This window comes from Arthrobacter sp. 2RAF22 (assembly GCF_052115325.1).
Classification (GTDB): domain Bacteria; phylum Actinomycetota; class Actinomycetes; order Actinomycetales; family Micrococcaceae; genus Arthrobacter.
Genome location: NZ_JBFRGL010000001.1, coordinates 1 through 114,530 on the forward strand (window position 1 = coordinate 1; position 114,530 = coordinate 114,530).

106 protein-coding genes and 3 tRNA genes (1 of these 109 running past the window's edge) are annotated in these 114,530 nt (G+C 64.3%); 32 read left to right on the forward strand and 77 right to left on the reverse strand.

Going from position 1 to position 114,530, the window contains the following annotated elements:
* Window positions 1-306: 306 nt before the first annotated feature.
* A complete protein-coding gene (locus tag AB4068_RS00005; RefSeq protein WP_441432394.1) occupies window positions 307-1,428 on the reverse strand; it encodes an IS110 family transposase in 1,122 nt (373 codons plus the stop codon).
* A gap of 223 nt (window positions 1,429-1,651) precedes the next feature.
* Here AB4068_RS00005 and AB4068_RS00010 point away from each other — a divergent pair, with 223 nt between their 5' ends.
* On the forward strand, window positions 1,652-2,662 hold the full coding sequence (locus AB4068_RS00010) for a hypothetical protein (protein WP_441432395.1): 1,011 nt from the start codon (window positions 1,652-1,654) through the stop codon (window positions 2,660-2,662).
* 10 nt (window positions 2,663-2,672) lie between these two features.
* Here the strand turns inward: AB4068_RS00010 and AB4068_RS00015 are convergent, their stop codons facing one another.
* The 4 genes from AB4068_RS00015 to AB4068_RS00030 all read right to left on the reverse strand — a co-directional run bounded on the left by AB4068_RS00015 (window position 2,673) and on the right by AB4068_RS00030 (window position 6,617).
* Window positions 2,673-3,386 (reverse strand): HAD family hydrolase, encoded by a 714-nt coding sequence (locus AB4068_RS00015; protein ID WP_441432396.1) that lies wholly within the window; start codon window positions 3,384-3,386, stop codon window positions 2,673-2,675.
* A 12-nt stretch (window positions 3,387-3,398) separates the two neighbouring features.
* A complete protein-coding gene (gltX, locus tag AB4068_RS00020) occupies window positions 3,399-4,913 on the reverse strand; it encodes a glutamate--tRNA ligase (RefSeq protein WP_441432397.1) in 1,515 nt (504 codons plus the stop codon).
* Between the two features lie 88 nt (window positions 4,914-5,001).
* Complete coding sequence (locus AB4068_RS00025) at window positions 5,002-5,778, reverse strand: fumarylacetoacetate hydrolase family protein (RefSeq protein WP_059387649.1); 777 nt, start codon at window positions 5,776-5,778, stop codon at window positions 5,002-5,004.
* A gap of 56 nt (window positions 5,779-5,834) precedes the next feature.
* Window positions 5,835-6,617, reverse strand: coding sequence for an MBL fold metallo-hydrolase (locus tag AB4068_RS00030; protein ID WP_441432398.1), 783 nt, complete (start codon window positions 6,615-6,617; stop codon window positions 5,835-5,837).
* Between the two features lie 153 nt (window positions 6,618-6,770).
* Between AB4068_RS00030 and AB4068_RS00035 the strand changes: the two genes are divergently transcribed.
* A complete protein-coding gene (locus tag AB4068_RS00035; RefSeq protein ID WP_441432399.1) occupies window positions 6,771-7,505 on the forward strand; it encodes an SGNH/GDSL hydrolase family protein in 735 nt (244 codons plus the stop codon).
* A 117-nt stretch (window positions 7,506-7,622) separates the two neighbouring features.
* On the opposite strand, the gene AB4068_RS00040 is transcribed toward AB4068_RS00035, so the two are convergent.
* From AB4068_RS00040 to ilvD, 12 genes are all read right to left on the reverse strand, one after another.
* Window positions 7,623-8,735 carry a branched-chain amino acid aminotransferase gene (locus tag AB4068_RS00040; protein WP_441432400.1) on the reverse strand — a complete coding sequence of 371 codons (1,113 nt, stop codon included), beginning with the start codon at window positions 8,733-8,735 and terminating at the stop codon, window positions 7,623-7,625.
* Window positions 8,736-8,868: 133 nt separating this feature from the next.
* Window positions 8,869-9,933, reverse strand: coding sequence for a 3-isopropylmalate dehydrogenase (locus tag AB4068_RS00045; protein WP_370872219.1), 1,065 nt, complete (start codon window positions 9,931-9,933; stop codon window positions 8,869-8,871).
* Window positions 9,934-10,024: 91 nt separating this feature from the next.
* On the reverse strand, window positions 10,025-10,726 hold the full coding sequence (locus AB4068_RS00050) for a class F sortase (protein ID WP_441432401.1): 702 nt from the start codon (window positions 10,724-10,726) through the stop codon (window positions 10,025-10,027).
* 72 nt (window positions 10,727-10,798) lie between these two features.
* The gene (locus AB4068_RS00055; RefSeq protein ID WP_441432402.1) at window positions 10,799-11,554 is read right to left on the reverse strand and encodes a hypothetical protein; all 756 of its coding nucleotides are present in this window, start codon (window positions 11,552-11,554) and stop codon (window positions 10,799-10,801) included.
* Window positions 11,555-12,050: 496 nt separating this feature from the next.
* Entirely contained in the window at window positions 12,051-13,610 is a 1,560-nt protein-coding gene (gene metG, locus AB4068_RS00060; protein WP_441432403.1) for a methionine--tRNA ligase, read from the reverse strand.
* 78 nt (window positions 13,611-13,688) lie between these two features.
* Window positions 13,689-14,444 carry an ABC transporter ATP-binding protein gene (locus AB4068_RS00065; protein ID WP_078108578.1) on the reverse strand — a complete coding sequence of 252 codons (756 nt, stop codon included), beginning with the start codon at window positions 14,442-14,444 and terminating at the stop codon, window positions 13,689-13,691.
* Entirely contained in the window at window positions 14,441-17,245 is a 2,805-nt protein-coding gene (locus AB4068_RS00070; protein ID WP_441432404.1) for an FtsX-like permease family protein, read from the reverse strand. The genes AB4068_RS00065 and AB4068_RS00070 overlap by 4 nt, the downstream gene beginning before the upstream one ends.
* 210 nt (window positions 17,246-17,455) lie before the next feature.
* Window positions 17,456-19,051: a phosphoglycerate dehydrogenase gene (gene serA, locus AB4068_RS00075; protein ID WP_284751161.1), complete on the reverse strand. Its 1,596-nt coding sequence runs from the start codon at window positions 19,049-19,051 to the stop codon at window positions 17,456-17,458.
* A 184-nt stretch (window positions 19,052-19,235) separates the two neighbouring features.
* Window positions 19,236-20,261, reverse strand: coding sequence for a ketol-acid reductoisomerase (gene ilvC / locus AB4068_RS00080; protein ID WP_078108575.1), 1,026 nt, complete (start codon window positions 20,259-20,261; stop codon window positions 19,236-19,238).
* 80 nt (window positions 20,262-20,341) lie between these two features.
* Window positions 20,342-20,854 carry an acetolactate synthase small subunit gene (ilvN, locus tag AB4068_RS00085; protein WP_028264679.1) on the reverse strand — a complete coding sequence of 171 codons (513 nt, stop codon included), beginning with the start codon at window positions 20,852-20,854 and terminating at the stop codon, window positions 20,342-20,344.
* Window positions 20,855-20,856: 2 nt separating this feature from the next.
* Window positions 20,857-22,758: an acetolactate synthase large subunit gene (locus tag AB4068_RS00090; protein WP_284988363.1), complete on the reverse strand. Its 1,902-nt coding sequence runs from the start codon at window positions 22,756-22,758 to the stop codon at window positions 20,857-20,859.
* Window positions 22,759-23,190: 432 nt separating this feature from the next.
* A complete protein-coding gene (gene ilvD, locus AB4068_RS00095) occupies window positions 23,191-24,912 on the reverse strand; it encodes a dihydroxy-acid dehydratase (protein ID WP_284751164.1) in 1,722 nt (573 codons plus the stop codon).
* A gap of 296 nt (window positions 24,913-25,208) precedes the next feature.
* Between ilvD and AB4068_RS00100 the strand changes: the two genes are divergently transcribed.
* The 4 genes from AB4068_RS00100 to AB4068_RS00115 all read left to right on the forward strand — a co-directional run bounded on the left by AB4068_RS00100 (window position 25,209) and on the right by AB4068_RS00115 (window position 27,297).
* On the forward strand, window positions 25,209-26,270 hold the full coding sequence (locus AB4068_RS00100; RefSeq protein ID WP_284988364.1) for a sunset domain-containing protein: 1,062 nt from the start codon (window positions 25,209-25,211) through the stop codon (window positions 26,268-26,270).
* A 56-nt stretch (window positions 26,271-26,326) separates the two neighbouring features.
* On the forward strand, window positions 26,327-26,962 hold the full coding sequence (locus tag AB4068_RS00105) for a PQQ-dependent sugar dehydrogenase (RefSeq protein WP_441432405.1): 636 nt from the start codon (window positions 26,327-26,329) through the stop codon (window positions 26,960-26,962).
* Between the two features lie 113 nt (window positions 26,963-27,075).
* Window positions 27,076-27,151, forward strand: a tRNA-Lys gene (locus AB4068_RS00110).
* A gap of 70 nt (window positions 27,152-27,221) precedes the next feature.
* Window positions 27,222-27,297, forward strand: a tRNA-Lys gene (locus tag AB4068_RS00115).
* A gap of 98 nt (window positions 27,298-27,395) precedes the next feature.
* On the opposite strand, the gene AB4068_RS00120 is transcribed toward AB4068_RS00115, so the two are convergent.
* A complete protein-coding gene (locus AB4068_RS00120) occupies window positions 27,396-27,884 on the reverse strand; it encodes a MarR family winged helix-turn-helix transcriptional regulator (RefSeq protein WP_306960850.1) in 489 nt (162 codons plus the stop codon).
* Between the two features lie 109 nt (window positions 27,885-27,993).
* Between AB4068_RS00120 and bcp the strand changes: the two genes are divergently transcribed.
* From bcp to AB4068_RS00155, 7 genes are all read left to right on the forward strand, one after another.
* On the forward strand, window positions 27,994-28,467 hold the full coding sequence (gene bcp / locus AB4068_RS00125) for a thioredoxin-dependent thiol peroxidase (protein ID WP_284988366.1): 474 nt from the start codon (window positions 27,994-27,996) through the stop codon (window positions 28,465-28,467).
* Between the two features lie 117 nt (window positions 28,468-28,584).
* A tRNA-Leu gene (locus tag AB4068_RS00130) sits at window positions 28,585-28,666 on the forward strand.
* A gap of 134 nt (window positions 28,667-28,800) precedes the next feature.
* Window positions 28,801-30,468 (forward strand): ABC transporter substrate-binding protein, encoded by a 1,668-nt coding sequence (locus AB4068_RS00135; protein ID WP_441432406.1) that lies wholly within the window; start codon window positions 28,801-28,803, stop codon window positions 30,466-30,468.
* 79 nt (window positions 30,469-30,547) lie between these two features.
* Entirely contained in the window at window positions 30,548-32,053 is a 1,506-nt protein-coding gene (locus tag AB4068_RS00140; protein WP_059387639.1) for a malate:quinone oxidoreductase, read from the forward strand.
* Window positions 32,054-32,117: 64 nt separating this feature from the next.
* Window positions 32,118-35,342: an efflux RND transporter permease subunit gene (locus AB4068_RS00145; RefSeq protein ID WP_441432407.1), complete on the forward strand. Its 3,225-nt coding sequence runs from the start codon at window positions 32,118-32,120 to the stop codon at window positions 35,340-35,342.
* Between the two features lie 127 nt (window positions 35,343-35,469).
* Complete coding sequence (locus AB4068_RS00150; protein WP_441432408.1) at window positions 35,470-36,591, forward strand: LLM class flavin-dependent oxidoreductase; 1,122 nt, start codon at window positions 35,470-35,472, stop codon at window positions 36,589-36,591.
* The gene (locus AB4068_RS00155; RefSeq protein WP_441432409.1) at window positions 36,588-37,067 is read left to right on the forward strand and encodes a MarR family winged helix-turn-helix transcriptional regulator; all 480 of its coding nucleotides are present in this window, start codon (window positions 36,588-36,590) and stop codon (window positions 37,065-37,067) included. Before AB4068_RS00150 ends, AB4068_RS00155 begins: the two co-directional genes overlap by 4 nt.
* Here AB4068_RS00155 and AB4068_RS00160 read toward each other — a convergent pair.
* Window positions 37,064-37,870 carry a transglutaminase-like domain-containing protein gene (locus AB4068_RS00160; RefSeq protein ID WP_441432410.1) on the reverse strand — a complete coding sequence of 269 codons (807 nt, stop codon included), beginning with the start codon at window positions 37,868-37,870 and terminating at the stop codon, window positions 37,064-37,066. The two genes, AB4068_RS00155 and AB4068_RS00160, sit on opposite strands and share 4 nt — an antisense overlap.
* Before the next feature lie 78 nt (window positions 37,871-37,948).
* A complete protein-coding gene (locus AB4068_RS00165; protein ID WP_441432411.1) occupies window positions 37,949-38,758 on the reverse strand; it encodes a hypothetical protein in 810 nt (269 codons plus the stop codon).
* A gap of 124 nt (window positions 38,759-38,882) precedes the next feature.
* Here AB4068_RS00165 and AB4068_RS00170 point away from each other — a divergent pair, with 124 nt between their 5' ends.
* Genes AB4068_RS00170 through AB4068_RS00180 form a run of 3 tightly spaced genes read left to right on the forward strand, consistent with a single transcriptional unit; the run spans window position 38,883 to window position 40,950 of the window.
* Window positions 38,883-39,551 carry a DUF1684 domain-containing protein gene (locus tag AB4068_RS00170; protein WP_307054181.1) on the forward strand — a complete coding sequence of 223 codons (669 nt, stop codon included), beginning with the start codon at window positions 38,883-38,885 and terminating at the stop codon, window positions 39,549-39,551.
* 40 nt (window positions 39,552-39,591) lie between these two features.
* Window positions 39,592-40,446: a fumarylacetoacetate hydrolase family protein gene (locus tag AB4068_RS00175; protein WP_441432412.1), complete on the forward strand. Its 855-nt coding sequence runs from the start codon at window positions 39,592-39,594 to the stop codon at window positions 40,444-40,446.
* A gap of 12 nt (window positions 40,447-40,458) precedes the next feature.
* Window positions 40,459-40,950, forward strand: coding sequence for a GtrA family protein (locus AB4068_RS00180; protein ID WP_441432413.1), 492 nt, complete (start codon window positions 40,459-40,461; stop codon window positions 40,948-40,950).
* Window positions 40,951-41,028: 78 nt separating this feature from the next.
* Here AB4068_RS00180 and AB4068_RS00185 read toward each other — a convergent pair whose 3' ends face one another.
* The 6 genes from AB4068_RS00185 to AB4068_RS00210 all read right to left on the reverse strand — a co-directional run bounded on the left by AB4068_RS00185 (window position 41,029) and on the right by AB4068_RS00210 (window position 47,479).
* Entirely contained in the window at window positions 41,029-42,186 is a 1,158-nt protein-coding gene (locus AB4068_RS00185) for a cysteine desulfurase family protein (protein ID WP_441432414.1), read from the reverse strand.
* A 4-nt stretch (window positions 42,187-42,190) separates the two neighbouring features.
* On the reverse strand, window positions 42,191-43,087 hold the full coding sequence (gene nadC, locus AB4068_RS00190; RefSeq protein ID WP_284988376.1) for a carboxylating nicotinate-nucleotide diphosphorylase: 897 nt from the start codon (window positions 43,085-43,087) through the stop codon (window positions 42,191-42,193).
* Window positions 43,080-44,846, reverse strand: a complete 1,767-nt coding sequence (nadB, locus tag AB4068_RS00195; RefSeq protein WP_441432415.1) for an L-aspartate oxidase — start codon at window positions 44,844-44,846, stop codon at window positions 43,080-43,082. Before nadB ends, nadC begins: the two co-directional genes overlap by 8 nt.
* Before the next feature lie 37 nt (window positions 44,847-44,883).
* Window positions 44,884-46,191, reverse strand: coding sequence for a quinolinate synthase NadA (nadA, locus tag AB4068_RS00200; RefSeq protein WP_332601880.1), 1,308 nt, complete (start codon window positions 46,189-46,191; stop codon window positions 44,884-44,886).
* Window positions 46,188-46,898: an NUDIX hydrolase gene (locus tag AB4068_RS00205; protein ID WP_113990543.1), complete on the reverse strand. Its 711-nt coding sequence runs from the start codon at window positions 46,896-46,898 to the stop codon at window positions 46,188-46,190. Before AB4068_RS00205 ends, nadA begins: the two co-directional genes overlap by 4 nt.
* A 101-nt stretch (window positions 46,899-46,999) precedes the next feature.
* The gene (locus AB4068_RS00210) at window positions 47,000-47,479 is read right to left on the reverse strand and encodes an Lrp/AsnC family transcriptional regulator (RefSeq protein WP_059387632.1); all 480 of its coding nucleotides are present in this window, start codon (window positions 47,477-47,479) and stop codon (window positions 47,000-47,002) included.
* Between the two features lie 177 nt (window positions 47,480-47,656).
* Here AB4068_RS00210 and AB4068_RS00215 point away from each other — a divergent pair, with 177 nt between their 5' ends.
* From AB4068_RS00215 to AB4068_RS00235, 5 genes are all read left to right on the forward strand, one after another.
* Window positions 47,657-49,039, forward strand: coding sequence for an amino acid permease (locus AB4068_RS00215; protein WP_441432416.1), 1,383 nt, complete (start codon window positions 47,657-47,659; stop codon window positions 49,037-49,039).
* Between the two features lie 239 nt (window positions 49,040-49,278).
* Entirely contained in the window at window positions 49,279-50,316 is a 1,038-nt protein-coding gene (locus AB4068_RS00220) for a thiamine pyrophosphate-dependent enzyme (protein ID WP_441432417.1), read from the forward strand.
* Window positions 50,309-51,343 carry an alpha-ketoacid dehydrogenase subunit beta gene (locus AB4068_RS00225; RefSeq protein ID WP_441432418.1) on the forward strand — a complete coding sequence of 345 codons (1,035 nt, stop codon included), beginning with the start codon at window positions 50,309-50,311 and terminating at the stop codon, window positions 51,341-51,343. The genes AB4068_RS00220 and AB4068_RS00225 overlap by 8 nt, the downstream gene beginning before the upstream one ends.
* On the forward strand, window positions 51,336-51,665 hold the full coding sequence (locus AB4068_RS00230) for a biotin/lipoyl-containing protein (RefSeq protein ID WP_234747729.1): 330 nt from the start codon (window positions 51,336-51,338) through the stop codon (window positions 51,663-51,665). The genes AB4068_RS00225 and AB4068_RS00230 overlap by 8 nt, the downstream gene beginning before the upstream one ends.
* Window positions 51,666-51,669: 4 nt before the next feature.
* Window positions 51,670-52,500 (forward strand): alpha/beta fold hydrolase, encoded by an 831-nt coding sequence (locus AB4068_RS00235; protein WP_441432419.1) that lies wholly within the window; start codon window positions 51,670-51,672, stop codon window positions 52,498-52,500.
* Here the strand turns inward: AB4068_RS00235 and AB4068_RS00240 are convergent.
* Window positions 52,466-52,951 carry a MarR family transcriptional regulator gene (locus AB4068_RS00240; RefSeq protein ID WP_441432420.1) on the reverse strand — a complete coding sequence of 162 codons (486 nt, stop codon included), beginning with the start codon at window positions 52,949-52,951 and terminating at the stop codon, window positions 52,466-52,468. The genes AB4068_RS00235 and AB4068_RS00240 overlap by 35 nt on opposite strands.
* A gap of 82 nt (window positions 52,952-53,033) precedes the next feature.
* Here AB4068_RS00240 and AB4068_RS00245 point away from each other — a divergent pair, with 82 nt between their 5' ends.
* On the forward strand, window positions 53,034-53,687 hold the full coding sequence (locus tag AB4068_RS00245) for a phosphoribosyltransferase (RefSeq protein WP_441432421.1): 654 nt from the start codon (window positions 53,034-53,036) through the stop codon (window positions 53,685-53,687).
* A gap of 201 nt (window positions 53,688-53,888) precedes the next feature.
* Here the strand turns inward: AB4068_RS00245 and hpaB are convergent, their stop codons facing one another.
* Together hpaB and AB4068_RS00255 are read right to left on the reverse strand one after the other, a co-directional pair.
* On the reverse strand, window positions 53,889-55,343 hold the full coding sequence (gene hpaB / locus AB4068_RS00250) for a 4-hydroxyphenylacetate 3-monooxygenase, oxygenase component (RefSeq protein WP_441432422.1): 1,455 nt from the start codon (window positions 55,341-55,343) through the stop codon (window positions 53,889-53,891).
* A 64-nt stretch (window positions 55,344-55,407) separates the two neighbouring features.
* Window positions 55,408-55,944, reverse strand: coding sequence for a flavin reductase family protein (locus AB4068_RS00255; RefSeq protein WP_059387630.1), 537 nt, complete (start codon window positions 55,942-55,944; stop codon window positions 55,408-55,410).
* A gap of 148 nt (window positions 55,945-56,092) precedes the next feature.
* On the opposite strand from AB4068_RS00255, the gene AB4068_RS00260 reads away from it, so the two are divergent.
* A complete protein-coding gene (locus AB4068_RS00260) occupies window positions 56,093-56,827 on the forward strand; it encodes an IclR family transcriptional regulator (RefSeq protein ID WP_284988484.1) in 735 nt (244 codons plus the stop codon).
* A gap of 156 nt (window positions 56,828-56,983) precedes the next feature.
* On the opposite strand, the gene AB4068_RS00265 is transcribed toward AB4068_RS00260, so the two are convergent.
* The 6 genes from AB4068_RS00265 to AB4068_RS00290 form a co-directional block, all read right to left on the reverse strand.
* Complete coding sequence (locus AB4068_RS00265; protein ID WP_441432423.1) at window positions 56,984-58,384, reverse strand: MFS transporter; 1,401 nt, start codon at window positions 58,382-58,384, stop codon at window positions 56,984-56,986.
* Window positions 58,385-58,519: 135 nt separating this feature from the next.
* Window positions 58,520-61,540 (reverse strand): AAA family ATPase, encoded by a 3,021-nt coding sequence (locus tag AB4068_RS00270; protein WP_441432424.1) that lies wholly within the window; start codon window positions 61,538-61,540, stop codon window positions 58,520-58,522.
* The gene (locus AB4068_RS00275) at window positions 61,537-62,724 is read right to left on the reverse strand and encodes an exonuclease SbcCD subunit D (RefSeq protein WP_307054199.1); all 1,188 of its coding nucleotides are present in this window, start codon (window positions 62,722-62,724) and stop codon (window positions 61,537-61,539) included. Before AB4068_RS00275 ends, AB4068_RS00270 begins: the two co-directional genes overlap by 4 nt.
* A 90-nt stretch (window positions 62,725-62,814) precedes the next feature.
* Window positions 62,815-63,741 (reverse strand): MIP/aquaporin family protein, encoded by a 927-nt coding sequence (locus AB4068_RS00280; protein ID WP_306960883.1) that lies wholly within the window; start codon window positions 63,739-63,741, stop codon window positions 62,815-62,817.
* A 142-nt stretch (window positions 63,742-63,883) separates the two neighbouring features.
* Window positions 63,884-64,234, reverse strand: coding sequence for a DUF202 domain-containing protein (locus tag AB4068_RS00285; RefSeq protein ID WP_059387627.1), 351 nt, complete (start codon window positions 64,232-64,234; stop codon window positions 63,884-63,886).
* Entirely contained in the window at window positions 64,231-64,590 is a 360-nt protein-coding gene (locus AB4068_RS00290) for a YidH family protein (RefSeq protein ID WP_306972587.1), read from the reverse strand. The genes AB4068_RS00285 and AB4068_RS00290 overlap by 4 nt, the downstream gene beginning before the upstream one ends.
* 73 nt (window positions 64,591-64,663) lie before the next feature.
* On the opposite strand from AB4068_RS00290, the gene AB4068_RS00295 reads away from it, so the two are divergent.
* Window positions 64,664-65,749: an ADP-ribosylglycohydrolase family protein gene (locus AB4068_RS00295; protein WP_332601887.1), complete on the forward strand. Its 1,086-nt coding sequence runs from the start codon at window positions 64,664-64,666 to the stop codon at window positions 65,747-65,749.
* A 12-nt stretch (window positions 65,750-65,761) separates the two neighbouring features.
* On the opposite strand, the gene AB4068_RS00300 is transcribed toward AB4068_RS00295, so the two are convergent.
* The 4 genes from AB4068_RS00300 to AB4068_RS00315 form a co-directional block, all read right to left on the reverse strand.
* A complete protein-coding gene (locus AB4068_RS00300; protein ID WP_441432425.1) occupies window positions 65,762-66,301 on the reverse strand; it encodes a DUF4395 domain-containing protein in 540 nt (179 codons plus the stop codon).
* Between the two features lie 66 nt (window positions 66,302-66,367).
* Complete coding sequence (locus AB4068_RS00305) at window positions 66,368-67,393, reverse strand: exonuclease domain-containing protein (RefSeq protein WP_390279011.1); 1,026 nt, start codon at window positions 67,391-67,393, stop codon at window positions 66,368-66,370.
* Window positions 67,394-67,464: 71 nt separating this feature from the next.
* The gene (locus tag AB4068_RS00310) at window positions 67,465-67,725 is read right to left on the reverse strand and encodes a DUF4235 domain-containing protein (protein WP_284988392.1); all 261 of its coding nucleotides are present in this window, start codon (window positions 67,723-67,725) and stop codon (window positions 67,465-67,467) included.
* A 147-nt stretch (window positions 67,726-67,872) separates the two neighbouring features.
* Window positions 67,873-69,111, reverse strand: a complete 1,239-nt coding sequence (locus AB4068_RS00315) for an MFS transporter (protein WP_441432426.1) — start codon at window positions 69,109-69,111, stop codon at window positions 67,873-67,875.
* A 188-nt stretch (window positions 69,112-69,299) separates the two neighbouring features.
* Between AB4068_RS00315 and AB4068_RS00320 the strand changes: the two genes are divergently transcribed.
* Complete coding sequence (locus AB4068_RS00320; RefSeq protein ID WP_059387625.1) at window positions 69,300-70,064, forward strand: VTT domain-containing protein; 765 nt, start codon at window positions 69,300-69,302, stop codon at window positions 70,062-70,064.
* A 75-nt stretch (window positions 70,065-70,139) separates the two neighbouring features.
* Here the strand turns inward: AB4068_RS00320 and rdgB are convergent, their stop codons facing one another.
* The 6 genes from rdgB to clpS form a co-directional block, all read right to left on the reverse strand.
* On the reverse strand, window positions 70,140-70,781 hold the full coding sequence (rdgB, locus tag AB4068_RS00325; RefSeq protein ID WP_284988394.1) for an RdgB/HAM1 family non-canonical purine NTP pyrophosphatase: 642 nt from the start codon (window positions 70,779-70,781) through the stop codon (window positions 70,140-70,142).
* Window positions 70,778-71,536, reverse strand: coding sequence for a ribonuclease PH (gene rph, locus AB4068_RS00330; RefSeq protein WP_078108499.1), 759 nt, complete (start codon window positions 71,534-71,536; stop codon window positions 70,778-70,780). Before rph ends, rdgB begins: the two co-directional genes overlap by 4 nt.
* 43 nt (window positions 71,537-71,579) lie before the next feature.
* Entirely contained in the window at window positions 71,580-72,377 is a 798-nt protein-coding gene (locus tag AB4068_RS00335) for an MBL fold metallo-hydrolase (protein ID WP_306960890.1), read from the reverse strand.
* Entirely contained in the window at window positions 72,374-73,444 is a 1,071-nt protein-coding gene (gene murI / locus AB4068_RS00340; protein ID WP_284988396.1) for a glutamate racemase, read from the reverse strand. The genes AB4068_RS00335 and murI overlap by 4 nt, the downstream gene beginning before the upstream one ends.
* 95 nt (window positions 73,445-73,539) lie before the next feature.
* Window positions 73,540-74,106 carry a DUF2017 domain-containing protein gene (locus AB4068_RS00345; RefSeq protein ID WP_284988397.1) on the reverse strand — a complete coding sequence of 189 codons (567 nt, stop codon included), beginning with the start codon at window positions 74,104-74,106 and terminating at the stop codon, window positions 73,540-73,542.
* Entirely contained in the window at window positions 74,099-74,497 is a 399-nt protein-coding gene (clpS, locus tag AB4068_RS00350) for an ATP-dependent Clp protease adapter ClpS (RefSeq protein WP_059387623.1), read from the reverse strand. The genes AB4068_RS00345 and clpS overlap by 8 nt, the downstream gene beginning before the upstream one ends.
* Window positions 74,498-74,690: 193 nt before the next feature.
* Here clpS and AB4068_RS00355 point away from each other — a divergent pair, with 193 nt between their 5' ends.
* Both AB4068_RS00355 and AB4068_RS00360 read left to right on the forward strand, forming a co-directional pair.
* Complete coding sequence (locus AB4068_RS00355) at window positions 74,691-76,019, forward strand: nicotinate phosphoribosyltransferase (protein WP_441432427.1); 1,329 nt, start codon at window positions 74,691-74,693, stop codon at window positions 76,017-76,019.
* Window positions 76,020-76,646, forward strand: coding sequence for an isochorismatase family protein (locus tag AB4068_RS00360; protein ID WP_059390254.1), 627 nt, complete (start codon window positions 76,020-76,022; stop codon window positions 76,644-76,646).
* 24 nt (window positions 76,647-76,670) lie between these two features.
* Here the strand turns inward: AB4068_RS00360 and AB4068_RS00365 are convergent, their stop codons facing one another.
* The 8 genes from AB4068_RS00365 to AB4068_RS00400 form a co-directional block, all read right to left on the reverse strand.
* A complete protein-coding gene (locus AB4068_RS00365) occupies window positions 76,671-78,449 on the reverse strand; it encodes a DEAD/DEAH box helicase (RefSeq protein ID WP_284988399.1) in 1,779 nt (592 codons plus the stop codon).
* 180 nt (window positions 78,450-78,629) lie between these two features.
* Entirely contained in the window at window positions 78,630-78,968 is a 339-nt protein-coding gene (locus AB4068_RS00370; RefSeq protein ID WP_059387622.1) for a DUF3039 domain-containing protein, read from the reverse strand.
* A 36-nt stretch (window positions 78,969-79,004) separates the two neighbouring features.
* Window positions 79,005-79,787: a glucosamine-6-phosphate deaminase gene (gene nagB / locus AB4068_RS00375; protein ID WP_059387621.1), complete on the reverse strand. Its 783-nt coding sequence runs from the start codon at window positions 79,785-79,787 to the stop codon at window positions 79,005-79,007.
* A gap of 93 nt (window positions 79,788-79,880) precedes the next feature.
* Window positions 79,881-81,452, reverse strand: coding sequence for a transporter (locus tag AB4068_RS00380; RefSeq protein ID WP_441432428.1), 1,572 nt, complete (start codon window positions 81,450-81,452; stop codon window positions 79,881-79,883).
* On the reverse strand, window positions 81,434-82,225 hold the full coding sequence (locus tag AB4068_RS00385) for an ABC transporter ATP-binding protein (protein WP_284988401.1): 792 nt from the start codon (window positions 82,223-82,225) through the stop codon (window positions 81,434-81,436). Before AB4068_RS00385 ends, AB4068_RS00380 begins: the two co-directional genes overlap by 19 nt.
* Window positions 82,226-82,323: 98 nt before the next feature.
* Window positions 82,324-83,427, reverse strand: coding sequence for an NADH:flavin oxidoreductase/NADH oxidase (locus AB4068_RS00390; RefSeq protein ID WP_441432429.1), 1,104 nt, complete (start codon window positions 83,425-83,427; stop codon window positions 82,324-82,326).
* Window positions 83,427-84,392 (reverse strand): tetratricopeptide repeat protein, encoded by a 966-nt coding sequence (locus AB4068_RS00395; RefSeq protein ID WP_284988403.1) that lies wholly within the window; start codon window positions 84,390-84,392, stop codon window positions 83,427-83,429. Before AB4068_RS00395 ends, AB4068_RS00390 begins: the two co-directional genes overlap by 1 nt.
* Window positions 84,393-84,428: 36 nt before the next feature.
* Window positions 84,429-86,234, reverse strand: a complete 1,806-nt coding sequence (locus AB4068_RS00400) for a hypothetical protein (RefSeq protein ID WP_441432430.1) — start codon at window positions 86,232-86,234, stop codon at window positions 84,429-84,431.
* Window positions 86,235-86,533: 299 nt separating this feature from the next.
* On the opposite strand from AB4068_RS00400, the gene AB4068_RS00405 reads away from it, so the two are divergent.
* Window positions 86,534-87,724 (forward strand): AI-2E family transporter, encoded by a 1,191-nt coding sequence (locus AB4068_RS00405; RefSeq protein WP_284988486.1) that lies wholly within the window; start codon window positions 86,534-86,536, stop codon window positions 87,722-87,724.
* A 24-nt stretch (window positions 87,725-87,748) separates the two neighbouring features.
* Here AB4068_RS00405 and AB4068_RS00410 read toward each other — a convergent pair whose 3' ends face one another.
* Window positions 87,749-88,543 (reverse strand): alpha/beta hydrolase, encoded by a 795-nt coding sequence (locus AB4068_RS00410; RefSeq protein ID WP_307054223.1) that lies wholly within the window; start codon window positions 88,541-88,543, stop codon window positions 87,749-87,751.
* Between the two features lie 18 nt (window positions 88,544-88,561).
* Window positions 88,562-88,894, reverse strand: coding sequence for an ATP/GTP-binding protein (locus AB4068_RS00415; protein WP_284751215.1), 333 nt, complete (start codon window positions 88,892-88,894; stop codon window positions 88,562-88,564).
* A gap of 69 nt (window positions 88,895-88,963) precedes the next feature.
* Between AB4068_RS00415 and nucS the strand changes: the two genes are divergently transcribed.
* The 3 genes from nucS (at window position 88,964) to AB4068_RS00430 (ending at window position 91,478) form a co-directional block, all read left to right on the forward strand.
* Complete coding sequence (gene nucS, locus AB4068_RS00420) at window positions 88,964-89,659, forward strand: endonuclease NucS (protein WP_284988405.1); 696 nt, start codon at window positions 88,964-88,966, stop codon at window positions 89,657-89,659.
* Window positions 89,660-89,723: 64 nt separating this feature from the next.
* On the forward strand, window positions 89,724-90,971 hold the full coding sequence (nagA, locus tag AB4068_RS00425) for an N-acetylglucosamine-6-phosphate deacetylase (protein ID WP_441432431.1): 1,248 nt from the start codon (window positions 89,724-89,726) through the stop codon (window positions 90,969-90,971).
* A gap of 303 nt (window positions 90,972-91,274) precedes the next feature.
* Window positions 91,275-91,478 (forward strand): cold-shock protein, encoded by a 204-nt coding sequence (locus tag AB4068_RS00430; RefSeq protein WP_028264741.1) that lies wholly within the window; start codon window positions 91,275-91,277, stop codon window positions 91,476-91,478.
* A 73-nt stretch (window positions 91,479-91,551) separates the two neighbouring features.
* Here the strand turns inward: AB4068_RS00430 and AB4068_RS00435 are convergent, their stop codons facing one another.
* The 14 genes from AB4068_RS00435 to AB4068_RS00500 form a co-directional block, all read right to left on the reverse strand.
* On the reverse strand, window positions 91,552-94,044 hold the full coding sequence (locus tag AB4068_RS00435; RefSeq protein WP_441432659.1) for a bifunctional lysylphosphatidylglycerol flippase/synthetase MprF: 2,493 nt from the start codon (window positions 94,042-94,044) through the stop codon (window positions 91,552-91,554).
* A 68-nt stretch (window positions 94,045-94,112) separates the two neighbouring features.
* The gene (locus AB4068_RS00440) at window positions 94,113-95,384 is read right to left on the reverse strand and encodes an alpha/beta hydrolase (RefSeq protein ID WP_441432432.1); all 1,272 of its coding nucleotides are present in this window, start codon (window positions 95,382-95,384) and stop codon (window positions 94,113-94,115) included.
* A 5-nt stretch (window positions 95,385-95,389) separates the two neighbouring features.
* Window positions 95,390-95,821 carry a DUF2550 domain-containing protein gene (locus AB4068_RS00445; protein WP_059387617.1) on the reverse strand — a complete coding sequence of 144 codons (432 nt, stop codon included), beginning with the start codon at window positions 95,819-95,821 and terminating at the stop codon, window positions 95,390-95,392.
* A 10-nt stretch (window positions 95,822-95,831) separates the two neighbouring features.
* Window positions 95,832-96,116 (reverse strand): F0F1 ATP synthase subunit epsilon, encoded by a 285-nt coding sequence (locus AB4068_RS00450; protein ID WP_059387616.1) that lies wholly within the window; start codon window positions 96,114-96,116, stop codon window positions 95,832-95,834.
* Between the two features lies 1 nt (window position 96,117).
* On the reverse strand, window positions 96,118-97,572 hold the full coding sequence (gene atpD / locus AB4068_RS00455) for a F0F1 ATP synthase subunit beta (protein WP_059387615.1): 1,455 nt from the start codon (window positions 97,570-97,572) through the stop codon (window positions 96,118-96,120).
* An 86-nt stretch (window positions 97,573-97,658) separates the two neighbouring features.
* Complete coding sequence (locus AB4068_RS00460) at window positions 97,659-98,546, reverse strand: F0F1 ATP synthase subunit gamma (protein WP_059387614.1); 888 nt, start codon at window positions 98,544-98,546, stop codon at window positions 97,659-97,661.
* Window positions 98,547-98,639: 93 nt separating this feature from the next.
* A complete protein-coding gene (atpA, locus tag AB4068_RS00465) occupies window positions 98,640-100,277 on the reverse strand; it encodes a F0F1 ATP synthase subunit alpha (RefSeq protein ID WP_078108478.1) in 1,638 nt (545 codons plus the stop codon).
* 83 nt (window positions 100,278-100,360) lie between these two features.
* Entirely contained in the window at window positions 100,361-101,188 is an 828-nt protein-coding gene (locus tag AB4068_RS00470; protein WP_284988407.1) for a F0F1 ATP synthase subunit delta, read from the reverse strand.
* The gene (locus AB4068_RS00475; RefSeq protein WP_078108476.1) at window positions 101,188-101,748 is read right to left on the reverse strand and encodes a F0F1 ATP synthase subunit B; all 561 of its coding nucleotides are present in this window, start codon (window positions 101,746-101,748) and stop codon (window positions 101,188-101,190) included. Before AB4068_RS00475 ends, AB4068_RS00470 begins: the two co-directional genes overlap by 1 nt.
* 54 nt (window positions 101,749-101,802) lie before the next feature.
* Complete coding sequence (gene atpE / locus AB4068_RS00480) at window positions 101,803-102,021, reverse strand: ATP synthase F0 subunit C (RefSeq protein ID WP_028264751.1); 219 nt, start codon at window positions 102,019-102,021, stop codon at window positions 101,803-101,805.
* 82 nt (window positions 102,022-102,103) lie between these two features.
* A complete protein-coding gene (atpB, locus tag AB4068_RS00485; RefSeq protein ID WP_059387612.1) occupies window positions 102,104-102,904 on the reverse strand; it encodes a F0F1 ATP synthase subunit A in 801 nt (266 codons plus the stop codon).
* Between the two features lie 81 nt (window positions 102,905-102,985).
* Window positions 102,986-103,324 carry a hypothetical protein gene (locus AB4068_RS00490; RefSeq protein WP_084784335.1) on the reverse strand — a complete coding sequence of 113 codons (339 nt, stop codon included), beginning with the start codon at window positions 103,322-103,324 and terminating at the stop codon, window positions 102,986-102,988.
* Window positions 103,311-103,799: a hypothetical protein gene (locus tag AB4068_RS00495; protein ID WP_306960917.1), complete on the reverse strand. Its 489-nt coding sequence runs from the start codon at window positions 103,797-103,799 to the stop codon at window positions 103,311-103,313. Before AB4068_RS00495 ends, AB4068_RS00490 begins: the two co-directional genes overlap by 14 nt.
* Before the next feature lie 128 nt (window positions 103,800-103,927).
* Complete coding sequence (locus AB4068_RS00500; RefSeq protein ID WP_284988410.1) at window positions 103,928-105,037, reverse strand: MraY family glycosyltransferase; 1,110 nt, start codon at window positions 105,035-105,037, stop codon at window positions 103,928-103,930.
* 213 nt (window positions 105,038-105,250) lie between these two features.
* Between AB4068_RS00500 and AB4068_RS00505 the strand changes: the two genes are divergently transcribed.
* Window positions 105,251-106,147 carry a glycosyltransferase gene (locus AB4068_RS00505; RefSeq protein WP_306960920.1) on the forward strand — a complete coding sequence of 299 codons (897 nt, stop codon included), beginning with the start codon at window positions 105,251-105,253 and terminating at the stop codon, window positions 106,145-106,147.
* A 22-nt stretch (window positions 106,148-106,169) separates the two neighbouring features.
* Here the strand turns inward: AB4068_RS00505 and AB4068_RS00510 are convergent, their stop codons facing one another.
* The 8 genes from AB4068_RS00510 to AB4068_RS00545 all read right to left on the reverse strand — a co-directional run.
* A complete protein-coding gene (locus tag AB4068_RS00510) occupies window positions 106,170-106,949 on the reverse strand; it encodes a WecB/TagA/CpsF family glycosyltransferase (protein ID WP_306960921.1) in 780 nt (259 codons plus the stop codon).
* The gene (locus AB4068_RS00515; RefSeq protein ID WP_284988413.1) at window positions 106,946-107,761 is read right to left on the reverse strand and encodes an L-threonylcarbamoyladenylate synthase; all 816 of its coding nucleotides are present in this window, start codon (window positions 107,759-107,761) and stop codon (window positions 106,946-106,948) included. Before AB4068_RS00515 ends, AB4068_RS00510 begins: the two co-directional genes overlap by 4 nt.
* A gap of 12 nt (window positions 107,762-107,773) precedes the next feature.
* A complete protein-coding gene (prmC, locus tag AB4068_RS00520; RefSeq protein ID WP_284988414.1) occupies window positions 107,774-108,646 on the reverse strand; it encodes a peptide chain release factor N(5)-glutamine methyltransferase in 873 nt (290 codons plus the stop codon).
* 18 nt (window positions 108,647-108,664) lie between these two features.
* Window positions 108,665-109,738, reverse strand: coding sequence for a peptide chain release factor 1 (gene prfA / locus AB4068_RS00525; RefSeq protein ID WP_028264759.1), 1,074 nt, complete (start codon window positions 109,736-109,738; stop codon window positions 108,665-108,667).
* A 177-nt stretch (window positions 109,739-109,915) separates the two neighbouring features.
* Window positions 109,916-112,009: a transcription termination factor Rho gene (rho, locus tag AB4068_RS00530; protein WP_441432433.1), complete on the reverse strand. Its 2,094-nt coding sequence runs from the start codon at window positions 112,007-112,009 to the stop codon at window positions 109,916-109,918.
* Window positions 112,010-112,310: 301 nt separating this feature from the next.
* A complete protein-coding gene (thrB, locus tag AB4068_RS00535) occupies window positions 112,311-113,285 on the reverse strand; it encodes a homoserine kinase (protein WP_441432434.1) in 975 nt (324 codons plus the stop codon).
* A gap of 2 nt (window positions 113,286-113,287) precedes the next feature.
* A complete protein-coding gene (gene thrC / locus AB4068_RS00540; RefSeq protein WP_059387608.1) occupies window positions 113,288-114,394 on the reverse strand; it encodes a threonine synthase in 1,107 nt (368 codons plus the stop codon).
* Window positions 114,395-114,530, reverse strand: partial view of a homoserine dehydrogenase gene (locus tag AB4068_RS00545; RefSeq protein WP_284988417.1) — the end only. It continues 1,181 nt past the right edge of the window; 136 of the gene's 1,317 nt are visible here — the last part of the coding sequence; the start codon falls outside the window, past its right edge; the stop codon is at window positions 114,395-114,397.

The window sequence follows — 114,530 nt, forward strand, 5'->3', positions numbered from 1 at the left end:
CCCAACTGATATGTAGAAGCTGTTGTCAAGAGGCAGTGGTGAGCGGCTCCCGGTTTTGGTGTCGGGGGCCGCTTTCCGTTGGGGTGCTGTCCGGGTGTGGTGGGTGTGCTGGCGGGTCTTGTGTTCGACTGCAGTGTCAGACTGATATTCGCGGGTTGCTTACCGCATGACGATTGTTCGGCTGGGGCGTATCGCTGTCTAACATCGGGCGTCAACGGTATGGCCCGCTTGCTCATAGTTGGGTCTCGAGTTGGGCCCCGGAGTGCTGCCACGTCACGTCCGCCATGCACCCGGACGGCACGTTGATCAGGCCGCGTTCATGCGGTCTCCTTGCCCGTGGTCGCCGTGCTGCAGGGGTGCGGCCAGGGACCAGCACCAGCCGGCGAGTTCCCTGGCGATCGCGGTGTTTGCCGTGACGGATCGTTTCTTGCGGGCGTCGAAGACTTCCCATTTGTGGTGGAGCCGGTGGTTGCCTTCCAGGGCCCTGATGCGGGTGGCCGGGCCGACCAGCTCCAGCTGGCGCAGCAGCCGTTCCCCGGGCCGGGAGTAGGGGCGCTGGTGCTGCCAGGCTGCCTCGATGAGGAGTTTCCGGGCGTATTTGCTGCCGGCTTTCGTGATCGGTCCCTGGTGGCGGGACTGGCCCGAGGATTGCTCGCTGGGGACCAGCCCCAGGTAGGAGCCGATGGAGGACCCGGTGAAGCGGGTCCAGTCCCCGATCTCCACGGCGAGCCCGAACCCGGTCGTGGTCTGGATGCCGCGCAAACACATCAACGCGTCGATCACCGGGGCGTACTGGCATTCCCTGGCGGCCGCCACGACGCGCTGATCGATGCGCTTGAGCTGTGCTGCGAGGAGCTCGGCCTGTTCCACATCGGCGTCGTAGGTGAACTGCAACACCGGGGAGTCAAACCGCTGCCGGTGCAGCCAGGCCCCGTGTTCCTTCGTCCACTTGGTCTCCTTCGGGTACCGGATGCCGTGCCGGAGCAGGATCGCATTCACCTGCTGGCGGGCGTGGGCGAGGTTCTTCGCCGCGGTGGACCGCAGCCGGGACAGGTCCCGCAGGTCTTCCTGGTCCCGCGTCGGGACCCGCACCTGGGTGATCTGGCCCAGGGCGAGCATCTCGGCGAGCAGGCGGGCATCACGCTTGTCGGTTTTGACCTTGTCGCTCGGGGCGCGGAGCAACTTGGAGGACGCCGCGACCACGCAGTCGATGCCGGCCTCGCGCAGGTACCGGGCCAGGACGTATCCGGTGGGGCCGGATTCATACACCACCTTCACCGGCGGCTCGCAGCGGCGGATCCACTCCAGCACCACCGCCGGGTCGGAGTCCATTTTCGCGTGCACCAGTTCGCCGGTCTCCGGGTTCAGTGCGCAGCCCACAACGGAAACCGCGTGAACATCGAGCCCGATGAAAGTATGCTCAAACATAGCCGGGACCTCCCAAAACTCACATGTGGCACTACCATTGCAACGCTCCACGGGTCGACAATCCAAGAGCACCGTTATTGGCAACCCACGGACTCTGTGAAACAGAAGGCCCCGGCCTTCACCTCACCCGTCCCGGGGACCCTTGCCTGCCCGTCCGGACAAAGGCCAATTCCGCCGGGCCACAGGCCCCGCAGCGCCGCCCCCGGCACCAGGGATACCCCTCATGCCAGGCCGGCGCTGCGCGGCCGCCCGGCGACAATGGCCCGGTCCGGACGGGCAGGGAACGAACGCCCTCACTTCATATCGTCTAAGAGCCGCCCAGCTCAACTCCGGTGCCGCCCAACTCGACGCAGGTGCTTCCAGGCTCGCGGCGGGCACCGACCAGCTGAAAGGCTACCCGGGGGCCGGAGACGATCCCACCAAGGGAACCGGCTCCGCTGCGTTGGCCCAGGGGCTCCAGCAGCTCGCCGACGCCGCCAACGGTATCCAGGGCGTGGTGCCCCTGGCAACGCTGAAGGCCCAGATCAATGCGCTCAACGACGGCGCGCACCGCCTTGACGCCGGAGCCTCGCAATTGCAGGCCGGAGCTGGCCAGCTTTCGGCCGGAGCGGCGCAACTGCACGCCGGCACCGGACGGCTCGCCGACGGAACCGGGAAGCTGGCAGCAGGGACCGGCAAACTGACGGACGGTTTCGCCATCCTCGCCCAGAAGCTCAACAGCCAGGATCCGGCGTCCCCGGGCGTGGTTCTGGGAACCCAAATGCTCGCCGATGGAACCGCAAAGATCCGCGTGGGCATGGACGGCGTACCTGGCGACCCTGAGCATCCGGGCCTCCTCAAAGCCACCGCCAGCATGACGGACGGCACGTCCCGCTTGGCTGCAGGCACGGACTCGCTGATGACAGGGATCAAGGGCAGCCCTGCTGATCCTTCCTCCCCCGGTCTCCTTGACGGTTCCACTGCGTTGGCAGCGGGCGCCTCCAAGTTGTCCGATGGAAACGCCAAACTGGCAGCAGGCTCAGCCCAGTTGTCCACCGGTGCCGACAAACTCGCGGACGGAAATGCGCGGATCGCGGCGGGCACCGCCGAACTGCATCAAGGAGCTGCGGCGGTGTCGCCGTCGAGCATGGCTGAAAAGTCGGATACCGGCACGGCGCTCGGACTTGTGGGCGTCCTGGGAGCGGGTTCCATCGGAACGTTCGTGTTCCTGCGGAAGTTCCGGCTGGGGGCTTAGCTGCAGAGCTTCAGGCGAGCAGTCGGGTCAAGGAGTCTATTTCCCGGCCGGAAAAGTCGGAGGCGAGCTCACCAGTGCGATTCAACCAGATGCCCAGCAATCCGGCAGCAGTGGCGCCGTCGGCGTCGAGAAGGCGGTTGTCTCCCACAAAAAGGGTCTCGGCCGGGGGGGTGCCCAAGCGACGGACCCCTTCCAGGTAAATGGCGGGGTCCGGCTTGGGCACGCCTACGGTGTCCGTTCCGACAAGGACCGAGACCCGGGCAAGCCCCGCACTGTCGAGCTTGACCCGCTGGTAGTCGTGAACGTTGTTGCTCACGGCGCCGTAGGGGATGCCCGCGGCGTCGAGAGCGTCGAGGACGGGCAGGACGTCGCTGAACGCCCTGACATAACTGGGCTGCAGGCGCGAGTAGTCATTGAGCCACGTGTGGGAGTCCTCTCCCCCGAGCTCCACGCCGAAATGCCCAAGGGCCGCGCGGCCACGGAGGAGCCGCTGCTCGTTGAACGTCAATTCACCGGCTAGGTACCGGTCATAGAAATGCGTGGTTTCGTGCGTGAAGATCCGTCCGAACTTCTCCCACCCGGCCTGGTCCAGGCCGGGCAGGAGGTGTTCGCTCACGTCACGCAAGGCCGTGGTCATGGCGTACTCAAGGTCCACCAGGGTGTCGTCGATGTCGAACAGGACACCGCGGACCGTGCCGAATGACTCATGAAGTGCGTTGATCACGGAGTGCCTGAACTAGCCGCGGAACGCGCGCAGGCGGGTGAGCGAGGAATCCTTGCCCAGGATGACCATCGATTCGAACAGCGGCGGCGAGATGCGGCGGCCGGAGATCGCCGTGCGCACCGGGCCGAACGCGAGGCGCGGCTTGATCCCAAGATCTTCCACCAACGCTTGCTTGAGCGCTGCCTGGATGCTTTCCGCTGTCCAGTCGGCGAGGGGTTCCAGCGCAACCAACGCGGCGTCCAGCACCTCGCCCAGGTTCTCGGGAAGTCCCTTGCGGGCGTCGTCGGCGATGTCGATCGCGTCGTCCTTCTTGAACAGGAAGGCAAGCATCTCGGGAGCTTCGCCCAGCAGGGTGATCCGTTCCTGGACCAGCGGCGCGGACTCGGCAAGGATCTCTTCCTGGCGCGGAGTCAGGATCTCCCCCACGAAGCCTGCGGCACGCAGGTACGGCACGAGCCTCTGACGGAAGTCCTCGGGCGTGAGCATGCGCACGTGCGTACCGTTGATGGCCTCGGCCTTCTTGATATCGAAGCGCGCAGGGTTGCCCAGGACATCGTGGATATCGAAGTTGGCCACGAGCTGCTCCACGGTGAAGATGTCCTCATCGGCGCTCAGCGACCAGCCCAGGAGTGACAGGTAATTGAGCAATCCTTCACGGATGAACCCACGTTCACGGTGCAGGAACAGGCTGGATTCCGGATCGCGCTTGGAAAGCTTCTTGTTGCCTTGGCCCATGACATAGGGAAGGTGGCCGAACTCGGGCATGTACTCAGCCACGCCGATGGCGTAAAGCGCGCGGTAGAGGGCGATCTGCCGGGGAGTGGAGCTGAGCAGGTCCTCGCCGCGGAGGACGTGCGTGATGCCCATGAGTGCATCGTCCACGGGATTCACGAGCGTGTACAGCGGAGCTCCGTTGGCACGCACCACAGCGAAGTCAGGCACGGATCCCGCCTTGAACGTGATCTCCCCGCGCACAAGGTCGTTGAAGGTCAGGTCTTCGTCCGGCATGCGCAGGCGCAGCACGGCATTGCGGCCCTCGGCCTTGTACTGGGCGAGCTGTTCCTCGGTGACGTGCCGGTCAAAGCCGTCGTAGCCGAGCTTCGGATCCCGCCCTGCGGCGCGGTGCCGTGCTTCGATCTCCTCGGGAGTGGAGTACGACTCATAGATGTGACCGCCGGCCTTGAGCTTGGCGATGACGTCCTGGTACATGTCGCTGCGCTGCGACTGGCGGTACGGTTCGTGCGGCCCGCCAACCTCGACGCCCTCGTCCCAGTCGATGCCGAGCCACTTCAACGCATCAAGCAGTTGGTGGTAGCTCTCCTCGCTGTCGCGGGCCGAATCGGTGTCCTCGATCCGGAAAATCAGCTTGCCACCCGTGTGCCGCGCGTAGGCCCAGTTGAAGAGGGCCGTGCGGATCAACCCAACGTGCGGAGTTCCCGTAGGTGAGGGGCAGAACCGGACGCGGACCGGGGTTTCGGCGTTCACGGCGGGAATGGCGGCAGAGTTCGGCGCAGCAACAGTAGTCATAGTGGTTCCAACTTTACCCCGTGGCGGTGGGCGGAATGCCCAGTGCCAGCGGGTCCAGAGCGACCGGCTGGGCGGAACGCCGAGCCTCTTAGCGGCGGACTACCGGGTTGGACAAGCGGCCGATGCCTTCGATCTCGATCTCGTAGCGGTCGCCCTCCTGGACCAGCCCGACGCCGGCAGGAGTCCCGGTCATGATGACATCACCCGGAAGCAGGGTGAAAGCCTGCGAAACGATCGACACCAGCTCGCGCACGCTGCGGATCATCTGGTTCGTGCTGCCGTCCTGGCGGAGTTCGCCATTGAGCCAGCCCTTGATGGCCAGGTCTTCGGGATCGAGTTCCGTCTCGATCCACGGGCCGAGCGGCGCGGAGGTGTCAAAGCCCTTGGCACGCGCCCACTGCAGGTCCGTCTTCTGGACGTCGCGGGCCGTGAGGTCGTTGCCGCAGGTGTAACCGAAAATGACGTCGTCCACGCGGTCCTCGGGCACGTCCTTGCAAATGCGGCCAATGACGACGCAGAGTTCCGCTTCGAAGGAGACTTCCTCCGAGAACTCAGGCAACACGATCGGATCGTTGGGGCCAACGACGGCGGTATTCGGTTTCAGGAACAGCAAGGGGTGCTGCGGAACTTCATTACCGAGTTCCCGGGCATGCTCGGCGAAGTTCCGTCCGACGCCGATGACCTTGCTGCGGGGAATAATCGGGGCCAGAAGGCGAACGTCCTCCAGCTTGTGGCGGACCGAGGTCCGCTCGACGCCGTTGAAGAAGGGGTCGCCGTGGATGACAGTGATCATTTCACTGCCTGGCTCACCTTCAACGACGCCGTAGACGGGATCAGAATCAACAACAAACCGGGCGATACGCATGGGTTCTAGCGTACCGTCCGCCGGCGGCCGCTATGCGCGCACTGAAGAGGTGCCTGCTAGCCGCGCAGATAGTCCAATTGCGCCGCCACCGAAGTTTCAGCTGCCCAGCGCACGGAAGGATCGACGTCGGGATACACCGCATCGGTGACAGCTTGGACTTCGGCTTGGGCGCCGAGGCGCGCGAGTGCTTCACGGATTTGGTCCAGGCGCATCTCCCTGTGGGCCCGGTACTCGCGGCACACGGCGTCGACGGCTGGCAGGACGGGGCCGTGTGCGGGCAACAGCGTCGCCGGACCGAGGCTTTCGAGCTTGTCGAGGCTGGAGAGGTAATCCCCCAGCCGTCCGTCAGGATAGTCCAGGACGGTGGTGCCCCGCCCCAGGATGGTATCGCCCGTCAGCACCGAGCCGTCCGGTCCGTCGCCCGGAAGGTGGAAGCAGACTGAGTCCGAGGTATGGCCCGGCGTGGCAAGAACCCGGATCTCAACGCCTCCGGCCTCGATGACCTCGCCACCGCGCAACGGCTCGCCGCCGTGGCAGTAGGCGGGATCCGCCGCACGGACGGGCGCGCCGGTGAGTTCGTGGAGCACCGCAGAGGCCTCCGTGTGGTCCTTGTGGCGATGGGTGATGAGAACGAGCTCCACAGGCCCCGCGGCGGCCAGGGCCGCGAGGTGCGATTCGTCGAGCGGCCCGGGATCCACGACGACCACTCCAGCAGCGTCCGGCGCGGCAATGACGTACGAGTTGGTGCCGTCAAGGCTCATCGGACCCGGATTAGGCGCGAGCCGCGAGCGGGTGAGGTGGCTGCTGTTCTGGAAAGTGGCGTCATTGACCGGATTCACTTCTCCATCTTGGCACACGCCAAGTGGCGGGACCTTGGACGGGAAGCCCGGTTCCGCGAGCCAGGAACCAAGAGGCAGGCACGGCACACGACGTAACATGGTGCCAAGGAACTGGGACGGATACATGTGGACAGTTGCGGAGGAGGAGCCGAATTGTTGCGGAATCACACCCGACGAAGAGAACTTCTCCGGACGACGACGGCGATCGCCACCGCCTGCCTTTCCGTCCTCGCACTCCTCAGCGCCTGTTCCTCCGACACCGGACCGCGGTCCGCCGCGGCCCAGCCCACCGTGGTGATCATCGGAGACTCCCTCAGCACGGGTCACGGCACCTCGCCTGACGAGGCCTGGCCAAAGCTGGTGGAGAACGATCCCGGCTTTCAACAGCTCCAAGCGACCATCGTCAATGCTGCACGGGATGGCAGCGGCTACGTCAGTGTCGGCGAGGACGGATCGACCTTCGGTTCCCAAGTGGACACAGCGGTAACCGACGAGACCCGCCTGGTGCTGTTCTTTGGTTCCGAAAACGATATGGGAACGGCCGCAGGAGAAACCGAGGCTGCGGCCACGCGGGCGTTCGCCTCAGTCAAGTCCCGCGCTCCCCAAGCCGACATCGTCGTGGTCGGGCCGCCGTCGTACACGAGCACGCCCGAAGCCGAAAGGCTCGACATCCGCGACCAGGACAAGGCCGCTGCCCTGAAAGCCGGCGCGCACTTCGTTGATCCGATCGACCTCGGCTGGATCATGGACGATGCCGCGGAGCTCATTGGTCCCGACGGCGATCACCCATCCGCTGCGGGCCAGCAATATCTGCGGGCCAAGATGGAAGCGCTCATCGGACCGCGGATCCAGCAAGCCAGCACCGGTAACAACCAGCTCACTGGTTAACGGCGACGGCGACCCTGCCACCAGGGTGGGAGGCCGCCGTCGGGCATTTTCCAAGACAGGGCCCACGCCGGCGAGGGACCCAAGCCACGCTTGCGAGGCTTGGGAGCCGGTGGGGACTTAAGCCAGTCGGGTGAGCCAGCCGTGCGTGTCCTCGACCGTTCCGGTCTGGATGCCGAGCAACTGCTCGCGGATGGCCATGGTGGTTTCGCCTGCCTTGGCGTCCTCGGAACCGATGAACTCGGTCTTGTCCTTGAGGACGCCGATGGGGGTGATGACGGCGGCGGTTCCGCAAGCAAAGACCTCGGCGATTTCGCCGGAGGCCACGCCGTCGCGCCACTCGGCGAGGGTGATCTTCCGTTCGGAAACCTCGCGGCCCATGTCCTTCGCCACCTGGATGACGGAAGAACGGGTCACGCCTTCGAGGATGGTTCCGGTGAGTGCCGGAGTGACGAGTGAGCCGTCCTTCATGACGAAGAAGACGTTCATGCCCCCGAGTTCCTCGACGGCATCGTCGTTGAAGTGGTCCAGGAAGAGGACCTGCTTGCAGCCGTTCTCTTCGGCTTCCATCTGGGCAATCAGGGACGCGGCGTAGTTTCCACCGCACTTGGCTGCACCGGTGCCGCCGCGGCCGGCGCGCGCGTATTCACGGGAGATCCAGATGGATACCGGCTTGAGTTCGCCGCCGAAGTAGTTGCCGGCCGGAGAAGCGATGACCCGGAAGGAGACCTCGCGGGCTGCGCGGACACCCAGGAAGGCTTCCGTCGCGATCATGAACGGACGCAAGTACAGGGCTTCGCCGTCGCCGGACGGAACCCATTCCTTGTCCGCCTGCACGAGTTCGCGGATGGCGCCGAGGAAGTACTCCTCGGGCAGTTCCGGGAGGGCCAAGCGGCGTGCCGACTTGTTCAGGCGGGCGGCGTTGGCCTCGGGACGGAACGTCCAAACGGAGCCGTCAGCGTGGCGGTATGCCTTGAGGCCTTCGAAGATCTCCTGGCCGTAGTGCAGCACTGCCGCCGAAGGGTCCAGGGAAATCGGTCCGTAGGCCTCGACGCGGGCACTGTGCCAGCCGCCGTTGCCCTCGGTGTCGACGCTGTAGTCGACAATGACGGTGTTGTCGGTGAAGTAGTCGCCAAATCCCGGGTTTGCCAGGATAGCTGCACGCTCCTCAGCAGACTTCGGGGTCTCCGAGAGCTGCTGGCTGAATTCGACGCCGTGGGCAGTCTGAGTCATGTTTCCTCCAGTCGGCTACCAGGCAGAGCAAACCATCTCTTGGAGGATATGGTTCAGCGACGGACCACGGCAGCAGTAAATAATTCAAGTAAAGCTTACGCCCGGGTACAGACCCTCAGTGCCAGTACGGGCCCTAGAGCGCGGCAGCGATGGCATCGCCGACGGCAGCGGTGCTGCGGCTGTCGCCGTTGCGGCTTTCGATGTCGGCGACGACGGCGGCTTCGATCCTGCGGGCGGCTCCCGTATAGCCGAGGTGGTCCAGCAACAAGGCCGCGGACAGGATGGCGGCGGTTGGATCTGCCTTCTGCTGTCCGGCGATATCCGGGGCGGAGCCGTGGACGGGTTCGAACATGGAGGGCGCGGTGCGGTCCATGTTGATGTTGCCCGAGGCCGCGAGACCGATCCCGCCGGTGATGGCGGCGGCGAGGTCAGTGATGATGTCTCCGAAGAGGTTGTCGGTGACGATCACGTCGAAGCGGGAGGGGTCGGTCACCATGAAGATGGTGGCGGCGTCGATGTGCAGGTAGTCGTGGGTGACCTCGGGGAATTCCTTGGCCACGGCCTCCACGGTGCGCTTCCACAAGTGGCCTGCGAAGACCAGGACGTTGTGCTTGTGGACGAGGGTGACGTGCTTTCGGGGACGCTCGCTGGCGCGGCGGAAGGCGTCACGGACAACGCGCTCGACGCCGTGGGCCGTGTTGAGCGATACCTCGGTGGCAACCTCGTGGGGGGTGCCCCCGCGGAGCGTACCGCCGTTGCCGACGTACGGACCTTCGGTGCCTTCGCGGACCACGATGAAATCGATGTCGCCGGGATTGGCCAGCGGGCTGCCCACCGTCCCGTAGAGCCGCGAAGGGCGCAGGTTCACGAAGTGGTCAAGGCTGAAGCGGAGCTTGAGCAGCATTTCGCGTTCGATGATGCCTGAAGGAATGCGGGTGTCCCCCGGTGCCGCACCGACGGCGCCGAACAAGATCGCATCGCGGGTACGCAGATCGGCCAGGACCTCGTCCGGGAGGGTCTCGCCGGTTTCAAGCCAGTGCTGGGCTCCGAGCTTGTATTCGGTCTGCTCGAGGGTGACGCCTTCTTCGGCGACAACCTTTTCCAGGACTTTGAGGGCTTCGGCAATGACTTCGGGGCCAATGCCGTCGCCGGGAATGACAGCCAGGTTGATCGTTGCGGCGGGTTGCGTTGCACTCATGTTTTCAGACTGCCAACGCATCCACATGTTGGTCAAAATCGTCTCACCATTTGAGCGCTCGAAGTCCATGCGGAGCGCGCCTCGGGAGAAGCTACTGGCCTGGAACAGGTGAAGCTACCACCGCGACATTCTTGCCCCAGAGGTCCTGCGTGTAGCAGCTGATCAGGACCAGGCGGTTGGGCACCGCTGTCCAGACGGGACTGTCTTTCAAAGTCGATTTTGTGTAGGTGGTGACGGAGTCGACTTTGTATGTCATCGCTCCCGTTGCCGTGACGACTTTGAGCTCGTCCCCCGGTGCTGCTGCATAGCTGAGGTGGTTGAACGGCGCGTCGAGCCCCTCCCAACTGTGCCCGATGACGTAAGTGGTATTCGTCGATCCCGCTCCGGGGGTACCGAAGGGACTGAGCCAATATCCGTCCATCGTTTCCGGCGGCTCGATGCTCTGCCCGCCAGCAGGGTCCGGTCGCAGCGGATGAACCAGCACATCCAGGCCAACCGCCGGATAGGTAATCTGCACCGGGGCCGACGCCGCGGGCAGGTGCGTTCCCGCCGCAGTGGCAGGAGCGCCCACCGCCGCGCGGTTCGGCTCGGCTTTGCCCGCGGGAGCCGCCGTCGAAAGCGCCCGATTCCCTGAGTCGAAAGCGGCCGGGTTCTGGCCGGATACGCCATAGACCAGCCAGACACCAAGCAGCCCTCCGGCGCAGATCGCCAACACGAGAAGATCCCTGGAACAGATCAGCAGGCCACGGACGCGAAGTGCGTGAGGCTGCCGCGTGAAGCGGTGACGGGCCATGACCACTCCTGGAGATAGTGAAGCAGGTGGCGGGGTGCCGCCCATCGTAGTGCGGCACCCGGCCGGTTTTGCCTAGTGCCTGGCCTTGCGGGCCCGCACCCCGCTCCTCGCGACTACGAACACGGCCACGGCACTGAAGAGACCAGTCAGGCCGGCAAGCCACGCGGGGATACCTGTGTTTGCCTTGCCGCCAACGGCCGTCTGGACGTTGTAGCCCACGTTGGTGATGGGGGCGTCCGGAGTGGCTGCGGCACCGGCCGCAGATGGAATGACGGCTGTGGGCACAGTTGCCGACGGAGTGACGGCTGCGGGCACGGTCGCCGCAGGGGCAGCGACCGGAGGAACCGCGGGGGTGACGACCGGCTGGGTGGAGACGGGTTCCACGTGCTCCACGGGCGGGGTGGTCACCGGCGGGCTCGTCACCGGATCCGCAGGCGGGGTCGTCACCGGATCCGCAGGCGGGGTCGTCACCGGATCCGCAGGCGGGGTCGTCACCGGATCCGTCGGCGGGCTCGTCACCGGGTCCGTCGGGGTAATCACCGGCAGGCCGGCCACCTTACAACCGGCGTTGAGGATGGCGATGTTTTCCGGGGTGAGGTTTTGTCCGTTGGGCATGTAGTCGCCTGCGTTTGCAGGAACGATGTCGTTGGTGTCGGCGATATGCCCGGACAGCGCCGACAAGTTGATGGTCACCGCTACGTAGGGGTTCGACGCCGAATGCGTGGCGTGGCAAATGGTGATCTTGTCTGAGGGAGCAGCATTCGCCGACACCGTGGCACCCAGCAATCCCAGGCCCACGACCCCCAGGGTCGCAATGGTTCGTTTCATTTCGGTCCCTCCACATCAGGTCCGAGCTGACCAGACTTTGCGGAGTAACCGTCTTCGAGACCCAGGAAGGACAAGTACGGGAGACCTCAACAAGCGAGATGAATCTTGACAGTTACTCCCCAGAAAGTGTCATCAGTTCGCTTGCTCTTCAGGCTAGGTTTCGGTCTCCTGATTAACGCGAGTGGTGGGTACGCGTTTACCGGCAGGAAACAGCGTCCCTTGTCCCGGCTGCTACCTGCGCCGAGTGGATCCCCACTCGCCAGCGCGAAGAGATCACTTGGAAGTCCAGCGAGCCGCCGGATCCGCCTCGGGACGCTTACCAATCATGGGACGGGAAAGGGAACACCCCCTCACCCGGTGGGATGAGGGGGTGTCACGCGCAGCAAGAGTGAGCGGGCGTCCGCCCAAAAGGCGACTTAAGTGAGCGGGCGTCCGCCCAAAAGGCGACTTAAGTGAGCGGGCGTCCGCCCAAAAGGCGACTTAAGTGAGCGGGCGTCTAGGACTCGGCGGGCTCCTCGTAACGCGGGAAGACCGGGACCGGGGCCGGGAGCTCCGTGCCGGGGACGATCGGCGTGGCGACGGCCGCGAACTGGCGGGGCTCGCCGTCGGGCTGTCCCAGGACCTCAAGCAGCTTGGCGGCCGACGTCGGCATGACCGGCTGGGCGAGGATCGCCACGATGCGGACAACCTCCAGCGTGACGTACAGGACCGTGTTCATGCGCTCGACGTCGGTCTTGCGCAGCACCCACGGGGCCTGCTCGGCAAAATACGCGTTGGTGTCGCCCAGCACGGCCCAGATTGCCTCGAGGGCACGGCTGAATTCCTGCTTCTCGAAAGCCGCGCGGGCCACGTCCAAAAGTCCGGCGGCCTGGGCAAGCAGCGCGGAGTCCTCTGCCGAGAAGTCTCCCGGAACCGGAACCCTGCCTTCGCAGTTCTTGGCCACCATGGACAGCGAACGCTGCGCCAGGTTGCCGAAGTTGTTCGCGAGATCGGCGTTCATGCGGCCCACGATCGCCTCGTGGTTGTAACTGCCGTCGGCGCCGAACGGAACTTCGCGGAGGAAGAAGAATCGCACCTGGTCCAGGCCGTACTGCTCCACGAAGTCCTTGGGGGCCACAACGTTGCCGAGGGACTTGGACATCTTGACGCCATTGTTGGTCAGGAAGCCATGGATCATGACGCGCTTGGGCAGTTCCAGGCCCGCGCTCATCAGGAAGGCGGGCCAGAAGATCGCGTGGAACCGGGAGATGTCCTTGCCGATGATGTGGACGTCGGCGGGCCAGAACTTACGGAACGCCTCAGAATCGGCATCAGGGTAACCGACTCCCGTCAGGTAATTGGTCAGGGCATCAACCCACACGTACATGACGTGTTTGTCGTTGCCCGGCACCGGGACACCCCAGTCGAAAGTCGTCCGGCTGATGGACAAGTCCTGAAGGCCCTGCTTGACGAAGCTGATGACCTCGTTGAAGCGGTACTGGGGGGCGCCGAACTCCGGCTGCTCCTCGTACAAGGCCAGCAACTTGTCCTGGTAGGCGGACAAGCGGAAGAAGTAGCTCTCCTCCGCGGTCCACGTTACTTCGGTATCCGTACCGCGCGAGTAGCGGACGCCGTCGTCCTTCAGTACTGTCTCGTCTTCGGTGTAGTAAGCCTCGTCGCGGACCGAGTACCAGCCCTCGTATTTGGACAGGTAAATGTCCCCCTTGGCTTCCATCTTCTTCCAGATGGCCTGGGAGGCGGCATAGTGGTCGGCATCCGTAGTGCGGATGAACCGGTCGTAGGAGATGCCCAAGGCGGCGTGGGCGGCCTTGTAGATTTGGGCATTCCGGTCCACGAGTTCCTTGGGCGTGATGCCTTCCTTCTCCGCAGCCTGGGCAATCTTCATGCCGTGCTCGTCCGTGCCGGTCAGGAACATCACGTCATAGCCATCGAGGCGCTTGAACCGGGCCATCGCGTCGGTGGCGATGTACTCGTAGGCATGCCCGATATGCGGCTCGCCGTTCGGGTAGGTAATGGCGGTGGTGATGTAGAACGGGGGTTTATCTGGAGACGTCACTCTACGAAGTTACCTTCTCTTGGAGATGGAAAGACCGGACCGGCCGCATGTGACGGCCGGTCCGGAAGCAGCGGGCTACTAGTTCAACTCAGTCAGCGTATCGCTGAGCCTGACAAGCTCGTGGTCGTGGGAGGCCACCAGCACGGCGATACCGTCGCTCGTGGTGTCCTTCAGGATGCTGATGATGCGGTTTGCCGAAGTACGGTCCAGGCTGGCCGTTGGCTCGTCTACCACCAGGACCCTGGTGCCCAGGATCAGGGCGCGGGCGATCGCGACACGCTGGCGCTCACCGCCGGACAGCTGCGCCGGACGGTGGCGCATGCGCCGGCCCAGCCCCACCAGGTCCAGCAAGTCCTTGGCCATTTCGGTGCGCTGCTCCACTTCGCCGTCGGGGACGGCCGGCAACAGCACATTCTCCAAAGCGCTCATGCCGTCGATCAGGGCGCCGCCCTGGTCCACGTACCCGATGAGGGCGCGGCGGCGGTCGGCGATTTCGTCGTCGCCCATCTTCTCGAGGGAATCGCCCTCCCAGAGGACGCGGCCCGACGTCGGAAGCGTGAGTCCCGCTCCCACCGTCAGGATGCTGGTCTTGCCTGAGCCGCTTCGCCCGGCGACGCAGTGCATCTCACCGGCGTGCAGGGTGAGGTTGAAGTCCTCGACGACCGTGACCGGCTCCGCCCCACCCTTGTCACCGCCGTAGCGGATGGTGATGTTGCTCAACTGCAAGGGCATGCCGTGGTCCGCAGCCCGCACGATGGTGTTGGCGCGGGTCTGGAACGACTCGTCGGTGGATTCCGTGGTCGCGGTCAGATCGGGTTCGAGGTTGTCAGTCATTTGACCACTTTCGTTGCAATGGGAATCCAGCAAATTACGGCCACCACTCCGGCCAAAGCGGCCCAAAGTGCGGCATAAGGAGCGAGCAACAGGCCCAGGCCCAGCGCCCCCACGACGCCGAGGATCAGCGCCACTGCTCCGACCAAGGCATTTTCGAAGAAACGGACCTGTCCCAGCATGTCCGGGTTCCAGCCCATGGCCCGGAGCGTGCCGAGCTGTTCGCGCCTGGCCTGGAGTTCGAAGCGACCGGTGACCAAGGTCAGTACGAGGCCAACGAGCACCCCGCTCACCGCCAGGATGACGCTCGGCAAGGCGATGGTGGCGGAGGCGAGCCCGCTGAGGGCACTGGCTCCAGCTGCGCGCGGGATGTCAATGAGCAACGCGATCAGCGCGCCCACGGCAGCTCCGAACACGCCCACGGCAACGGCCAGGGCCACTGAGCTGAAACGGTGGGTAACCAGTTGGCGGTACGCGAACGTGAGCGGTGAATCCACCGGGATCAGGCGTTCGTCGTGTTGGGGTTCCTGGTCAACGATGTCGCGGTGCCGCAATTGCTGGGCCGCGATGTAGGCGGCGGCACAGTAAATGAGCAACACGGACGCCGAAACAATGACCGTGGCCAGGTTCCAGCTCAGAAGGCTTAGCGCAATGCCTGCCACGGCAACGATCCCCGCACCTATACCGAACTCTTCGAGGACCCAACTTCGGATCTTCCTTTGGGTCCAGCCCATGGCGCGGAGGATCCCTGCCTCGCTGCGTCGCTGGCGGATATAGCTCACGGTTGAAGCGCCGGTCAGGAGGGTGGCCCCGCACAGCGTCAGGAAGAGGAGGGTGATGTTGGTGCCGGTCAGGGAGCCGGAAACGGCATCGGCGGCATCCTGCCGGACCCACGACTGCTGGACGGTACCCAGCGCGGATTCCTTGCCGGCGTCGTCCTTGGAGTATCCCGGGACGAAGATGTTGGCGTCTTCGCGCGCGGAGCCGGCCACCACTGTGGCTTGTAGACCCATGTCGCGGATCTGGGCCGCGAGCTTGTCGACCTCCGGTTGGGCCTGCTTCCAGTTGCCTGGCGCGCTGGCGCGGACCCTGACGGCGTCGATCACGTTGGCGTTGGAATCGTAACCACGCGCTGCGGCAAGGCCGTAGTAGTCGGTGATGGCACCGGCAGACTGGCTGACCAGGCCGGTGGCGCTCAGCGAAGGCTTGAGGCCCTTGGCTGCGGTGTCATTTCCCGAAGCGTCCTTCTGGAGCGTCATCGGGGCCGGGTCGTAGCCACCCAAGGGCAGCTTGTTGACGTCGCCCGCCGCTTTCTGGATCTGGGCCGGATCAAACGTCCCGTAGACCATCGGCAGCGGCGTAGCGGGCTTCGATCCCGTGGCAAGGTTCTCCCGGTACGAGCGCTCATCGACCGGCTTGCGCTGGCTCTGGTCGACCATCGCCCCGAAAGCCGACTTCTCGGGCAGCTTGTTGACGGTCACCCAGTCTCCCGGCGTGGCGGACTTGCCGACGGCGCCGTTCGCGGAAGTCTCGCCGTCCTTGTACTTGGGTGCCGCGGCGAAGTCGGTGCTCCACTGGGCCGGCTGGTACAGGCCTTGGCCGAAGTTGCCCATATTACCGAGCAGCTGGCTGTGGTCCGTGGATCCTGGCCATGACAGGGCGAACGGCGACTTTGACACGAAGGGCAGGTAGTCCTTGTCCAAAGAGCGCGAGACAGTGCCGACGTCGTTGACGACCTTGCCCGAATCATCGATTTCCTGGATTTGGACCGAGTACTTCAGATCCAGCGAGGTTCCCTGCCGGACGATCAAAGGAATGGCCTGTGAGGCATCCGTGATCTGGCCGGAGAGCTTCGCCTGCTGGTACTGGGTCATGAGGGGTGCCCAGTATTTGAGCTTGACGCCCATGAAATCCGGGCCTTGTTCGAGTTCCTGCTGCGTAGGGCTCTTGGCGAAGAGCTGTTCGAAGTAGCGGCCGATTGCGCCTGCGTTGCGGGTGTCGGCCGGCGGCGCCTTTTGCAGCGGTGCAAGGAAGTCTCCGGCGGAGCCCAAGAGCGCGCGCTCGGCGGTCGGATCGACGGCGACGACCGACTCGGTGACCTGCGGAGCCATGGGCAGCGCTACGGAAAGGTTGAAGAGGTTGTGTTCCGAGCCGCCGGCAGGAGCGGGGAACTTGATGCCGGTCTCCCCCGCGGGTCCGGCGATGCGGATGCTCTTGCCTCCGGCAGTCTGCTGCTCAACAACCTGCCCCTTGCCGAGGGTGCCTTCGGCGCTGGTCTGGAAGAGGGTTTGCTGGGACACTCCGTCGGAGCTCACGGCGGTGGCGGTCAGGCGGTACTTCTTGGGCTTCGCGGGAAGCACGGATTCCGGTGCGGGCCAGCTCTTGGAGTCCGTTCCGGTCGGATCTCCCGCGGTGGCTCCACCAGCCAGTCCCGCGTTGTAGCCAAGGTAATCCATTGCGTCGAGACGCGGGGTTTCCAGGTTCTGCGTTACCCGGGAAACGAGGCTGATGGGCGCCGCGACCGACGCGCCGCTCAGCCCACGGATCTTCTCGAGTTGCGGGAAGCTGATGCCGCCCTGGCCGTTCGCGATGTCCGGCTGGAGGAGCGCCCCGCCGTCCTTGGTATTCGCGGACTTGGCCTGGACCAGGATGTCGTACAGGCCGCGTGAGTTCTCATCCACTGTCCGGTTCAGCGCGGCCTGCGACTGGCTCTGGATGAATACGGACAAACACATGGCGACGATCAAAATGGCCGCGGTCAACAGAAGCACACGGCTTCTGATGAACCTCTGGACGGCGTTCATAGGGCTCCCTGAGTCCTGGATTGCGGGTGCGCACACTGCTGTCCCTGGAACCATGCCGAGGCAATAGGAATCCACCGGGTGTGTGCAAAAGTTATTGGCCGGCCTGCCGCCGGTTCCGAATTTCGGACCAAGCCATTGTAGGCAGACCGGCCAATGATATGTGGCCGATGTGAAGTGCGGCACACTTTTCTAGCTCAAACGGTGAGGATGCTAGTCCTCCAGATCCACTTCACGAACCATGTCGGCGCCGATGCCGGCCTTGATGGCTTCAAGGACCTGCTGCGGCACCGAAGTGTCGATCGTGAGCAGCGCCAGGACCTGGCCGCCTTCGCTCTGGCGGGCCACCTGCATGCCACCGATATTGATGTTGTTCATGCCCAGGATGTGGCCGATGGTGCCGATGACACCGGGACGGTCCGCGTAGGAAACAACCACGAGGTGCTCGCTGATCGGGATTTCGACGTCGTAACCGTTGACGCCCACGAGCTTCTGGACCTGCTTGGGTCCGGTGAGCGTTCCGGCCACGGAAATCTGCGATCCGTCGCTGAGTGCCCCGCGGATGGTCAGGACGTTGCGGTAGTCCTCGGCTTCCGGCGTCGTGATCAGGCGGGTGTTGATGCCGCGCTGCTCGGCGATGACGGGTGCGTTGACGTAGGAGACCTGCTCGGTCACGACGTCGGCGAACACGCCCTTGAGCGCCGCCAGTTCGAGGACCTTCACGTCCAGGCTGGAGATTTCGCCCGCGACCTCGACGTCGATCTGCGTCAGGGATGCGTGGGTCAGGGCCGTGAAGATCCGGCCGAGCTTCTCGATCAGCGGGATTCCGGGGCGGACGTCGGAAGCGATCACGCCACCGGCCACGTTGACTGCATCCGGGACGAGTTCGCCGGCGAGGGCGAGGCGCACGGACTTCGCCACGGAGACGCCGGCTTTTTCCTGGGCTTCGTCCGTGGAGGCACCCAGGTGGGGCGTCACGATGACATTGTCCATGCCGAAGAACGGAAGGTCGGTGCTCGGCTCCTTGACGAAAACGTCGATGCCGGCGCCGGCGATCTGGCCGTCTTCCAAAGCCTCGTGGAGGGCTTCTTCGTCGATCAGGCCGCCGCGGGCGACGTTGACAACGTAGGCCGTTTCCTTCATCTTCTTGAAGGCATCGGCGCCCAGCATGCCCACCGTTTCCGGGGTTTTGGGCATGTGGATGGTGATGAAGTCGGACTTCTCCAGCAGTTCGTCCAGGGTGACGAGCTTGACGCCGAGCTGAGCGGCGCGCGCGGAGGTGATGTAGGGGTCGTAGGCGAGGATCTCGGTCTCGAAGCCCTGCAGGCGGGCGGCCACGAGCGCTCCGATGCGTCCGAGGCCGATGATGCCGATCTTCTTCTCGAAGAGTTCGATGCCCGTGTACTTGGAGCGCTTCCACTCGCCGCCCTTCAGGGCGGAACTGGCCTGGGGGATGTGGCGGGCAAGGCTGAGGATGTGGCCGACCGTCAGCTCGGCAGCGGACACAATGTTCGACGTCGGGGCGTTGACCACCATGACGCCGGCCTGGGTAGCGGCCTTGATGTCCACGTTGTCCAGGCCGACGCCGGCACGCGCGATGATTTTGAGGTTCTTGGCTGCGGCAATTGCCTCGGCGTCCACCTGGGTGGCTGAACGCACGAGGATGGCGTCGACGTCGACGATTGCGGAGAGCAGCTGGGAGCGGTCCGCGCCGTCGGTTTGGCGGATCTCGAAGTCCGGACCAAGGGCCTCGATCGTGGCGGGCGAAAGTTCCTCAGCGAGGAGTACTACTGGCTTGGTGCTAGTCACCGGTGACCTCTTTAGCTCTCTTTTTCAGGTGGGGTTTTGGTGAAACGATTCTTTGACGACGAAGGCCGGACCCGGTATACTGGGTCCGGCCTCCATGCCGGGCGGCTTCATTTCGAGCCTATCCCGAACGGCGTTCTGTGTTGAATTGCTACGGCTCCTGCCGCGGCTTCAACGGGTGCCTTGACTAGCGGGCCGCGGAGCCTTCGACGTAGTCCTCGTCCTGCTGCTGCCAGGAGAACAAGGAACGCAGCTCGCGGCCGACCCCCTCGATCGGGTGCTGCTCTGCCTTGGCACGCAGCTCCTTGAACTCGACTGCGCCGTTGTCCTGGTCGTCGATGAAACGCTTGGCGAAGGCACCGGACTGGATGTCCGCGAGGACACCGGCCATGTTTTCCTTGACGCGGGGGTCGATGACGCGCGGGCCGGAGACGTAGTCGCCGTACTCTGCGGTGTCGGAAACGCTCCAGCGCTGCTTGGCGATGCCGCCCTCCCACATGAGGTCAACGATGAGCTTGAGCTCATGAAGAACCTCGAAGTAGGCGATCTGCGGCTGGTAGCCGGCTTCGGTCAGGGTCTCGAAGCCGTACTGGATCAGCTGGGAGACGCCGCCGCAGAGGACAGCCTGCTCGCCGAAGAGGTCGGTTTCGGTCTCTTCGGTGAAGGTGGTCTTGATGACGCCGGCGCGGGTGCCGCCGATCGCCTTCGCGTAGGACTTGGCCAGTTCCCAAGCGGAACCGGAAGCGTCCTGCTCTACGGCGATGATGTCCGGGATACCGCGTCCGGCTTCGAACTCGCGGCGCACGGTGTGGCCCGGAGCCTTCGGGGCGATCAGGATGACGTCAACGCCCTCGGGCGCCTCGATGTAGCCGAAGCGGATGTTGAAGCCGTGGGCGAAGGCAAGGGCCTTGCCGGCGGTCAACTTGTCCTTGATGGAGTCGTTGTAGATCGCGCGCTGGTGCTGGTCCGGTGCCAGGATCATGATGACGTCGGCCCATTCGGCGGCGTCGGCAACGTTCTTGACCGTGAAGCCTGCGTCCTCGGCCTTTGCGATCGACTTCGAGCCTTCCTTGAGCGCGATGACAACCTCGACGCCGGAGTCGCGCAGGTTCAGCGCGTGGGCGTGGCCCTGGGAACCGTAGCCGACAATGGCAACCTTGCGACCCTGGATGATCGACAGGTCTGCGTCGTCGTCGTAGAACATTTCAGTCACTTGCGTAACTCCTCTTGAGTGGTTTTGTAGATATTGTCTGTGGTTCGGTATCGGGCTACTACGCGGTACTAGGACAGTGCCTAAGCGCTGCGCAACGCCCTGTCACTCATGGAGCGGGATCCCCGCCCGACGGCCAAGGTGCCGGACTGCACTATTTCGCGGATGCCGAACGGCTCGAGCACTGAAAGCAGCGCTGCAAGCTTTTCCGGGGTACCGGTTGCCTCGATGACCACCGAGTCTGTGGAAACGTCAACCACTGAGGCACGGAACAAGTCTGCAGCTTGGGTGACCTGCAGGCGTGTCGCGGCATCCGCACGTACCTTGACCAGGATGTGGTCACGTTGCACGGAAGATTCTGAAGTCAGCTCCACAATCTTGATCACGTTGATCAGTTTGTTGAGCTGTTTGGTGACCTGCTCGATGAGGTCGCCATCGGCGTCGACGACGACGGTCATCCGGGAAATCCCGGAGACCTCGGTGGGGCCGACGGCCAGGGAGTTGATGTTGAAGGCCCGCCGGGCGAAGAGGCTGGCCACGCGGGTCAGCACGCCGGGCTTGTCTTCGACCAGAACGGACAATGTGTGGCGGCTCATGGCTAGTCCTCCTCTTCCCATTCCGGGGTCATGTTGCGGGCAACCTGGATCTGGTCGTTAGAGACTCCGGAGGGGACCATCGGCCACACCATGGAGTTCGGGCTGACCACAAAGTCGATGACCACGGGACGGTCATTGATTTCCAAGGCCTTCTGGATGGTGGCGTCAATGTCCTCGTCCCGCTCGCAGCGGAACGCGGCACAGCCGTAGGCGTCCGCCAGCTTGACGAAGTCCGGGATACGGACGGTGTCGTGGCCGGTGTTCAGGTCGGTGTTGGAGTAGCGGCCTTCATAGAAGAGGGTCTGCCACTGGCGCACCATGCCCAGCGAGGAGTTGTTGATGATTGCAACCTTGATGGGAATCTTGTTGATGGCGCAGGTGGCCAGTTCCTGGTTGGTCATCTGGAAGCAGCCGTCGCCGTCGATCGCCCAGACCACGCGGTCGGGTTCGCCGACCTTGGCGCCCATGGCTGCCGGCACGGCATAACCCATGGTCCCGGCCCCACCCGAGTTGAGCCAGGCGTGGGGACGCTCGTACTTGATGAACTGGGCGGCCCACATCTGGTGCTGGCCAACGCCTGCAACGTAGATGCCTTCCGGACCCGTGAGCGCACCAATGCGTTCGATGACCCGCTGGGGGGCGCTGAGTCCGTCTTCCGGCTCGGTCCAGCCAAGGGGGTAGGTGTCCCGGAGGTTGTTGAGGAACGCCCACCAACCGTCGAGGTCCGGGGTGCCGGATTGCTCGAAAGCGTTGCGGACAGCCTCGCTCAGTTCCGGAATGATCTCCTTGACGGAGCCCACGATCGGAACGTCGGCCGTACGGTTCTTGGAGATCTCCGCGGGGTCGATGTCCGCGTGGATGATCTTTGCGTGCGGAGCGAACGTGCTGAGCACACCCGTCACGCGGTCATCGAAGCGCGCACCAAGGGTGATCAACAGATCGGACTGCTGCAGTGCGGTAACCGCGGAAACCGTGCCGTGCATGCCGGGCATGCCGACGTGCAGGGGGTGGGAATCCGGGAACGCGCCGCGGGCCATGAGCGTTGTCACCACGGGAGCGCCGGTGAGTTCCGCGAGCTCGCGCAGTTCGGCCGATGCGTGGGCCTTGACCACTCCGCCGCCGACATACAGGACAGGCTTGCTTGCCGCAGCGATCAGCCGGGCGGCTTCGCGGACCTGCTTGTTGTGCCCGCGGACCACCGGACGATAACCCGGCAAATCGATCTTGGGCGGCCAGGAGAAGGTCATGGTGCCCTGCTGGGCATTTTTGGCGATATCCACCAATACGGGACCGGGACGACCGGTGCTCGCAAGGTAGAAAGCCTCGGCCATGACGTGCGGAATGTCATTGGGATCCGTCACCAGGAAGGAATGCTTGGTGATCGGCATGGTGATGCCGACGATGTCCGCTTCCTGGAAGGCATCAGTGCCGATGACGGAAGCCGATACCTGGCCGGTAATGGCCACGAGGGGCACGGAGTCCATGTGGGCATCCATGATGGCGGTAACGAGGTTGGTGGCACCGGGGCCCGAGGTGGCGATGCAGACGCCGACCCGTCCGGTAACCATGGCGTAGCCTTGCGCTGCGTGGCCGGCTCCCTGTTCGTGACGGACCAGGACGTGATTCATCTTGGAGGCCATCAAAGGGTCATAGGTGGGGAGGATCGCGCCACCGGGCAAACCAAAAATATCGTCCACGCCGAGTTCTTCGAGCGAGCGGACAATAGCTTCCGAGCCGGTCATCACCGTTGGGGGTACAACGTTGTTCGGCCCGAGTACAGGAGAGAGAGTTGCAGCATTGTCGACGACGGCGTCAGCCGGACGGTCGACCTTTTCCGGAGCCTTGGGGGCTCCAGCGGACTTTGCAGCCATCAGCGAGGGGCTGATCGGCGATCCTTTGCTCATCGGACTCTTCCTTTGGGGATCTTCAATTAGTGAAAGTTACTGCGTGGGTACTGCGTTCATGCTGGTTCTTGCTCAATGCGCCGTCCCCTGCGGGAAATAAAAAAACCCCTCAGCCTTGCGGCTCTTCGAGGGGTTGCGCGTGACGGTTCGTTACCAGTCGGGCTAGGAGGCCACGCGCTTGGTAAGTACGACAGTGCCCACGGTGGCGCCGACAGTAACGAATGCGATCATGCGTTCAGTGTTCCCTCTTAGTGAGATAGGTGTCAAACGATGAAGATGTCATCTCACTATGTGGACCTCATTGTCCACGGACTGGTCCTACCCCACCCTCCGGCGTGAACGCCGTCCGGCCGGGACCCCTCGGACCAGCCCTTATTAAGCCCTGCCGCCTCCAGCGGCCTTGTCACCGCTGGAGGCACGGGGTACTTAGCTTCAGCCGCAGTAGGCGCCTGTGGAGGCGCTGTGCACCAGCTTGGCGTACTTCGCGAGGACGCCCTTGGTGAACTTGGCCGGGAGGGGCTCCCAGCCAATCTTGCGGGACTCGAGCTCGGCTTCGTCCACCAGGAGGTCGAACGAACGGGCAGCGATGTCCACGCGGATCTTGTCGCCGTCCTTGACGAAGGCGATGGGTCCGCCGTCGACGGCTTCAGGCGCAACGTGCCCGATGCAGAGGCCGGTGGTACCGCCCGAGAAGCGGCCGTCGGTCAGCAGGAGCACGTCCTTGCCAAGGCCCGCGCCCTTGATGGCGCCGGTGATGGCGAGCATCTCACGCATGCCCGGGCCGCCCTTGGGACCTTCGTAACGGATCACGACGACGTCCCCGGCCTTGATCTCGCCCTTGTCCAAGGCGTCGAGCGCACCCTGCTCGCGCTCGAACACGCGGGCGGTTCCTTCGAAGACGTCGGCGTCGAAGCCGGCGCTCTTCACGACGGCACCTTCCGGGGCCATGGAACCGTGCAGGATGGTGATGCCGCCGGTCTTGTGGATCGGGTTGTCCAGGGCGCGCAGGATCTTGCCGTCGAGGTCCGGCGGGTTGATGGAGGCCAGGTTTTCGGCAAGGGTCTTGCCCGTGACCGTCAGGCAGTCGCCGTGCAGCAGGCCGGCGTCGAGCAGCGCCTTCATAATGACCGGCACGCCGCCGATCTTGTCGACGTCGGTCATGACGTAGCGGCCGAAGGGCTTGAGGTCGCCCAGGTGCGGGATCTTGTCGCCGATGCGGTTGAAGTCGTCCAGGGTCAGTTCGACCTCGGCTTCCCGGGCGATCGCGAGCAGGTGCAGGACGGCGTTGGTGGAGCCGCCGAAGGCCATGGTGACGGCGATGGCGTTCTCGAACGCCTTCTTGGTCATGATGTCCCGCGCGGTAATGCCGAGGCGAAGCAGGTTGACCACTGCCTCGCCGGACTTGCGGGCAAAGTCATCACGACGGCGGTCTGCCGAGGGCGGGGCAGCCGAGCCCGGCAGGGACATGCCGAGGGCTTCACCGATGCACGCCATGGTGTTGGCCGTGTACATACCGCCGCAGGCGCCTTCACCAGGACAGATCGCGCGTTCGATGCGGTCCAGGTCGCCCTTGCTCATCTTGCCTGCAGCGCAGGCGCCCACGGCTTCGAAGGCGTCAATGAGGGTGACTTCCTTCTCCGATCCGTCCTCAAGCTTGACCCAGCCCGGCATGATGGAACCGGCGTAGAGGAAGACGCTGGCGAGGTCCAGGCGGGCGGCTGCCATCAGCATGCCCGGGAGGGATTTGTCGCAGCCGGCCAGCAAAACGGAGCCGTCGATGCGCTCGGCCTGCATGACCGTTTCAACGGAGTCGGCAATGACTTCGCGCGAAACAAGGGAAAAGTGCATGCCCTCGTGGCCCATGGAAATGCCGTCCGAAACGGAAATGGTGCCGAACTGCATGGGGAAACCACCGCCGGCGTGAACGCCTTCCTTGGCGCCTTGGGCGAGCCGGTTCAGCGAGAGGTTGCAGGGGGTAATTTCGTTCCACGAGCTCGCGACGCCGATCTGGGGCTTGGCGAAGTCATCATCGCCCATGCCTACGGCCCGGAACATGCCTCGCGCGGGGGCGGCATGGATGCCGTCCGTTACGACCCGGCTGCGTGGCTTGATGTCCGGCTGGTTGTCTGTCGCAATTGGGGTGTGGTCACTCATGGGCACGAGTCTATGACTCTTGGGCTGTGGCCAACGAACATGATCGGCGGGTTAAGGCGAATTTGGCACTATTTCAGCCAATATTTCATTCAAATAATGGACAGTCGTCTCGCTATGTGAGACATGGGTCTCATTGTCGGCTGCTGGCCTATCCGACAGGATCGCTGATGCGCTGAAGGGCCGCGAATCGATTGACTAACCTAGACAGCCCCGTGACACGGACGTAACGTCAAATCACGACAGCTGCGCCACTCGAACAGACATGCGCCAATTGAACAGACAGAAGGGCTCCTCCCATGGATTGGTTGATCTGGGTCATCGTCATCGTGTTGATCGTCGCGATTGTTTGGTGGCTCCTGAGCCGCAATAGCGCGAAGTCTTCTTCGGGCTCCGGGGCTTCGCCGTCGCAGGCCGCCTCGTCACCACAAATGGACGTCACAGCAGCCGCATTGACAGGCTCCGCCCCCTTGGTCGCCGCAACCGCGACCGCAGATCAAGAGCTAGCCGAGTCGCGCGCAGCCGCACCCGAGCCGGAGCCGGAAGCCGAAACTGAGGCAGGCGGCGTCGACGTCGACGACTGGGAGCGCCCCGGCCCTCCCCTCGAAACCGGCATGGCCGCCCCGGAAGAAGAATCGTCAGCGGCCGGCCCCTCGGTGGTGGAGCCCGTGTTCGAGGAGCCCACGCTCTCGGAACCCGTACTGTCCGAGGACGCGGTTTCCGAGGCTACGGCCTCAGAGACCGCCGCACCGCTGGCTGCCGAGCCGGAACTTGAAGGGGGCGTGACGGCCGACGACGTTACCGCGGCCGACGCCGGGCCGTCCGTTCCCGCGGCTGCCGGCGTTCCGGCGTCGTCGGGCTCGGAACCAGCCACCCCCGAACAGTTGGCCGACAGCGCCGAATGGGAAGCGACCTGGAGCGAAGGCAGCGCACCAGTGGCTCCCGCCCCGATCCACCACCGCGAATACACGGACGCCCATGCACCGACGCTTCCCGGCGCGGAATCCGCCGCGGCGGAGGCAGTCGACACTGCAGCCGAAGGGGCGCAGGAAGACCGGGCCGAAAATCCCGACGCGGCACCTTCGCCGGTTGAGTCAACCACCGTGGCCCAGGATTCCGCAGCCGCATCGCCGCTGGGCGGGCATCTCGCAGCCGAGCAGCCGTATGGCGAAGGCTCCGCCGCGGCCGACGCTGACGGGAGTGGCCCTGATGGCTACACCGTCAAAGGCAACGCGGACACCATGACCTATCACGATGAAGACAGCCCGTCGTACGACGAGGTCAAGGCCGACGTCTGGTTTATTTCCAGCGCCCACGCCGAGGCAGCAGGCTTCCGACCTCCTCGCAGGAACCGCCGCTGAGAGCCCCAAGGAGCTGACCCAGGGCGGCAAGCAGCCCTGCAACCAGGACCCAAGCAATGAACCAGGCAAAGGCGGGATCCGGGAGCCTCTTCCGGTCCCGCCTTGGGCTCGTCCGGGCTCCCGTAGCGGTGGCCTGCCTCGTGGCCCTGTTGCTGAGCGCCTGTACAGGGAGTGCCCCCGGACCGGGGCCTACCCAAGGCAACGGACCCGAGTTGATTCGGAAGCTTGACCTGAATCTGACAATTCCGTGGTCGATCGTGTTCCTCGACGACGGTACTGCCGTCATCTCCGAACGCGACACCAAGCTGATCAAATCGGTCCGGAACGATCGGGCCACGACGGTAGGCGAGGTTCCCGGCGTCGTACCCGGGGGCGAAGGCGGGCCACAAGTGACCGGTGCGCCCGGCCGCGCCGGTTACATCGACGCCAAGGTGGTCTGGCCGTCGACGGCGGATGCCTCACCGAGCGGTCTGGAAATCGTGAACGGAACGGCGTTCACGTGCGCGCTGCGCGGTCAGCGTTTGTGGACCGTACCGCTGCGCGGAGAAACGGCGGGGAATCCCGTGGCGTACCTCACGGCCCAGTACGGACGGCTGAGGGACGTTTCGCTAGCGCCGGACGGCACACTGTGGGTCCTCAGCAACAACCAAAACCCCGACTTTGCACTGCTCCTGAAGCCTCCCCGCCAGTGACGCGCAGGAGGCCCGGGCCGATTTCACACTTCGGCAAGTGTCGTGTAGAGTTACATGTCGTTGCGGAGATCAACGAGGGAAGAAAAGCCCTCAGCCGATCGAAATCGACAAATGCACCTCTAGCTCAATTGGCAGAGCAATTGACTCTTAATCAATGGGTTCCGGGTTCAAGTCCCGGGGGGTGCACCAAAGGGAAGGACCCTTGAGCGGCAGTAGCCGCTCAAGGGTTATTTCTTTGCGTTGCGAGCAACAAACAATTGCACCTCTAGCTCAATTGGCAGAGCAATTGACTCTTAATCAATGGGTTCCGGGTTCAAGTCCCGGGGGGTGCACCAAAGGGAAGATCCCTGGATGGCTGAATGGCCGTCCAGGGATCTTTTTTATTTTCCCCCGGACTCGGCCCGGAGCCGGTTCCGCCCGGACCTGCGGAGGCCTAGTTGGAGGGCTCGCCCGGCGCCACACCTGAATCCGCTGCGGCCACAATGTCGTTCACGACTGCCGAGGAATGATTGTTTGCCAGTTCGCGTACAAGCGACTGGAGCTCCCGCCGCAGTTTGGCGGTGTCCACGGGCACGGGTGCAAGCACTTCGCGTTCCAGCTGCGTGGCGAGTCCGAGGGTGCGCTCCCCCGCCTCGGTCAAACTGACCACTTGGCTACGGCGGTCGGACACGCTGCGTGCACGGCTGACGTGGCCGTGCGCCTCCAGCCTGGTGAGCGTCTTCCCCATTGTCTGCGCCTGAACCCGGACGATCTGTGCGAGCATCGACTGGGTGGTCGGTCCGTTGACGGCAAGTACTTCCATGACAATGACCCCGGCATGGGTCAGGTCCATACCGCGCAGTTTCTCGTTCCAGGCATGCTCCACGAGTCGCGCGGCCGTGGAGAGCAGGCGCCCAGTGGGCCACCGTTCCATATCAGGCATAAGGGCCAGTATATAGACCGCTGCGCGCGGAGCAGGACCGGGGTTCAATTCGTGAAGCGGCCAGCCGATCACTAAGCTGAGTGATCGCGAACGCTAGCAAGGAGCACAAATGGCTGAACGACTCATTCCAGGCGACATTGCCCCGGACTTCACCCTCAAGGACCACGCGGGCCGCGAGGTCAGCCTGGCGTCGCACCGTGGCCGCAATACAGTCATCTACTTCTACCCCGCGGCTTCCACCCCGGCATGCGCCAAGCAGGCCTGCGACTTCCGCGATTCCCTCGCAACCCTCCAGGCCGCCGGTTACGAGGTTCTTGGCATCTCTCCGGACACCGTGAAGGATCTGGAGAAGTTTGTGGCCGAAGAATCATTGACCTTTCCACTGCTGTCCGACGAGGGGCACCACGTGGCTGAGGCCTATGCGGCGTGGGGCGAAAAGAAGAACTACGGGCGCACCTACCAAGGGCTGATCCGCTCAACGATCGTGGTGGACCCCGACGGCAAGGTGGCCTTGGCCCAGTACAACGTGCGGGCCACCGGCCATGTCGCCAAACTCCGCAGGGACCTCAAACTCGACAAGTAGCCACCGCATCGCCGCATAGGCGCGGCTGGAATGGGTGGCGCGAAACCGTGGGTACAATGGAGGCCGGTAGAAGACCGCGGCGGGAATCCCTGAATCCCGGTCCGGAGACCAACACCAGCGCGAGTGGTGAAATTGGCAGACACGCAGGATTTAGGTTCCTGTGCCTTCGGGCGTGGGGGTTCAAGTCCCCCCTTGCGCACATTCAGGAAGTGCCCCGGTCCTTGGCCGGGGCMCTTCCAGTTTCCAGCCGGGACTCAGGGCCCTGAACTAGACTGGACCGCGGTCCGGCTGCCGCGGGCCCCAAGCCCGTCCAACTGCCTTGAGGGGACAAGAGTGGTAAGCAGCAAGCTTCGCCGAGTCACGCTACAAATCGGCGCAGGCCTTCTGGCCCTGGCCTTGACCTCGTGCACGGTAAGTCCTGGACCGGCACCGTCAGCCTCGGCCGCGGGCAGCACCAAGGCAGAGCCGAGCAAGACCTTCAACTTCGGCACCCCGTCGATGCCGCTTGGGCTCGATCCCGCCGTGACGAACGACTCCGAGTCCTATCGCGTGACCCGGCAAGTGATGGAAGGCCTTGTGGGGGTCGACGCGTCCACCGGCCAACCAACTCCCCTGCTTGCCACCTCTTGGTCACAAGGGAACGACGGACTCAGCTACGACTTCACGTTGCGGTCGAAAGTCACCTTCCACGATGGCACCGTCTTTGACGCCGCCGCCGTCTGCAGCAACTTCAACCGTTGGTTCAATTTCCCGGCGACCGTGCGTCAGCAGGCACCGGGCATTGCATTCAAGAGCGTCTTCAAATCCTTCGCGGACGACGCTTCGCTTTCGCTCTTCAAGAACTGCAAGGTCATCTCCCCCGATCACGTCCAAATCAACCTGGCCAAGCCCTTCACAGGCTTCCTTCAGGCTTTGACCCTGCCGGCGTTCGCGATGTCCTCCCCGAAAGCAATGGCCGACGGCAAGGCCGACGTCCTGGACAAGAAGCTGTCAGGCCAGCCGGCGTCAGCCTATGCCTCCCACCCCGTGGGCACGGGACCTTACGTTTTCTCCTTCTGGAGCCAGGACCGCATTACGCTGACCAGCTACAAGGGCTACTGGGGCGACCGGGGAGAGATAGCCGCGGTCAACTTCATTCCGTTCGACTATCCGCAGGCCCGCCTCCAGGCCTTGCTCGCTGGAACCATCGACGGATACGACCTTGTTACCGCCGGCACCTTTGACCAACTGGTCAAGAAGGGCATGCAAATCGTCCAACGGGATCCGTTCTCCGTGATGTACCTGGGGATGAACGAGTCCGTGGCGCCCCTCCAGAACCTTGGCGTGCGGCAGGCAATAGAGATGGCCATCGACAAAGACACCCTTATCCACAAGTTCTTCATCGACAACACCTCACCTGCGACCCAGTTTGTTCCCCCCAAGCTGAGCGGCTTCAACAACAACGCACCGTCCTTGGGATACGACCCGGACAAGGCCAAGCAACTCCTCGCCAAGTCGGGCTACAAAGGCGAGGAGCTCAAGTTCTACTACCCACTCAATGTCACGCGCGCCTACCTTCCCACTCCGGAGAAGATCTACGCGGAGATCAGCGCGGAGCTCACCGCCATCGGACTGAACATCAAGCCGGTGCCCGTGAACTGGGACGACGGCTACCTCCAGAAGGTCCAATCACCCGGTGACCATGCGCTGCATTTGCTCGGCTGGAATGGCGCCTACTCGGACCCGGACAACTTCGTTGGAACCCTCTTCGGTGAAAACAACGGTGAGTTCGGCTACAGCGATCCCCAAGTCTTCTCAAAGATCGACCGGGCCCGGGGACTCCCCGACGGCGCTGACCGCAACTCGCAGTACCAGACCATCAATGCGCAGATCGCTGCCACCGTCCCGGCGGTACCCATCGCCTTCCCGATCTCGGCTTTGGCCCTTTCCGACCGCGTCGAGAAGTACCCGGCATCGCCTGTCTTAAACGAAGTTTTTACAAACGTTCGCCTGAAGTCTTGACGTCCCGCCGCAATTTCAGTTATGTGCCCACGCGGGGATATTCTGTGACAGCCAGTGCCGCCGCTATCGGAGATAGATCGTGACCTTCATTTCCAAGACACACCACGCTGACGTCGTCCTTATTGGGGGCGGGATCATGAGCGCAACCCTGGGGGCGTTCATCAAGCAACTCGAACCCAGCTGGACCATCTCCCTTTTTGAGCGACTCGACGAAGCCGGCCTGGAAAGCTCCGGACCGTGGAACAACGCGGGAACCGGGCACGCAGCGCTCTGTGAGCTTAATTACTCGCCCGCAGCCAAGGACGGCTCGGTAGACCCGTCCAAGGCCCTCCACATCAACGAGCAGTTCCAGCTCTCCCGGCAGTTTTGGTCCCACCTCGTGGACAACAAATTGATCGGCTCCCCGAAGGGATTCATCAACACCGTCCCGCATATGAGCTTCGTCATCGGCGACAAGCACGCAGACTTCCTCAAGACCCGCTACGAGGCACTCAAGCCCAACACGCTCTTCCGCAGCATGGAATACACGGAAGACCAGGCACAGATCGCCAAGTGGGCTCCGCTGATCGTCAAGGGCCGCGACGCCAAGCAGCGCGTTGCCGCCACCCGCGCCGCTGAAGGCACCGACGTCGACTTCGGCGCCTTGACCCGCGAACTGACCGGCTACCTCGCCGCGAACGGCGTTGAAGTCAACTATGGCCACGACGTCACCAATGTGAGCAAAGCCTCCGACGGCGGCTGGGACCTTTCACTCAAGTACCCCGCTTCCGGCGAACACAGCCGGATCCACGCCAAGTTCGTCTTCGTCGGCGCGGGCGGCGGAGCACTCCACCTGCTCCAGGCATCGGGCATCCCGGAAAGCAAGGGCTACGGCGGTTTCCCGGTATCCGGACAGTTCTTCCGCTGCACCGACGAGGCCATCGCCAGCCAGCACAGCGCCAAGGTGTACGGCCAGGCCTCCGTCGGCGCCCCGCCCATGTCCGTGCCGCACCTTGATACCCGCTACGTCGGCGGCAAGCGTTCCCTGCTTTTCGGCCCGTACGCCGGCTTCTCCACCAACTTCCTCAAGACGAGCAGCTACCTTGACCTTCCGCTGTCCATCCGCCCGAGCAACATCATCCCGATGCTGGCCGTGGCCAAGGACAACATGGACTTGACCGCGTACTTGATCAAGGAAGTGGCCAAGCGCCACGACGCCAAGGTGGAGTCCCTTCGCGAGTACTACCCCCAGGCCGACGGCGGCAACTGGGAGCTCATCACAGCAGGCCAGCGGGTTCAGATTATCAAGAAGGACTCCAAGAAGGGCGGCGTGCTGCAGTTCGGCACCGAGGTCATCACGGCCCGTGACGGATCCATCGGAGCACTGCTCGGCGCCTCCCCCGGCGCCTCGACCGCCGTCCCCATCATGATCGAGATGCTCCAGCGGTCCTTCCCGAAGAACTTCAAAGGCTGGCAGTCCAAGCTCAAGGAAATGATGCCGGGCTACGGCGTCAAGCTAAACGACAATCCCGACCTTGCGGCCGAGCTGGAAGCGAGCACTGCCCGTTCGCTCCAACTCGAGCCTGCCGACGCCGTCCAGCACTAGCAACCGTCCGGGCTGCGGCCGGTTCACGACAAGAGACAGACCGTAGATCCCAGGAGACAGTGCAATGTTCCGTCTGGCAAAGCTTTCACTGGCGAACAGGGCACTGATCGCGCTGATCACCGTCTTCGCGGCGGTGTTCGGCGTGATCACCATGTCGTCCCTCAAGCAGGAACTCATTCCCTCGATCGAGTTCCCGCAGATCTCGGTGATCACGGCGATGCCGGGCGCGTCGCCGGAAGTTGTCGACAAGCAGCTCAGCCGCCCGCTCGAAGCAGCACTGAACAGCGTCGAGGGCCTGGAATCGACCACGTCGACGTCGCGGAACGGTGTTTCGCAGATCTCCATGGTGTTCACCTACGGTTCGAACCTGGACCGCGCGCGCAACCAGATCGACCGCGCCATCTCCAACGCCAAGCGTGTGCTGCCGGCCGACGTCGAGCCCCGATCCTTTGCCGGCAGCATCAGCGACTTCCCGATCGTGTACCTGGCGGTGTCTTCGGACAAGCCTCTCAGCGAGCTGAACACGGACCTGCAGCGATTGAGCGTTCCCCGGCTCCAGAAACTGGACGGGGTCCGCAGCGCTGACGTGACAGGCGGGGCCACCCAACACATCCTGATCCAGCCCAAAGCCCAAGCCATGGCCGCGAGCGGCGCCACGATCCAGTCGCTCACGAACGCCCTCAAGAACAACGGGACCCTGGTACCGGCAGGAACCATCGAGGACCAGGGCAAGACCCTTTCCCTGCAAATCGGCAGCCCGGTGGACTCCCTCGACGTCATCAAGGGCTTGCCGCTCACCGGCGCCAAGGGCGGAACCACCATCGGCTCCGTTGCCGACGTGAGCATCAAGGACGACGCCGCAACCTCGATTACCCGGACCAACGGGAAGCCGACGCTGGCCCTGTCCATCACGAAAAAGCCCGACGGCGATACCGTTGCCATTTCGCACGCCGTGAAGGATTCCATTGCCCAGGTGGAAGCCGAGCTCGGCTCCAATGCGCACTTCACGCCAGTGTTCGACCAAGCCCCGTACATCGAAAAGTCCATCAAGGACCTCACGACGGAAGGCCTTCTTGGGCTGGGCTTCGCGGTAGCGGTCATCCTCGTGTTCCTGATGTCCGTACGCTCAACGCTCGTGACGGCGGTCTCCATTCCGTTGTCGCTCCTGATCACGTTCATCGGAATATCGGCGACCCACTACTCGCTCAACATCCTCACCCTCGGCGCGTTGACCATCGCGATCGGCCGCGTGGTGGATGACTCGATCGTGGTGATCGAGAACATCAAACGGCACCTCAGCTACGGCGAGCACAAGCTCGGGGCCATCCTCAATTCGATCCGCGAAGTTGCCGGCGCCATCACAGCGTCCACCCTCACCACGGTTGCCGTGTTCCTGCCGATCGCCTTTGTGGGCAACCTGGCTGGCGAGCTGTTCAGGCCCTTCGCCCTGACGGTGACCATCGCCCTGTTGTCCTCGTTGCTCGTCTCCCTCACCATCGTTCCGGTCCTGGCTTACTGGTTCCTCAAGTCGCCGTCGCCGGCTTCGGCTGCGGAGGACGCCCGTGCCGCCGAGGCCGCCCGATCCAAGGCGCACGAGGCGGAGCAACGCAGCCGCCTGCAGCGCGGCTACTTGCCCATCCTGGCCAAGACCCAGAAGCACCCGGTCATCACGATCGTCGCTGCTGTGCTGGTCTTGGGCGGGACTGCTGCCATGTCTCCCCTACTCGCTACCGACTTGCTGGGTAACTCCGGCCAAAACAGCATGACCGTCCGGCAGGTCCTTCCTGCCGGCACCAGCTTGGAACAGACCGGCGCCGCCGCCGCCCAGGTGGAATCGGTCCTCCGCGGGATAGACGGCATCAAGGACGTCCAGGTCACGTCAGGCAACGCCCAAACGGGATTCGCCGCGCTCACCTCGAGCGGCGCTTCCAACTCGACGTTCACCGTGGTGACTGACGATAAGGCTGACCAGCAGAAATTGCAGGACACGGTCCGGTCCCGGCTCGCCAGTGCCTCGGCTCCCGGGAAGGTCACTGTCGGTGCACAGCAAGGCGGGCTGGGCACCTCTTCCAGCGTCGACATCACCATCAACGCCGCCAACTCGGCGGATCTCAAGACCGCAAGCGACGCCGTGGCGAAGGCCATGGACGGCGTGCCCGGGAGTGCCGAGGTAGCCACCAACCTGGATGCCAGCCAGTCCGTAGTCCAGGTGAAGGTAGATCGCGCCAAGGCCGTCGCCGCCGGGCTGAACGAGGAACAAGTCGCCGGGGTCCTCGCGTCCACGGTCAGCCCTATCCCCGCAGGCACCGTCCGTATCGACACCACGGACTTCCCGGTGCAGATCGGCGAAGGCACGCACTTCACCAGCATCTCCGATGTCAGGGCCATCAATCTCCCGACGCCGGCCGGGCCCGTTCCGCTGTCGAGCATCGCGTCCGTGGATCAAGTTGACACCCCGGTCTCCATCACGAGCAGCAACGGCCAGCGGAGCGCGAAGGTGACCGTCACGCCGTCGGGCTCCAACCTTGGCGCCGTCAGCACGGCAGTCAGTGACCGGCTGGCCTCGGTGCAGCTCCCGGCAGGCGTTACCGCCACCATCGGCGGCGCCACGACGCAGCAGGCCGACTCCTTCCGACAGCTCGGGCTCGCGCTCCTGGCAGCCGTCGCCATTGTGTATGTCATCATGGTGGCCGCGTTCAAGTCCCTCATCCAGCCCCTCATCCTGCTCGTGTCCGTGCCTTTTGCGGCGACGGGCGCCATCGCTCTGCTCCTGGTCACGGGCGTTCCGCTGGGACTGCCTTCCCTGATCGGCATGCTTATGTTGGTGGGAATCGTCGTGACCAATGCGATCGTCCTGATCGACCTCATCAACCAGTACCGCAAACCACACGATGGCAGCCCCGGAATGAGCGTGGCAGACGCCATCACCCACGGAGCCAGGCAGCGGCTACGCCCGATCCTCATGACGGCGCTTGCTACCGTCTTCGCCCTGACACCCATGGCTTTGGGCCTCACGGGAGGCGGCGGGTTCATTTCCCGGCCGCTGGCGGTTGTGGTCATCGGCGGCCTCGTTTCGTCCACGGCGTTGACGCTCGTCCTGGTGCCCGTCCTTTACAAACTGGTCGAAGGCCGGCGGGAGAAGAAAGCGCTCCTCAAGGCACTCACGCAACGCCCCGACGTCGCGCAGGACGGGGTCGCGGGCCACGGCGACGGCGACCACCTGGACTGGACCACCGGAATGATTCCCAAAGTCTCCGGCCGCCGATCCGCCTCCAGCCCCGCCGAGTAGGGCGACACACCGGGAACAAAATGATGCCTCACCCTGTTGCAGGCAGTGATACATGCAAATGCATCTATTTTGGGATAGACTGTTGGCAGAGCCCGGACACCAAATCGGGCAGGCAGAAAGGCACATCATGGAGATCGGCGTATTCAGCGTCAGCGACATCACCACTGACCCCACCACGGGCCACACCCCCACGGAGAACGAGCGCATCAAGGCCGCCGTGGCGATCGCCAAGAAGGTCGAAGAGATCGGCATGGACGTCTATGCGATCGGCGAGCACCACAACCGCCCCTTCTTCTCATCGTCCCCCACCACCACGCTGGCGTACATCGCAGCGCAGACTGAACGCATCACGCTGTCAACGTCCACCACGCTGATCACCACGAACGATCCCGTCAAGATCGCCGAAGACTTCGCGATGCTCCAGCACCTGGCGGATGGACGCGTGGACCTCATCATGGGCCGCGGCAACACTGCCCCCGTCTACCCCTGGTTCGGCAAGAACATCCAGGACGGGATCGAGCTCGCGATCGAGAACTATTCCCTGCTACGCAAGCTCTGGGATGAAGACACCGTCAACTGGAGCGGCAAGTTCCGCACCCCGCTGCAGAACTTCACCTCCACGCCCCGCCCGCTCGACGGCGTCGCGCCCTTCGTCTGGCATGGCTCCATCCGCAGCCCGCAGATCGCGGAACTTGCCGCCTACTACGGCGACGGCTTCTTCGCCAACAACATCTTCTGGCCCAAGGAGCACTACCAGCAGCTGATCGGCCTGTACCGCGAGCGCTATGAGCACTACGGCCACGGCAACGCAGACCAAGCCATCGTCGGCCTCGGCGGGCAGTTCTTCATGCGCAAGAATTCCCAGGATGCCGTGAAGGAGTTCCGCCCCTACTTCGACAATGCACCGGTGTACGGCCACGGGCCCTCGCTCGAGGACTTCACGTCCCAGACACCGCTGACCGTCGGCAGTCCGCAGGAAGTCATCGAAAAGACCCTGACTTTCCGCGAATACTTCGGCGACTACCAGCGCCAGCTGTTCCTCGTGGACCATGCGGGCCTCCCGCTCAAGACCGTCCTGGAACAACTGGACCTCTTCGGCGAGGAAGTCCTGCCCGTCCTGCGCAAGGAATTCGAGGACCGCAAGCCGGCCCACGTGCCCGACGCACCCACCCATGCATCCCGGGTGGCAGCGTCCGTGATCGCCTCGGCCAGCGAGGCGGTTACCGATTCCGCCGGGCGGACCCCGTGACCACCACAGCGCCCACCTCGTCCGCCGTGCGCCTCGCCGCCGAAACCTGGGAGTCCTTGTTCCGCTCCCAGGTGGCGGTGATGCGCCGCCTCCAGGCCGGGCAGGCATTCAAGAAACTGCCCATCAAGGAGTACGACGTCCTGTTCACTCTTTCCCGTTGCCCCACGGGCAAGCTGCGGCTGAACGAGATCAACGATCACGTCCTGCTCAGCCAGTCCAGCCTGAGCCGGCTGGTTGACAGGTTGGAGAAGCGCGGGCTCGTGGAGCGCAGCATCGCCCCCGACGACGGACGCGGCATCCTACTGGGGCTTACCGCGGCCGGGCAGGAACTGCAGAAGGAGATCGGGCGGGAGCACGTCCGCGACATCGCCGAACTTGTGGCTCCGGCTTTGACAGCCGAGGAGCAGCGTGAGCTCCTTCGCCTGACGGAAAAGCTGCAAGTGTTCGTCGCGCACAAGCAGCCGCGCGAAGGCTAGCGGAGGACGACGAGCTTTGCCGGATCCTCATCCGGCAGCTCGTCGGCCACCACCGCGGTGACTTTCAGGCTCTTCAATGACAGGCTGCCGCCCACCGTGGACAGAAACGCGGTGTCCGAGGAATCGCGTCCGGCCGTGATGCGCAGCATGGACTCGCGCGGGGCCAAGCCGGTGGGATCGATCACGTACCACGTTCCGTCGATGTGGGCCTCAGCCACGGCGTGGAAGTCCATGGGGCTCAGTCCTGGCGCGTACACCGCCGCAAGCCGGGCGGGGATGTCCTTGGAACGCAGGAGGGCAATGGCAAGGTGGGCGAAGTCCCGGCAAACCCCTTTGCGGTGCAGGAGCGTCTCCACCGCTCCATCCGTCCCGCGCGAGGAACCACTGACGTAGCGGAGCTCGTCGTGGACCCAATTCCGGACTGCCTGCAACAGTTCTTCGCCGTGGAGCCCGCCGAACTCGGCGTACGACGTCGGAAGGAGCCGATCGGACTCGGCATAACGGCTGGGCCGCACGTAGCGGATGAGTTCCATACGGGAGGACTCATCCGGGGCACCCAAGCCCTCCACCGAGGCACGGTAATCAACCGTTACCTCGCTGGGTTCTTCGAACTCCATGTACTGGAAGCGTCCGCCGTGATGGTCCCTCAACTCAGTGAACGGAACAGCTTCGCCCTCCACCGTGACGGACAGCTCTTCGGTCAACGAGTCATAGCCCGGATTGCTGGCCACGGCGATTGCCATGGCCACTTTGGTGTTGGCGACGGTCTTGAAAACGAGCTGGGCAGCAACGTTGCGTTCCATGGATCTCCGGAGTGTTGCGGCTGGACAACCCACTAATTGGGCAGAGTTGGCGCCGACGAATGTCTATCAACCTTGGTTCTACAGATTGACCTTCAGAGACAATAGCATCCGCTGGACGTTGGCGAATTCCGAGCTCTGGTCAACGTACTTGGCGGCCTGGTCCAAGGTGTCGAAGGACTTCGCGGGAGCAACTACTTCATCCGTGGCGAAGGCATGCACGGCTTGCATGTCCCCGAAGTAGTAGTTGCCCTTTCCTGCAGGTCCCACCACAAGGTTCCGCAGTTGGCAGGCCTGCCCATCGGTTCCGGCTACCAGGTTGGTGATGCCGTACGAACCGAAGAATTTATAGCCCTGGATGACCCGGAACACCACGTGCGGCGGGATCGTGGAATCACCGTCGGCATGGGGCAGGTCAATAGGCACGCTGCTGACCACGACGTAAGGACGCTTGGCGGCCGGATTGCAGTCAGCCGGACTCGCCGAGGGCAGCCCGGTGTGAAGGGTCGCCAGGTACCCTCCCTTGGCGTCTTTGACCTCGATCTTCAGGGCGCCCGGCATGGAACCGGCGTCGGGCGTGACCGATTGCGCAATCCAGTCACTCGGAAGATCGAAGCTGACCTTCTTGGCCGCATCCGAGTACGTTTTCCACGCCGCGGCAGTCGCCCCCGCCGTCGCGGTGCTTCCTGCGGAAGGGCTGGCACTGGAACCGCCCGACGGCGCGGCTGTGCTTGGGCCCGACGGCGTTGCGCTCCCGGGAGCCGCACTGCTGGACCGGGCTGTCCAGACGGCGCCGCCCTTGCCCTCGGAACTACAGCCGGCGGCGGCGACCACAATGAGCGCACCGAGGACGGCGACTGAAAACTTCAACGGGATCCGCTTTGCTCTCATGCGCACCAGCCTAGCGGCGCCGAGCCGCTGCCCGTCCCTCCGGATCGGCGTTTCGCGCCTGCAAACCCAGCCGATGCCCTACGGGCCGCCGCTTCGGCCCGCGCGGTAGGACTAGGCTGGACGCATGGCTCCCGATCTGCTCGATGAGGACGAAAACAGTGTGGCGGACATTTCCGCCGTGGACATCGCAGACTGGCGTTTGCGCACATTCGCCTTGTACGACGACGTCCGCAAGATCGCGATGGACGACCCCTTCCAAGCCCACGTGTACTGGCGCCAGGAACGGGACCGCATGTTCGGTACCCACCCGGCCTCGGCGCTGACTCCCGCCAGCAAGCAGGCTTTTTCGGGCTTGCGCACCGCGGACTACGATCCCCGGTTCCGCCGCTATGCCGCCCTTTCGCCGGAAGGCGCGGGCCAGGAGATGAACGTCCAGACCGGGACCGACGGCGTGGTGCCGTTTGTCCGCCTCGGCACCTTCGACCTCGACGAGCTCGGCTCGCTGGCCGTGTGGCGCCTGCGCAGCTACGGCGGCGGCATCTTCGTGCCCTTCCGCGACGCCACGGCCGGCAAACCCGGAGGAAGCTACGGCGCCGGCCGCTACTTGCTGGACACCATCAAGGGAGCCTTCCACGGCCTTCGAGGATCCGGGCAACAGGAGTTCGTGCTCGACTTCAATTTCGCCTACAACCCATCCTGCGCCTACAACGAGGCCTGGGCCTGCCCCTTGGCCGGGCCCGCGAATCGCCTGGCCGCGGATATCCCCGTGGGCGAGCTCTACTTGCCCGTCTAAACCTGCCGCCTCAAGAGGTTCAAGGACGTAGGATGTCTTCATGACTTCCTCACGTGCACGCCGGATCGCCCGCGTCCGCCCGCTCTCCCCCACCTCACCGGACGAACAGTTCTTCGTAGCAAACGACGCCGCCGACTTCGCTTCCGCGGAAGGCCGGAGCTGGACGGTGGTGGACAGTCCGTTCCCCGGGTCGCCGGCAAATAGCAGCAGCGCAGGGCGGCCAGGTTGGGTTGCAGGCTCTCGTGTCTCCGAGGATGTGTTCACGTTCCTGGCGCCGTCTGTTCCCGCCAACGTCTTCGGCATGGCGCACAACACCGGCCAGCCAGGCCGGGATTTGCCTGCACAGGCGTTCCACAAGGCCGCCACAAGCGTCATCGGACCAGGCGACGCCATCGAGCTCGCCTCCGGCGTCGGATACGTGGACCCCGAAGCGGAACTGACCGTCGTCGTCGGGCGCAAAGTCCGCGGACTCACACTCGACAACGCGCGCGACGCCATCCTCGGTTTCACGATCGGCAACGACGTCTCGGCGCGGGACCTGCAGAAGACCGACGAATTGTGGATCAGCGCGAAAAGCCAGGACACGTTTACCCCTGCGGGACCGTGGATCGTCACTGACCTCAATGACAGTGATCTTTCGATCGGCATCGTGCACAACGGCAGGGAATTGCGGACGGCCAGCACCGCCGACCTCGGATGGAAGGTGGACGAGATCCTTGTCTACCTCACGTCGTTCATGACTTTGCACCCCGGAGACCTGGTCCTCACCGGCTTCCCCGCCGAGTGTGCCAGGATCGCGCCAGGAGACCTTGTGAGCTGCCGCATTGAGGGCATCGGAGAGCTCACCAACCCCGTCATCGCAGCAACTTGGGAGAAAATTCCCAGCTTGATATGACAGGCTTGAGCAATGGAGCCTCCTGCCGTGCCGGCAATTGAGACGCGGCAGACGTCCCTTTCCAGGCCAAATACAAGCAAGCGCCGCAAAGGCGTGCTGCGCTATCCGGTGGTCAGGCAGCTCATCCGTTTCACCGGCGTCGGGATCATCTGCACCGTCACCTCGCTGGCACTGTACGCGCTGTTCAGGCCGTGGTTGGGACCCCAACCTGCCAACGCCGCAGCGCTGATCATCACCTCGCTCATGAACACGGCCCTGAACCGTCGGCTGACCTTCAAGATCAGCGGCAACCGGAAGAGGACGCGGGACCACTTGAACGGGTTGATCGTGATCGCCGTGGCGCTGGTCATCACGGGCGGGAGCCTGGGCGTGCTGCATGCATTCCGGCCCGGGGCAACCCTCGAGGAGGACCTCTGGACCACCACGCTGTCCGGATTCGTCGCGACGGCCGTGCGGTTCACGATGCTGCGGCACTGGATTTTCCGCCGGGCCCGCCACGTTTGACTCCCAACTGACTCGCATTTGTTGTCGTTTTGAGGGCTCAGAACGACAACAAATGCGAGTTACTTGGGGTGGGGACCGTCAGCGGCGGCCGAGCCCCTGGACGCTCCCGACGGCGGCAGCCACGGCTTCCGCGGCTTGGTCCAGTTCCGCTGACGTCACCGTGGAGTCGAAGCTGAAACGCACAGCTGTGTGGGCCACCTCGGGCTCGATTCCCAAGGCCAGCAGGACCGGAGAGGGGGCGTCGGATCCAGCGGCGCAGGCCGATCCGCTGGAGCACACCACCCCGAGCCGCTCAAGCTCAAGCAACACCGACTCCCCGCTGGTGCCGGGGAAACAGAAAGACGCGACGGACGGTAAGCGTTGCGAGGGGTGGCCGGTCAACACGGCACCAGGCACCGCCTCGAGGACAGCGCGGATGAAGGCATCCCGCAACTCCGTGACACGTCCGGCAAGTCCGGACTGCCCGGCATGGGCGAGCGTCAGCGCCGTGGCCAGCGCGACGGCTCCCGCCACGTTTTCGGTCCCGGAGCGCCTGCCCCGCTCCTGCCCGCCGCCATGGACGAGCGGTTCAAGTCTCAGCCTGCCCTTGGCATAGAGTACGCCGCTGCCCTTCGGTGCGCCGAGCTTATGGCCTGAGATACTCAGCGCGTCGACCCCAAGTTCTTTGACGCCAATCGGGAGCCAGCCCGCAGCCTGGACGGCGTCCGTGTGAAACGGCACACCATGTTCCGCGGCAACCTCGGCAAGTTGCCGCACGGGCTGCACGGTCCCGATCTCGTTATTCGCATACATGATGCTGACGAGGGCCGTCTCCGGGCTCAGCGCGGCCCGGAGCGCCTCAACCGTCACCACACCGTTCCGGTCCACGGGGACCACATCCACCTCGAACCCGTGGACGCGTTGCAGGTAGAGTGCGGATTCCTCGACGGCAGGGTGCTCGATGGCGCTGATGACAACGCGGTTCAGGGCAGGATCCGCCGCACGTCTCGCGAGGGCAATTCCTTTCACCGCCAGGTTGTCCGCCTCGGTGCCGCCGGACGTGAAGGTGATCTCCCCCGGCCGGCAGCCCAGAGCCTTCGCTACCGCCGCGCGTGCCCCGGACAACGCGTTCGCGGCTGCTTCGCCGAGGTTGTGATGGCTTGAGGGATTGCCGAACTCCCCCGTCAGATACGGCCACATGGCTTCGAGGACTTCCCTGCGGACCGGTGTGGTCGCCGCGGCGTCGAGGAAGATCATGGTGTCAGCCGAGAGCCAGGGATGGGTCCGGCGCCACGTCGAGCGTCACGTCCAGGCCGAGATCCAGCGCGCTGACGCTGTGGGTGAGTCCGCCGATCGAAATGACATCGACTCCCGCGGCCGCGATGTCCGCCACGGTGTTGACGTTGACGTTGCCGCTCGCCTCGACGACGGCGCGGCCCGCCACCTGCTTCACGCCGGCACGGAGCTCCTCAAGCGAAAAGTTGTCCAGCATGATCGTGTCGACACCGGCCGCCAGCACGGGTTCGATCTGCTCGGCGCGGTCCACTTCCACCTCGAAGTGCGTGGTGTGGCCCAGTTGGGCCTTGGCGGCCTTCAGCAGTGCAGTGAGTTTCGCGGAATCGCCACCGGTCATCACTGCCAAGTGGTTGTCCTTCGCCAGCACGGCATCGGACAAGCTGTAGCGGTGGTTGGCTCCTCCGCCGCATCGCACGGCGTAGCGTTCCAATACCCGCAGCCCGGGAGTAGTTTTCCGGGTGTCGGTGATGCGGGCCTTGGTACCGTCGACCAGCTTGACGAATTCCGCGGTCTTGGTGGCAATGGCGCTCATGCGCTGGGCAAGGTTGAGCCCGACGCGTTCGGCGAGCAGCACCGAGCGTGCCCGGCCGCTGACCCGCGCCAGGTGGGTTCCGGCGTCGAACGCTTCACCGTCCGCGAGCAGCAGCTCCACTTCGGTGTCCGGGTCGACGAGCAGCATGGCGTCACGGAACACCGTTCCGCCGCTGAACACCCCCGGAACCCGGGCATTGAGCACGGCGGTGGCCCGGGCTTCGGCGGGAATGAGCAGCTGCGAGGTGATATCGCCGCTCGGCGCGTCCTCCGCGAATGCCCGCTCCAGGATGTCCCGGACGGGTGCTGCGGGGAGGGTCAGGCTAGTCATTGACGAGGCTCGCTTTCCGGCGGATCGTGTATCTCTGAACAATTTCTTCACGCGGGGTTTCGACCGCATCACTCCGATAATGCGCCCCCAACGACCCCCGCCGCGCCCCCGCAGCCCGCACCAACAACTGCGCAGCCAGGAGCAAATTGGCATCCTCGTGAACCACGGAATCCACCGAGTCCGGCATATTCTCAGGAAGCACGACGTCGGCCCAAGCGTTGAGTGCCTCAGCGGCCTCCCGCAGCAACCCCCCGGTCCGAAGCACCCCGGCTTTGGCAGTCATCAACCGCCGAAGGGCGGCCCGGCTAAAGGGCTCCGGAACGAGCTCAGGCTGCCACACGAGCGCCCCGGTCGGCTCGGTGGTTCCCGAAAGCGCCGTTGTTGCGTAGAGGTCCACGCCGGCCTCCGAGCTTGCGAGGCGTTCGCCGGCGAGAGACCGGAGCGCAGGCGCCGAGGGAACTAGCGAGTCGGTCCCCCCGCCGTTCGGCGGCGCCCACCCAAGGAACCCTTCAACAGCCCGCCGTCCAAAGACCAGCCCTTCGAGCAGCGAGTTACTAGCCAAGCGATTGGCGCCCTGCACCCCGGTACAAGCAACTTCGCCGGCGGCAAGCAAGCCAGGTACAGACGTCCGGCCGTGGAGATCCGTGACCACCCCACCCATCCAGTAGTGGGCGGCAGGGGCGACCGGAACTGGCTCAAGGGTCCAGTCGACTCCGGCTTCGCGGGTCCGGGCGCTGAGCGTGGGGAAGCGTTTCTCAAGGAAGCCTTTCCCCTTGTTCGCTTCCACGGTCCGGGCGTCAAGGAAGACGTGGCCGTTGGGATCACCAAGTGACGCAAGGTGGAGGGCGATGCTGCGGGAGACGACGTCGCGCGGCGCCAGTTCGGCGTCGGGGTGGTAGCGGGGCATGAACCGTTCGCCGTTCGCGTCCACCAGGATGGCGCCTTCGCCGCGGACGGCTTCGGAAATGAGGAGCGGATCGGCGCCGAAGGGAGCCGGTTTTCCTGCAGCGGAGAGGACCATGCTCGTGGGGTGGAATTGGAAGAACTCCAGGTCCGCGAGCTCCGCGCCTGCCCGCCATGCGAGCGCGAGTCCGTCAGCCGTTGCCACCAAGGGGTTGGTGGTCTGGGCGAACAGCTGCCCCGCCCCGCCGGTGGCCAGCAGCACGGCATCGCCGAATACGCTCTCAAGGCGGCCGTTGCGCAGGAATTCAACGCCCGTCACGCGACGCTCGGACTGGATCAGTGACGTCGCCTGTGAATGTCCCAGCACCTGGATCTTCCCGGCGTCCTGTGCGTCAAGGACTGCCAGGATGAGTGCGTTCGCCACCCCGGCACCCGTGGCGTCTCCACCGGCGTGGAGAATCCTTGGCGCGGAGTGGGCGGCTTCGAGCCCCAAGGCGGGATCGCCGTCGTCGTCCGCGTCGAAACGGACGCCGAAACGCTCCAGCCCCCTGATGTCGAGGCGAGCTTCGGAGCACAGAACCCGCACGGCCTCCTCATCGCAGTGGCCCGCGCCGGCTGTGAGGGTGTCCGTGATGTGCGCGGCGACGGTATCGCCGGGGGCCGGTTCGTCCAGCACTGCCGAAATCCCGCCCTGGGCGAAGAAGGTATTGCTGTCCGCGAGCGCGCCCTTGCTGAGCAGGACGACCTCCGCACCGGCCTCGGCGGCCAGCAGCGCGGAGTAGAGGCCGGCGATGCCGCTCCCGACGACGACGAGCCGCCGCCGCGCCGGGGCGCCGGGAATGCGTTCTGCAGTCATGTGAGGCTCGATTCGACTGGTTGGTACGGGATGTGGCCTAGAGCGGCCGAGCTGCGAGCATGCGTTCAAGGGCGATCTTGGCGTTGTCCTTGACCGAATCGTCCACAGTAATGCGGTTGACCACGCGGCCCTCCACCAGTTCCTCGAGCACCCAGGCGAGGTAGCCGGGGTGGATGCGGTACATCGTGGAACAAGGGCAGATCACCGGGTCGAGGCAGAAGATGGTGTGCTGCGGGTTCTCCGCGGCCAAGCGGTTCACCATGTTGATCTCGGTGCCGATCGCGAAAGTGGTGGGCTCGGTCGCGGCGGCGATGGCCTTCTTGATGAAGTCCGTGGAGCCTGCGCCGTCTGCCGCGTCAACAACCTCCATGGGGCACTCAGGGTGCACAATGACGTTCACGCCCGGGAATTCGGCGCGTGCCTTCTCGATCTGGCCCACGTTGAAACGCTTGTGGACGGAGCAGAAACCGTGCCAGAGGATGACGCGGGAATCCAGCAGGGTCTGTTCGTCGTTTCCGCCGAGTTCCTTGCGCGGGTTCCACATGGGCATCTGCTCCAGCGGGACGCCTAGCGCCTTGGCCGTGTTGCGGCCCAGGTGCTGGTCAGGGAAGAAGAGGACCCGCTGGCCGCGTTCGAAGGCCCATTCGAGCACCGTCTTGGCGTTGGAGGACGTGCAGACGATGCCGCCGTTGCGTCCGCAGAAGGCCTTCAATGCGGCCGAGGAATTCATGTAGGTCACCGGGATGACCGGGGCACGGCCTTCGGAATCGGGGGCGGTCCCGAAGAGCTCCTCGAGCTGCTCCCAGCATTCCTCCACCGAATCCTCGTCCGCCATGTCGGCCATGGAGCAGCCGGCGGCCAGGTTCGGCAGGATCACGGCTTGGTCTGCGCTGGACAGGATGTCGGCTGTTTCGGCCATGAAGTGAACACCGCAGAAGATGATGGCCTCGGCGTCGGGCTTGGTCAGGGCAGCGTTGGCGAGCTGGAAGGAGTCGCCCACGAAATCCGCGTACTGGACAACTTCGTCGCGCTGGTAGAAATGGCCCAGGATGACAGCCCGGTCCCCCAGCGTCTCCTTGGCGGTACGGATCCGGGCGTCGAGCTCGGCGTCGCTGGCCAGCTTGTACTCTTCGGGCAACTGGCCTTGGCGGGGCGTGGCCTTCGGAGCGTCGTCGGCGCTGGACGCACCGGGACCGTAAGCGGGGATGCCTGCGAGGGCTTCGGCGAGGTCGTACTCCCAGGGGCCCTTGGCCAGAGCGGGGCTGCACGTCGACCCGGCCGCGGAACGGCCGTTTTCGGCTTCTTCCCGGGTGATCAGCTGGATAGCTGTATTGACGCTGCTCATGGTGTACTCCTGTTGTCTGGCCCGAGTCCGGGCGTGCCGGTGAAGCGGTAGAGGCGGGGCGGGCGGTGTTTTCCGCCCTGAAGGTATTCACCGGTTTCCTCGATTTCCGGTGTTCCCTTGATTTGCCGGCGGAAGTTTGCCGGATCCAGCTGACGGTCCAGGACAGCCTCGTAGACTTCGCGGACCTGTGCCAGGGTGAAGAATTCACCCAGCAAGTGATAGGCGATGGACCCGTAGGCCATTTTGTTGCGCAGCCGCCACAAGGCGTAGTCCACAATCGCGTTGTGGTCGAAGGCCAATTCCGCGAGCCTATCGGCCCGGAACCACCGGACGTTCTCGGATTCGTCGGCCAGGGCGGCTTCCGTGGGCTGTACCAGGGCCCAGTAGACAATCGACACGACCCGCTGGGCGGGCGAGCGGTGCAGGCCGCCGAAAGCGTAGAGCTGTTCGAGGTATTGGGGAGCCAGCCCCGTGGTTTCGCGCAGGTTGCGGGACGCGGCATCCTGGAGGGATTCGTCGTGCTGGAGCGGTCCGCCGGGCAATGCCCACATGTCCTTGAACGGTTCGCGGATGCGGCGCACAAGAGGCAACCACAGCGTGGGGCGGCCGGAGCTTTCACTGGGGCGGAGGGCGAAGATCACCGTCGATATGGCCAACGACGGCGGCGCGAGCCTGCGCTCTGCGACATTCGCGGAGGTGGCGTACACGGTATTCACCCCGCTTCTTTGCCGTAGGGATCAGAAAACTAGTTATAGTCAAATTGACTAGAACTAATGGTACGACTGTCGGCGGACAGTGTCCAAATGTTTCAGCCCGCGTTCTCCTTGGCGGCAGCTTCCAGGAGGGGCAAAGTGCGGCCTTGGAAATGCGTATTCAGCACGATCACCGAGGACGAACGGAGCACGGTCTTGGTGGCGATGAGCTTGTCCAGCACGCGCTGCAGGTCCGAGTTCGACTTGCCCACCACCCGCACCATGAGGTCCGAACTACCGGAAACGGTGTGGACCTCAATGAGTTCAGGGATCGCTGCCAAAGCTTCGACGACGGCGTCGTGCCCCAGGTCCTGGTTGATGGTCAGCGAGCAGAAGGCGACCACCGGATAGCCGAAGCCGGCAGGATCGGGCTGCGGAACCCAGGGAGCCACCACTCCGCGCTCGGCCATCCGGTCCAGCCGCGACTGGACCGTGGCACGGGCGACCTTCAAGACCCTCGATGCCTCCAGAACGGACGCCCTCGGCGAGTCTGTGAAAAATCGGACAATCTTGGCATCCAACTCGTCCACAACCATCAGTTTTTCCTGCTTCCGCCCAAGGGGATGTACAAATCGGCACTTCATGCCCAGATGCCGCTCCAGCTTGTAACCATCCTCTCACGAGTGTTTTTCGCCACTTTCATCCGGAAGCGGTAAATTCGATAAGTCCTACGAGGACCAGCGAACAAACCATCCACAAGAAGGCAAACACGAATGACAACGAAGTCCACCGCTGTTCGACCCTCCATTCCTTCGCGAGGCCTTGGCCACTCGATGAAGCCGCGCCAGCTCACCATGATGGGCTTGGGCAGCGCCATCGGCGCGGGACTCTTCCTCGGTTCGGGCGCCGGAATCCACGCCGCCGGCCCGGCAGTGCTCATCTCCTACCTTGTGGCGGGCACCTTGATCATCGTGGTGATGTGGGCCCTAGGCGAGATGGCAGCCGCCAACCCGAACAGCGGCGCCTTCTCGGTGTACGCGGAAAAAGCCATGGGCAGGACGGCCGGGTCCACGGTCGGCTGGCTTTGGTGGCTGCAGTTGGTAGTGGTCATCGCCGCGGAGGCACTCGGCGCAGCAGGGCTGCTCTTCTCCGTCTGGCCAGTCATTCCTGTGTGGGCGCTGGCGCTGGTATTCATGGTGGCCTTTACCGCGATCAACCTTGCCGGGGTCCGGAACTTCGGTGAGTTCGAATTCTGGTTCGCCATCCTGAAGGTCGCGGCCATTGTCGCTTTCCTCGTCATCGGCGCAGCTTTGCTCTTCGGCTGGTTGCCCGGCGTAGCTTCCCCCGGCCTCGCAAACCTGACCGGCAACTTTGCACCGTCCGGCTGGTCCGGAATTGCCGCAGCCCTCTTCGTAGTGATTTTCGCCTTCGGGGGCACCGAAATCGTGAGCGTGGCTGCTGCGGAGACGCAGAACCCGGCACACAGCGTCGGCAAAGCCATCCGCACGGTGGTGTGGCGCATCCTGGTCTTCTACATTGGTTCGGTCTTCGTCATTGCAGCAGTACTGCCCTCCGATTCCGAAGGCTTGAAGTCGCCGTTCGCCGGCGTCCTGGACCTTGCCGGCATCCCGGGAGCCGGCGCTGCCATCACGCTCGTCGCCGTCGTGGCATTGCTTTCCGCGCTCAACGCAAACCTCTACGGCGCCTCACGCATGGTCTTCTCCTTGTCTGAACGCGGCGAAGCACCTGGCTTCCTGTCACGGCTGCGCGGCGCCCAGGTGCCCATGGCCGCCGTCGGGGTTTCCGTTGCATTCGGCTTCATCGCCACCATTCTGGAACTGCTGTTCCCCGACCACGTACTCCCCGCCCTGCTCAACCTTGTCGGGTCCACGTGCCTCGTAGTCTGGGGAACTGCGCTCGTGTCCCAGTTCATCCTGCGCCGGCGCGCCGACCGCGAAGGAACCGAACTGCCGCTTCGCATGAAGGGATTCCCCTTCCTTACGGTATTCGGACTGGCGTTGCTTGCCCTGATCTTCGTGGTGGGCTTCTCGAATGCCGAGAGCGCCGGTCAGCTGATCGGCACGTTCCTGTTGATCGCGTGCATCGCCGTTGCCTGCCGGATCGGCGCCAAGGTGAAGTCCGCACGAAACGCCTAAGCTGACCAACCAACTAGCAGTTGATGTCGTTTTGAGCCCTCAAAACGACAACAACTGCAGGGCCCACGCCGCCGGGGTTCCCTGGCCGAGCTTGCGAGGCGAGGGTGGCGGTGGGGAGTTAGTTGGGAGGTGCGCAAATTGCTATGTGTCCCCAGGGGAAAGCTGGCAGTCTATGGCAGTTTGACTAGCCCCGAATAGGCGGATTGCCTACGTTCCGAACAGTGACTACGGTCACGTCCATGGACTCATCTCTTCCCGTCGTGGCCGCAGCCGACGCCGCACCCCTGTCCCCCGGACAGCTCAGGGAGCTCTATTCCCTGATGGCTGCCGTTCGATACCTCGATACCTCGGCCGTTGCCTGGCAGCGCCAGGGAATCATCCCCGGCTACGCTCCGGAACTCGGCCAGGAAGCCGCCCAGGTCGGCAGCGCCTACGCCCTCGACACTGCCCGCGACTTCGCCTTCCCGACGTACCGCGAGATGGGTGTCGCCAGGACCATGGGCGTGGACATGGTGGCGTACATGTCCACCCACAAAGCAACGTGGCACGGCGGCATGTACGATCCCCTGGCAAGCGGCCTCGCGCCCATCCAGGCCGTCGTGGCAGGCTCGGTGCTTCATGCCGTCGGCTGGGCCCACGGCCAGACCCTGAGCGGCGGGCACGGAGTGGCCCTCAGCTACTTCGGCGATGGCGCGTCCTCCCAGGGCGATGTCCACGAGGCCATGAACTTTGCCGCCGTGATGAAGGCACCTGTTGTCTTCTTCATCCAGAACAACGGCTGGGCGATTTCCGTGCCCACCGAGCGGCAGGTGGCCGGCGGTTCGGTAGCTGCCCGAGCCGCGGGCTACGGAATCCCGGGCATCCAGGTGGACGGCAACGATGTGGTCGCCGTCCACGAGGCCACCCGCAACGCCTTCGCCCACTGCCGCGCAGGAAAGGGTCCGGTTGTGGTCGAAGCCATGACCTACCGCCGGGGTCCGCATTCCACCGCCGACGATCCCGGCCGCTACAGGAGCCTCGACGACGAGCGCATCGACGCCGGCGAGGATCCGCTGGAACGCCTCCGCAAGCGTTTGCTGGCCGAAGGCGTAGCCGACGAGGCGTTCTTCACCGCCGCCAACCAAGCAGCCCGGGCAGAGGAAGAAGCCATCCGCATCGGAATCGAAGCCCTCGGGCCCCGGCCCGGCAACGAGATGTTCGATTTCGTCTTCCAGGAAACCACCCCCGCCCTTGAAAACCAGGCCACCCGTTGGCGCGAGGAGTCAGAACATGTCTGAAAGCACCACAGCCACCCTCGAAGCCAGGGCAGCCACAGAGAACCAGTCCGTCAAGCTTTCCATGCAGCAGGCACTCAACCGCGCCCTGGACGAGATCCTCTCGGCCGATCCGAAGACGGTGGTCTTCGGCGAGGACTGCGGCCGATTGGGCGGGGTCTTCCGCATCACCGACGGACTGCAGGCCAAGCACGGTGAATCCCGGGTCTTTGACACGCCGCTCGCGGAATCGGGCATCCTGGGGATGTCGGTGGGCCTGGCCATGGCCGGTTTCCACCCCATTCCGGAGGTGCAGTTCGATGGCTTCGCGTATCCCGCCATCAACCAGATCGTGTGCCAGATCGCCCGGATGAACTACCGCAGCCGGGGCAAGCTTCCGATGCCGATCACGCTCCGCGTACCCAGCTTCGGCGGCATCCGCGCCCCCGAACACCATGGCGAAAGCCTCGAGGCACTCTTCGCGCACGTTCCGGGGCTCAAGGTGGTCTCGCCGTCGGACCCGCACGATGCCTACCACCTGCTCAAGTACGCCGCCTCGCGGCCTGACCCGGTGATCTTCATGGAACCGAAGTCCCGGTACTGGCAAAAGGGCGACGTGGACGCCTCCGACGGCGGTACCCTCACCGGCGCCCGCGTTGTCCGGCCGGGCCGCCACCTGACCCTCGTAGCCTGGGGTGCCATGGTTGCCCGGTGCCAGCAGGTTGCCGAACTCGCCGCGGAAGACGGAATCGAGGTCGAGGTCCTCGATCTGCGCTGGCTCAAGCCGATCGATGCCGAAGCACTGGCGACTTCCGTCGGAAAGACGCGGCGCGCCGTCGTCGTGCATGAGGCTCCGCTGACCTCCGGGCTGGGGGCCGAAGTGGCCCAGCTGATCACGCAAAGCTGCTTCGACACGCTCAAGGCGCCCGTCGAACGGGTCACCGGCTTCGATGTGCCGTATCCCTCCGGCGACCTGGAGGACGAATACATTCCGAACATTGACCGCATCCTCCTGGGGATCCAACGAGTACTGGAGTATCGACGTGGCTGAAATCAGCTTCCCCCTGCCCGATCTTGGCGAAGGCCTCATCGAAGCGACCGTCCTGGACTGGCTCGTCTCCCCCGGCGACCAGGTGGAACGGAACCAGCCGCTCGTGGAGCTGGAAACGAGTAAATCCGCCCTCGAGTTGCCGAGCCCGCAGGCGGGTAAAGTGATCCGTATCCACGGAGCGCCGGGCGAGACCATCAACGTCGGTGAACCGCTGGTGGTGTTCGAGGTGCCGGACAATACTGCCGGTATCGTGGGCACCGTTCCCAAGGATGACGCACCGAAGCGCCGGGTCCGCCTGAGCGCCGTACTTGATGAGGACTGACACCATGAGCGGCAGGCACAAGGAAGAGCACATCCACACTGTGGAAGGGACAGATCCGCATCTGTTCGTGGAAGTCCATGAGCCTGCCGAAGGGACCGACGCCGGATTGCGCCCCGTGCTGCTGCTGCACGGTTTCTCCTCGTCCACCAAACTCAATTGGGGCGACACAGGCTGGATTTCCACCCTCAAGTCCGCGGGCCGGCGTGTCATCACCGTGGACCTTCCGGGGCACGGCCAGAGCAGCTCGCCCGAGGACCTGGACTCCTACTCCCCGAGCCGGATCCGCGCGGACCTGCTCCAGATAGTCGCCGACGCCGGTGCGCGCCCCGTGCGCGCCGGTGACCCTACCAGCGGGCTCGACGTCATCGGCTACTCTTTGGGCTCCCGGCTCGCTTGGGAATTCGGGGCAACCCAGCCCGAACTCGTGCACCGGCTGGTGTTGGGCGGCCCGAACAAGGAAGACCCCCTGGCGTCGTTCGATCTCGGAGCAGCCCAGCGCTACCTCGCGGACGGCACACCCATTGAAGACGAGTCCACGGCAGGGTTGCTCAAAATGGCACAGCTCTTGCCGAGCAACGATCTTTTTGCGCTCTTGTCGCTCATCGAGGCCATCAAGGGCGAACCCTTCGATCCTGCCGAAGCCGTGCCCCACATGCCGATGCTCCTGGTGGCCGGCGACAAGGACGAGCGCGCCGTCACCATGCCGGAGCTCGCTTCGATCGCTTCCCATTCCGGGGGCATGGTTGAACAACTGCTCGTACCGGGGCGGAACCACAGCAACGCCGTGACCAGCCGGGTTTTCAAGGACGCTGCGGTGGCGTTCCTCGGCGTCTAGGCGGTGGCGGAGCGGCTGATAGTGGCGGAGCGGCTGCGCTACCCGCCAGCCGCTCGGCGTTGAGCGTCATGCGCTCCAGCACGCTGACGGCCATGGCGTATTCGTCGATACCGATCCCCATCGAGAGGTCCCGCCGGGATTCTTCAACGAGCTTTTGGGCTTCCGTATGTTTTGCGTGGCCCAGTTCGCTGAGGCTGAGGCGATCGTCCACCATGATGATCATGCCGCGGCCGACCAGGGCGGCGAGTTCGTTTTCGCGACGTCGCGTGTCGCCGCCCCAAAAAGGGTTGAGTATTCCGTCAAGATCATCGGGGCTGATGGTTGTCTCGGCCAGGACGTTGAGCGTCTGCCACTGCCTCCGGCTGAGTTTCAACCTCGCCAAGGTGCTGTCCAGGTGCGCCTCCAAAGCGGCGTCCAGGCGTTTGGTCCAGTAACGGATCGGCTTGTTCACATGGCCCATCGTGGCAGCGCAGAGCGGTCCCGGCAACAAAGGTAGGCTTGATTCAGCGCTGGATGACGTGGAAGTGAGACGAATGGGCATGCGCTTCAAGGACCGTGCGGACGCCGGACGCCGCGTGGCAGCAGGCCTTCCGCAGCTCCGGCATCGCCCGGACACCATCTTGCTGGGCCTCGCCCGCGGTGGAGTCCCCGTGGCGGCGGCTGCCGCCGTCGAGCTCCACCAGCCATACGGCGCCATGCTGGTACGTAAACTCGGCATCCCGGGCCGCGAGGAAACTGCGTTCGGCGCCCTCGCCTGGTCCAACGGCAGGATCGTCCGCATCCTCAACCGGCCCCTCGCCGAACGCATGCTTCGGCATGGAATCACCCAGGCTTCGCTCGACGCTGTGGAGGCACGCGAGCGCGGAGAACTCCTGCGGCGAGTGACGACCTACCCGGGTATCAGCTTCGATCTCTCGGGCCAGACTGTTGTCCTTGTCGACGACGGACTCGCCACGGGCGCAACGATGCGCGCCGCCGTCGAGGCCGTCCGCGCGGGAGGCGCGGCGACTGTGGTAACCGCCGTCCCCGTGTCATCCCTCGAAGCCCAAGCGTCCATCAGCCGGGTGTGCGATTTCATGATGTGCCTGCACACGCCGGGCAAATTCCATGCCGTGGGCGCGTTCTACGAGCACTTCGAACAATTGACCGACGACGACGCGGTGCGGCTTTTGGAGCAGGCGGGGTAGTTCGCAAGCCGCTGGGTTGCGATTCGCGCCAAACGCGAGCGAGCGTCGATGAATTTCCCGTCATAGCTGAGCGAGCGTCGGAGAATTTCGCGCCAAACGCGAGCGAGCGTCGGAGAATTTCGCGTCATAGCTGAGCGAGGGTCGGAGTGCGAACGACGACGGCGATAGCTCGCCGTCGTCGTCGGACGCGCCGTGGCGCGTTCAGTCCTTCCGCTCGAGGAACTCCCGCACCCGGGCGCGGGCCGGCTCGCGGTCGTAGCTGTTCACGAGAGCGGCAGCCATGCGGACGGGGTCGCCGAAGAAGAAGTACTCATAGAGGGCCTGGCGCCCGGCGAACGCGGAAATGCTGGCATCGAAAGCGAGCTTGAAGAGGCGCACGCGCTCCGGGCCGGTCAGGGTCTTCGCCTGCAGGTACAGCTCGATGTCCGGCAATGCCTCGCTGGCTACGTCCGCTTCGCCCGGCAGGGCCATGAGGCCCGACGCCGAGAACTTCCGGATGATCGCGGGGAACCGCTGGGCAACCTTGGGGTACCAGTTGCGTGCCGCATTCAGGGTGGGCCAATGCGGCAACAACACGCCATCCGGGCTTGGAGCTGCCTGGGCCTCCGCGGCCACCATGAGGGCCTTGCCGATTTCGACGGTCTCGATCAGCTCCGCGAGGTCTTCCTGGATGTGCTGGAATCCGTCAATCCCGATCGACGCCGCGATCTCCGAGGCCAGGCCGAGGAAGAACTCGCTCTTCGCAATGGTCCTCGTGACCACCTGGTGGGTCATGAGGGCCCCGGCGCCGGTCTCGGAGTAGAAGGCATTGCACAGCTCGGGATGGCCGAGCATGAAGATGCGCTCGTTCGGAACGAATACGTGGTCGAAAACGACGACGGCGTCCATCTCCTCGAAGCGGCTGGCGAGCGGCTCGTCGTGGGTGCCTCCGCCGTTGTAGAGCGAGGTCCGGCACAGGTAACGCATGCCCGGCGCATCGTTCGGGAGGGCGAACGCGTAGGAGTAGGGAGCATCTTCCGGCGTCGAGCGAAGGAGCGTCGAAGGGAACACGAGGAGCTCGTCGGCGATCGGCGCGATGGTGGCGAGCATACGTGCGCCGTGGACCACGATGCCGTCTTCCCGCTCCTCGACGACCCTGGCCGAGAGCTGCCCGCCGAGCTGTTCGGAACCTGACACCGAACGGTTGACTTGCGGCGGGATCAGCGTGTGCGTCGCAAGGAGATCGTTCTCGCGGCAATGCTCATAGTATTTGCGGATGTTTTCGCCGAACATCGGATCGGCCTGGGCAAACCATTTTTCTGCGGCCGCGAGTGCCGTAAGGGCGCCGTTCATGTAGTCACCCGTCCGGCCCAGGAACCCAAGGGAGTACTCCGCCCAAGTGCGGATGGCCGCATGCCGATGTTCGAGGTCTTCCTTGGTACGCGGCACCAGGAACGAGGCGTTCACCCGGTCACCCGTCGTCGGGGACTCGTAGGTGAGGGCGTCCGCATACTTCGGGTCATGCTGCATGTCGAAGAGCTTCGCGTACGTGCGGGCCACATTCCTGAAGGACGGGTGGTCGGCGATCTTCCCGGTGACCATTTCGCCGTCGATCAGGACGTGGGGGTTCATCGAGTTGAGCTTGTCCAGGTACTGCTGTCCGGTCCGGATTCCCATGGTTGTCTCCAATGATGGTTGTGCTGAAACGGCATACGGATGCGGCGTCGACGGGCGCCGGCAACTACAGAAGATCCTCCATTCCCAATTGGCTTTCCGGGATAGTGGTGAAAGAGCTGTTGGCGAACGCGAGCGCGTCGCCGCTGCGGTAGTTGAAGTCCACCACTTCACCCACGTAGAGGGTGTGGTCTCCGCCGTCGTAAGCCGCCCAGGGCGTGCATTCGAAATAAGCGAGGACGTTGGATAGCCGGGGCGCCGTGTCGCCTTCTACCCAAAGGGGCTCGGGCCCGGGTCGGCCCGCGAAATGCAGGGCGAGTTGCTTCTGTTCGGCACCCAGAATATTGACGCTGAAGGGGCGCCCGGCCAGCTCATCGTGGGCTTTGGCGTTGCGGGCGATGCTGACCAGGACCAGCGGCGGTTCCATGGATACGGCGGTGAAAGAGTTGACGGTGATACCGTGCCGCTTGGTGGCGCCGTCGAACGTCACGATGGCGACACCTGTGGCGAAGCGGCCCAGGCTGCCGCGGAAATGATGTGCCCGCGGCCGCGAAGTGCGGCTCAACGGACCGGGCTCCGCATTATGGCTGGACTTGGCAATCATCGTTGATTCCTGGCTAGCGATTGTTCTATATGTGAATTTGTTCTATATTTGAACAACAAATTCTCATACAGAACCATAGTCTCTTGTGAGTGACAGCACAAGACGGCGGGCCGGTCGCATTAGGCCCCAACATAGGATGGAGCGCATGATGTCTCCCAGCGCCGCAAAAAGTCTGCAGGACACGACGGCGACGGTCTCGCCTTCGCAGACCCTCTCCCGCGGAATCCAGGCCCTGGAAATCCTGGCGGCAGCAGAGCGACCGTTGACCATTGCAGAACTCGCCGGCGCCCTGGGCGTTCATCGCTCGGTGGCCTACCGGATCCTTCGCACGCTGGAGGATCATTCCCTGCTGGTGCGCGACGACGCCGGCCGTGTTCAGCCAGGTCCCGGCCTTGCGGTGCTGGCCCGGGGTGTCTCCCGCGACCTCCAGACGGCCGCCCTACCGGAACTGACCCAGCTTGCCAACGCCCTGAACATGACGGCATTCGTCGCGGTCTGGGATCATCAGGACTGCGTCACGCTGGTCACGGTCGAGCCCCGACACTCAGCCGCGACCCTGGCACAGCATCCCGGCACCCGCCACCCCGTGAACACCGGGGCGCCTGGAATCGCGATCCAGTCCACCATGAGCGAAGAAGAATGGGCCGCCCGCGCGCCGGGCCTGCCGTATCGTCCGGAAGCGGCAGAAGCGCGCCGGCTCGGCTATGCGGCGAGCCACGACGAAGTCATCGCCGGCTTGTCATCCTTGGCCGCCCCGATCCGGGTGCCAGGCGGGCGGCCCGCCGCGATCGCCGTCGTCTACATCCGCCGCGAACAGGACCAGGCCGCCGTCGGCGAAGCACTGGCAGCGAGCGCGTCCCGGATAGAGTCCCAGCTGGCGTAAGGACCCGCCGATGGACTCGTGGGGCTTTTCACCTTTGGTGCGCGCGTTCGTCCTGTTTCCGACGCTCGCTCACTTATAGGGCCAAAACCTGAAACGCGCGCTCAGATGATCTGAGCGAGGGCTTCCCAAAAGTGGCCCATTAGTGAGCGGGCGTCGTTATGGTTGCGTGCTTGGCCGGCGCCGGAGAACCAGTCCTGCAACGATGCCGAGCAGCAAAAGCGCGCCGGAAGCGGACGTGGACACCACAAATGCGGTGCCCGGACCCTGCGTCTGGGCCAACTGGCCGGCAACGTAGGCGCCCAGCGCCGTACCCGCCACGATGCCGCTAGCCAAGGCGGTCATGACGGTCGCCATGCGGCCGGCCGGTGCCACGACTCCCCCGATGCTGAAGACCGTCACCATGACCGGTCCCACGGGAATTCCGAGCACCAACAGAACGATGACCATCGGCCAGATCCCGGCGGGAAGGAACAACAGTAGGGAGAACGCCGTCATCGCGGCCGCGGCGAGCACCCAGCGGATGGCCAGCCCGAAGCGCTGCGGCCAATAGGCAACGGACAACGCCGCGACGGCGGAGCTCAGGCCCATGACGGAATACATCAGCCCCGCAATTTCAGCCGTGGCGAACTGGGCGGAGAAGGCGCTCAACGCATTCTGGGTTGCACCAAAGAAAGTACCCATGCAGACCATGGCCAGCACCGGAACGGCGACCTTTAGCCAGGCCACGGATCGGACACTTGACTGCCGCTGTGCAGGGACGCTCCCGACGGCGGCGCGCGCCTTGCGCTTTGCAGGCACCACGGGCAACTGCGAGGGGTGGACGGCGAAGGCCGGCACGAGCGTGGCCGTCAGGACGGCCGCCAATGCGAGCGGAAGCCAGGGGGCTACGAGGCTCGCCAGAATACCGACCAGCGCCGGTCCCACGACGAACGTGACCTCGTCCGCGGTTCCTTCATAGGACAACGCGGTGTCCAGGTCTGCGCGGCTGGACGCCACACTTCCAGGACCGTTGGTGTTCAGGTTCCTAGTGGTCAGGGCCATCCAACGGACACGGGCCATGGGCCCCACCTGCGGGCAACTCGCTCCAGCCAGGAAAGCCGTCACCAAAATGGCAATCGCGTCCGTGGGGGCGTTGAAATCGGGCGTCAGATAGGCGGCCACGAGCAAGGCGATGACGGTCACGGCGTTGACAACCGCGGCCACGAGGAGCACAGGGCGCTGGCCTGAGCGGTCGGCAAGGGAGCCAAGCACCGGCGCGCCCAAGGCCGAGCCAATGCCGACCGCTCCGGCGGCCAGGCCACCGATGGCGTAAGAATGGCTGACAGCTGTGACAAGGGTGAGGGTGCCAACGGTCAGCATCGCGAGTGGCAGCCTAGCGAAGAGACCCAGCGGCAGGAAGTTCCGGCCTGCGAGTTCGGGCAAGCGGGCGAAGCGGCCAGGCAGACGCGAACGGCGCGGCGCGGCCGACGGGGGCAGTGCCGACTGCGGCGCAGAAGGAAATTCAGGGTGAGGCTTAAGTGCGGTGTTCGCCGCGGACTTCTGTGGGGAGGAGTTCATGATTCCGGGTTCGCTGAATGGTGCGCATCGTCCCTCCTCCCGATGCGCGCGACCCGGTGTAACCCCCCAAGTCTACCGGACGGCTGCGCCTGCTCAAGCGTGCCCATACACGACGAAGCGCCCCAAAGCCAGTGCCTAGGCGGCCGCGGTGTCGACGATTCGAACGGTGGAACCGTTCCGGTTCTTGATTACCTGCAGCTGGCTGCTGATTCTCTGCTTCATCTCCGCAACGTGGCTGACCAGCCCCACTACCCTGCCGCCGTCGCGCAGCCCCTCCAGTGCATCCATGACCTGCTCGAGCGATTGCTCGTCGAGGCTCCCGAATCCCTCATCGACGAACAAGGTCTCGATGTCCACACCGCCGGCCTCCTGCTGGACTACATCCGCGAGCCCCAGGGCCAAAGCGAGCGAAGCCATGAACGACTCCCCGCCGGACAGTGTGGCGGTGTCCCGCCGCTGGCCTGTCCACTCATCCACCACTTCCAGTCCCAGGCCTGATTTCGCGCCCCGGGCTGCCTTGGCGTCTGTGTGCTGCAGGGTGTATCGGCCATCGCTCATGGCGATCAGCCGCTCCGACGCCGCCGCCGCGACCTGTTCGAGGCGGGCGGCCAGCACATAGCTGTTGAGGCTCATTTTGTAGCCGTTGTCGCCCGCCCCTCTTGCGGTTTCTGCGAGCTCGTTGAGTACCCGGGCGCGATCCCGGGGGCCGCGCCCGGAGGCCGCAGCTTCCTCGTACTGCGAGCGGATCGCAGCCAGGCTGGTCACCGTGCGGGCAGCGAGTCCCGCAGCAAGATCCAGCCGTCGGGCTGTTTCTTCCGCCCGTCCGGCGTCTTGTTCGAGGGCTGCGAGCTCGACGGCGGTCAGTGGCGCCTCACCGATCTGGGCTTCCTTGGCCGCGAGAACGAGATCCTCGGACTCGAAGAGCTCTGCGAGCCGGGCGCTCTCGGTCTCCGCGGACCTGATGGCTTCGTCGAGCCTTGCAGCGTGCTGCTCGTCGAGGATTTCGAGGCGCGCAGCATCCGCGGTGTCGAATCCGTTCGCTGCAAGGGCGGTTTCCAAGGCCGCAGACGCATCGTCCAAAGCCTCCCGGGCACGTTCAAGTTGCACTCCCGCGGCGACAGCGGACTGCAGGAGTTCGCGATGCCCGGTCAGGGCATCGATCCGCTCGTGCAGCGTGTCGAAGCCATCACGCAGCCCGCAAAGCAAGGTCTCCAGGGACTCACGTTGCTCACCCAGCAGGGCCATGGTGGACCCGGCCTGCGCCGCAGCGGTGTCCTCTTGGACTTGTTCTTCCTCCAAGCGGGCAATCCGCTCCGTCATGCGGGCGAGCTCTGCCTTGCCACGTTTGAGGCTGTCGACGGCGGAACGCGCCAAGGCCAGGGCGTCTTTGGCCAAGGCCTCCGCCGAAGCGGCTTCCTTGGGATCGATGCCTCCGCCCTGGGCGGCGAGCACAGCAACTTCCTGCTCGGCGGCCGCCAGCTCGCCTGCCGCTTGGAGAAGTTCATGCTCGCTTTCGTCATAGCGTTCGTGGGCGGATTGCTCTTCCTCCGCAAGGGCCAGTGCGGTTAGCCCTGCGGCTGCCGGGGACGGGTGTTCGGCGCTTCCGCAGACGGGGCATGGATCGCCGTCGTTCAGCTTTGCGGCGAGTTCGGCGGCGGCATTGGCCAGCCGGGATTCGCGGAGATCCAGCCAGAGTTGCCGGAGGTCCTGGGAAAGCGCGCGTGCAAAAGCGTGGCGCTTCACTGCCGCGGACTGGGAATCCAGGGCGCTTGTGTAACGGGCAACTGTCTTGACGGTGTTCTGCGCTGCTGCCGCTTCGCTTTCCCGGAGGGGCAGCTCCACAGCGGCCGCTTCCAGCGGGCCCAGCTCACCTTCCAAAACAGCCGCATCCGAGCGAAGCCCGGCCAGAGCAAGGGACCGCTCTGCCTTGGCCGACTCGCGCTGCCGTGCAGCGACGTCGAGGGCATCAAGCCTGGCAGTGATGTCCTCGAGCTTCTGTTCGTCCCCGACCCGGGCCTCCACGACGGCCATCGTTTCTTGAATCCTCGCCAGCGACGTGCCCGGCTCGCTTGCGTCAAGAGAGGCGGCAAGCAGCTTCGCCGTCGCCGACTCCGCCTTCGCGCCCGCGATGTCTAAGGCCTTGGCAGCGCGGTCGACGGCGTCGAGCTGTCCGCCGAGGACGGCGGCTTTGCGGTGGCGTCCAAGCCGCTCGCGGAATTCCTGCACTTCAGCCGCACGTGTGGCGAGGACTTCACGCCGGCGAGTGGCGGCGTCGAGCTTCGCGTGCCGTTGAACCCGTTCCCGGGCGGAGCTGAGTTTGTCTGCCAGCTGAAGCCGGACGGCATCGGCAGAGATTGCAACTTGTTGCCGCTCCAGAGATTCGGCCCGGGCCCGGGCCTCGAGGGTCCCGAGCCTGAGTTCAGGCGTGGACTCGTTGGATCCTGCGTCATCAAGATCCGGGTCAGCCGCCTCGTCAATGCCGAGTTGCGCGAACTCGGACTCTGCCCGCTGCGCGAGCAGCTTAAGTCCGTTCTGGTTGTCCTGCACTTCTGCGCGCGCGGCGTTTGCTTGGAGTGCCAACTGCTGCTCGATCGCTTCAAAACGCTGGGTTCCGAAGAGCTTCTGCAGAAGATCCAGCCGGTCGGACGCCTTGGAACGCAGGAAAGCCGCGAAGTCTCCCTGCGGGAGCATGACCACCCTGGTGAATTGTTCCCGATCCATCCCCAGGACATCTCCGATTTCCATGCCGGCTTCGTCGTTGCGCGAGGTCTTTTCTTCCCACGAGCCATCAACCCGTTCACGCAGGAGGGTTTTGGCCTGCTGGGTGGTGAAGCCCTTGCGTCCACGGGCACTTGGCCTGTCCCACGCCGGTGAGCGGGTGACCTCAAAGCGTCTTCCGCGCGCCGAAAATTCGCAAACGACCCGCGGCTCCGCAGCCGGTTCCGCGTGGTCGCTGCGCAAGCGTTTTCCGTCCTGGCGGGCGCCCGGTACCGAGCCGTACAACGCAAAGCAGATGGCGTCGAGCACGCTCGTCTTTCCCGCGCCGGTGGCACCGTTCAAGAGGAACAGGCCCTGGGCGCCCAACAGATCGAAATCAATCGATTGAACCCCGGCAAACGGCCCGAAAGCCTCAATTTCAAGGCGGTGGATTCTCACAACTCTGCCCCTTCCAACCGGACCGCTTCCAAGGCTTCACGAAGGGCGGAAAGTTCAGTCTCATCAGCCGGCCTCCCGCGCACATGGTCGAGGAAGCCGCAGCAAACACCAAGATCGTCTTCGGCCTCCGCAAGCCGGCTGCTGTAGCTGGCTTTGACCTTTCCCGCGGCGTCTTCAGGGTCAAAGCCCAGCACCAGCGTGTCCGGGAACCGGGCACGCAGCTGTTCCATGGCCTGCGCAGGCCGCGAGGAGTCTGTGAGGGTGACTTGGCAATACGCAGTCTCAGCCCAGGAATGCTCCTCCGACTCCAGAAGCTCAGCGAGCTTCCCCCGGAGAATCGCCAGCTCCCGTGGTGCTTTCCACAGAACTTCCTCGACGCTCTCAACACCGCCGACGCCGATATCAATCAGCCACGCACCCTTCCGATGCCTGGCCTCGGAGAACGAATACGCCAGCGGCGAACCCGAATACCGGACGCGCTCCGAAAGTTCCTGCCGCCCGTGCAGATGTCCGAGGGCCGTGTAGCCGAAGCCATCAAAGAGATCCAGGGGCACAGCCCCCAAACCGCCGATGCTCAAATCGCGTTCGCTGTCCGAGGTGATGCCGCCGCTCGCGAAGGTGTGTGCCAGCACAACGGAGTGCACCGGCCCTGCTTCGCTTCTCCGGGCAATGTCCTCACGGATGAGCTCCACCGCGGCCTGCGTGACGTCAAAGTGGCTCGGGGTTTGGGTGCCGAGCCGTTCGGCGACAAGCCGCGGTTCAAGGTACGGAATTCCATAGACGGCAACCACGGGCGCACCCGGCTGAGCTGCACCGTGGTCGCTATCCAGGGGAAACAGGACGGGCGAATCGAGATCCTCTACGCGGGTCCGCAAATGGACTCCCCCGCGCTCCAGCAGGCGTGAAGCGAAACCAAGGCGGATCGCGGAATCGTGGTTGCCGCTGGTCAGCACCACCTTGGCTCCAGCATCCGTGATCCGTACGAGGGCGTCGTCGAGGAGCTTCACGACGTCCAGACCCGGAAGGGCGCGGTCGTAGACGTCGCCCGCGATCAAGACGACGTCCACCGACTGTTCCCGGACGACTGCGAGCAATTGCTCAATGAAGTTACGCTGGGCGTCAAGCATCCCGACGCCATGGAACGAGCGTCCCAGGTGCCAATCCGAAGTGTGCAAAAGCCTCATGTTTTCAAGCTAACTGGAGGCCCCGACATTATTGGTGCGGCGCGGCGGCACCGGCCGTAACAGGGCCTTCCGGACAGCTGAATTCCTGCGTCAGCCCCGCTTGCCGTCGAAGAAATCGCGGGCCGGGTCGACGTCGGGCTTCTCTTCGACGGGTGCCACGGCGGACTCCGCAGCGGGCGTGGAAACCTCGGCCGCGCTTTCCGGGACAGCCGCTTCAGCGTCGTCGTCGGACTTTTCCTCCCAGCCGTCGGCCGGCAACGGCTCCTCGACCTCAGCCACGGCAACCGGGGTGGTTTCGCCGAAACCGCGGAAGATGAGGCCTGCGATCGCCGCTCCGACCAGCGGTGCGACCCAGAAGAGCCAGAGCTGCTCCACTGCCCAGCTCGAGCTGAAGATGGCGGAGGCAGTGGCACGTGCGGGGTTAAAGGCAAGGTTGCCCGTGGATTGGCCAAGCTGCAGCAAGACCGCGACTGTCAGGCCGACGGCGAACGGTGCTGCGAGCTTGCTGGGATTGCGTCGAGCGGTGACACCCAGGAAGACCCCTACCAGGAGCGCGGCGCCGAGGACCTCAATGAGCATCACGCCGGTGACGGGAACCTGGAAGCTGGAGTGCGTACCGAAGCCGGAGGTCGCCGTGTCAAACACAGTCCGGCTGTCCGTGATCCCCGGTACAGTTCGGACGACGGCGAAAATCGCCAACGCGCCCAGCAAAGCGCCCACAATCTGGGCCCCCAGGTACGCGGCCCCATCCACAAGCTTCATCCGGCCGGCAACCAGGTGACCAACCGTGATGGCCGGGTTGAAGTGGCCGCCGGACAGGTAACCGAAGGCCAACATGGCAGCAGTGACGGTCAGGCCGCTGGCCAGCGACGCCGGCATCGGAACCGCCTGGGGGTTGATGAAGATCAACACACCCAAGCCAATAACCACAAGGAACAGCGTCCCCAGAGCTTCAGCGGACGCCCGGGCTAGGAGCCGGGTTCCGCGGGAGGAGGGAGCGGACACAGTTGTGGTCATGTCGAGGGATTCCTTTGTTCGAAGTTCGGGTGGTCTGTTGCGGAGGCGGACACTCCGGGCAAGGCAAGAAGCCGTGCGGCGGACCGCTTTCTTGCCCCGCAGCATCCTGTCAGCCGAGTCTGGACGCTTCCTGAATCCGAGCCTAGCCGCCCAAGGCGATTGCGGCGACCGCAGCGCCGGCAAGCGCGATGATGGACACGGCGCTTGCAAGCATCAAGACTGCCGACGCTTCCTCCGCGCCATGGTGCAACTGGTGGGACCTGGCCCACACAACGCAGCCGAGGACGATCGTCGCTGCGGCGGCGGTCAAGGCGCAGATTCCCTGGTAGTCGAGCCCCGGTATCCCGGTGGGCAATTGCCCCGCACCGGATTTGGCCGTCAACCACCTGCGCCAGATGAAGAGATCCACCACCAGAAGCGAAATCAGGGTCCGGCGCCAAGCGAGCGTTGTACGCTCCGGCTGCAGCCCCGGATCCCTGGATTCAACGGTCAACGCGCCACCAGGATCAGCACGGCAAAAGTGAATGCCGCCACCGCAACCACGATGGTCATGAGCAACATGACCCGTGAGAACGGCAGGGCCTGGTCGTTCCGCATGGCCGCCTCCATCTGCGCCCACCGGCGGTAGGCGAGCGTCGCGAGGCCCGCGCCGATCATGGAAAGAACGACGCACAAGACAATGCGCACGGGCTGGGGCGCGATGTTCGGAGCAAGCTGGTCGATGGCGACGGCACCGGCCAACAGGGCCAACGACGTACGGATCCACGCGAGGAAGGTCCGCTCATTTGCGAGGGAGAATCTGTAGTCCGGGGTCTTTCCGGTTTTCCGCCACGCGGGTTCACGCATCATGCCTCCTGGTTCACGAGCCACCGTATCAGCGGGCAGGTGAAGACCGGCCGAGCAGCCACGGTAAATTACCACTATGAGCGCTGAACCATCCCCCTCCGCCGTGCCATCCTTCGAGTCCCGGGTTAACGGCTGCCTGCTGGGAGGCGCCTTGGGTGATTCGCTCGGCTACGCCGTGGAGTTCGACGACGTAGCCACCATCCGTTCCCGCTTCGGCGCCGCGGGCCTCACCTCTTTTGGCCAGCTCGACGGCGGCACCCACTTTTCGGACGACACCCAGATGACGCTGTACACCGTCGACGGCCTCGTGGAAGCCCTGGAGTGGGCCAACGACGGCGTAGCCGCGGATGAAACTGCATGTCTCTGGCTGGCTTACCTGCGATGGCTCGCGAGCCAGGGCGTCGCGTTGCCGGCATCCGCCCCCGTTCCCCAACCGCGGTGGATCGACGGCCAGGAGGTGCTCCGGCACCGCAGGCACCCGGGAAAGGCGTGCCTGAGCGGACTCTCTACGGGCGAGATGGGAACCAAGTTCCGGCCCGTCAATCCGGAATCGAAGGGCTGCGGCACGGTCATGCGCTCGGCTCCCTTTGGCCTGGTCCCGCATATTTCCGAGGCCGCGGTCTACAAGCTGAGCACCGATGCCGCGTGCTTGACGCACGGGCACCCTTCGGCACGGCAAAGCGCGGGTGCCTTCAGCGTGCTCGTGCACAAGGTGACCGCGGGCTCAGATGTGCGGACTGCGGCTGAGCATGCCCTGAGCGTGGTGTCAGCACTGCCGGATCCAGCCCCCGAGCTCCTGGGGCGCCTCCGGGAGGCGCTGGAACTGTCTTCCACCGGCACGCTGCTCAGCCCGGAAGAACTCACCGCGCAACTGGGCGAGGGCTGGGTCGCGGAGGAGGCACTCGCCGTCGGGCTCTATGCGGTGCTGGCGACCGCGCGGGCAGCGGAGACACGGAGTGATCCGGCCGCCCATTTCCGCCAAGCCATAACTGTGGCGCTGAACCACAGCGGTGACAGCGACTCCACCGCCTCGATCGCGGGCAATATCCTTGGGGCGCTCCACGGCGAAGAGGCACTACCGTCGGACTGGCTTGAAGCCCTTGAAGCCCCGGAAGTGATCCGCGGGATGGCGCAACGGCTCATCGCCGTCACAGTGGGCTAAGAGCCAAACGGTTCAAAGCCTGCGAAGCGCGATATTGTTGCACGCTTCGCAGACGTCCGCGGGGATGAGTCCGCGCCTCTGCAGGAACCCGAAAATGGCGCAGCCCAGGCAGAATCCCACAAACGATTCGAGGGACGCCGCGACGATCAGCAAGGCGAGCAGGATCCAGGCACCTGAAGCGAAACCGGCGAAGAACAGGACCACGGCCGCGGTGCTGAGCACCGCGCCGATTCCCTGCGCGAAACGCTTGGGCGGTCCCGGGACAAGTTTGGCAGGACCCACCCTGGGTGCCAGGACTTTGACGGATAGCAAGGCGAACGGCGAGATCCTCGGCCCGAACAACACCCGCAGCCAGAAGCCGGCGGCGATCAACACGAGTCCCCAGCCGAGGCCGCTCACGAGGGTGGCCACTGCCGCAACAACCACCAGGCCGGCCGTGATCCTCGCGGCGTACTCATTGACCGGATTGGGGAAAGCGAAGACGGCGCGCCATCCAGTGGGTGCGGGAGCTGCGGTCAACCCTGCAGTGCCGGCCTGTTTTCCCTGTGTCATGGCTCAAGGCTAGGAGCGCCGCGACACAACGGGAAGCTTTGTTGCTCCGTGTGAAATTCGACGTGGCTAGCGTCCGCCGACCATCTGCAGGAACTCCCCCTCGGACAGCACCTCGATCTGCTGGCCGCGGCTGTGCAACTCCAGGACCCTTTTGGCTTTGCCGGTGAGGCGACCATTCCGGAGATCGCCGGCTACAAAGCCGTCGCCCACCACGAGGACCGTGGTCCTCCCGGTCACGCGGCTCTCCGGACGCGCACCCATCTCCGCTGCCCGCTGTTTCGCTTCCGGCCGGGCAATCGCAAGCTCACCTGTGAAGACGACGGTCTGCCCGAACAGGGGGTGGCCCGGTTCCGCTGCAGGGTTGGGCTCCGGATTGGTGCCTTCTTCAGGCCAATTGCTCCAGGCGCGTCCAAGCTGGCCGGCGCCATTCCCGACGCCGGACCGGCCGGCGACCGCGTCGCGCACTCCACCGACGCCCGCGAGCGCAGCGAGCGTTTGTTTGGACAGTCCGTCTCCTGGCTGGAAGGCCTGCTGTTTGGGAATGGCCAGGCCGAGGGACAAGTACAGCTCGGCGATGCTGTTGGCGTTGTTCCTCTGCGCGATGTCCACCAGGATTCCGGCGCAGGCCCGGGCGTCCTCCGCGGCGTCGTGATGGTTCACGAGGGGCACGCCCGCCTCCTCTGCCGCGTAGGGCAAGGAATTGGATACCAAGGAGTAGCAGCGCCGGGACAACATCACCGTGCAGACGTACTCGTAAGCGGGGCCAGGCAGGCCGGAAACTTCGAGTCCGGAACGGATCACGCCCAGATCGAACGCGGCATTGTGGGCGGCAAGGATATCCCCGCCGATGAAAGCCCCGATTTCAGGGAAGAGTTCGCCGAAGCGCGGAGCCCCGGCGACGTCCTCGGCTCGAATGCCGTGGATCCGGGTGTTGTGGTACTCGAAGTGGTCGTGGTTTTCCGGCGGCCGCATGAGCCAGGAGGCTTCCTCCACCACGACGCCGCCGCGGACCTTGCTCAGGCCGACCGAGCACGGAGAACCCCTGAAGCCGTTCGCAGTTTCAAAGTCGATCGCCGTAAAGTCCAATGCCACTGGTCAAGGTTACAGGTGGAAAGCGGCCCCAATGGCGCCGGTGACGGCCGCCCCCTGCCCCGGAGCGTCTTTCAGACCTCGTCCGCCGTCTCCTGCAGCTTGGTCAGGGCCTTCTTGGTTGTTCTTTGGGTCAGGACATGGATGACCGCCCCTACCGCGCCCCCGGCGAAGGCGAACAGCAGCACTCCAGGCAAGGAGTCCTCCAGATTGGTCGCATCCTTCGGCGCGGGCTTTCCGGTCGACTTGCTCCAGATGGCCTCGAGGGCCTTGTTCGCCGCAACTCCGGCGCCCATGCCCACCACCAGGCCAAGTAGTTTGATCAGGACGTTCATCTCGTTCCTCCGATTGTGGCCAGACGCGTGGTCCGCGGCTGGGAAATACGTCAACCTAGCCGCCTGGACACAAGATTATCAGCATGCTTATCTTCTCTTCCCCGATGCGGGCCGGGCCTGCGACGCCGTGCGCAGCACCGATGGGACTTACCGACGTCTCGTCAGTTTCGTCTCCCGAGGACCGGCGGGGTAGCCGCCGCGGCGGCTCGCCAGGATGATTGCGAGCGCTGCCGCCGTCGGGACGGCTGCGGCTAAGGGCACCCACAGCGCGCCGACAGTGGTCAGGGCCAGGGCGCCATATCCGGCGCCCACGGCGATGCCCAGTTGAATGGTCACCACGGTCAAGCCGTTCGCGGCGTCCTTGTGCTCTCCGCCGGCGCGAAGGATAGCTGCCTGGTTGTAGATGCCGATGGCCCCGAAGGCGGTTCCCCACACGGTCACCAGCACAAGCTCACCCACCCACGTGCCGCCAAGCAGCGGCAAGAGGCCGAAGGCCAGCACCAGCAGGGCGACCGCGGAAATCAGGGAGCGCCGCGGATGGGAATCGGCGGTGAGGCCGGCGATCCAGATCCCCACGAGGCTGGCAGCCCCCACCACGGACAACGAAATGCTCGTGAAGGCATCCGGCAGTCCGGAGACGTGGAGGAAAGGCGCTATGTAGGTGAAGAGCGTGAAGTGGCCCAAAAGCAAGAGTGGCCACGCTGTGGCCACGGCGATCACGCCGGGCAGCTTCAGGGCTCCGCGGAGGGTCGGCGTCGCATGGCCGTCCTCGTCGGGGGCTGCGGGGAGTACCCAAATGGCCAGCAAAGCGAGAACCGCGCCGACTCCGGCCAGGATCAGGAAAGAGGCGCGCCAGGTGAGGACCGAGCCCATGAGCGTGCCGATCGGAGCGCCGACGGCGAGCGCGATGCTGTTACCGCTGAAGACCATGGCCATTGCTCTTCCTACTGAGTGCGCCGGGACGATCCTGGCAACGTAGGGGGCCATGCTTGACCACAGCATCCCGTGGGCCACGCCTCCGAGGAGCCTCGCGGCAACTGCCAATCCCAGGCTCGGGCTCGACGCCAACAGGACATTGCTGAGTGCGAACGCGAGCACGGTGCCGATCAACAACGCCTTGCGGGGAACTCGTCCGCCGAGCAGCCTGGACAACGGAAGCGCCGTGAAGACGATAACTGCCGCATAGGCGGCAGTCAGGGAACCTACGGCCGATTCGTCTACTCCCAGGTCCCGGCTGATCTGGGGCAGCAGCCCGGACGGGAGGAGTTCCGTAGTCACCGCGGTGAAGCCTGCTGCCGCGAGGATCAGGAGACCGCCCCACGGGAACACCGGGGCTGACGCAGGAGCGGCCGTCGCCGCTGTTTCGGGTATAGCTACGTCGCGCATCAAAAAGTTCTTCCTCGTCATTCATGCTCAGTTAGCTGCGGACGCAGAAGTTCTCGTCATTTCTGCCCACGTCCACCACGCTACGCATGTCGGGCGACTGGAGGCAGTGTCTGTCAGACACCCCCAGCGGATGTGTCAAGGGCCCGACGGCGGTTGTCCCGTACCCTTGAAGGGTGACCCTTTCTGCGATGAACGACTTTGCCGTATCCGCTTTGGTGGGTGCAGGACCGGTGCAGCCGCATATGTCCGCGCTCCTCCCCGACTGGTTGAACCCCCAGATCTTCCTGGCCGACCCCGCCTTGGCGCCATGGGTAGTCCTTCTCGTGTGCGGCATCGTGTTCGCCGAGACGGGACTCCTGGTGGGCTTCTTCCTGCCCGGCGACTCGATGCTTTTCACCGCTGGGCTCCTCGTCGCCACGGATACCATCAAATTCAACATCTGGGCACTCGCGGCCCTCATCATCGTGTCCGCGATCATCGGCAACCAGAGTGGCTACCTCATCGGTTCCAAAGCCGGACCGGCCATCTTCAACAAGCCTGATTCCAAGCTGTTCAAGCGGGAAAACGTCGAGAGTGCGCACGCCTTCTTCGAAAAGCACGGCGGCAAGGCCCTGATCCTGGCCCGCTTCGTGCCCATCATCCGCACCTTCGTCCCGGTGATTGTTGGCGTCGCGCAAATGGACAAGCGCAAGTTCTTCATTTTCAACGTCATCGGGGCGGTGCTCTGGGGCGGTGGCGTCACGCTGCTCGGCTACCTGCTCGGCGACAAAGTTCCGTGGGTCCGGGACAACCTCGACATCATCTTCGTGGTCATCGTCCTGATCTCGGTGGTCCCCGTGGCCGTGGAAGTCATCCGCGGCTTGCTGGCCAAGCGCAAGGCAACGAACGGCGGAGCAGAACCCGCCGAAGAATTGGTCGACGGACGCGAAGCCGGAAAGCACGGCGAGCGCTAGGCCCGTTGCTTCAACAGAAGAGGCACCCCGCACTTTGTCTGCGGGGTGCCTCTCTCGTTGATGCTGGCGCAAGTTCTAGCGAAGGGCGTCCACGATGGCCGGGAGCAGCGCCCTGAACGCCTTGCCACGGTGGCTGATGGCGTTCTTCTCCTCGGAACTCAGCTCCGCGCAACTGCGGTCCAGTCCCTGCGGCTGGAGCACGGGGTCGTAGCCGAATCCACCCGCGCCGCGGGGCTCATGCAAGAGAGTGCCTTCCAGCTGGCCGTACTCGACCACCTCGCGTGCCCCGCCGTCGACGGCGGCCGGTACAGCGAGTGCCGCCGCGCAGACGAACGCGGCTCCCCGGTGCGCGTCGGGGACGTCCGAGAGTTGCGCCAGCAAGAGCTGCAGGTTGGCGGCGTCGTCACCGTGCCGGCCGGACCAGCGGGCCGAGAAGATACCCGGAGCTCCACCCAGGACGTCCACGGCCAGCCCCGAGTCATCGGCAATCGCCACTATTCCCGTGGCTTCAGCCACGGCTCGTGCTTTGAGCAGGGAGTTCTCGGCAAACGTCACGCCGGTCTCGGCAACATCGGGAGCACCGGCCGCGGCCGCGTCAATCACTTGCGTATCGACGTCGAGTCCCGGCACCTGCCCCCTGAGGAGTTCCCTGAGTTCGCGCAGTTTTCCCTTGTTGTGCGTGGCGAGGACGAGCCTCGGCGCAGTTGCCCCGCTCACGGGGCCTCGGCCAGGGTCTCACGCTGGATGGCTGCCAACTCGCCCGTGCCGATAAGGGCAAGGTCCAGCAAGGCATTCAGTTCATCGCGGTCGAAGGGGGCTCCCTCGGCGGTGCCCTGGACTTCCACGAACTTGCCGGAGCCCGTGACCACCACGTTCATGTCGGTTTCGGCGCGCACGTCCTCGACATAGGGCAGGTCCAGCATCGGGATACCGTCGATGATTCCCACAGAAACGGCAGCGATGGTGTCGATCAGCGGCTGTGCGTTCTTGGCGATCATCTTGTTCTCGCGGGCGAAGCGGATCGCTTCGGCGAGCGCCACGTAGGCCCCGGTGATCGCGGCGGTGCGGGTGCCGCCGTCGGCCTGCAGGACATCGCAGTCCAGGACGATCGTGTTCTCGCCCAAGGCCTTGGTGTCGATGATGGAACGCAGCGAGCGGCCGATCAGGCGCGAAATTTCGTGGGTGCGTCCGCCGATCCTGCCCTTGACGGACTCACGGTCGGAACGCGTGTTCGTGGCCCGCGGCAGCATGGCGTATTCGGCCGTGACCCAGCCGCGGCCTTCGCCTTTGAGCCAGCGCGGAACGCCCTCGGTCAGGGAAGCCGTGCACAGCACCCGGGTGTTGCCGAATTCGATCAGGGCCGAACCTTCGGCCTGCTTGGACCAACCGCGGGTGATGCTGATGGGACGGAGTTGATCGGGTGTGCGGCCGTCGGCACGGATGACGGGGACAGAGGTGGCTTCGGAAGTCATACTGCAAGCTTAGCGATCCCCCGGCCTCCGCTGGACTGCGGGTTCAGACGGTGTAGTGGACTCCGGCAACCGCGACGGCGACATCGCCGGCGAACTCGGGCCGCGCCTCGGCCATGACCTTGGTCTGCGATGTCCAGACCGGGATGTGGGTCAAGAGGAGGCGTCGGGCTCCGGCGGCTGTCGCTGCCTGGCCCGCGCGCTTGCCGGTCAAGTGCACATCCTTGATGGCGTCGTCGCGCCCTTCTTCGAAGGCGGCCTCGCAGAGGAAGAGATCGGCGTTGCGGGCCGCGTCCTCAAGGCCCTGGCACGAGTCTGTGTCCCCCGAGTACGTGAGGACCCTGCTGACCGCTTTGCCTTCTTTGTCCGGCTCGGTGACCTCGACGCGCAAAGCGTAGGCCTCTTCCACCGGGTGGTTCACGGCATACGGGGTCACGATGAAGGGTCCGAGCTGCACGGATTGCCGTTCGCTCCAGTTGCTGAAGTCGAATTCCTCGTGCATTCCGGGGTCCAGCTCAAGGCCGTAGGCGGTGGCCATGCGGTCGGCCGTCGCGGCGGGACCCCAGACGGGGATCCTGTCCCGTCCCCAACCGCCCGGCTTCCAGCGGACGGCTACGTGCAGTCCGCAGAGGTCCATGCAATGGTCCGGGTGCAGGTGGGTCAGGAAGATAGCGTCGATGTCTTCGAGGTCCGTGTACCGCTGGATGGCCCCGAGGGCGCCGCTGCCGAGGTCCATGACGATCTTCCACTGGCGTTCACCGTCGTGCGCGGTCAGCAGATAGCACGACGCCGGAGAGCCGGGACCAGGGAAGGAACCCGTGCAGCCAACAATGGTCAGTTTCACTGGATGCGGCCTCCGCGGGCCGCGCCGAATTCGTTCACTGTGAAGGCTGCGGGGTCAACGAAATTGGACGTCCTCGCATGATGGCCGCCCGCGCGGGCGGCCTCCAACATTTCCGGGGTGATGCGGGCGAGGCTTCCGGTCGGGTACTGGGCGGCCACATGGTCCACGTGGCGCACGGACAGGACCTCCGGGCCGAGGAAACGGCGCGCCAGGGTCTCAAACTGGACGGCGTCGCCGGTGGCCATGAAGTCGTGCCGGGGCAAGCCGGCATCGGTCCGCTGGATCCCGTGGGTGGCCAAGGCGCGGTAAACGTCTTTGGCGGTCTCTTCGGCACTCGACACAAGAGTGACGTCGTCCCCCATGACGTAGGAGATCACGCCAGTAAGCAAGGGATAGTGCGTGCAGCCGAGCACCACGGTGTCCACGCCGGCTTCCCTGAGCGGTTCCAGGTATTCGTGGGCCGCGGCCAGCAGCTCGGGGCCGGTCGTAATGCCGGCCTCCACGAAACTCACGAATTCGGGGCAGGCTACCGAGGTGATGCTGAGGTCCGGGGCTGCGGCAAAGGTGTCCTCGTAAGCGCGGGAACCCACTGTGGCCGATGTCCCGATCACGCCGATCCTGCCGGATCTCGTCGCGGCCACCGCCCGGCGGACTGCGGGTTGGATGACCTCGATGACGGGAATCCCGTAGCGGGCCGTGTAGCGTTCGCGGGCATCGCGCAAGACGGCGGCCGAGGCTGAGTTGCAGGCGATGGTCAGGAGTTTCACGCCGGAGTCCACGAGCTCGTCCATGACGCCGAGGGCATTGGCCCGGACTTCGGCGATGGGGAGCGGCCCGTAGGGTCCGTTGGCTGTGTCTCCCACGTAGATGATCGACTCATGGGGCAATTGGTCGATGATGGACCGTGCCACGGTGAGTCCGCCGACTCCGGAATCGAAGACACCGATGGGGCGTGATCCCAGCAAGGGGTTGGGTGCTGTGCTGTTCAGTGTTTCCGGCGTGCGCTGGGATTCCAACGCCGCTGCGGCGCTCTCCCCATCCGATACCGCGTCCGATGCTGAGTTCATGATTCTTAGAGAATAAGCCAAGGCATGTGCTGCAGCGACGACATGTGGCGGGGGCCTCGTGTCTGTTTTGTCACACGGACGCCCACAAGCCCCACTCAGGGCTTCCGGTCCATCGAGGCCATCATGGCCTGGACCAACGATTCCTGGAGCCACGTGGTGAAGTTGTAGACGAGCGCCAGGTAGCTCTCCACGTCTTCGGCCTGGGACCAGTCCTGCATGGCATGGACATGGTCGGCATCCGCTTCGTCGCGGATATCGAGGCGCTCCGCCAGCACCAAACGAACATCGTTGAGGGCCATGGACCAGAGCTTCGCCTCCTCCGGGGTGAGGACGAGCTCGTTGCGGTCCAGGCCCATGGCAGCGGCTCGAAGGGCGCCGATTTTTCCTTCCCGCAGCGAGCGCTCGGTGAGCTGGCGGAACTCGAGGGACGCGGCGTCGTCATTCTTCATGACGTTCGGCAAGAGCCGCAAAAGGGCGCGATCGGACGGTTCCTTGACGTTCATATCCAGGCCGATCAAAGCCGTCAGGGGATCTTCGTTGCTGGACAGCTCCGGTTCCAGCATCGAAATGACATCATCCACGAGTCCGCGCAGGAGTTCGCGCTCGGCGGGCTCAAGATATCCGGTGATGCCCTTGAGTCCGTACTTGAAAGCCTTAGCCACGTGCGCCGCCCTTGCGTCCCCGGCCGTCGCCGCTGCTGCTTGCCTTTTCAACCGTTGCCCACAGACCGTAGCCGTGCATGGCAACCGCGTGCTGCTCCACTTGTTCCTTGCCTCCGTGCGCCACGATGGAACGGCCCTTCTTGTGGACCTCGAGCATGAGTTTGTTGGATTTGGCCTCGGAATAGCCGAAGTAGCTCTGGAACACGTAGCTCACATAGCTCATGAGATTGACGGGGTCGTTCCAGACCACCAGGTTCCAAGGGATATCAGCAGCACTGAGGAGGTCGGTGGAGGACTGCTCCGAGATGTCCGTCCGTTCTTCTCCCTTTAAGCCTGCGTCTGTCACTGTGCAGGTGGCTGCATAAATGCCGGGGGCGACGGTAGTGGTCATCTGTCCATTCTAATGGTGATGGATGCGCGAGCTAATGACGGCGAGACGTGGGAGGCGGTGGGTGGGCCCACACCGCCGAGGGCCCCGCGTTGAGCGAAGCGAGACGTGGGAGGCGGTGGGTGGGCCCACACCGCCGAGGGCCCCGCGTTGAGCGAAGCGAGACGTGGGAGGCGGTGGGGACTAGAGTGAATTCGTGAGTAGATCCGTCGCCTGGGACCACCCCCGCACGTCGTTGTACACCGATCACTACGAGCTGACAATGCTGGAAGCCGCCCTCCATTCGGGCGCGGCACACCGACGCTCGGTCTTCGAGGCCTTCGCCCGCCGTCTGCCCGACGGCCGCCGCTACGGCATCGTCGCCGGCACCGGCCGGCTGCTTGAGGGAATCAAGGACTTCCGTTTCGGCGATGCCGAGCTCGCGTTCCTCGATCAGCACAAAGTCGTTGACAGGCAAACACTGGACTTCCTCGCCGACTACAGGTTTTCCGGCGACATCTGGGGCTATCCGGAGGGCGAGGCCTAYTTCCCCGGCTCGCCCATCCTGATCGTCGAATCAACGTTCGCGGAAGCCTGCATCCTGGAAACGTACATCTTATCCGTGCTCAACCATGACACCGCGATTGCTTCTGCTGCTTCCCGGATGACCAGCGCGGCCGGCAACCGGCCTTGCATCGAGATGGGCTCCCGGCGCACCCAGGAGGAGTCCGCGACGGCGGCAGCCCGCGCTGCGGTCATCGCCGGTTTCGGCAGCACCTCCAACCTTGAAGCCGGACGCCGTTACGGCATCAAGACCGTGGGCACGGCCGCCCACTCGTTCACTCTCCTGCATGACACCGAGCGCGAGGCCTTCGAAGCCCAGATCGCCGCCTTCGGACCGGAAACCACGCTCCTGGTGGACACGTACGATGTCGAGGTCGGGGTACGGACCGCGGTGGAACTCGCGGGTGACAAACTCGGGGCCGTCCGGCTGGACTCCGGAGACCTCGTGGCCCAAGCCCAATGGGTCCGCGAGCTGCTGGACAACCTCGGCAACATCAACACCCGGATCGTCGTCACCTCGGATCTCGATGAATACGCGATCGCGGCCCTGCAATCGGCCCCGGTGGATGTGTACGGCGTGGGCACCTCCCTGGTCACAGGATCGGGAGCGCCCACCGCCAGCATGGTCTACAAGCTCGTCAGCCGGACCAACGATGCCGGGGAATTCGTGCCCGTGGCCAAGATAGCCAAGAACAAGGCCAGCGTGGGCGGCCGCAAATACGCCCTGCGCAAGCTCAACGAACTCGGCATCGCAACCCAGGAGATCGTAGGCATCGGACACCGCCCGGAAGACGATGGCAACGACCGCCAGTTGCTCCAGCAATTCATCAAGAACGGTGAGCTGCTCCCGGGATGGACCGGACACGAGGGCGTAGTCCGGGCACAGGAACGCCACGCTGCCACCATGGCCGAATTGCCTCCGGTAGTGCGCAGGCTGCAGCGCGGTGAGCCGGCAATCCCCACCGTCTATGAGGAGGACTGAATGTCCCGTGCCCTGATTATCGTGGACGTCCAGAACGATTTCTGCGAAGGCGGCTCCCTCGCCGTGGAAGGTGGCGCCGCCACGGCGGCTGCTATCAGCGAATACCTGGACGCGAACCATCAGCACTTCGACCACGTCGTGGCTACGCAGGACTGGCACGTGGACCCGGGCAGCCATTTTTCGGAAACTCCGGACTTCGTGGACAGTTGGCCGCCGCATTGCCGCGCCGGGAGCAAGGGCGCGGAGCTCCACCCGGATCTCGACGCCGAATACGTCCAGGCCTATTTCCGCAAGGGACAGTACACGGCCGCCTACTCGGGATTCGAAGGAGTCCTGGCGCCCGAAGACGAAGTGCCCATGGGCGAACTCGCGCCCGGTGCGGTCCCCTCCGTCGAGCTGGATGAGGACGCCCTCGGGCTCGATGACTGGCTGCAGAGCCACGGAGTGGAAGAAGTCGTCGTGGTGGGAATCGCGACCGACTACTGCGTCAGGGCCACCGCGCTGGACGCCGTGCAGGCGGGCTACTCGGTGACGGTGATCGGTGAACTCACCGCCGGAATCGCGGAAGATCTTGACGAGACCTACGCGGAACTGGAAGAAAACGGCGTCGAGCTGGGGCAGCGCTAAGGGCAGGAGCCCTGCCAAGCACTTCTACTTCCGTCCGATGAACCAATCCTGGAGCTTGCGCAGGCGCGACTGCAATTGCTCCTCGTTCGCCTGCGCGACTGCCGGTCCGCCACACACTTCGCGCAACTTGTTGTGGACGACGCCGTGCGGGGTGCCGGTGCGGGCCGACCAGGCCGCGACGTTTTTTGCGAGCTCATTGCGCAGGTCCATCAGCATGCGGTGGTCCGGAACCGCGGGTGACGCAGCGGCAGCCAACGGAGACTGGCGTTTCTTCCTCGACTGCTGGTCATGCTGCCGCTGCCGGAGCAACGTTCCCACTTGTTCGGCGTCGAGCAGCCCGGGGATCCCGAGGAAATCAAGTTCGTCCTCGGAGCCGATATCGGCTCCCGTACCGAATTCGCCGCCGTCGAACAGCACCCTGTCAAAGGATGCCTGCGAATCGAGGGCCTCGAATTTGCCCTTCTCCAGGGAGTCCGAGGCCTTCTCTTCGCGGTTGGCCTCAGCCATCAGGTTCTCTTCGGGGTTGAAGAGGCCGTCCGGATCTTCCTTCTCCGGCCGGTCCAGCGCGTGGTCCCGCTCGGCTTCCATGGAGTTGGCCAAGGCCATGAGGGGTGGCACGGAGGGCAGGAAGACCGACGCCGTTTCCCCGCGTTTGCGGGCACGGACGAAGCGGCCCACGGCCTGGGCGAAGAACAGCGGCGTGGAGGTGGACGTCGCGTAGACGCCGACCGAAAGCCTGGGGACGTCGACGCCTTCGGACACCATGCGGACGGCCACCATCCAGCGCTTGTCGCTGGCGGTGAACTCCTCGATCTTGTGCGAAGCCTTGGAATCATCGGACAGGATCACGGTGGGCGACTGACCCGTGATCTTCTTGAGCTGACCGGCGTAGGCGCGGGCGTCGTCGTGATCCGTGGCAATCACCAGACCGCCGGCGTCGGGCACGGTGCGCCGCACTTCACTGAGGCGCTTGTCAGCGGCAGCAAGCACGGCGGGGATCCATTCGCCGCTGGGGTTCAGCGCGGTCCGCCACGCCTGGGAGGTGATGTCCTTGGTCACGGCGGCCTCGCCGAGGGAAGCCGCCATTTCGTCTCCCCCGCTGGTGCGCCATCGCATCTGGCCCGAATACGCCATGAACAGCACGGGACGGACGACGTGGTCCCTCAAGGCATTGCCGTAACCGTAGGTGTAGTCCGCTTTCGAGCGGCGGATGCCGTCACGGTCTTCGGCGTATTCCACGAAAGGGATGGGTGAGGTGTCGGAACGGAAAGGCGTTCCTGTGAGGGCCAGGCGCCGCGCCGCTGGATCGAATGCCTCGCGCAATCCGTCGCCCCAGGACAACGCTTCGCCACCGTGGTGGATTTCGTCGAGGATGACCAGGGTGCGGGCTGCCTCGGTCTTGGCCCGGTGGAGCATGGGCTTGCTGGCCACCTGCGCATAGGTCACTGCGACGCCGACGAAGCCCCTGCCGTGCTGGCCGTCCGCATTCTTGAAGTTCGGATCGATGGCAATGCCCACCCTGGCGGCGGCGTCCGCCCACTGCCGTTTCAGGTGGTCGGTAGGGGCGACGATCGTCACGCGGTTCACGGTTCCGCTGTCAAGGAGCATGGACGCAATCCGCAGGGCGAAGGTGGTCTTACCCGCGCCCGGCGTTGCCACGGCGAGGAAATCGCGCGGGCTCGCGTTCAAGTACAGGTCCAGCGCTTCCTGCTGCCAGGCGCGCAGCTTCGGGGCGGTTCCCCAGGCTGCGCGTTCCGGATAGGCCGGAGGCAGCGCCGGGCCGCCGAAGAGTGTTTCAGTCACGCGGATTCCCCCCGACCAGCAACGATTCCAAGCAAGGCCGCTGCAGCCAGCGAAACCCAAATAACCACAAAAAACACCAATCTGTTCCGGATGCGCCGAATCACGCAGGGCAGCACACAGGCAGGGGAAAGCGTTCCCCCGCCTACTACCAGGAAATACCCGACTACTGGGGCTTACTCGCTACTTGGAGCCGCCCGAGCCGCCTTTGTCTCCGCCGTCGTTACCCGGGCGAAGTCCTTCATAGATTTCTTTGCACTCGGGGCAGACCGGGAACTTCTGCGGGTCCCGGCCAGGGGTCCACACTTTACCGCACAGCGCAATCACGGGTTCGCCCGTCAGGGCGGACTCCATGATCTTTTCCTTGCGGACATAGTGCGAGAAACGCTCCCGGTCACCGGGTTCCACTTCTTGGCGCAATTCCTCGCGCTCAATGGTTGCAGTGGAAGTTCCGGCTCCGGAAAGCTCGCGCATGGGATCGTTTTCGAATGGGTCCGGAGGCAGCGTCGTCATGCCATCCATCTTAGCCGCTGCAGCTTCGCGATCAGATGCACCGTGTCAGATGCTCTGCCATTTCGGCTTGTTGTCATAGGTGTGGCGATAGTAGTCGGCGAGCTTGAGCGAGGACGCCGCAGCCTCATCGATCAAGATGGTGGCGTGCTGGTGCATCTGCAGCACTGATGCCGCGCAAATGGCCGCAACCGGCCCCTCGACGAAGTCCCTGACGGCCTGGGCTTTCTGGGCACCCGTAGCGATCAGGACCACGTGCCGGGCATCCATGATGGTTCCCAAACCCTGCGTGACCACGTGGTGGGGAACATCGTCGATGCTCTTGAAGAACCGTGCGTTGTCCTTGCGGGTCTGCTCGATCAGCGTCTTGATCCGGGTCCGCGAAGCGAGCGATGAGCCGGGCTCGTTGAATCCAATATGGCCGTCGGTGCCCACGCCGAGGATCTGCAAGTCAACGCCGCCGAGTTCGCGCATGGAGTCCTCGTACGCTTGGCAGGCCGCGGGAAGGTCGGCCGCGGTACCGTCCGGGCTGTGGACGTTGGAGGGGTCGATGTTGACGCGGTCCGTGAATTCACGGCGGATGACTTCACGGTACGACTCCGGATGGCCAGGCTCGAGCCCCACGTATTCGTCAAGGGCGAAGGCGTGTGCCTGGCTGAAGTCGAGGCCCCTTTCCTGATGGCGGCGCGCCAATTCGTCGTAGACAGGGAGCGGAGAGGACCCTGTGGCCAGGCCCAGGACGGCATTCGGCTTTCGGAGGAGCAGCGCCTCGATGGCATCCGCGGCAAGCGCCCCGATCTGCTTGCTTCCCGGAAGGATGACAACTTCCATCGTCCACGACCTTTCTAGCTGTGTTTCCCGGATCGACTGGTTCAAACTCGAGGTTATCCCATGTCCCATAACTTGTCATTGTCGTTCATGGAATCAACGGTTGACGCTCAATTGCGCGAAGAGCTCCGGCCCGCGCCGGTCAAGCCATCGGCCGCCGATCCGGACACCCGCAACGAACAATGCCGCTCCGAGAACCGTACCAATTGCCAGATTGATCCATCCCCACAGTGGATCGCCCGTGACCGACTGGACAATCACCAGGACAAGCTCCGGAAGGACGAGGAGGAACAAGACTGCCATTCCCCCGAACTGGACCGCCAGTGTCTGGGCAACGTTTCCCGGCGGCTTCTTGAACGGGCTGTCACCGGGCAACGGCACGGTGGACGTGTACCGTGCCGACACGATGGAGGCCAGGCCCAGTCCGGTGAACAGCACACCGAGGGAAAGACCCAGGACACCGGGCAACCAGCCCCAGTCGCCGGTCAGGAAAAAGGGCCCGACGGCGAAGATCAACACCACCGGGAGGGCGAATGCCAGGCAGGCCAAGGCCCGGCCGAGCCGGTCGTGAATGCCGCGGACCCCGGTGGCCAGATGCAAGGCAAAGGCGGTGTTGTCGTAGGAGACATCCGCGGAAATAGACCATGCGAGGACAAAGGCGGCCATGGGTCCCAGAATCACCAGCATGGAGTAGCTTCCGGACTGCGCTGACTGGAACAGGAAAATCACGGGCAACAACGGGACCACCATCAGCGAAGCTGCGTAGCGCGGATCGCGGACCCAGTAGCTGAGGGAGCGTGCGGCAATGGCACCGGTGGGAGTTGCCGGCAGCAGTCCGAACAAGCCAAGTTTGCCGCCGCGTTTCCTTGATCCACCCGAATATGGCGGAGTGACCAGCGCCCGCTTGAGCAACGCATTCCAGGCGGCAAACAACACGAGGAGAGTGGCGAGGCCGATCACTGCCTTCAGGCCGGCGGCGGCAATATCTCCGGACGCCAGATCCCCGCCAAGCGACCAGGAAGCTCCGAGTGGAGTCCAGGAGACCGTCCGGGCAAGTTCCGGGAGATAGCCCGTGGAACCGGATACTCCCCTGAAGACGCCGGCTACGATCGGTCCCATCAGCACGAGTGGCACAAAGACCACAATGCTGCTCACGTCTTTGAAACGGCGGGAGGCCGCGAGCCTTGCAGTCGCCGTCGTGATGACTTTCGACAGGACCACGCAGCTCAGCACGCCCAGCACGGCACCCAGCAGGGCGCCGAGCGCCGCCGGCACGCTGCGCCACCATGTGGCCGCAGTGAACAAGGCCACAATCGTCGTGGACAAGCCCGGCAATCCGATGAATCCGGCGAGGGTAAGCCCGGCCAGCAGCTGGCGCATGGGAATCGCCGACGTCGTGAAGCGGGAAGGGTCAAGCGTCATGTCGGCGGCCGAGGCCATCAGGGGAACGATTGCCCAGGCGAGGATCGCGGCGGCGCCACCGAGGACGACGGCGGTGTGGGCCGTCTCGGCGTCGGCCCACCGCAGGGCGACGAGCGTCACCACGAGGGTCGCGACGACCCCCAGCGCATAGAGCCCTCCGATCGCGATTCCCACAAGCTGGCCGGGGCTGCGCCGGAAGCCGTTCAGCAGGAGCCGCCACTTCAGGCTCAGAAGGTGCGCAACCATTCCAGGCCCCCCGTCTGGTTTCCGCCGCCCACGAGCTGCACAAAGCGGTCCTCGAGCGTGGCGCCATCGCGGACCTCGTCGACGGTACCGGCGGCGAGGACCCTGCCGGCAGCCACGACGGCTACGTGGTCGCACATGCGCTGCACAAGGTCCATGACGTGGCTCGAGACGATGACCGTCCCTCCCGAGGCCACATAGTTGTCAAGAATTCCCCTGATATTGGCTGCCGAGACGGGATCCACGGACTCAAAGGGCTCGTCCAGCACCAGCAGCCTGGGCGCATGGATGAGCGCCGACGCGAGGGCAATCTTCTTCGTCATGCCGGCGGAGTAGTCCACCACGAGGGTGCCGGCGTCGGCGCTGAGATCCAGGGCGGCCATCAACTCTCCCACCCTTTGGGCAACGACGTCCCTGTCCATGCCGCGGAGCAAGCCGGCGTAAGTAACAAGCTGCTCACCCGTCAAGCGGTCGAAGAGGCGGACGCCGTCGGGCAGTATCCCCATCAGCTTCTTGGCTTCGAGCGGCTTCGTCCACACATCCACGCCGTGGATGTAGGCCGTCCCGAAATCCGGCCGCAAGAGCCCGGTGGCCATGGACAACGTGGTGGTCTTGCCCGCCCCATTGGGACCAACGACGCCGTAGAAGGAGCCGGCCGGGACGTCCAGGCTGATGCCGTCGACGGCGATTTTGCCGCCGAAGCGTTTCGCCAGTCCGCGCAGGGCCAAGGCGGGCACCGGGGATGTGGGAGGGGAACCGGGAAGCTGGACAGTCATGCAGTCAGCCTAGCCCCGGGGGCGGTGCCAGGGGTCGTCCCGGAGGTGGAACTACGGGGCCCCTTTTACGGATCCGCCTCATCCCAAAGGACTAGCTCCTAGAAGCTGTGCCGTGGAACCGCGCGCTGATACTGCGGCGCCCAATCCAAGGGGAAGCCGAGTTCAAATGCCGCGCGGAGCCACCAGTGCGGATCGCGGAGGGCTGCCCGTGCCATGAATACACCGTCGGCTTGGCCCGTAGCTACAGTGTGTTCGGCCTGTCCTGAGGATGTCAGGAATCCGACGGCTCCGGTGGGAACTCCCGCTTCGCGCCGGATCTGTTCGGAGAATCCCGTCTGGTATCCCGGGCCGGCCTTGATCCGCTGGTGGGCCACCGCACCCCCGCTGGAGACGTCCACCAAGTCCACGCCGCGCTCGGCCGCGGCCCTCGCGAGACGCACCGAGGCGTCAATGTCGATGCCGCCCTCGGCCCAATCACTGGCGGAAATCCGCAGCAGCAACGGCATCGAATCCGGAATGACCGCACGGACGGCGTCAACGACCGCAAGCATCAAGCGGTTTCGTGCCGCCTCGCGGCCTCCCCAGGAATCCTCGCGCTTATTGATGAGCGGGCTTTGGAATTGGTGCAGGAGGTAGCCATGTGCGCCGTGGATCTCCACCGTGTCGAACCCGGCGTCCACAGCCCGTCCGGCCGCCGCGGCGAAATCCGAAATCACGGCGTGGATGTCCGCCTCGCTCATGGCGAGAGGAGCTGCAAGCCCGGCGAAGGCCTCGACTCCGGGGCCGCGGGTAACCCACCCGCCGTCGGACTCCGCTACGGATCCGCTCTCTTCGGCGAAAGGCCAATAGGTGGAAGCCTTGCGGCCGGCGTGCGCCAGTTGGACGCCGATCTTGCCGCCCACCGCACTGTTGCGGTGGACGAAGTCCACAATCCGCTCCCAGGCGCCCGCTTGCTCGTCCGTGTACAGTCCGGCGTCCCGCGGGCTGATCCGCCCCTCCGGGCTGACGGCCGACGCCTCGGTGAGGATGAGCGCCGCGCCGCCCGTGGCAAACGCTCCAAGATGCACCAGGTGCCAATCGTTCGGCACGCCGCCCCTGCCGTCGGGCGAGCAGTTGTATTGGCACATCGGGGAAACCCAGCCGCGATGCGGCAACGTCAAGGAGCGCAATTGAAGCGGACTGAACAACGCCGGCTGCGTCATTAGAAGAGGACCCGCGCCAGACCTTGCCGGGCCTTGGCAACGCGTTGGTCCGCAATGCCGACGACGTCGAACAGCTCCAGCAGGCGCACACGAGCCGTCTCGCGCTCGGGCCCGAAGTTGCGGCCAATGAATGCGATGATGCGGTTGAACGCGTCCTCGATGTGTCCGCCCGAAATGTCGAGGTCGGCCACTGTGAGCTGTACTTCGATATCGTCCGGCTCCTCCGCCGCACGCTGACGCATGGCTTCGGCATCCGTTGCCGTCAGGAGCTCAATCCTGCCCATGAGTTCCACCTGGGCAAGTCCGGCCTTCGCCTCGGCGTCAGCCGGTTTCTCGGCCAGCGCCTGGCGGTAGGCACTGGCGGCGGCGGCGTAATCCCCCGCTTCAATGGCGTCGAAGGCTGCCTGGTGCAGCGGCGGCAAAGGAGGGGCCTCCGCAGCAGCGGGGCCAGCGCCGATGCTGCCCGTTACGCCGTTGGCTTCGGCCACCTTGAGGAGTTCATCGATGAGGGCACGGATTTCCTGGTCCGACGCGGGCCCCTCGAAGAGCGGCACGGGCTGGCCCTTCAGGACCGCGACGGCGGTGGGGACAGCCTGGACCTGAAATGCCTGCGCAAGCTGCGGGAACGCGTCCACGTCCGCCGCGGCCAGCACCACTTTGCCGGCGTAGCTTTCGACGACGCCTTCGAGGCTATGAAGGAGGGTCGAGGCCTCCAAGGAGCGATTGGACCACAAGAGGAAAAGGACGGGAATCTGCGCGGAGAGCTGGACGAGGTCCTGGAAATTGGCCTCGGTGGCATCTACGCGAAGGGGCTGGCCGCTTCCCGGGCTTCCGCCGGAGGCAGCCGGGGCACCGCTCGGTGCCGCCGGCGCAGGGCGCCGCAATGCAGAGAGGTCGACGGCGCCGCGCAGGTTGAGCTGGCTGGCAGCGGCTGGAGAGACGGGACGGGATCCTGGCGAACTCATACCGTCCACTCTAGCCGCTGCGCCGACAGCATTTGCCTACTGGAAGCTGGCTCCCACCAGGCCGCGGACCGCGGCAACGAGCTTCATGGGAGCGGTCGAGCCTGCCGGCGGAATGTAAACGGCTACCGACTCCGAGAAGGTCTGCACAAGGCCGACTTTCGTGGAATCCCCGCCCGCGAGCACTGCCGCGGCTTTGTCCACGGTCAGCGTGTCTCCATCCGACTTGGGTTTGCTGGTGAAATCGAAGTTCAGCTTTCCCACCACCACGGCGCCGCCGTCCGAGGTGCGGAACACTGCCGTATCCGTCGGAGAGGGCGTGTGCGTGAAGGTGAAATTGCCGTTGGTACCGGACTTGACCGTGCTCGCCTGGTAGTCAAGGACATCGGCTATGTAGGGCGAGTTGGTGCCTTCCACGAGCTTGTCCTTGAATGCCGAATCGGCCTTGGTCAAGCGATCGCCCAGGGCTGCCATCGCCTCGGTCCCGCTGTACTGCAGCCCGGACTTGTCTCCGGCCGCCAACTGCGCGGTTCCGCCCAAGGGGATCGCCGGGAAGGACGTTCCCGGCTGAAGCGGGGAAGTGCTCTTCAGCTTGTAGTTCTCCCGCGGCGAGGCCTGCACGAGGGTAAGGACCTGGGGAACCACGTTGCCATCGCCCTGGGTCAGGGCGATCACAGTGCGGGGCCAGGTTCGCTGGTTGGAGATGACGCTGCCCAGCAACTTGCTGGACCGGACGGGCATCCGCGCCTCGTGAGTAGCAACCTGGGACCGTATTTTATAGTTCTGCGTGCGCACCTGCAGTTCCGCGCCGTCAACCCTGGGAGCAAGTTTGGAGGCATCGCGTGCGGCATCTCCGGCCGCCACGGCGCCGGCGACCTGGTCCAGGATGCGCTTGAGCTGCGCGTCCACCAAGACGGGGACGTTCTGCGCTCCGGCGGTCCCCGCGGGGCTCGGCGTCGCGGATCCGGAGGGAGAAGGAGTCTCGGCCGCTTGGGCACCTGCCGCGGTGCCACCGACGAGGGCCGTCACAACAGCGGCGGCTACAAGCGAAATACGAAGTGCGGGACCCGCGGCTGTGCCTTTGTTGGTGTCCTGGGCAGGTGCGTCCCCGGCAGGTGTGTCCTCGCCCAGGGGGTCCTTGTCGGTTTCATCGGCGGTGCCTTTGCTGGCGGTCTCCGGGGAGTTTCCGGTGGTTACGCCGCCCCGCGGACCGTTGGGGCGGCCGCCCCGGCCCTTGGTGAACTTGCTGACGAACGGCAACGCCGCACCCGCGACAATGAGGATCGCGCCAATGACGATGAGCGGTACGGCCCACGGCATGGTGGCATCATTGGCGAATGTAATGGAGACCGACGACGGCGCCGGCTTGGTTCCGTCGCTCGCCAGAAGGAGGGACCAGTTGCCGCTCGCGGGAGGGGTGAAGGTGTACTCCAGCTGTCCGTCGGCGTTCTCCGTTTGGACCCACAAGTCCGATCCGGTAGGAGAGGGGGCGTTTGCTTCGCCGTCGGTGCCTGAAAGCTGGAGGGACTTGCCGTCCTCGGAGACGCCGTTGATGGTGTTGTGGGCGGTCTTGCCGACCCACGCATCGACGTCATCCGGACGTCCCACAGCCAACACGAACTTGCCGTCGCCCTTGACGCTGATCTGTCTGGGACCGCCCTTGTGGGTCAACACGTCTTGGGTGATCACCGTCAGCGGAGCGGCTTTGGAGTCGCCAGGGGCGGACGCGGTTACGGTCTCGGCCGGGGCCCAAAAGGTCAGCTGGCCAATGCCGGYCAACAGTGTCAGCAGGCCAAGCAGCACCAGCGAAACTGCAGTCTTCAATCGCACAGGAATACCAATCATCAGCGGTCGTTGAACTTCAAGGGTAACGGTTTTGTTACCAAGGAGTCAGTTCGGGGTCCTCCCAGAGGGCTTCCCGCCGGAGGGCTTACCCTCTAGAATTCGGCAATTCCGGCCTGCTGATAGTGTGGCGAACAACATGACATCGGGCACCCCTCGAGCCTGACCGCGGAACGAAAAGGCAGCTGAAACACGTGAAAGAGCGCAAGGATCCCACACCCGCCGAACAAGGGCCCGGCACCAGCCCGGGTGGCTTGGATGATGGGTCTGCCCAAGACGGCAGGGATCACGGCGAGGGCCTGATGGCGTCCTTCGTGCGCCGCCTCCGCCAGCCCATTCCCGGCGCCCAACCGCGGGTCCGTTTCGAAATGCCTCCCGAACTTGAGCACGATGCAACCGCCGAACCCGCCTTGGATGAATCCGACGGCCCGCGCTTCGGTTCCCCTGGCCCGAGGATGTCCGCGCAACACCCGCTGTATGTCGGCTTCATGGGCACGGCCGGCGTCGGCGTCGCCCTCATGCTGTACTACATCGGCACCAACACCGCCCAACTGCTGTTGTGGATCGTGACGGCCCTGTTCATTGCCTTGGGACTTGACCCTGTGGTCCGCGGGCTCGAAGAGCGCAAGGTGCCGCGCCCGGCCGGCGTCGTCATCGCCGTCGGGGTCCTCGTTGCCGGAGTGGCGGCGTTTTTCGCCACCCTGATCCCCACCATCGTGGAACAGGTCTCACAGATCGTCCGGCAGGCTCCGGACTGGATCCGGGGCTTCGTGGATTCGGATTTCTTCCGCTCCCTGGACAGCCAATTCGGCGTCCGCGACAAGATCAGCCAGGAACTCGACAAGTTCGTCAAGAACCCGGACGCCATGGGCGGTATCTTCGGCGGCGTCGTCGGCTTCGGATCCACCGTGGCCAACGGGGTCTTCGGGACGCTGATCGTCCTGGTCCTCAGCCTCTACTTCCTCGGTGCCCTGCCTGCCATGAAGAGATGGGGATACAGGCTCGCACCACGGTCGCGCAGGCCCCGGGTGGAAGCGCTATCCGAAGAAATCACTCGCTCGGTGGGCAACTACGTGATCGGCCAGGTCTGTGTTGCCTTGCTCAACGCGCTGTTCGCGTTCATCGTCATGAGCATCCTGGGCATTCCGTTCAGCGTCCTGTTGGCGTTCGTGGTTGCCCTGCTTGCCTTCATCCCCTTGGTAGGCGGGCTGATTGCCGCTGTGGTGGTCATTCTGGTGGCTTTGACCGCCGGCTGGCAGACCGCCGTGATCTACGCCATCTGCTACTTCGCCTATCTGCAGTTCGAGGCCTACTTCATCTCTCCGCGCATCATGCAGAAGGCAGTTGCCGTCCCGGGTGCTGTCGCCGTGATCTCGGTGATCGCGGGCGGCAGCCTGCTGGGCGTGCTCGGTGCATTGATCGCCATCCCGACGGCCGCAGCCATCATGCTGCTGATCAAGGAAGTCTTCATCGTCCGCCAGGACCGCCACTAAGCGGTGACTGTTAAACCGTAGCCATTAGGCCGTGGCCACTGGGCCTGCCCAGTGGCGAGGCAAGCCATGGGGTCCCGCACCGGCTTCCGTCACGTCGTCCACAATCTCGTCCAAAACCCGGGCAGCGTACTTCTCGCCGACCCACAAGTGCTTGGCGCCGTCGATCCCCACCACCCGGGCCTGGGGCACCAAACTGAATCGTTCCGCGGCCTCGGCGGGCTGAAGATAGTCGTCGTGTTCCGGAACCAGGACCGTCAGCGGCTTTCCCGAAGCAGCCCATTCCTTCAAATGCACGTCCGTTGCACGGTGCAGCGGCGGAGACAGCAGGACGGCGCCCTCCACTTGGGAAGCCACCGGTTCCACCGCACCGTACATCAAGGCCAGCTCGGTGCCGAAGGACCAGCCCACCAACCAGCGGTTCGGAAGCCCGCGCTCCACAGCGAAGCGAACAGCAGCCTCGACGTCGTACCGCTCGCCGATGCCCTCGTCGAAGTGCCCCTGGCTGGTACCCCGGGGCGAATGCGTTCCCCGCGTGTTGAAGCGCAGAACCGCGACGCCGGCCAGCGCCGGAAGCCGATAGGACGCCTTCCGGTAAACGTGCGAATCCATGAATCCGCCGTGCGTTGGCAGGGGGTGCAGGGTAATAAGGGTCGCCGAGATCTCGCCGGATTCCGGCAGCGCCAGCTCACCCACAAGCAACTTGCCGTCTTCGGTGCGGAATTCCACGTTTTCGCGGTGCGCCGGCAAAACGGTGGATGCCCTGATGTCCGTGGCAGACTCCGGCTGGCTGAAAACGAGGGAAGCGGGATCGAAACTCATGCTTCCAAGCTTAAGCGCTCAGCGGTATCTGTAGGTCCGGCCGGTCCAGCAGTTGTTGTGCCAGTGGCGGCGCTCCGCCAGCCCTGCGGCGTCGCCGAAGAGGTGCGTCTCGGACCACACCACCAGGTGGGCGATGCCAGGCATGATGGCCATCGAACAGCCGGGACATATATAAGTCTTCTCGGCATTGCGTGCGGTCATGGTCCGGACCATCCAGTCGCCGTCGGGGGCGCTTTCCCTGCGGGCAATGCCCGAGCGGGCACGTTCCAGGTCCAGTTCCGGCGACTCGCCTGTCCGTTTCCAGCTTGCCTTGGCTGATTCGGTGCGTCGGGGGCGGTTGGAGCGGGGCATGACTCCATTCTGCCCCAGTCGCTAGTTGCGCGGGGCAGGGGATGCGGCAGAGGAAGTAAAGTGGAGCGGGTGCGACTCGTCATAGCCCGTTGTTCCGTAGATTACGTTGGCCGCCTCAAGGCCCACCTCCCCCTTGCCACCCGGCTTTTGCTCGTCAAATCCGATGGTTCGGTGCTGGTCCACTCCGACGGCGGCTCCTACAAGCCGCTGAACTGGATGAGCCCGCCCGCAACCCTCCGGGTGACGACGCCGGAAGAGACCGAAGTGGAAGAAGGCGTGGTGGAGCAGTGGACCGTGCAGTCGGCCAAGACCGATGACCGGCTCATCATCAACATCTACGAGCAACTCCATGACACGTCCCACGACCTCGGAACGGACCCCGGGCTCATCAAGGACGGCGTCGAGGCCGACCTGCAGCGACTGCTCGCCGAGCAGATCGAAACACTTGGTGCCGGCTATTCGCTCATCCGGCGCGAGTACTTCACTGCCATCGGTCCGGTGGACATCCTCGCCCGCGACGGCGACGGCAGGACGGTCGCCGTCGAACTCAAACGGCGCGGCGACATCGACGGCGTCGAGCAGCTCACGCGGTACCTCGAACTTCTCAATCGCGATCCGCTGCTGGCCCCGGTGCGGGGCATTTTCGCCGCCCAGCAGATCAAGCCGCAGGCGAAGGTCCTTGCCAACGACCGCGGAATCGACTGCGTCACCCTGGACTATGACGCGATGCGGGGCGTGGACGACAGCGAGTCCCGCTTGTTCTAGCGGTCCGGGCCCTCATGCCGGGTAAACCGGGCCAAGCGCGGGCCCCGGCAACTAGAATCAAAACATGACTGTCCCAGACCGGCCTGTATCTTCTTCTGCGCCCGTGCGCCACCTGATCACCGGAACCATCGTCAGCGACGGTGCGGTGATCGAAGATGGCCTGGTGGCGGTGGAAGACGACCGCATCGCCTTCGCCGGGCCGGCCACCGAATTCCACGAAGCAGCCTTCGAGGGGTTCGAGGAAACTCCCCGGACCGATTTCCCCGCGGAACGGTACATCGTTCCCGGATTCGTGGACGTGCACTGCCATGGCGGCAATGGAGGCGACTTCCCCGGGGCTGATGAATCGTCGGCGCGCAAGGCCATCGATTTCCTGCACCGCTCCGGAACCACCACGCTCCTCGCCAGCATGGTCACGGCGCCCCGGGAGGACCTGCTCCGCGGCATCGAGCTTTTCGTGCGCCTGGCCGATGAAGGACTCGTAGCGGGAATCCACCTTGAGGGGCCCTTCCTCTCGCACGCGCGATGCGGTGCCCAGAACCCTGCTTATTTGCTGGAGCCGGACCTGGACCTCATGACGGAGCTGGTTGAAGCCGCTGCAGGCAAGCTCGCAACCATGACCTATGCCCCCGAGCTTCCGGGTGCCGCTGCACTCGTGGACCTGATGACGTTCCACGGAGTAACGCCGTCTCTTGGCCACACGGATTGCGACGACGCGACGGCGGCAGCCTCCCTCACTGCGGCGCGTGAGGGCCTGGAATCCGCCGGTTTCGACGGCGTCAGCTCTCTGCCCACCGTCACGCACTTGTTCAACGGCATGCCTCCCATGCACCACCGCTCCCCCGGCCCCGTGGCCGCCTCCCTTCGGACGGCCCAGGAAGGCAAGGCCGTGGTGGAACTGATTGCGGACGGCACGCACCTGGACCCAAGCACGGTCGCAACCGTCTTTCAGCTGGTAGGCGCAGCAAACGTTGTCCTCGTGACCGATTCGATGGCGGCGGCGGGACTCTCCGACGGAAACTACATGCTTGGCCCCTCCCCCGTGACCGTGACGGACGGCGTCGCTACCTTGGATGCCACGGGATCCATCGCGGGTGGCACCGCCACCATGCTCGACGTCGTCAGGCGCACGGTTGCGGCCGGCGTCGGGCTCGCCGACGCGGTTGCCTCGGCGACGGCGGTTCCCGCCGCGGTTCTGGGGCTCTCCGATGAACTTGGCGGCCTTCGGAGGGGCTTGCGGGCCGATCTCGTCGTCGTGGACAAGGAGCTTCAACTCGCGGGTGTGTTGCGCAATGGGGATTGGCTCGCCTAGGCCGAATTTGCGTGCTCCCTATGGCGGATCCCGTGGCCGGCGCGCTTTCTTCCGTTACCTTCTTTTTACTTAAAATTTGTCGGAATTCCCCAGCAGACCGTTGACCTCCACTATCCGCCATGAAAGTGTTGTAGCAGTCTTTGTGTAGGTGTGATTCATGCTCGCAAGACGTGTTGCGAGCGTGAAGCTCCTGCGAAGCCAACCAGGCCTTGCTTGGACGGAATACCAGGTCTTCTCGCGGAGTAACCAAGGCCGGCACGCGGTGTGCCGGACTTAATAGTTCCACAATGAGGAGAAACAAAAATGGCACTGGGCACCGTCAAGTGGTTCAACGCTGAAAAGGGCTTCGGCTTCATTACCCCGGACGACGCTGAAGGCGACGTCTTTGTCCACTACTCCGAGATCCAGACCGGCGGATTCCGCACCCTCGACGAGAACCAGCGTGTTCAGTTCGAGATCGGTCAGGGCGCAAAGGGCCCGCAGGCCACCGGCGTAACCGCCGTCTAGTTTGACTGTCTGAATTCTGCTTGGCAGGTTCAGGGAAGGGGTTCCGCACAGGCTGCGGGACCCCTTTTCCTTTTCAGGTGACCAGGGTGCGGAGAAGCCTGGCAGTTTGGCGAACGGATAGCCCCGGCAAATATGCGCGGCTTAGCGCGGCGCCGATCGCGGGAATCTCCAGGCTGTCCTGATAGTACATATACAAAGTCCTGTACTCCGGCTGGAACCTCGATTTGAAGCGGGCCAATGAGCGGAATCCGTAAACAGGTTCCAGGGTCCTGCCCACGAGGTCGAGAATGCCCGCCAGGCCGGCTTCCCCGCTGGAGAATTCCTCGGTCTCGCCGGCAAGAGGAGAGCCCGACAAAGAAATGACCTCCACTCCCTGCCGCAACTCGTGCACTGCCGAGGCAATCATGAATTCCATGAGGCCAGGAAAGGCATCGCTTCGCCGACGCATGAAATCCAAGGTCCAGCTGATCACCCGCCCGTCACGAAACACCGGCAGCCAACTGGTGACCCCATAGACAAACCCTTTGCGGTCGACGGCGATGCAGCACAGCACTTCATCGTCCATCAGCTCGTCGAGGGAACCCAAGGTAAAGCCCATTTCGGGTACCTTTTTCCTGGCGGCCCACTCTTCCGACACTTCGCCGAGTTGGGAGCGTACGTGTTGCGGAAACTCCGAATAGCGCCCCCACCGGGCTTCAACGCCGGCCTTTAGCGCGCGGTTCTTTGCTGTACGGACGTTTTGCCACGCTTTGCCCGTGAACTCAAGGTCACGGATGGAGAGCCGGGTTTCCTGGGCGACCGCAATTCGGCGAAATCCCGCGGATTGCAGCATCGGCCACAATTCCTCGGTGCAGGAATAGAGGCACGGCACCAATGCATGGTGCGCACAGTAGTCCAGGAACCCCTCGGTCGCGGCAGGGGCTTGTGCGGGATCACCGAACGGTCCGGCAAGGGTCAGTGCCACGTTTCCGTGCTGCTGGTAGGCAATTCCAGCGTCCATTCCGGGAGTGAACCAGAAATTGTTCGGCTCCCATAGCGCCATCCACGAAAGCGACTCCCCGCCGCGTTTGACCAAAGCCTTGGCCGCCAGGCGGGCCGGATCGTCGCCGCCGGGCCCGTGCTGCCGTTTCAGGAGCAGCGTCCACACCGCTGCCATGGCCACGAGCCAGAAGATGATCCCGGACCACGCGAACAATATCGACTCGGCGGCGCTACGTTCCGCGAACACTCGACCGAAGGCCGTGGGTATGGGCAAGGGAAGATACTGCCGGGCGAGTTCCGCAATGAGGCCGAGGATGCCGCCGTCGTGCGCCATACCGCCCGAGCCGAGCCAGGCCCCGGTGTAGCCACTCGCCAAGATGAGCCACGTACCGCCAACCAGCCACGCCATTTTCCGGCGGAGCGGCGCCCTGGAGCCCACCACAAAGTTGCCCCGGAAAAGGAAGAGCAGGACCGCCAGGATAAGGGGAACCATGGCGAGGGTCAGAATGTGGAACACCGCGGAGCCCATGACTACCGTACGGCCCCGCCCTGGAAAATGCGGAATGCTGGCAAACAGCACCAGATAGGCAAAGGACAAAGCCACCACACCGAGTTGCACGGCGATGGCGATTTTCAATGCCAAACGCCTTCCTTGGCGCATGCCCACCGCGCAGATCAGGAGAAGCAACGCGGGCACCACCGCGAGGGCCACGCCGGCGGGCCCGGGATAGCCCTGGCGTCCAAGCTCAAGGCAGCTGATGTCCACGGTTCCACCGCAGTTCGCCTGTAACTGGTTGAGCGTCGGGACCGGGTTCAGGACCATTTCGCGGAGCAACGCGAGCGGCCCCGCGGGGCTCCTCACCGCGCCCGCCACCAAGGGCCCGACGCCGAAAATCGCCACCATGAGGGACAACAGGTTTCGGGTTTCACGCCTGGTCGCCCGGTGGCTCGGTTGAATCCCGTGGTCGAGCTGGAGCCACAGGCCCGCCCCCAGTCCGAGCACGGCTCCGGCCAGGGCCATGACGGCTGAGGGGTCGCCGACGTACAGGACCAAGAGGAGCGCCAAGGACACAGCGGTCGCCCTCAGGCGCCTGCGCCACAGGGTCGGGAGAAGGCCGCTGGCCGCCATCGAGACGAAGAGGGTTGCCGAAAGCGGCCCGGAAGTCCTGGCGTCCATCATCCGCCCCAGCCAGCCGTCGTCGGCGTAGGCTGCCAACTGGACCACCAACAGAAAAGCGGTGACCGTGGCAAACTGTCCGCCAAAGAAGCCCGCCGCCGTGCGGAACCACCCCAGCTTGCGCTCTGCAGAGCCCAACAGCACGACAAACAACAACGAGCTCATCACGTAATCGAGGGGGTTGGCTGCAAAGAACATCGACGTCCAGATGGACCACCAGTCCCCCGACTTCAATCCTCCGCCGCTCACGCTTGAAAGGTGCCGCAAGACGTCGGGGCCGTACCCGAGATCTGAGTCGAAGATCGCGGGAGTGAGAAGGTACAGGGCGAGCACAATCACGGTGAACGGGATTGCCCCGATGTGGGCAGCCACGTTGCCCAGGATGGCCCGGGCAAGCGTTGCCACCATCTTCCGGGCGGGTTTGCCTTCTTCGGGATCAGTCGTCTGGTCCTTGGATAACCGGGCTTCCTGGGTGCTCACTGGACGAGTCCCCAGCGAGGGGCCAGGAATTCCATGGCGGAAGGAAGCTCTTGCACGGCGACCGCCCACGAATGGCCGGCTCCGGAAACTGAAGCGTGCCGGATGTCGAAGCCGGACGTGCGGGCGGCCGCCGCAAGCTCGGTGGCGTAGCCGACGAATTCGCCGTCCGAGGCCCCGACGGCGAAGAAGCCCGCAAGCCCGTCGTAGCTTCGCTGTTTCATCAGGTTCAACGGTGTCAGGGCGTCGAAGGCCGTAGAGTCGCCGCCAAATGCGGTCTGGATGGTCCGCCGGCGGTCCGGGCCAAGTGAAGGCTCCCGCTCTCCCGAGAACGCGATGAACGAAGGATAGATTTCGGGATGCAGCGTAGTCATCTGCACGGCACACGTTGCGCCGAAGGAGAACCCGCCGACCGTCCACTTCCTTGGGTCGGCCGAAACCTCGAGCGTCGAATTGATCCAACGCGGAACATCGATCGCTAGGTAGGTATCCGCACGTGCGATCCGGCTATCCATACACATCGTGTTTGCGGTATCGGAACCGTTGGGATCGACCACCACGACGACGGGCGCCACGCCTCCGTGCCGGGCGGCGAAAGTATTCATGGCCGGTTCAAGGAGACCGCCGGTCAGCCAGTCGGCGGGACGTCCGGGTTGGCCGGCAAAGAGCACCAGAACCGGTAGTTGGCTGCGGTCAGCGGATTGGTAGGCCGGCGGCAGGTAGATGAAAGCATCCTGGGCCGTGAATCCGGATTCGATTCCGGGGATCGACGCCCTGCGGACAAGTCCCCCCTCAGGCAGCGACACCGGGAGGGTTCGGGAAGAACCCCTCTTGAACCCCTCCTCAAGCTGTGGGATCCGGCCAACATTGTGGCCGAAGAGATCAGCCGCCGTGTGGTTAAGCCCGAAGTAGCTGTTGGTCTGAAGTGCGGAGAGGAGCAGGACCGCGAAGAACGAGACCCCTGCGGCGCTCCTGCCGCGCCACGAGGAACCCGGAAGCCGAAAAAGGAAGAGGGCCAGCGCGGAAAAGGCAACCGTCGACCAAGCAAGGACATCGAAGGGGAGATCCTCCGGGAAGACGGTGAGGACGTTGACGAGCAGCCAATGAATGACCGCAACAACTCCGCTTGCGGCGACAAGCGACACAACAATGGAAAGCAGCCAGCGCCGGTCCCATCGCAGGAGAAGGAATGCGCTCCCGGCAATTCCAGCGCCAAAGATGGTCCAATAGAACGGACCATCAACAAGGCTCAGGTTGTACAGGAATTCCACTGTCCTCAGCGCCAGGTGCCGACGCCCACCACGGGGCCGGCCTCCAGCCAGGATGACAACCCGGCGTAGGCATCAAATCTCATTGCCAGCATGAACCGCTGGCCTTCGTGCTGGAGTTCGACGACCACGACGTCGGGCTGCAGCCTCGTCAGTTCTTCCTCCGTTGGCTTCCGGCGGCCCAAGAGTTCCAGGGAGCTGCGGCGGAAGCTGTGTCTTGGACGGAAGCTAAGGGAAAGCAGGCGGAACCACTCAAGCTCCGAGTCCTGATAACGACAAACCCCCATCCGCCAGCTGTTTCCAGCCGTGCAAATGGAGGCGTCGACCGTGCCCAGGGCGCGCCGCAGATTGAAGCGGCGCACCCCGACGAGGCACAGTGTAAAGATCAGCAACGCAAACGCCGTTGCCAAGGCGATGAACGGAATAGCAGAGTCGTCCATCAAGGTCTTGCTATCGGATCCCCGCAGTAGCTGAATCGCCCAACTGGGCGTTGTCAGCGACGATCACCACGCGGTTGTTGTCGACGGAGAAGAACCCGCCGTCCACAACTACTGCAAGGCGGTCTCCGGTAACCGGCTCGATGGCCAGCTCGCCCGCGGCCAGAATGGCGAGGAGCGGCGAGTGGCCCGGCAGGATCCCGATTTCACCATCGCTGGTACGGGCCTTGACCATCTTGGCCGCACCGGACCACACGAAGTGGTCCGCTGCGACAATCTCAACCTCGAGCTCAGCCATACTACTTGGTCTGTTCCTGGATCTTGGCCCACTGGCGCTCGACGTCATCCAGGCCGCCGACGTTGAAGAACGCCTGCTCTGCGATGTGGTCCAGCTCGCCGTCGCAAATCGCCGTGAAGCCTTCGACAGTGTCCTTGATGGACACGGTGGAGCCTTCGACGCCGGTGAACTGCTTGGCGGTGTAGGTGTTCTGGGACAGGAACTGCTGGATGCGGCGTGCACGCGACACGACGATCTTGTCTTCTTCGGACAGTTCGTCGACGCCGAGGATGGCGATGATGTCCTGGAGTTCCTTGTTCTTCTGCAGGATCTGCTTCACACGGACAGCCGTGTTGTAGTGGTCCTTGCCGATGTACTGCGGGTCCAGGATGCGGGAAGTCGACGTCAGCGGGTCAACGGCCGGGTACAGACCACGGGAGGCGATTTCACGGGAAAGTTCCGTGGTCGCGTCGAGGTGTGCGAAGGTCGTTGCCGGAGCCGGGTCGGTGTAGTCATCAGCCGGCACGTAGATAGCCTGCATCGACGTGATCGAGTGGCCCTTCGTCGAGGTGATGCGCTCCTGCAGGAGTCCCATCTCGTCAGCGAGGTTCGGCTGGTAACCAACTGCGGACGGCATGCGGCCGAGCAGGGTGGAGACCTCGGAACCGGCCTGCGTGAAGCGGAAGATGTTGTCGATGAAGAGCAGCACGTCCTGGTTCTGCACATCGCGGAAGTACTCCGCCATAGTGAGCGCAGACAATGCCACACGCAAACGCGTTCCCGGCGGTTCGTCCATCTGGCCGAATACAAGGGCAGTGTCCTTGAGGACGCCTGCCTCTTCCATTTCAACCCAGAGGTCGTTTCCTTCACGGGTACGCTCGCCAACGCCGGCGAATACCGAAGTACCACCGAAGTTGCGGGCCACACGGGTGATCATTTCCTGGATCAGAACGGTCTTGCCGACACCGGCGCCACCGAACAGACCGATCTTTCCACCCTTGATGTACGGGGTGAGAAGGTCGATGACCTTGATGCCGGTCTCGAGCATCTCCGTGGAGCCCTCGAGGGACGCGAAGGCCGGGGCCTTGCGGTGGATCGGCCAGTAAGCGTCCGCGTTGATCTCGGACTCGTCAACGTCCAGCGGCTTGCCGAGAACGTTGAAGATGTGGCCCTTGACGCCGTCGCCGACAGGCACGGAGATCGGGGAGCCGGAGTCCTGCACGGAGGTGCCGCGGACGAGTCCGTCGGTGGCCTGCAGGGAGATGGCACGGACGAGGTTGTCACCCAGGTGCTGGGAGGTCTCGAACGTGATGGTCTTGGTCTCACCGTTGAGGGTTACCTCGGTGGTGAGTGCGTTGTAGATCGACGGGATTGCGTCAGCCGGAAATTCGACGTCGACAACCGGGCCGATGACGCGGGCAATGCGGCCGGTGGCGCCGGCCGTTGCGGCTGCGTGCTCGGTAGCGGTGGCAGTCATCTCTCTCACTTCACTCAGTAGATGGCGTGGGGTTAAGTTTATCTATTTGGTGCAGGTGCAGCTTGCGCCGAACCATGCACCGGCAACTACGCGCTCAGGGCGTCGGCGCCGGCCACGATTTCGGAAAGCTCCTGCGTGATCTCAGCCTGGCGGGCCGTGTTGCGCAGACGCGTGTACTTCTTGATCAGTTCGGTCGCATTGTCGCCTGCCGACTTCATGGCGCGCTGGCGGGCGGCGAGCTCGGAAGCCGCTGCCTGCAACATTGCCGCGAAGATGCGGGACTCGATGTAACGCGGAAGAAGAGCGTCAAGCACCTGCTCCGACTCCGGTTCGAACTCGTACAGCGGCAGAAGCTCGGACTCGCTGACTGCCTGCTCTTCGACCTCGAGCGGCAGCAGACGGACAACCGTGGGCTCCTGCGTCACCATCGACTTGAAGCGGGTGTAAACGACGTGGATCTCATCCACGCCACCCTCAGCGAAGTCGTTGGCGAACTCTTCGAGAAGAGCGGCGCCGACTTCCTTGGCAGTCTCGAATTCCGGTGCGTCCGTTCCGCCGGTCCACACGCGGGAGTACGAACGGCTGCGGAAGTCGAAGTATGCCTGGGCCTTGCGGCCAACCAGGTAGGTCTTGACTTCCTTGCCCTCTGCCCGGAGAAGCTCGTTGAGACCTTCAGCCTTCTTGAGCACGCTTGCGGAGTAAGAACCAGCCAGGCCACGGTCCGAGGTGATGACCAGGACGGCGGCACGGCGGATCTGCTCCGGCTCGGTGACTAGCGGGTGATCGATTTCGCTCTGGCTTGCGACAGCAGAAACAGCACGGGTAATCGCGTTTGCGTAGGGCGTCGAAGCTGCAACGCGGGCGCGGGCCTTACCGATGCGCGAGGTAGCGATCAGTTCCATCGCCTTGAAGATCTTGCGCATCGACGTCGTCGAGCTGATCTTCTGGCGGTAGACCCGGATCTGGGCTCCCATACATTTCCTTTCCTAAGATCCCGATGGATCAGCGGCTAAGGCTTTGGCGAAGGTACCGGGCCTGCGGATTCCGCAGGCCCGGTAACCAATGCTCTAGCGCTTCTGCTTGACGATCTTTTCCTGGTCGACTTCGCCACCGGAAATCGCTTCGTGCTCTTCGTGGCCGGCGCCAACCAAGCGGTTGTCGCCCTCCCCGAAGAAGCCCTTCTTGAAGTCGATGATCGAGGACTTCAGCGCTTCAGCGGTGTCGTCGTCCAGGACGTTGGTCTGCGCCAGCGTGGTCAGGATGGAGGACTTGTGCTTGAGGTGCTCCAGGAACTCGGACTCGAAACGGCTGACATCCTCAACCGGAACGTCGTCCAAGTAGCCCTTCGTACCGGCCCAGATGGAGACAACCTGGTCCTCGACCGGGAACGGCGAGTACTGGCCCTGCTTGAGCAGTTCCATCAGGCGGGCACCACGGGTCAGCTGCTGGCGTGACGCCGCGTCGAGGTCGGACGCGAACATCGCGAAGGCCTGCATGTCGCGGTACTGCGCCAGGTCCAGCTTCAAGGTACCGGAGACCTTCTTCATGGACTTGACCTGTGCCGCACCACCAACACGGGACACGGACACGCCGACGTCAACAGCGGGGCGCTGGTTGGCGTTGAACAGGTCCGACTGCAGGAAGATCTGGCCGTCGGTGATGGAGATGACGTTGGTCGGGATGTAGGCCGAGACGTCGTTCGCCTTGGTTTCCACGATCGGAAGACCGGTCATCGAGCCTGCGCCGAGCTCATCGGAGAGCTTGGCACAACGCTCCAGCAGACGGGAGTGCAAGTAGAAAACGTCACCCGGGTACGCTTCGCGTCCCGGCGGGCGGCGGAGCAGCAGGGACACTGCACGGTAGGCTTCGGCCTGCTTCGACAGGTCGTCGAAGATCACCAGGACGTGCTTGCCGCCGTACATCCAGTGCTGGCCGATGGCCGAGCCGGCGTACGGAGCCAGGTACTTGAAGCCGGCCGGGTCGGATGCCGGAGACGCCACGATGGTGGTGTATTCCAGCGCGCCGTGGTCTTCCAGGGTCTGGCGGACGGCAGCGATGGTGGAAGCCTTCTGGCCGACACCGACGTAAACGCAGCGCACCTGCTTGGTGACATCGCCCGAAGCCCAGTTGGCCTTCTGGTTGATGATGGTGTCCACGGCGATCGCGGTCTTGCCGGTCTGGCGGTCACCGATGATCAGCTGGCGCTGGCCACGGCCGATCGGAATCATGGCGTCGATTGCCTTGAGACCGGTCTGCATGGGCTCGTGAACCGACTTACGCTGGGTCACGCCCGGAGCCTGGAGTTCCAGGGCACGGGTGGTCTCGGCCTTGATCTCGCCGAGGTCGTCGATCGGCTGGCCCAAGGGGTCAACTACGCGGCCAAGGAAGGCGTCGCCTACCGGGACGGACAGGATTTCACCGGTGCGGTGGACTTCCTGGCCTTCTTCGATACCGGTGAAGTCACCGAGGATGATGACGCCGATTTCGCGGACGTCGAGGTTCTGGGCCAAGCCCAGGGTGCCGTCTTCGAAGCGAAGCAGCTCGTTCGCCATGACCGAGGGAAGGCCCTCAACACGGGCGATGCCGTCACTTGCGGCGGTCACGCGGCCGACCTCTACGCGCTCTGCGTTTCCGGGTTCGTAGGACGCCGCGAACTCGTTCAACGCATTACGGACGTCGTCGGCGTTGATGGTCAATTCGGCCATCTGCAGTCCCTGCTCTCCTGTTTTCGTGATCATCGTTGCTCACGATGACCGGTGTTTGTATCAGTTAAGTTGTGCTTGTCTGGCTAGCCAGCGAGTTGCCGGCGGAGTTCGGACAGGCGGGCTACGACGGAAGCGTCAACCACTTCGTCTGCCACCTGGACCCGGATTCCACCGATCAGAGTTGGATCAACGCTGACGTTGACCTTCAGCTCGCGGCCGTAGAGGGCATCAAGCCCGGCCTGCAGACGGCTGGCCTGCGCATCCGTCAACGGACGGGTAACGCGGACAGTTGCGATCCAGCGCTGCTGGCGCTTGGCTGCAAGCTTGGCGAAATTGTCGATGAGCTTGCTCGGCTTGACGCCGCGCGGCTGCGATACGGCCTGGGCGATGAGGAGCTGGGCTTCCGGGCTTGCGCCAGGAACCAACTTCTCCGCCAGGCTGATCTTGGCCGCGGCACTTGCCTGCGACTCTCCCAGGGCACGTTGTACCTCGTGGCTGGAAGCAACGGTCTGGTTGAAAGCAAACAGATCGTTTTCCAGCTCTTCCAGCCCCGTGATTCCGGAGGCAGAAACGGCCGACTTGTTTTCAGCCACGGCGATGACCACCGTGGCGGCAAGAGTCTCGAGTGCATCGCCGATATCGCGTGCCGATGCCCAGCGTGAGCTGGCCAATCCACTCGCGATTTCCGCAGCATCAGCGGAGACTTTCCCGCCAACCAGCTGCTTGACCAGCGCCGACTTTTCTTCTCCGCTGCGGGAGGGGTCAGTCAGGGCGCGGCGCAAGCCAGCCGAGCTGTCCACCGTTCCCAGGATTCCGAAGAGGTCCTTAGCCAACTGCAGCGAGGCCGTCGGAAGCGTGGCTTCCAACTGCTCCAGCGCCTTGGTCAGCGATTCGCTCGATACACCTGCCATTACTTAGCTGCACCTGCGCTCTGGGTCTCCAGATCTGCAAGGAAGCGGTCCACCACGCGGGCGGCACGCTCGTCATCGCTGAGCGATTCGCCAACGATGCGCTCTGCCAAAGTCGTGGCAAGGGTGCCCACCTCGGAACGCAGGGAGACAACAGCTGCCTGGCGCTCCGATTCGATCTGGGCGTACGCCTGCTCAGTGATGCGAGCCGACTCGGCTGCTGCCTTGGTCTTCAGCTCCGCGAGGATCTGGGCACCTTCGGCTCGAGCTTCTTCGCGGATGCGGTTGGCTTCGGCGCGGGCATCGTGGAGCTGCTGCTTGTACTCTTCGAGAGCTGCAGAAGCTTCGGCCTGGGCCTTTTCAGCCTTGGCAATGCCGCCCTCAATCGCCTCTGCGCGCTCGGCAAAGGTCTTCTCGAACATCGGGACAACAAACTTGACCACGATGTACAAGAGGACCACGAAGCCGGCGAAGACGACGCCCATTTCCCAGAGATTGGGAACGAGCGGATTAGCCGACTCGGCGGCACCTTGAGCGGCGGCTGAGATGATCTGCTGATTCATGTTTCACCCGTCCTTATCTACTCGGTTCTGAATGTTCGCTTGGTTCTTAGCGGTTTACTTGAGAACGAAAGCGAAGACCAGGCCGAGGATGGCGAGGGCTTCCGTCAGAGCCAGACCAAGGAACGCGATCGGCTGGAGCACGCGCTGGGCTTCCGGCTGACGTGCAACACCGTTGATGTAAGCAGCAAATACGAGACCCACACCGATACCACCGCCGATTGCGGAGAGACCGTAGCCAATGAGGTTAAGGGAGCCGTTGATGTCGCCGTTCATTGTATTCCTTTCAAGATGCCGCAGTCGCGGCAGGTTGTTTGGTTTGCTTCAACCCCCGAAGGGGAAGATTGAGGGGTTGTGCCTAGTGGCTGTCGGCGTGGAGCGCGCCTTCGATGTAGATCGCAGTCAGAAGGGTGAAGACGTATGCCTGAAGCACCATGATCAAGGCTTCGAGCATGTACATGGCGACGGCGCCAACAAGTACCAGCACGGATGCGCCTTTGAGAAGGACGTTCTCCTGCATGACAAGGAACTCAATACCGGAGCCGGCGATCATCACGATGAGGTGTCCGGCCATCATGGTGGCGAAGAGACGGAGGCTGTGCGTCACGGGCCGGACCAGGAAGTTGGAGATGATTTCGATCGGTACGACGATCGGCAGGATGTACCAAGGAACTCCGGAAGGAACCGTGGCCAGCTTGAAGTACTTCAGGCCGTTCTTCCTGATGCCGATGCCGATCCAGGTGACGTACACGACTGCGGCCAGCACATAGGCCCCGCCGACGTGCGAGAAGCTCGGAAGCTGGATCACGGGAATGGCGCCGTAGATGTTGTTCACCAGGATGAAGAAGAACAAGGAGAACAGAAGCGGCACGAACTTCATGAAGTCGCGGCCGCCGATAATGTCCTTGGCGATGCTGTTGCGGACGAAGCCGTAGGCCATCTCGCCTGCGAACTGCAGTTTGCCGGGAACCAACTGCTGCTTGCGTGCAGCAGCAATGAAGAATGTGGCGATAAGAACCACCGACAGGATCACCAGCAACATCTGCTTGGAGAAGCCATCGCTCGCACCCCACGGCAGGATAGCCGGCAGGTGCATTTGGTCGATTCCGGGAGGAGTGAAGGTCCCTGAATCCTGGGCCGGGAGCGCAAGCGCGATCAACGCGTTTCCTCTCTGCAGTGTCCATCATTGGGCGTTGTTGAGGATCCGGCCGCGTTTCTTGCAGCCATTTCCCGTGTGAAATTATTTGGCATTACTGTTCCCGTCCTGGGACGGACCACTGTCTGCTTTGCTTCCACCGGAAGACGAGCGATGACTTGTGAGGCCGTGCATATGGGAAAGATAGAACCCTCCTGCGGCTCCAAGCAGAGCGCCAAGGAGCACAATCCAGCGAGTCCCCCACAGATTATCCAGACCCCAGCCTATCAAACTCCAGACTATGATTCCGCCAACAATGTAGCTGAAGACGGCTATGCCGGCGTTGTATCCGCCGTCGCTTCCGTCGCTCACTTGCTCAGCGGAATCGCCGGTTTTTGGGGCATTGAGCGTAGCGGAGCGTCGCTTGTTCCTAGGAGTGAACATCGTCGCCCCCTTTGCCCGCTGCGGGGTCGTTGTAGATCTGGAGCCGGGCCTTGCTGAAGCCGTAGATTTCGGCGGCTTGCCACGAGACAACCGTGACGACGGCGCCGATCACGAACCAGCGTCCGTGCAGCCAGGCGGGCGCTCCCAAGACGAAGAGCACCACCGCGAAGCCGACCACCTTGACAAAGTAGCTGGCAACGAACAGGCCGACCGCGCCGGAGGGGTTATCCCGGCCGACGAAATGGCCGATCAGGAGGCTGATAGCAAAAAATGCCATCACGATCGCCCCGCCGAATGCGGCAGAGAGCACCCCTACGCCACCGTTCATGACCGCCGCAACAGCCGACGTTGCCGCGAGGGCCGCCACCGCCGTCGTCGAGCTGAGGAAAAGAAGCCGCAGCCACAGCGAAGACATGGAGCGGGGGGCAGCAACGCCGCTCGAGTCGGACTGCTGTCCGCCGGCGTTGGAGGTCATGGGGATGCCAATCGTCGTGGCAAGAATGCCAAATTCTCAAAAAGGGTGGGTGCGCGGGCGAGTGACTGTCCGCCCTAGAATTCTACATGAGATAGAACTGTGATGTTAACGCCCTCGTCACACATCGTCTACTGGGCAGCGCGCCCTTTTCGGACAAAGTAGGGCCAGGCCGTCACCCCGGCCATGATCAATGCGGCCACGATGTCGACCGTGAGGACCATCTGCCAGGGGAAGATGGCGAACGCGAGGCCTCCGAACGCCAGAATGCAGGTCCACACGTACATCATGAGCACCGCCGTGCGGTGGGTGTGGCCGAGCTCGATGAGCTTGTGGTGCAAGTGACCGCGATCCGCAGACCATGGCGATTGGCCGCGAGCTGTCCGCCGCAACACCGCCAAGCCGAGGTCCAGCAACGGCAGCGACAAAATCGCGAACGGCAGCAGGATGGGCACGATGGTCGGAATACCGTTGGCGCGGTCGTAGAGTCCGGAACTGATCTGGCCCGTGGACACCACACCGGCCGAGGCCATCACGAGGCCCAGAAGCATGGCGCCGGAGTCGCCCATGAAGATTTTGGCCGGGAACCAGTTATGCGGCAGGAATCCGATACAACAACCGACGATGATGGCCATCAGCAGCGCCGCCAGATCCGAGCGGTCCGTCAGCGTTGCATTGCGGTGGACCCAATACGCCGTCAGGAAGAACGCAACCCCGCCGATCGCGGCGACGCCGGCCGCGAGGCCATCGAGGCCATCGATGAAATTGACGGCGTTCATGGTGGTCACGATGAGGAGCGCAGTCAGGACAATCCGCAGCGGTTCCGCCTCGATCCGGATGGGTTCCGGGACAAAAGGAATCACGGACATCTGCACGCCCCAGACCGCAACGATCGTACCCGCCGTGCATTGACCGATCAGCTTGACCCACCAGCGGATGTCCATCACGTCGTCGGCAACACCAACCGCGACGATCACCAAGGCACCCGCCAGGATTCCCCACGGCGCACCGTTTCCGTGGAAGATGTCCTTCACGAAGAACGAATTGCTGGCTACCACGAGGGCCACGGCGAAGCCTGCGAAGAGTCCCAGGCCTCCGAGCCTGGAAATCGGGACTGAGTGCATATCCCGGCTGCGGATGGGGGCGAAAAGCCGGAGTTTGTTACCCATCTGGCGGGCTACCCACGTAGCGAGATACGACACGACGGCAGCCGTGAGCATCATGAGCGAATACATGATCACGTGGCGGCTCCTGTTGGCGGTGGTGGTGGATTACGTCCCTGGCGACTAGCTGCCGGCACAACACCTGCAACACCTCTGCGCACCGCCGAATATTGCTGTACTACAGTTGGACTCTGTCAAGATACTAGCGTCAACGGCGGCTTTGCTCCGTTTCACGCGCCCCTAGGGCGAGCCGGGAGGACCCTCCCCGCGAGTGCCCGGAAGGAACCCTACATGACTGTCTCCGTTGCCGTAGCGGCTGTGACCTTTGACCGCCCCGGAGAGCTAGCAGTCTTGCTCGACGCCATCAACAAGCAGTCCATGCCCGTGGACACCATTTGCCTCGTGGACAGCGGAACCATTCCTTCGCGGGAGCTTGCGTCAAGCCATCCAAAAGTGGACTACGTCCGCTCGGAGGCGAACCTGGGCGGCGCGGGCGGCTTCGCCCTCGCAATCCTCAAGGCTGTCGCCAGCGGCGCCGAATGGGTCTGGATCATGGACGACGACGCCGAACCCGGCGATCCTGCCTGTCTTGAAACCCTGGTTCGCGAAGCAGAGGCCCGCGGACTCGACGCCGTCGTGCCGCTCGTCGTTGCGCCCGGCCACCCGGACAAGCTCTCCTTCTTCTTCCGCATCGACGGCAAGGTGACCCACGAACGCGCCGAAGTCGAGAAGGCGGGGTTCCTGCCCGACGTCGGGCACTTCTTCAACGGCGCGCTCATCCGTTCCAATGTGTTCTTCAAAGTGGGAGTGCCGGATATCCGGCTGTTCATCCGGGGCGACGAGGTGGACTTCATGATCCGCCTCAGGAAAGCGGGAATCCGCTTCGGTACCGTCGCGACGGCCTGGATTAGCCACCCGCACGCGTTTTCCGAGACAAAGCACGTCTTCGGCGCGCGCTGGCACGTGATCGTGCCGGATTCGGCGTTCAAGCGATACTTCTACTACCGCAACCGCGGCTACTTGATCCGCCGCTACCGCCGCGGAAAATCCATGGTGGCCGACGTCGGAGGCTACTTGGGCTACTTCCTCCCCCGGGGTGACTTCCGCGGGCTCGCCGAATGGTTCCGGGCGTTCTCCGCCGGCTTGCGGGACAAGGGCTTTGGCCCCCTGGAGGACCAGAAGTTCTAGCGGTCCTGCCGGGCGCTTCGGTTCAGGCGCTGTTCCTGCCGGAGAGCCGACGGCGGACCAGCAGGCCGAGGAGCACCCACGGCTCGCCGAAGACCCTGTAGGCGACGCGTCCCGGGTGCAGGACGAGCCGCCATGCCCATTCGAGCCCGAGGCGGCCCAGCCAGCGTGGAGCGAGCTTCTGGAGGCCCGCCAACTGCTCGATGGCGCCACCCACGGTGCAGTAGACGGCAGGCGGAAGCTCGTCGAGACGGCGGTGCAGGACCGATTCCTGCAGCGGCATTCCAAGGCCAAGAAGCACGAGTTGCGGGCGGAATTCCGCGAGCCAGGCGACGGCGGCCTCTTCGCTGTCATCGTCCCAATTCTCACCGGGCCGCCCGGAGACCTCGGCGCCCGGCACGATTTTGCGGAGGCGCTCCACCGTCTTGCTGTTGGCCTCGGGGCCGGCGCCGACGACGGCGATCCTGCGCAGGCCTTCGACGCCGCCTAGCGCCGGCACCCAGTCAGTGGATCCCAGACGGTATTCCATCAACCCCGCGGCATCGCCCCGTGAAGCTCCGCGCCGTCCAAGTCCCCAGAGCATGGCGACAGGCGCACCATCCATGAGCACCACATCGCTGCGTTCATAGAGGCGGCGGAAATCCGGGCTCGAATGGAACAGCGTGACGCTGTGCAGATTGTGCCCGAGGACAACCTTGGTGGTGCCGTCCGAAACGTACCCGCTGATGGCCTCGATGAGTTCGTCGGCGCACAGTGCGGTGACGTCTACGTCCAGAAGGGGAACGCGATCCCGGACCAGGCTCATTCGGCCCTGGTCTCCGTGTGGACAGGGGTCTCGGCCTGTTCCTCCGGGGCTGTTTCCGTCTCGGACGCCGGTTCCGCCGCTGTTTCAGCCGCGGCCGTTTCAGGCGCCGGTTCAGTGTCAGGTGCGGCTTCAGCCGCGGGTTCGGGCGCGGCTTCCCCGAGGGCCAGCACTCCGGGAACAATCTCGCGGAGGCGCTCCAGGGAAATCGCACCATCGCGGACCACCCGAAGCGGCAGCGCGGTGGCGTCGACAATCGTGGACGCTACGGACTCGGTTCCCTCGACAGGCCGGAAGCCGCCCTCAAGGTACACCTCGACCGATTCAGCAAGCTGGGTCCTCGCCTCGGAGGCTGTCTGCGCGGCGGCCTGGCCGGTGCGGTTTGCCGAGGACACCGCTAGCGGTCCGGTGCGGTTGAGCAGTTCAAGCGCAATTTCATCGTCGGGCATGCGCAGGGCCACGGTTCCGCGGGTCTCCCCCAGGTCCCAATCCAAGGACGGCTGGGCGTGGAAGATCAGCGTCAGGCCGCCGGGCCAGAAGGCTTCCGCGAGCTTGCGGGCTTCTTCCGATACATCGGTTGCCAGCCCGTCCAGCGCATTGAGCCGCGGAATCAGCACCGGGGGCGGCATATGGCGGCCGCGGCCTTTCGAGACAAGCAGCATGGTCACGGCTTGCGGCGAGAAAGCGTCGGCGGCAATGCCGTAGACAGTGTCCGTCGGCATGACGACACACTTTTTCTCGCTGATGGCGCGCTGCGCATGCTCCAGGCCTTCGGCGCGTTGTTCCTCTGACGTGCAGTTGTAGCTTGTGGTCACAGCGCTATTCTTTCATTTCCCGGAGGCAGCGATTGCCAACACTGCGCTCGTGGCACGTTCCTTGCCATTGAGATCGAGGTGGGTGGCGACGTGCGTCCAGCAACCGGCAGCCTTCAGGTGTTCGGCAATCCAGCCCGCCTGCACTTCCGCGTGCTCCATCACGAAGTAGCCGCCGCCCTTGAGGAGCCGGGCAGCGGAGGCTGCAGCCGCCGTCGGAAGCTCCATTCCGTCCGCTCCCCCGCCGTACAGTGCCTCCGGCGGATCGTGCAGCGCCACTTCAGGTTCGTTCGGAATTGCTTCAGCCGGGATATAGGGCGGATTGGAAACGACGACGTCGAACGTTCCGTCGTGTTCGGGCAGTGCATTGCGAAGGTCGCCTTGCACGAGCTTCACTCCGAGGGGCTTCAGGTTCTTCGCGGCCCAGGCGTGGGCGAACGTGCTGAATTCGACGGCGTGGACCTCGGCCCCGGGCACTTCGTGGGCGATCGACGCCGCGATGGCGCCGGAGCCTGTGCCAAGGTCAACCACCTTGGGGTGCTCGAGTCCCTGGAGGTGGTCGATGACGAGCTGGACCACGGATTCCGTTTCCGGTCGCGGAATGAACACGCCAGGGCCCACGGCGAGCGTGAGGTAGCGGAAGTGCGCGACGCCGGTGATGTGCTGGAGCGGGACGCGCTGGGCCCGCTCGGCCACCAAGTCCGCGTAGCCTTCCGGGGCCTCGGAATCGCCCAGCAGCATGGCGCGCAGGCGGCCGAGGCCGACGCCCAGGAGGTGTTCCGCGAGGAGTTCAGCGTCCACGCGCGGAGTGGGGACTCCGGCGTCGGACAGGATGGCTGTTGCCTCGCGGACAGCGTCGGCGAGGCTTTGGCCCGGAAAGAACGTCATGAAGATCCTTGCAGGCTGTTACTCGCCCAGGGCATCCAGGCGCGACTGTTCATCCATTTCGATGGCCGATTGGATGACCGGCTCCAGGTCGCCGTTCATGACGGCGTCGAGGTTGTAGGCCTTGTAGCCCGTCCGGTGGTCGGCAATCCGGTTTTCGGGGAAGTTGTACGTGCGAATGCGCTCGGAACGGTCCATGGTGCGGATCTGCGACTTGCGCTGGGCCGAGTTCTCGGCGTCGATCTGCTCCTGCTGGTGTGCCAGGATACGGGCACGAAGGACGCGCATGCCGGCTTCACGGTTCTGGAGCTGGGACTTTTCGTTCTGCATGGCCACCACGATGCCCGTGGGGAGGTGCGTAATGCGGACGGCAGAGTCCGTGGTGTTGACGGATTGGCCGCCGGGACCTGAAGACCGGTAGACGTCGATCTTGAGGTCGTTCTGGTTGATTTCGAGCTCTTCAGGCTCATCCACTTCGGGAAGCACGAGTACGCCGGCCGCGGACGTGTGGATGCGGCCCTGCGACTCCGTGACGGGAACACGCTGGACGCGGTGCACGCCGCCTTCGAACTTCAAGCGGGCATAGACGCCTTCTGCGGGATCGTTCGAGTTGCCCTTGACGGCCATCTGGACGTCCTTGTAGCCTCCCAGGTCCGATTCCGTGGCCGAAATGAGTTCGGTCTTCCACCCGCGGGACTCGGCGTAACGCATGTACATGCGCAGCAGGTCCCCGGCGAAGAGCGCAGCTTCGTCGCCGCCTTCGCCGCCCTTGACCTCGAGAATGACGTTGCGGGCGTCGTCGGGATCGCGAGGGATCAGCAGCCTGCGCAACTTCTCCTGCGCTGCCGGAAGCTTCGCCTCGATTTCGTCTACCTCGGCAGCAAATTCGGCGTCCTCGGAAGCCATTTCCTTGGCCGCTTCGAGATCGTCCATGAGCCCGCGCCAACGGTTGTACGCCTCAACGATGCCCTGCAACTGGGCAGAGCGCCGCCCCAACTTGCGGGCCAAAGCCTGGTCGGCATAAACGGCAGGATCACTCAACTGCGCCTGGATAGCAGCATGCTCGTCAAGCAATCCCTGTACGGACTCAAACATTTTCAAACCTCTTTCGACTTCTACAAGTCTAATAACTGCAACGCGGGGTCACTTACGGCCCATCCAGGCCCTCGGCATGGGCCGTAAGTGACCCCGCGTTGCAAAGGGAAGGGGCGGGAGCGGAACATCCGCGCGGCACCAACCGCACGAACGAACCAGCGCCCGCCCCTAAAACAGCTATTTGTCGTTATCCGACTTGGCTCCAAGAGTCGTCTTCTGTACCTGCATGAGGAACTCGACGTTGCTCCCGGTCTCCCGGATCTTGTTGGTCAAGAGTTCAAGGCTCTGCTGGGTCTCGAGTCCGGAGAGGACGCGGCGCAGCTTCCACATGATCTTGACTTCTTCGGCCGAAAGCAGGTTCTCTTCGCGACGGGTACCCGAAGCGTTGACGTCCACGGCCGGGAAGATGCGCTTGTCCGCCAGCTGGCGGGACAGGCGGAGCTCCATGTTGCCCGTGCCCTTGAACTCTTCGAAGATGACCTCGTCCATCTTGGAACCGGTCTCCACGAGCGCGGTTGCCAGGATGGTGAGCGAGCCACCGTTTTCGATGTTGCGCGCAGCACCGAAGAAGCGCTTCGGCGGGTAGAGCGCAGCGGAGTCGACACCACCGGACAGGATACGGCCGGAGGCCGGTGCTGCCAGGTTGTAGGCGCGGCCCAGGCGGGTCATGGAGTCCAGGAGGACCACCACGTCCATGCCCATTTCCACGAGGCGCTTGGCGCGTTCGATGGAAAGCTCGGCAACCGTGGTGTGGTCATCGGCAGGACGGTCGAAGGTGGAGGCAATGACCTCGCCCTTGACGGTGCGCTGCATGTCCGTGACTTCTTCGGGACGTTCGTCCACCAGCACCATCATGAGGTGGACCTCAGGGTTGTTGGTGGTGATCGCGTTGGCGATGGACTGCAGGATGAGCGTCTTGCCGGCCTTGGGCGGGGAGACAATCAGGCCGCGCTGGCCCTTGCCGATCGGGGCCACGAGATCGATGACACGCGGGCCGATCTTCTTGGGGTCCGTTTCGAGGCGCAGTCGCTCGGACGGGTACAGCGGAACCAGCTTGGCGAATTCGACGCGGTCCTTGAGCTCTTCGGGCGTCTTGCCATTGACCGACGTGACGCGGACGAGCGCGTTGAACTTCTGGCGCGCGGACTGCTGGCTGCGGTCCTCGCCGTCGCGCGGGGCGCGGATTGCGCCGACGACGGCGTCACCCTTGCGCAGGTTGTACTTCTTGACCTGGGCGAGGGACACGTACACGTCGTTGGCGCCGGGCAGGTACCCCGAGGTGCGGATGAACGCGTAGTTCTCCAGTACGTCCAGGATGCCGGCAACAGGCAGCAGGACGTCGTCCTCGGTGACCTCGACGTCGTCGACGTCGGGACCCTGGCCACGGCCACGGCGGCGTTCGTTGCGGTCGCGGAAGCGGTCGCTACGGGTGTTTCCATCGCGGTTGTCACGATTGTCCTGCGGACCCGGACGATCGTTGCGGTCGCGACGGTTGCGACGATTGCGGCGGTTGCCGGTGTCATCGCCGTCGTTCGTGTCTTCGCGACGCGTACGGGTGTTGTCGCGGCGTTCGCGCTGGCCGGGTTCGCCGGCTTCGACAGAGGCCTGCTCGCCCTGGCGCTGCTGTGCCTGGCGCTGTTCGGGCTGGCGCTGCTCTGTCTGGCGCTGTTCAGGCTGGCGCTGTTCTACGCGGGGCTGTTCGGCCTGGGGCTGCTCTGCGGCGCGGGTCTCGGCGGCTTCACCGGCCTCTACCGGAGCGGCCTCGCCACGACGACGGTTCCGCGTGCGCGGCTGGCGGCGTTCGCCGGCGGCCTCGCTTGCTTCTGCGACGGGAGCCTCGACGACGGCAGCGGGAGCCTCCGCGGTTTCCGTGGCGGCAGGAGCGGCAACAACGCCATCGCTGGTGGCGCGACGGCTTCGGCCACGGCCACGTGCACGGGTGCCGTCCTGCGCAGGAGCTTCAACAGGTGCTGCGGCAGGTGCGGCAGCGGTCTCAGCTTCCGGGGCTGCAGGCGCGGCCTTTGCTGCCACGGCCTTGGCCGCGGTGGGAGCCTTGCTGGTGGTTGCACCGGCACGGTGGGCCGAGATAGCCGAGACCAAGTCCCCCTTGCGCATCCGGGATCCGCCCGAAATGCCCAGCTGACTGGCGAGAGCCTGGAGCTGCGCGAGCTTGAGGCCTGCAAGGCCGCTGCTCTTAGCGGTTGCGGCCGTTGATTCAGCTGCAGAAGATGTTGTTTCCACAGCTGAAGCCAGCTCAGTGGTTTCTGTCACGAAGGATCCTTCCCCCTCGACGGCGTCCAGACCTAGAGCTGGACGCGATGATTTGTTCTGGACTGCAGTTCAGATCTGCAGCCGTGATTTCGGTCTTGCCGGTTTAGTTTCAGCAGGGCCGGATACTAATACGTCTTCGATGCTCCGGCGGGCGGGGCGCGGGCTGACCGCTCGGGTAACAGAAAGGGTTCTGTGGCACCTGCGACAGGCCGATAAGGAGACGACACCGGCAGACTTCGACACAGTAGGAGACGGGAACGGCAATAAGCCGGGATCCAATGTCAGGGAACTGCCCGCGGTTCTACCGCCGGTGCAAGTCCACTCTAGCACCTTCAACGTCCACTGCCAGTGTCATCACGCGCCACGCAACATCCGGAGTGTTGTCCGCGATGAACGAATTAATCAATTCGGCGATCGCCTCGGCTTCATCCGCGCCGTTGGCCAGTGCCAGAACTGTGGGTCCCGCTCCCGAGACCACGGCTGCATGGCCCGAAGACCGCAATGCCTTGATCAGCGCCGCACTGGGCCGCATTGCCTCTGCGCGGTAGCTCTGGTGCAGGTAGTCCTCGGTTCCGGGAAGCAGGAAACGGGGGTCGGCCGTCAATGCGTGGATGAGGAGCGCCGCGCGTCCTGAGTTCATGGCTGCTGCGTGGTGGCCGATGGAAGCAGGCAGCAAACCGCGGGCAGTCTCGGTGGACAATTCATAGTCAGGCACGGCGACGATCGGGATGACCGACGGGACCACTTCTGCGCGGGTGCTGCTGTACTGCTCGCTGTCCTGCCATGACAGGGCCAATCCGCCGAAAATCGCGGGTGCGACGTTGTCCGGGTGCCCTTCCATCTCGCTCGTGAGCTGCAGGATCCACTCTCGGTCACGCTGTGCGGATTCGGGCACCAAGGCGTTGGCCGCGGTCACGGCGGCAACCACGGCCGACGCCGAGGAGCCAAGTCCGCGGCCGTGCGGGTTGACGTTGTCCGCGGTGATCCTGAGGCCGCTGTGCCGGAAACCGAGGCGCTCCAAGGCCGTGTTGAGGGCACGCACGACGAGGTGGCTCGCATCCCGGGGAAGGGAATCGGCTCCCTCACCGGAGAGCTCGAACTCGAGCTCTCCGGTGGTGAGTGTTTCGACGGTCAGGGTGTCGTAGATCGACAATGCCAGGCCGAGGCTGTCATAGCCGGGGCCCAGGTTGGCGCTGGTGCCCGGGACCCTGACGGTCAGCTGCTGGCCTGCCGCGACAAGCGTGAGACCCGTCGCGGTGGGCTGCGTGGTTTCCACTCTTAGTTTTCTTCCAGTCCCAGTTCGGATGCCACGGTTACGACGTCGTTCGGCACCTTGACCGGTTGGACCTCACTGCCGTCTTCGGTACGGAGTGCCCACTGCGGGTCTTTGAGTCCGTGTCCGGTGACGGTGATGACGATCGTCTTGCCGGTGGGAACCTCGCCTGCGGCGTGCTTCTTGATGAGCCCGGCTACGCCTGCTGCGGAACCGGGTTCCACGAAGACGCCTTCCTTGGCGGAGAGCCAGCGGTGGGCATCGAGGATTTCCTCGTCGGTCACGGCGTCGATGAAGCCGCCGGATTCATCACGCGCCGCAATGGCCGTGTCCCAGGACGCCGGGTTGCCGATGCGGATGGCCGTGGCGATCGTGTCCGGTTCGGTGATGGGGTGGCCTGCCACGAACGGTGCCGCGCCTGCCGCTTGGAATCCCCACATGGCTGGCGTCTTGGTGGAGACGGCGGGAAGGGTGCCGGCGGTCGCGGACTCGAAGGGGGCGGAATACTCCTTGTAGCCCTTCCAGTACGCGCTGATGTTGCCCGCGTTGCCTACCGGCAGGACGTGGATGTCCGGAGCGTCTCCGAGGGCGTCGACGATTTCGAAGGCACCGGTCTTCTGGCCTTGGATACGCGCCGGGTTGACCGAGTTCACGAGGAACACCGGGTAGGACTCGCCGAGCTTGCGGGCGATGTCGAGGCAGTTGTCGAAGTTGCCGTCCACCTGCAGGAGGGTCGCGCCGTGCGCGATGGCCTGGCTGAGCTTGCCCATGGAGATCTTGCCTTCGGGGACCAGCACGGCGCACTTGAGCCCGGCGGCGGTGGCGTAAGCTGCGGCGGAGGCTGAGGTGTTGCCCGTGGAGGCGCAAACAACGGCCTTGGCGCCTGCTTCGACAGCAGCTGTCATGGCCATCGTCATGCCGCGGTCCTTGAAGGACCCGGTGGGGTTCATGCCCTCCACCTTGAGGTACACGGTGGATCCGGTGAGTTCGGAGAGCTTCTGCGCGTGGACGAGCGGAGTTCCGCCCTCGCCGAGGGTAATGACCTTCGTGGCTTCCGTTACAGGCAAACGATCAGCGTATTCGCGGATTACTCCGCGCCATTGGTGAGCCACTTAGACCCCTTCTACCCGCAGGACGGATGTCACAGAATTGATGACGTCCAGGCCCTTGACGGCCTCGACGGTTGCCGCGAGTGCGGCTTCGGATGCGCGGTGCGTGACGATCTTCAGCTCGGCCGACTCAACCTTC

Bases quoted from the DNA above. Each gene is read 5' to 3' on its own strand.
- AB4068_RS00005 (WP_441432394.1), bottom strand. From the start codon at position 1,428: ATGTTTGAGCATACTTTCATCGGGCTCGATGTTCACGCGGTTTCCGTT.
- AB4068_RS00010 (WP_441432395.1), top strand. From the start codon at position 1,652: ATGCCAGGCCGGCGCTGCGCGGCCGCCCGGCGACAATGGCCCGGTCCG.
- gltX (WP_441432397.1), bottom strand. From the start codon at position 4,913: ATGACTACTGTTGCTGCGCCGAACTCTGCCGCCATTCCCGCCGTGAAC.
- AB4068_RS00025 (WP_059387649.1), bottom strand. From the start codon at position 5,778: ATGCGTATCGCCCGGTTTGTTGTTGATTCTGATCCCGTCTACGGCGTC.
- AB4068_RS00040 (WP_441432400.1), bottom strand. From the start codon at position 8,735: ATGACTCAGACTGCCCACGGCGTCGAATTCAGCCAGCAGCTCTCGGAG.
- AB4068_RS00045 (WP_370872219.1), bottom strand. From the start codon at position 9,933: ATGAGTGCAACGCAACCCGCCGCAACGATCAACCTGGCTGTCATTCCC.
- AB4068_RS00050 (WP_441432401.1), bottom strand. From the start codon at position 10,726: ATGGCCCGTCACCGCTTCACGCGGCAGCCTCACGCACTTCGCGTCCGT.
- AB4068_RS00055 (WP_441432402.1), bottom strand. From the start codon at position 11,554: ATGAAACGAACCATTGCGACCCTGGGGGTCGTGGGCCTGGGATTGCTG.
- AB4068_RS00065 (WP_078108578.1), bottom strand. From the start codon at position 14,444: ATGACTGACAACCTCGAACCCGATCTGACCGCGACCACGGAATCCACC.
- AB4068_RS00070 (WP_441432404.1), bottom strand. From the start codon at position 17,245: ATGAACGCCGTCCAGAGGTTCATCAGAAGCCGTGTGCTTCTGTTGACC.
- ilvN (WP_028264679.1), bottom strand. From the start codon at position 20,854: ATGAGCCGCCACACATTGTCCGTTCTGGTCGAAGACAAGCCCGGCGTG.
- AB4068_RS00090 (WP_284988363.1), bottom strand. From the start codon at position 22,758: ATGAGCAAAGGATCGCCGATCAGCCCCTCGCTGATGGCTGCAAAGTCC.
- ilvD (WP_284751164.1), bottom strand. From the start codon at position 24,912: ATGAGTGACCACACCCCAATTGCGACAGACAACCAGCCGGACATCAAG.
- AB4068_RS00100 (WP_284988364.1), top strand. From the start codon at position 25,209: ATGGATTGGTTGATCTGGGTCATCGTCATCGTGTTGATCGTCGCGATT.
- AB4068_RS00105 (WP_441432405.1), top strand. From the start codon at position 26,327: ATGAACCAGGCAAAGGCGGGATCCGGGAGCCTCTTCCGGTCCCGCCTT.
- AB4068_RS00120 (WP_306960850.1), bottom strand. From the start codon at position 27,884: ATGCCTGATATGGAACGGTGGCCCACTGGGCGCCTGCTCTCCACGGCC.
- bcp (WP_284988366.1), top strand. From the start codon at position 27,994: ATGGCTGAACGACTCATTCCAGGCGACATTGCCCCGGACTTCACCCTC.
- AB4068_RS00145 (WP_441432407.1), top strand. From the start codon at position 32,118: ATGTTCCGTCTGGCAAAGCTTTCACTGGCGAACAGGGCACTGATCGCG.
- AB4068_RS00150 (WP_441432408.1), top strand. From the start codon at position 35,470: ATGGAGATCGGCGTATTCAGCGTCAGCGACATCACCACTGACCCCACC.
- AB4068_RS00160 (WP_441432410.1), bottom strand. From the start codon at position 37,870: ATGGAACGCAACGTTGCTGCCCAGCTCGTTTTCAAGACCGTCGCCAAC.
- AB4068_RS00165 (WP_441432411.1), bottom strand. From the start codon at position 38,758: ATGAGAGCAAAGCGGATCCCGTTGAAGTTTTCAGTCGCCGTCCTCGGT.
- AB4068_RS00170 (WP_307054181.1), top strand. From the start codon at position 38,883: ATGGCTCCCGATCTGCTCGATGAGGACGAAAACAGTGTGGCGGACATT.
- AB4068_RS00175 (WP_441432412.1), top strand. From the start codon at position 39,592: ATGACTTCCTCACGTGCACGCCGGATCGCCCGCGTCCGCCCGCTCTCC.
- AB4068_RS00180 (WP_441432413.1), top strand. From the start codon at position 40,459: ATGGAGCCTCCTGCCGTGCCGGCAATTGAGACGCGGCAGACGTCCCTT.
- AB4068_RS00185 (WP_441432414.1), bottom strand. From the start codon at position 42,186: ATGATCTTCCTCGACGCCGCGGCGACCACACCGGTCCGCAGGGAAGTC.
- nadC (WP_284988376.1), bottom strand. From the start codon at position 43,087: ATGACTAGCCTGACCCTCCCCGCAGCACCCGTCCGGGACATCCTGGAG.
- nadB (WP_441432415.1), bottom strand. From the start codon at position 44,846: ATGACTGCAGAACGCATTCCCGGCGCCCCGGCGCGGCGGCGGCTCGTC.
- nadA (WP_332601880.1), bottom strand. From the start codon at position 46,191: ATGAGCAGCGTCAATACAGCTATCCAGCTGATCACCCGGGAAGAAGCC.
- AB4068_RS00210 (WP_059387632.1), bottom strand. From the start codon at position 47,479: ATGGTTGTGGACGAGTTGGATGCCAAGATTGTCCGATTTTTCACAGAC.
- AB4068_RS00215 (WP_441432416.1), top strand. From the start codon at position 47,657: ATGACAACGAAGTCCACCGCTGTTCGACCCTCCATTCCTTCGCGAGGC.
- AB4068_RS00220 (WP_441432417.1), top strand. From the start codon at position 49,279: ATGGACTCATCTCTTCCCGTCGTGGCCGCAGCCGACGCCGCACCCCTG.
- AB4068_RS00225 (WP_441432418.1), top strand. From the start codon at position 50,309: ATGTCTGAAAGCACCACAGCCACCCTCGAAGCCAGGGCAGCCACAGAG.
- AB4068_RS00235 (WP_441432419.1), top strand. From the start codon at position 51,670: ATGAGCGGCAGGCACAAGGAAGAGCACATCCACACTGTGGAAGGGACA.
- AB4068_RS00245 (WP_441432421.1), top strand. From the start codon at position 53,034: ATGGGCATGCGCTTCAAGGACCGTGCGGACGCCGGACGCCGCGTGGCA.
- hpaB (WP_441432422.1), bottom strand. From the start codon at position 55,343: ATGGGAATCCGGACCGGACAGCAGTACCTGGACAAGCTCAACTCGATG.
- AB4068_RS00255 (WP_059387630.1), bottom strand. From the start codon at position 55,944: ATGATTGCCAAGTCCAGCCATAATGCGGAGCCCGGTCCGTTGAGCCGC.
- AB4068_RS00260 (WP_284988484.1), top strand. From the start codon at position 56,093: ATGTCTCCCAGCGCCGCAAAAAGTCTGCAGGACACGACGGCGACGGTC.
- AB4068_RS00265 (WP_441432423.1), bottom strand. From the start codon at position 58,384: ATGAACTCCTCCCCACAGAAGTCCGCGGCGAACACCGCACTTAAGCCT.
- AB4068_RS00275 (WP_307054199.1), bottom strand. From the start codon at position 62,724: ATGAGGCTTTTGCACACTTCGGATTGGCACCTGGGACGCTCGTTCCAT.
- AB4068_RS00280 (WP_306960883.1), bottom strand. From the start codon at position 63,741: ATGACCACAACTGTGTCCGCTCCCTCCTCCCGCGGAACCCGGCTCCTA.
- AB4068_RS00290 (WP_306972587.1), bottom strand. From the start codon at position 64,590: ATGATGCGTGAACCCGCGTGGCGGAAAACCGGAAAGACCCCGGACTAC.
- AB4068_RS00295 (WP_332601887.1), top strand. From the start codon at position 64,664: ATGAGCGCTGAACCATCCCCCTCCGCCGTGCCATCCTTCGAGTCCCGG.
- AB4068_RS00300 (WP_441432425.1), bottom strand. From the start codon at position 66,301: ATGACACAGGGAAAACAGGCCGGCACTGCAGGGTTGACCGCAGCTCCC.
- AB4068_RS00310 (WP_284988392.1), bottom strand. From the start codon at position 67,725: ATGAACGTCCTGATCAAACTACTTGGCCTGGTGGTGGGCATGGGCGCC.
- AB4068_RS00315 (WP_441432426.1), bottom strand. From the start codon at position 69,111: ATGCGCGACGTAGCTATACCCGAAACAGCGGCGACGGCCGCTCCTGCG.
- AB4068_RS00320 (WP_059387625.1), top strand. From the start codon at position 69,300: ATGAACGACTTTGCCGTATCCGCTTTGGTGGGTGCAGGACCGGTGCAG.
- rph (WP_078108499.1), bottom strand. From the start codon at position 71,536: ATGACTTCCGAAGCCACCTCTGTCCCCGTCATCCGTGCCGACGGCCGC.
- murI (WP_284988396.1), bottom strand. From the start codon at position 73,444: ATGAACTCAGCATCGGACGCGGTATCGGATGGGGAGAGCGCCGCAGCG.
- clpS (WP_059387623.1), bottom strand. From the start codon at position 74,497: ATGACCACTACCGTCGCCCCCGGCATTTATGCAGCCACCTGCACAGTG.
- AB4068_RS00360 (WP_059390254.1), top strand. From the start codon at position 76,020: ATGTCCCGTGCCCTGATTATCGTGGACGTCCAGAACGATTTCTGCGAA.
- AB4068_RS00370 (WP_059387622.1), bottom strand. From the start codon at position 78,968: ATGGATGGCATGACGACGCTGCCTCCGGACCCATTCGAAAACGATCCC.
- nagB (WP_059387621.1), bottom strand. From the start codon at position 79,787: ATGGAAGTTGTCATCCTTCCGGGAAGCAAGCAGATCGGGGCGCTTGCC.
- AB4068_RS00380 (WP_441432428.1), bottom strand. From the start codon at position 81,452: ATGGTTGCGCACCTTCTGAGCCTGAAGTGGCGGCTCCTGCTGAACGGC.
- AB4068_RS00385 (WP_284988401.1), bottom strand. From the start codon at position 82,225: ATGACTGTCCAGCTTCCCGGTTCCCCTCCCACATCCCCGGTGCCCGCC.
- AB4068_RS00390 (WP_441432429.1), bottom strand. From the start codon at position 83,427: ATGACGCAGCCGGCGTTGTTCAGTCCGCTTCAATTGCGCTCCTTGACG.
- AB4068_RS00395 (WP_284988403.1), bottom strand. From the start codon at position 84,392: ATGAGTTCGCCAGGATCCCGTCCCGTCTCTCCAGCCGCTGCCAGCCAG.
- AB4068_RS00405 (WP_284988486.1), top strand. From the start codon at position 86,534: ATGGCGTCCTTCGTGCGCCGCCTCCGCCAGCCCATTCCCGGCGCCCAA.
- AB4068_RS00410 (WP_307054223.1), bottom strand. From the start codon at position 88,543: ATGAGTTTCGATCCCGCTTCCCTCGTTTTCAGCCAGCCGGAGTCTGCC.
- AB4068_RS00415 (WP_284751215.1), bottom strand. From the start codon at position 88,894: ATGCCCCGCTCCAACCGCCCCCGACGCACCGAATCAGCCAAGGCAAGC.
- nagA (WP_441432431.1), top strand. From the start codon at position 89,724: ATGACTGTCCCAGACCGGCCTGTATCTTCTTCTGCGCCCGTGCGCCAC.
- AB4068_RS00430 (WP_028264741.1), top strand. From the start codon at position 91,275: ATGGCACTGGGCACCGTCAAGTGGTTCAACGCTGAAAAGGGCTTCGGC.
- AB4068_RS00435 (WP_441432659.1), bottom strand. From the start codon at position 94,044: ATGGTGGCAACGCTTGCCCGGGCCATCCTGGGCAACGTGGCTGCCCAC.
- AB4068_RS00445 (WP_059387617.1), bottom strand. From the start codon at position 95,821: ATGGACGACTCTGCTATTCCGTTCATCGCCTTGGCAACGGCGTTTGCG.
- AB4068_RS00450 (WP_059387616.1), bottom strand. From the start codon at position 96,116: ATGGCTGAGCTCGAGGTTGAGATTGTCGCAGCGGACCACTTCGTGTGG.
- atpD (WP_059387615.1), bottom strand. From the start codon at position 97,572: ATGACTGCCACCGCTACCGAGCACGCAGCCGCAACGGCCGGCGCCACC.
- AB4068_RS00460 (WP_059387614.1), bottom strand. From the start codon at position 98,546: ATGGGAGCCCAGATCCGGGTCTACCGCCAGAAGATCAGCTCGACGACG.
- atpA (WP_078108478.1), bottom strand. From the start codon at position 100,277: ATGGCCGAATTGACCATCAACGCCGACGACGTCCGTAATGCGTTGAAC.
- AB4068_RS00470 (WP_284988407.1), bottom strand. From the start codon at position 101,188: ATGGCAGGTGTATCGAGCGAATCGCTGACCAAGGCGCTGGAGCAGTTG.
- AB4068_RS00475 (WP_078108476.1), bottom strand. From the start codon at position 101,748: ATGAATCAGCAGATCATCTCAGCCGCCGCTCAAGGTGCCGCCGAGTCG.
- atpE (WP_028264751.1), bottom strand. From the start codon at position 102,021: ATGAACGGCGACATCAACGGCTCCCTTAACCTCATTGGCTACGGTCTC.
- AB4068_RS00490 (WP_084784335.1), bottom strand. From the start codon at position 103,324: ATGTTCACTCCTAGGAACAAGCGACGCTCCGCTACGCTCAATGCCCCA.
- AB4068_RS00495 (WP_306960917.1), bottom strand. From the start codon at position 103,799: ATGACCTCCAACGCCGGCGGACAGCAGTCCGACTCGAGCGGCGTTGCT.
- AB4068_RS00505 (WP_306960920.1), top strand. From the start codon at position 105,251: ATGACTGTCTCCGTTGCCGTAGCGGCTGTGACCTTTGACCGCCCCGGA.
- AB4068_RS00510 (WP_306960921.1), bottom strand. From the start codon at position 106,949: ATGAGCCTGGTCCGGGATCGCGTTCCCCTTCTGGACGTAGACGTCACC.
- prmC (WP_284988414.1), bottom strand. From the start codon at position 108,646: ATGACGTTCTTTCCGGGCCAAAGCCTCGCCGACGCTGTCCGCGAGGCA.
- prfA (WP_028264759.1), bottom strand. From the start codon at position 109,738: ATGTTTGAGTCCGTACAGGGATTGCTTGACGAGCATGCTGCTATCCAG.